Below are 115,343 nucleotides of genomic sequence, written 5' to 3'. Positions count from 1 at the left end.
CATTAAATTCAAGTAATATTCGTTTTAATGATTATGGTAGTTATAGCTTGAGTTTAGATGTTTCAAAAAATCAAAGATATGCGATTAAATATGTAGGAAATTATGATTCTAATGTTGAATCTCTCTTATACAAAACTTATGCTCAAAGCCAGTACAGCTATTGGTATTCAAAAGTAAATGGTGTTAAATTTTATGAAAATAACGCTAATGGAAATGGAGAGCTACGACCTATTCCTCCACAACCAGAGCCGAAGCCATTGCCAGAACCAGAGCCGAAGCCACAGCCGGAACCAGAGCCAAAGCCATTGCCAGAACCAGAGCCGAAGCCACAGCCGGAACCAGAGCCAAAGCCATTGCCAGAGCCAGAACCGAAGCCACAGCCAGAGCCAGAGCCGAAGCCATTGCCAGAACCAGAGCCGAAGCCTTACGCACCAATAACTTTGACACCAGCGGAATCAAATATGAAGCAGGCAGAAATGAAACCAGTGAAGCAAGTGACTAAAGCTAAAGTTGTAAAATCGACTTCTGAAAAAGAATTGCCTAATACAGGAGGAGAAAATAATCACACACCATGGTATGCAGGATTGTTAGTTTTAGTAGGAACGGCATTATTATTTAGAAGGAAAAATAAACATGAGTAATAACCATTGGTCATTTTGAGAATCAACTAGAATAGCGAAACTAAAAGTTTATATTAGGCACTATGTGAAGTTAATCAAATCGCAATGTGTTAAAATAAGACATTTTTGAAAAGACAAGTACTACGGTGCTTGTCTTTTTGTAATTTTCTCTTAAAAGTAAAAAATTAATAGATGGTAGTAAGGGGAGAAATGCAGCTATCAACAACTGATTTTAAGTTCGTAACATAGTAACATGGAAGATTCTTTAAATATTTTGCGGGTTTGAAAATAAAGGAAATTATACTTATGGAAAGCGTAATCCAAAAATATGGTTGGAATTATACGGAAAATAGAGGTAATTTCTTTAGTTATAGAGAACACCTTTAAAAATTATATTAGTGTCCTAGTAGGAGAGGATTGTAAGGTGTGAAATGTACTAAGATGATCCTATGCATTGTGTAGGTTAAACTATGCTAATAAAATATCCATCAAAAATATCTTACCTACTTAACAACATAAAAAAACTGAATTTAGGGGAGTATTGTTTGTAAATCGCAGTTACAATGACTCAAGTGTAGTTGAAAACATTGTAACTAATATTAGTAAATATTTGTACAGTATGGATAATGATGCTTATTTATATGATGGTATTAAAATGATGCAAGATATATATCAAGCTACGGTGTGTCTACAGTATTTTTGAAAAATGGCCAACGAGATATACTCGCTAGCCATTCATACACATTTCGAACCAATTACAATTACTTAAATAAACCTTTGATGAATTCAATCAATTTTTTGATGAAGTTGATAATAAACATCGTAATCCCCCCTTTACTTTAAGTACCTTTATTATAGAACATTAATATTTTCAAATAATAAAAATGTCCTAAGTCGTTGTAATAAATTCCTAAAAGTACAAAAGGTAAAGAAGTCATTCATTTTGGAATTCCTAAATGTACAAAACCGAGTAGAAGCTACAAATATTGATAGAGCTGCTATTAAGTTAATAATTAATAATTAAAACAAAACAGTTGGGATTTTACGAACAAGAATAGAGATACGGGTATTAACGTAGAACTTGCGTTTACTGGAATCAGTCAAGGATAACTTTTAAATGAAGCTATATCTTGGTTATTTTAATATGTTAAGGAGGTTATTATGTTAAAAGAAAAAGAAAGTTTTAGATTGCTATATCAAGCTATAAGAGAACTAGCAAATAAACTTGGAGATAATCAACTAGAAACTAATTCTGTTAGTTTATTATTATTAGACTTTGATTTCGAACATGAAGTCTTTGATAATTTGTTTATAGCGATTTTAAAATATTTAAAAACAGTGAGAATTGAAGATATAAAACATAGTGAACTTTTAGATTTGATAGACAATACAATTCCAAAAGATCGACAACTCAATACATTTATCAAAAATAAAATAATTATTGGTTTTGCTAATAACTATTTCCCGAAATTACAAATATTAGCAGATAGAATAAAGTCTGATATGGGACATTTATTAAGTCAAGATTAGATACTTCATCAATTAAGATTATGAATAAAATTAAAAATAACCTTGATGCTTATTTTAAAGATATTGTTGAAGTAATTAACGGTGGTGCAATCCAAACTAGGTAAGTGCATTTAGAAAAGGCTATCCGTTATGGGTAGCCTGTTTTTTTATTTTAAAATATAATGTGAATCATATAATATAGAGCAAGAGGCTTATTCTCAATAGAGCTGTTGGGTGACGAGGTTTGTTGAAGAGGGAAGTTTCATTATGATTATTTATATTTTTTGTAGTCTATTGACAATAATAGCTTTTATCTCACTTTTCAAAAATATAGTTAGTAATAACAAAGATAAAAAGTTAGATGTTTTATCTAGCGTTTTACTTTTGATTTATTCTGCTATTCTTTTGATTTATGGTTTAGATTTTTAAGAATAAAATTAGTTTTTAGTAAGAATATGTATTTATTCAGAAGAAAAGTAAAAAGAGAAATAGAAGTTACAACAATTACGAATAGTGGCGTAGTATTAATGGTTAATACTTTAACAAAATACAAATAGCAGCACACATCTGTAAAGTGTATTTGGAGACATCCGTAACAACAGTTGTCTATTATATATTGTAATATTACATGAAATAGTTGTTTATGAAACGACTTGGCATGGCATAGCCATTTTAAGTGCCTACATTACATTATTTTAGAATTCACATGTGCGATTGACGAATCGGTTTGCTGTGTCCTCGAATGAGGGTAGGGTAATGTGATGTATATACATAACGACCAAGCCATATTACCTATTAATTTAGGGGTATGGTTATTTTTTTATGAAAAAAATTAAAAAAAGTTAAGGAAAATCGTTGATTTACACGGTTAAGCGTGATATAATATATTTAGACAGTTGAAAAGTTGAAAGGAGGGAAAAAGATGTTAGAGACTTTAGAAAGAATAGCAAACATCGTCTTCACAGTAGCCTCGACACTAGCCGTAATCAAAGCACTGAAAGACGATGATGAGAAATAAGGTTCCGCCTCAAACGGGGCAACCTTACTTATTTAAAGTCTAACATCTATTAAATATGAAAACAACTTCTATAATCTTAATACTGTTACTTTGGCTTAATTTATTCATCGGCAATTCATATACGAGCATAGCGTTAACTTTAGCGACAACTTTAGTAATTCTTAAACTGTATAAAAAGGGTGAATGATATGGATTTAGAAAATGTGAATAAAGCAATAGAAAAGTTATTTAAGACACAAAACGGTAGTCAAATATCTAAGGCTACTGGTTTGCCTTATCAAACTGTACAAGATTTAAGAAACGGAAAGGCTAGCATAAATGACGCTAGATTCAGAACCGTTGTCGCATTGTACAACTACCAAAAATCTTTAGAAAACAAATAAAGCGACCTGTAAAAGGGTCGCTTTTATTTTTGGGGTTTCGGGGACGTTTCGGGGACGTTCAGCACCAAACACGACATTCAACGAAAACTAACGAAAAACAACAAAATACCGTCATATCAACGTTTAAAGTTACGAGATATAACGGTAGAACAACGAAATATAATCTATTAGCGTCCTGGGAGGGATTCGAACCCCCGACCGATGGCTTAGAAGGCCATTGCTCTATCCAGCTGAGCTACCAGGACATTTTTTAACACAAGATTAATTATATCTAATCCTAAACAATAAATCAATATAAGCTCAAAAAAATTGTTGTCTTTTAACACCATACACAAAATTTTACAATTAATTTTCAATAAGGATGTTAGCATGTGCGGTGCATAGCTAATTCTAAGAACCGCACACGTTTCTAAAAAGTACACTCAAGATTGAACCATTGATGAGCGGTATTTTTACGGGAAAGTAGAAATAATATAGAGTAGAAGATAAATCGATAATATAAGTAAGACTATGCCTGTAAAGAAAAAATAGATGATATATCTTTGGATATTTTGAATATGATCTACATTCCAAAAGAATTTAAAGCCGCCTTGTTGATTCAAAGCAAGCGTGATAAATAATAAGATACAGGCTGTACCAACAGATGATGCAAGAATGAGTAATAATATGAGCATAAAATCAAACCCTAGCTTATAAGTTTAGTGTAAAAATGTAACAGATGTATTTAATTCGTATTTCGTGGAAATGGTATCACAAATGGAAGATTTTCTTTATGTGACACATTGGAAATGAGGTACCAATGTAAAAAAGCATGTTTGAGTGCTTTCATATCCTATTATACCTTTCTTATGAGTGTCTATCTACTCTAGGCATTTGAGGAGTGCATGAAACAATGAGGTCCTACAGTATTTATATATTGTTTAACTTATAAATTAAGTAGGTATATAGTGAGTAGGCTAGTATAAAGGAAAGGGAGTTTATTATGACATCATTATATCCTTATTTATCTTTTGAAAATACAAAGGAAGCACTTCAGTATTATGAAGAAGTTTTTGGAGCGACGGATGTTTTACGATTGCCATTAGGCGAAGAACAAGCGAGTCAGTTTGGTATAGACCCAGAAAAAGCAAGTGAAGCTACAATGCATTCCGAATTTTCAGTTGCTAATGTACAACTCTTTGCATCTGATTCATTTAGTGGAAATGATAAAATCAATAGTGCGATTTCTTTAATGTTAAATTACGATATTAACAATAAAACAGACGAAAAAGAAATTCAAGATTTATATGACCGTGTTAAAGATCATCCAAGTATTACAGTCGAAATGCCTTTTGAAGCACAATTATGGGGCGGTAAAATGGGTGTGCTCAAAGATCAGTACGGTGTACGTTGGATGTTACATGGTGAAGACATGACACAACGTCAACAATAAACACTTCAAAATGAATAAAAAAGGAGCCATCGACTCAGAATGAGACGAATGGCTCTTTTTTATAAATAAAGTTGACCTTTGGCGTAATAGAATGTTTCTCGTGTAGGTTGCTGAATTAAACTAAGTAGTGTGAGAACACCAATTTTACCAGCAATCATGGTCACAATAATAATCATCTTAGCGATAGCACCATACTCTGTAGAAATACCCGTTGATAGCCCGACCGTCCCAAATGCGGAGACGACTTCAAATGCGAGATCTTCAAAATTTAAATTTGGCTGAGCTATAGATATGAGTAAAATCATTAAAATGACAAATACACCTGTAGAAATGGCGATAGCGAGTGCTTTTTCCATTTGTCTACGCACGACCGTTCGATTAAAGATACGCGCATGTTGATGACCTTTTAAAATTGTAATGATAAACGCAATGACTAAAGCGAAAGTTGTAACTTTAATCCCACCTGCAGCACTCATAGGTCCTGCACCGATGTACATAAATACCATCATTAACAACATCGTTCCAGGAGCGAGGTGAGTCATATCTACCGTGTTAAAACCAGCAGTTCTTGTTGTGACAGATTGGAAAACTGAAGCCTGAAGTTGTTCAGGAAGTGTCATGGATTTCAATACACCATTACACTCTAGTATCCAAAAAGAAATCGCACCAACAATAATAAGAATTAATGTCATAATAATCGTGATTTTCGAATGAAATTGTAAGCGTCTACCTCTTTTTAAAGTAACCAAATCTAGAAGGACAATATAACCAAGACCACCAAAAACAATTAATAAAGCAACTGTAAAATTTACGATCGGATTTGTTGCATATGAAGCTAGGTTGTCTGAAAATAGAGAAAATCCTGCGTTATTCAAAGAGGAAATGGATGTGAATAAACTTATAAAAATCCCTCGGTCCCATCCGTACTGGGGAACAAAGACGAAAGATAAAAATAAAGTACCTAAGCTTTCGAGAATAATATTAAATAATAAAATATATTTCATAAAGAATGTGTAATTACGTGCGTCTTCTGTGTTGAGCTCTAATTGGAATAGGATATTTTCTCTTACAGATAGAGATTTTTGAGTGAATTTCAATGCGAGCATTGAAACGGCAACGATACCCATTCCTCCAATTTGAATAAGCAACATAATAACAATATCTCCAAGTATGTTGAATTGTTTTGTCACGTCGACGGTAGACAAACCTGTAACAGTAAACGCACTTGTTGCTACATACATAGCATCTAAAAAGGAAATGGGTTTTTGTCCTGTCCATGGAAGGTACAATAACACACTACCAATTAAAGTTGTCGACAAAAATAATGACAAATATAATAATATGGGTTGTTTCCTACTCTGCATCACTTGGACCTCAGTTCTTTTTGGGAATATCATACCATGATTATTATGATAAGCAAGTAAAATTTTGCATAAAAAAACGGTGATAGATTAGAAATCTAACTGATTTCATAATTCCATACCGTTGAAAAATATGAATATGACAAGTCTCAAGCATGTGCTTTTAACGATGATTGCTAAACATGTCTTTGATTATGAATTATACCAAATTATTCACATACTAAAATTTATTGGAATATAACACTGCATTAAAATGAAGATAAGATACACTTATGAGAAAATAAAGGTACATTACCAAAAATTGAAATGCGATTTTATACGTGTAGTGCTATTACTTTCAAGCTTTAAAGGGGTTAGAACGATGTAGTTCGTCCTAACCCCTTATATCATTACATTATTTCTTTTTGAATGTGTCAATTAAACCTTTGATTAATTTAATGATTCCAAGAATGATATCAGCCCAGAACATGTTGATAACCTCCTCTTATTTTTTACACTTTCAGTATAATAAATTTAAGGAGTTTTTTAGGTTATAATTCCTACAAATGTGGATTTACTGCGTAACTGTCATCACATTTTTCAAGGCAAGACACTTAGGCACTCTAAATGTTATTTTTTCGACATATATTGAGCAAGTTTTGCGTTTTAATGGCTGCAACAGATTTATTAAGCAATAGGATTAATTTGATTTTGATATGCGAATATAAAAGGGTAGACGAATTTTAAAATTAAGTAGCATTGTAAATTGTGTGTAAAGAAATAGCTACACCTAGGCATCCTAAATGTTTTGAAGCTTTTTATTTTTGACACTTAAGTAGAAAAAATGACGAGTTTTGAAATCAAGCGCAATTTAATTAATGGATTAGTTATAGTGTGAGTAACAAAACAAAACACAATTTAATCAAATGTAACTTTGTTTTGGAAAATCTACTATTGAGGAGTGTTGTTTTATGTCAGATTTAATCAAAGCAATTAAAGATACAGTACAAGCAGGTATTGACCATGATTGGGTAACAATGGGTACAGGCATCGCTGACATCGTTGCTAAAGGTATTGACGTAATTTCAGGTTTCTTCGGTTAATTATTAGTTTACTTTGTTGATTGATATTAAATTAAAATAAGAATTGGAGTGTATAATAAATGTCAGATTTAATCAAAGCAATTAAAGATACAGTACAAGCAGGTATTGACCATGATTGGGTAACAATGGGTACAGGCATCGCTGACATCGTTGCTAAAGGTATTGACGTAATTTCAGGTTTCTTCGGTTAATTATTAGTTTACTTTGTTGATTGATATTAAATTAAAATAAGAATTGGAGTGTATAATAAATGTCAGATTTAATCAAAGCAATTAAAGATACAGTACAAGCAGGTATTGACCATGATTGGGTAACAATGGGTACAGGCATCGCTGATATCGTTGCTAAAGGTATCGATGTAATCTCAGGTTTCTTTGGCTAATTCATATACTAAATAAGTTGAGTCATTACCGATTGGTTTGCCAGAATAATTGTGCTTAATGACTCAACATTATACCCCCCATTCTCGAGAACTAGAGGATGGGGGGTTCCTTTGCAGTTTAAAAAAAGAGGAGGACAATGTGTTGCTTTGATAGGTCGCATTACTCGACTTATCAAAGCAAGCAGTCACTTAATCCTACTCTCTTAATAGCGTGCATATTTAATTTTTAAGGCTTAGCATTCAAATAAATTGAAATGACATGTTTGGGAAGAGTAAGAACTTAACTGTCAAAAGAATGTGGCTTACTTGAGATAAGCTCAATTTAATTAATTAAAAAGTTATTTTTGTTTTTTAGGATCCCAAATTAAAATATCATGCCCTGCATCATTTTTAGCTTCGAGATCTGTAAAGCCATTATCAATAAAGAATGATTTTGATTCAAATCTTGCAATGGCTTTAATAGGTTCATTAAATGACTTTGCAAAATCTAATAATTTTGAACCGTAACCTTTTCCTTGATAGGCCTTTAATACTTCTAATTTCCACACAACAAGGTAATCATCATAATCTGGAAAGTACGTTTCTTCAACTTCACCTTTACGATAAAGCGCCATTCGGGCTCCAATCTTTTCGCCAACATAGATACCGTAAAATGGTGAATCTGAACTCGCATCAATCATTTCACCGTGAAATTCATCGACCATATAGAGGTCTTTGTTGCCGAAGTTTCGAAATTCCTCAAAAAGTTTCTCAGTACGATAGTTGATATCTAGATGTTCCACCTTTGTCATCAAAATGCCCCCTTGCGTTTGTTTCCTCAATTATAGCGTACTTATTTATATATTGAAAAGCAAAATCAACAGATTCAAACGATAGACGTCGAACCTGTTGATTTCGTGAAAGAAAATGGATTTTGTTTTTAGGCTTTTTTAGGCTTATTTGCCGATAGGTTGTTTACCACCTGAAGTGAAGATTGCGATGATTTGTTTAATTAATTCAATTATGATTCCCATTAGAATCACCTCCACTTATAATGTAACGCGAGCCAATATGTATTGGGGGATTGTTGCTTGAATTATCATATTTTGTGCTAAGGTGTTAATAATAGAAAAAATAATAACGAAATGGATGCCTCACTGTTGAAAGATATAAGCCGTAAAATTGTCATCGCGTTTGTTAAAGATTATACTGTTAAAGAATACGATATAAGGAGACCGAGCATGGAGTGTTATAACGTCACAGTCAATGAAAAGGATCAATTTATTCCAAAGTATACGAATCACAATCAAGAGTTGATTCAATTTTATGACTTTGATCCTAATAAAGAGGAAAGTTTTGCGACACGCATGGCACGACCGAATAATGGGAGAGAGCAACAACTTGCGCAAGTGATTCGCCAATATATGTCAGATTTAAAGCTATCAAGTGCGCAAGAACATGCTTTAAATCAGCTTGCTCAAGGCGCAAAAGTGGTTATAGGTGGTCAGCAAGCAGGTATTTTAACAGGCCCTTTATATACTTTTCACAAAATATTATCTATTATTGTTCAAGCTTCACAATTATCCGAAACGTATCAACAATTTGTAGTACCCGTATTTTGGATAGCGGGTGAGGACCATGATTTCGACGAAGTGAATCATACCTATGTCTATAATGAAGAAAAAGGTCAGTTGAAAAAGGTAAAGTATCATACTTTAACGCCGCCAGAAACGTCGGTATCTCATTTTGAGCCGGAAAGTAATGCTTTAATGGAAGTGGTTGAACAATATTTTGCTCAGCTTCCAGAGACGGTGCATACTAAAACATTAATCTGCGATTTAAAAAAAATGATTCAACAGAGTAATCATTGGACTGATTTATTTAAACAAATTATTCAAAGTTGCTTTAGCGATCAGGGATTATTAATGATCGATGCTAGTCATTCTGAACTTAGAAAATTGGAACTTCCATTTTTAAAAGCGTTATTTAAGGAACATTTAGAAGTAGATAAGGCGTTTAAAAATGGTCAAAACAAAACGCAACAGGGCGGTCTTTCTAAAATGATAGAAACAGATTCTAATGTGCATCTGTTTTTAGAATATGAGGGACAGCGCCAGTTACTTAAATATGAAGAAGGTAAGTATGAACTGAGCAAATCAACGAATAGTATGACGACAGAAGAAATTTTAAAGTTAATCGATCAATCTCCAGAGCGATTTTCTAATAATGTTGTCACACGTCCATTGATGCAAGAATGGTTATTTAATACAGTGGCCTTTGTAGGAGGGCCAAGTGAAATAAAATATTGGGCTGAACTACATCAAGTTTTTCAGAACTTTGACATTGAAATGCCAATTGTTTTGCCTCGCTTAAGATTGACGTATCTTACAGCTAAAACTAAAAAATTATTAGCACAGTACCAATTAAATGTTTCTGAAGTAATTGCTAATGGGACGTATGAAGCGCAAGAAAAATTTATACGGGCGAAAGCCTCTAACGAAGTGATTGAAGAGATTGATGCTATGATAAAACAACAAGAAGCTTTTTATGAGCGGTTGGCCAACGAGATGTCAAAAACAGAAGATAATCAGAAGCTTTTGAGGAAAAATCACCAAATACAGTTACATCAGTATCAGTATTTAAAACAACGTTATCTTACAAATATTGAAAGAGAAAATGATATAAGCATGCGTCATTTTAATCAATTAACATCGGCTCTCCATCCAATGGGTGGCTTACAAGAACGAATATTAAATCCATTACAATTTTTAAATATTTTTGGGTGGGATATGTACACGTCCTCCACTTTCCCTCCACTTGATTACACATTTGAACAATTGATTATAGAAACCTAGTAATACCAAGGGTTTAAGAGAGATTCGAAGCGTTTCGAATCTCTTTTTTTTATGTCCATTTTGATAAAGTTTGGAGATTTTTACATAATTAGTGGAGGATAGTGGGGAGATGTGGTAAATTATAGATAAGGTGAGGTGAGATAAGATGTTCATGGGTGAATTCGAAAATAAATTAGATATCAAAGGACGTATGATAGTACCGTCCAAGTTTCGCTATGACCTGAATGAGCGTTTTATTATCACTAGAGGCCTAGATAAATGCTTGTTTGGATATACACTTGATGAATGGCAAACCATAGAAGAGAAAATGAAAACCTTACCTATGACCAAAAAAGACGCAAGAAAGTTTATGCGTATGTTTTTCTCTGGTGCTGTCGAAGTGGAAATTGACAAACAAGGCAGAATTAACATCCCTGCTAAATTAAGGGAATATGCAAATCTTGATAAAGACTGTACGGTGATTGGCGTATCAAATCGTATTGAAATTTGGGACCGTCAAACATGGAATGATTTTTATGACGAATCTGAAGACAGTTTTGAAGAGATTGCCGAAGATTTAATTGATTTTGATTTTTAAAAATAGCTGGAAAGCAAAACGAAAATGGAGGGTTTCACTGTGTTTCATCACATTAGCGTGTTATTAAAAGAAACGGTAGACCAACTTAATATTAAGGCAAATGGTGTCTACGTGGATTGCACGTTAGGTGGCGCAGGACACTCAGCGTATTTGCTTAGTCAGTTATCTGATGAAGGTCGACTCATCGCAATAGATCAAGATATGACAGCAATTAACAACGCGAAGGAAAAGTTGAAAGATGAACTTCATAAAGTCACCTTTGTCCATGACAACTTTAGAAATTTGGCTCAAGTATTAGATGAGCTTGGGATAGAAAAAGTGGATGGCATTTTATATGACCTTGGTGTATCGAGTCCTCAACTTGACGTCCCAGAACGGGGATTTAGTTACCATCATGATGCGAGACTAGATATGAGAATGGATCAAACACAAGCGCTTTCAGCATATGAAGTAGTAAATGAATGGTCTTATGAAGGTTTGGTTAAAATATTTTTCCGTTATGGAGAGGAGAAATTTTCTAAGCAAATCGCTCGTAAAATCGAAACGAGACGCCAAACACAGCCAATTGAAACAACATTAGAACTTGTCGAACTGATCAAAGAAGGCATCCCAGCAAAAGCGAGACGTAAAGGTGGGCATCCTGCAAAGCGCGTGTTTCAGGCGATTCGTATTGCAGTAAACGATGAATTGTCTGCATTCGAAGATTCTCTAGAACAAGCAATTGATCATGTGAAAGTGAACGGTCGCATTTCAGTCATTACATTCCATTCATTAGAAGATCGTTTATGTAAACAAATGTTTCAAGAGTACGAAAAAGGACCGGATGTACCAAGGGGACTACCGGTTGTTCCAGAAGCTTACACGCCAAAATTAAAACGTGTAAATCGCAAACCCATTGTTGCAAGTGATTCAGATTTAGAAGCAAATAATCGTGCAAGAAGCGCAAAGCTTAGAGTGGCCGAAATATTGAAATAAAGGGGCGAAACAATCAGATGGCAGTAGAAAGAGTATACGAAGCGTATCATCAAGAGGCAGCACAACCACAAGTAACACCTAATCCAAAACGTAAAGTAACACCGCAACCCGAAACGCGAAAACAACAAGCCAAAAAGACAATCGTTGTTGGGTTAACAAGATTTGAGAAAATGTTATACATATCATTAGTAACTATCATTGCAGTGATTAGTATCTATATGCTATCGTTGAAAATGGATGCATATGATACAAATGGCAAGGTAGCAAGTTTAGAACAAAAAATTGAAAAGCAAACAAGTCAAAATAGCGCATTGGAAGCAGAAACTAAACAAAACGCCTCATATAAACGCATCTATGATAAAGCCCACGAACAGGGTATGAGCCTTAAGAATGACAATGTAAAGGTAGTGCGTAAAAATGCCGAAACGCAAAATTAAGATAAAAAAAAATAAGCTAGGAGCAGTCCTCCTGATTGGTTTTTTTGGACTGCTCTTTTTTCTATTGGTTTTAAGATATAGTTTCGTAATGTTAACAGGCCACTCATCTGGAGAAGATTTAATTGCAAAAGCAAACCACAAATACTTAGCTAAGCTCGATGAACAAGCTGAACGAGGTAAAATTTACGACAGAAATGGAAAAATTTTAGCAGAAGATGTAGACCGTTTTAAATTGGCTGCAGTAGTAGACCCTAAAGCGAGTAAAGATTCTGATAAAATACGTCATGTCAAAGATAAAAAAGATACAGCTAAAAAGTTAGCTAAGATTATTGATATGCCTGAAAAAGAAATCGAGAAACGTTTAAATGTCAAAAAAGCGTTTCAAGTTGAGTTTGGGAAAGCAGGTCAAGGCTTAACTTATCAAGATAAAGAAAAAATAGAAAAAATGAAACTACCCGGTATTACGTTATATCCAGAAGTAGAGCGTTTTTATCCTAATGGCAACTTTGCCTCTCACTTAGTTGGTTTAGCCCAAAAAAATCCAGATACTGGAGAGTTGAAAGGAGCATTAGGGGTCGAAAAAATATTCGACAGCTATTTGTCTGGAAAAAAAGGTCACGCGTCATTTTCAACGGATATTTGGGGCTACATCACACCAAATTCAAAAAATGAAATTGCGCCAGAGCGTGGTGACGACGTACATTTAACGATTGATTCTAATATGCAAGTGTTTGTCGAAGAAGCTTTAGATGATATGGTTAAACGTTATGAACCTAAAGATATTTTCGCAGTTGTGATGGATGCTAAAACAGGTGAGATTTTAGCCTTCAGCCAAAGACCTACATTTAACCCTGAGACAGGTGAAGGTTTTGGAAAGAAATGGGCAAACGACCTGTACCAAAATACGTATGAACCAGGATCAACGTTTAAAAGTTTTGGATTAGCGGCTGCGATTCAAGAAGGTGAATTTGATCCAAAGAAAAAGTATGAATCTGGGCATAGAGACATTCAAGGTTCACGTATTTACGACTGGAATAAAAAAGGTTGGGGAGAAATTAATATGGGACTAGGTTTCACATATTCTTCCAACACTTTAATGATGAAATTGCAAGATTTAGTCGGTGCAGATAAAATGCAATCCTGGTATGAAAAATTTGGCTTTGGCAAATCAACAGACAGCTTGTATGATGGCGAAGCAAGCGGCCACATTGCGTGGGATAACGAATTGATGCAAAAAACATCTGCTTTTGGACAGTCTACAACAGTTACACCGGCTCAGATGTTACAGGCGCAATCGGCCTTCTTTAATAAAGGAAATATGATAAGACCTTACTTTATTCAATCGATCATGAATCCGGTTGAAGATAAAACATTTTATAAAGGCGAACGTCAAGAAACCGGCAAACCCATTACCAATGACACTGCAGAAAAAGTTAAAAAGCAGCTAGATGAAGTTGTAAATAGCAAAGACAGTCATGCTAAAAACTATCGTGTAGATGGCTATCATATCGGTGGTAAGACAGGGACTGCTCAAGTTGCTGACGAAAAAAATGGTGGTTATGTACAAGGTCCAAATCCATATTTTGTAAGCTTTATGGGACATGCGCCAAGTAAAGATCCGCGTATCGTCGTTTATGCAGGCATGAGTTTAGCACAAAAACGTGACCAAGAAGCCTATGAAATGGGTGTGAGCCGTGCATTTGTGCCTATCATGCAAAATTCTCTGCAATATTTAAACGTTGGTAACGACGAAGTGAAAAATAATGGGAAATTAAATGAAGTGCCTGATGTCACAAATCAATCTGTTCAAAGAGCAGAAGACACACTTAAAGGTAAATCATTTAATCCTGTTGTTATTGGTAAAGGTGATAAAGTTGTAAATCAAAGTCCAGATAATAAAGTGAAATTACTACCAAACAGCAACGTATTGATTATGACGGATGGAGATCTTACAATGCCAGATATGACAGGGTGGACACGTGATGATATCATCGCTTTTCAATCTCTTACAGGCATAAAAGTAAAAGTGAAAGGGAGTGGATTTGTGAAATCGCAATCTATCTCACCACAAGCTACAATTAATAAAAAACAACAAGTTGAAGTAGAATTAAAAGCGCAATAAATTAAAAGTTTGATATATTAGAAGCATAAGATTATTAGATTTACGGCGTGAAAAATACGGTTGACACTTGGGGGTGAAACGATGGGCTCAAATGAAAGTTTGATATCAGTTTCACTCCCAATTATATGTGAGTAAAATTAGATTAATTTTAGAGTTAATAAAAAGGAGAACTATTATGAGTTTTATCATTGCGATCATTGCATTTATCATTACTGCCGTTTTAGTACCAGTATTGATACCAACATTAAAAAGGATGAAATTTGGACAAAGCATTCGTGAAGAAGGCCCTGAAAGTCACATGAAAAAGACGGGTACACCTACGATGGGAGGTTTAACATTCTTAATCAGTGTGTTAGTTACAACGTTGATTGCTAGCATTTTCGTAGATGAAGCAAGCCCATTATTGTTGCTTGTATTTGTTACGTTAGGGTTTGGTTTGATTGGATTTATCGATGACTATATTATTGTTGTTAAGAAGAACAACCAAGGTTTGACAAGTAAACAAAAATTTATCGCACAAATTGCCATTGCAGTCATTTTCTTTATCGTTGCAAAAGGGATGAATGCATTTGATTTTTCAACAAATATTAATTTGCCTTTTACAGATTTCAGTATTCCTTTATCATTTGCATATGTTATTTTTATTATTTTTTGGCAAGTTGGTTTTTCTAATGCGGTTAATTTAACTGACGGTTTAGATGGCTTGGCAACAGGATTGTCTATTATTGGTTTCTCAATGTATGCCATTATGAGTTTTGTGTTAGGAGAGCCAGCAATTGGCCTATTTTGTATTATTATGGTGGCAGCGTTAGCTGGGTTTCTTCCATATAATATTAATCCAGCAAAAGTATTCATGGGAGATACAGGAAGCCTTGCCTTAGGTGGTATTTTTGCAACACTTTCAATTATGCTGAATCAAGAATTATCATTGTTATTTATTGGTCTTGTGTTTGTGTTGGAAACACTTTCCGTAATGTTGCAAGTAGCATCTTTCAAATTAACAGGCAAACGAATTTTTAAGATGAGCCCATTACATCATCATTTTGAGCTTAAAGGATGGAGTGAATGGAAAGTAGTTGGGGTATTTTGGACAGTAGGATTAATTTCTGGCCTTATAGGCTTATGGATGGGAGTGAGCTAATTGCTAAACTATACAGGATTAAAAGGGAAGAAAGCATTAGTCCTTGGATTAGCTAAAAGTGGCTATGAATGTGCCAAATTGCTACATTTGTTAGGCGCGGATGTCACAGTCAATGATGGTAAAGATTTAACACAGGATGCGCATGCGCATGACTTAGAGGCTATGGGAATTAGCGTTGTAAGTGGTTCACATCCACTAGCATTATTAGATGAATCTCCTATAATTTTTAAAAATCCAGGCATTCCGTACACTGTACCAATATTAGAAGAAGCTAAAAAGCGCGGACTAAAAATTTTGACGGAAGTCGAATTAAGTTATTTAGTATCAGAAGCACCGATAATTGGTATTACAGGAACAAACGGTAAAACGACAGTAACGTCACTTATTGGTGACATGTTCAGTAAAAGTCGCGAATCAGGACGTTTAGCAGGGAATATAGGATATGTTGCTTCGAAAGTTGCGCAAGATGTACGTGCTGATGAGCATCTTATTACAGAATTATCTTCATTCCAACTTTTAGGAATTGAAAAATATCGACCACACATTGCTATCATTACAAATATTTATTCTGCACACCTTGATTATCACGACACTTTGGAAAATTATCAAAATGCGAAAAAGCGTATTTTTGAGAATCAAACAGAAAGTGATTACTTAATATTCAATTACCATCAAAGACATTTGATTGATACAGCACAAGTAAAATCAAAAATCATTTATTTCTCAACACAACAACCTGTAGATGGCATTTACGTTGAAAATAATTACATCGTTTATCAAGGAATGCGTCTTATCCACTTAGATGACATCGTATTACCAGGGGAACATAATTTAGAGAATATTTTAGCGGCAGTGATGGCGGCAATTCTTGCAGGTGTGTCAATTTCTGCTATTATCCAATCATTAACGACATTCTCTGGCATCGAGCATCGACTTCAATATATCGGTAACAATAAAACGAATAAATATTACAATGATTCGAAAGCAACAAATACACTTGCAACACAATTTGCTTTAAATTCGTTTAAACAGTCTATCGTTTGGTTGTGCGGTGGACTTGATCGAGGAAATCAATTTGATGAGCTTACGCCGTACATGAATAATGTACGCGTAATGGTTACATTTGGAGAAACTCAAAATAAATTTGTTAAATTAGGTGAAAGTCAAGGGAAATATGTATTAAGAGCAAAAGACGTTGCTGAAGCAGTTGATTTAGTCCAAGATGTGATTGAACCTAATGATGTTGTGTTACTTTCACCTGCGTGTGCAAGCTGGGATCAATATGATACATTTGAACAACGTGGGGAAGCCTTTATCAACGCCTTCCGTAAACACTTACCATCACATTAAAGGATGTGACTTAAATGAGTGAACCTGTTAAAAAAATAGATAATGAGTACATTAAAGAAAAGCGACGCAAACAATTGAAAAAACGACGTCGTTTTCAGCGCAATTTAGTTTTAGGGTTAGTAGTGATTTTTGTACTCATTGCATTGTTTATGTTTACGCCAATAAGCAAAGTACATAACGCAGAAATCAATGGCACGCATTTCGTATCAAAAGAAGAAGTGAAAAAGCAACTGCGCATTGATAATACGCCTAGAATATATGCTTATGATTCTAAAGCGGCAATAGAGCGTATCGAAGAAAACCCATTAGTTAAATCCGTGGATATTCATAAAGCATTTCCTAACCAACTCATTGTGGATGTGAACGAGCATGACGTTGTGGGGGTTACAGAAGAAAAAGATAAGAACGTTCCAATCATAGAAACAGGAAAAGTACTAAAAGATTTTAAAGGTACAGTCCCTAACGAAGTGCCATATTTGAATGGTTTTAAAGGGACGGAAAAGCGTAAAGTTGTTGAAGCGTTACAAAAGATGGACGGAACGACACGAGCGCAAATTTCTGAAATTAATTATGCACCGGAAAAAGATCAACCTAATTTAATTAGACTCTATATGAGAGATGGCATAGAAGTGTTAGGGAAAACTACAACTATTGCTAAAAAATTGACATATTATCCGAGCATGTCACAAGCTTTAGAAAAAGATGAAACTGGAAAATTAAAAAAATCAGGATACATTGACTTGTCTGTTGGCGCTACTTTCATTCCATATGAGAATGATAAAAATGGCGATAATGGATCAGCAAGTTCAAAAGAGCTTAAATCAGGTACAGCAACTGAAGATAAAGCGAAAGATGACTTACAAAAAGCACTGAATAAAATTAAAGAGAACGAAAAAGAATAAAATGTCAAAAAAGTTCTAAAATCAACGTGTTTATAGTTCACATTGAAAGTTTGTTATTGTAAACTGTTTATAGTGTGAATAAGAATTATGTCAGGAGGTGCCTATCTATGGAAGAACATTATTATGTAAGCGTAGATATAGGCTCATCAAGCGTTAAGGTTATCGTTGGTGAAAAATTTCATAATGGTATTAATGTGATAGGTACAGGTCAAACCTATACAAGTGGCATTAAAAATGGACTCATTGATGATTTCGACATTGCTAAACAAGCAATTAAAGATACGATAAAAAAAGCGTCCATTGCATCAGGAGTGGATATTAAGGAAGTTTTTCTTAAATTACCGATTGTCGGAACGGAAGTGTTTGACGAATCAAATGCTCTTGAATTTCACGAAGATACAGAAATTGAAGGCACACATATCGAAAGTGTCCTAGAAGGAATTCGTGAAAAAAACGTAGAACCGAATACAGAAGTGGTCAACACATTTCCACTTAAATTTGTAGTGGATGGCAATAATGAAGTAACAGATCCTAAAGAGCTTGTTGCGCGTCATTCACTGGAAGTTGATGCAGGCGTAATTGCTGTTCCTCAAACGTTATTGATTAATATGATTAAATGTGTGGAAGCAAGTGGTGTAGATGTGTTAGATGTTTATTCTGATGCGTACAACTACCGTTCTATTTTAACGCCTACAGAAAGAGAACTCGGTGCTTGTGTAATTGACATCGGTGAAGATTTAACACAAATTGCTTTCTATGAAAGAGGAGAATTAGTAGACGCTGATGTTGTAACGATGGCAGGACGTCACATTACAGAAGACATACAGCAATTTTTAAATACTACATATGAAACTGCTGAAAAAATTAAGCAGCAATATGGTCATGCTTTTTATGATTCAGCATCTGATCAAGATGTCTTTACTGTTGAACAACTTGACAGTGAAGTTCCAGCACAGTTCACTCAAAAAGAGTTGAGTGATGCGATTGAAGCACGTGTAGAAGAAATTTTCTTTGAAGTGTTTGATGTTCTACAAGAATTGAACCTCACAAAAGTAAATGGTGGATTTGTAGTGACAGGTGGTTCTGCTAACCTGTTAGGTGTAAAAGAATTGCTGTCAGATATGGTGAGTGAAAAAGTCCGCATTCATACCCCTTCTCAAATGGGTATCCGTAAACCTGAATTTTCTTCAGCAATTTCGACAATTTCTAGTAGTATTGCTTTTGATGAGTTGTTGGATTATGTTACAATTAGTAATCATGATGACGAGGAAATTGAAGAAGAAGTAATCATAGATGAGACACCACGACATGAGTCCCGATTGAGTGGCTTTGATAACTTCTTTAAAAAGAAAAACAAAAAACACTCGGACGACAGAATAGACTCTGAAAAATCAAATCATGAAAATGAAAAACATAATGATTATGAATTAGAATCTGAACGAGATGGAAGAAATGCAAATGATGAACCGCATCACCAAGAAGAAAGTAAGTTCAAAAAAATTATGAGATCATTATTTGAGTAATTGGCTACAAAGATTAGGAGGAATTGTAAATGTTAGAATTTGAACAAGGATTTAATCATTTAGCGACACTTAAAGTCATCGGTGTCGGCGGCGGTGGTAACAATGCCGTGAATCGAATGATTGACCATGGAATGAATAATGTTGAATTTATTGCAATTAATACAGATGGGCAAGCGTTAAACTTATCTAAAGCAGAATCAAAAATTCAAATTGGTGAAAAATTAACACGTGGTCTAGGTGCCGGCGCTAATCCAGAAATTGGTAAAAAAGCTGCTGAAGAATCACGCGAACAAATTGAAGATGCAATTCAAGGTGCAGACATGGTATTCGTTACTGCTGGAATGGGCGGCGGTACAGGTACAGGTGCAGCACCAGTTGTAGCCAAAATTGCTAAAGAAATGGGTGCACTTACTGTAGGTGTTGTTACACGTCCATTTAGTTTCGAAGGACGCAAACGTCAAACACAAGCAGCTGCTGGTGTTGAGTCAATGAAAGCTGCTGTAGACACATTAATTGTAATTCCTAACGATCGTTTATTAGATATCGTTGATAAATCTACATCAATGATGGAAGCGTTCAAAGAAGCTGATAACGTTTTACGTCAAGGTGTACAAGGTATTTCAGACCTTATCGCTGTATCAGGTGAAGTGAACTTAGATTTTGCTGACGTTAAAACAATTATGTCTAACCAAGGTTCAGCATTAATGGGTATTGGTGTTTCTTCTGGTGAAAATAGAGCAGTTGAAGCAGCTAAAAAGGCGATTTCATCTCCACTACTTGAAACGTCGATTGTTGGTGCACAAGGTGTGTTAATGAACATCACTGGTGGCGAATCATTATCATTATTCGAAGCACAAGAAGCTGCGGATATTGTGCAAGATGCTGCTGATGAAGATGTGAATATGATTTTCGGTACAGTGATTAATCCGGAATTACAAGATGAAATCGTTGTAACAGTGATTGCAACTGGTTTTGAAGATAAGCCTTCATCACAAGCGCGCAAACAGCCAGCCACTTCTGGATTTGGAAGCAGTGCTCAAAATACAACAACTAGAGAATCTGGTTTTAACGGTAACCATTCACCGTCAACTTCTTCATTACAAGATGATAGAGAAGTGGATAATGGCCGTGGCCATAGTACAAATGATGATGATATCCCAAGCTTTATCCGTAACAGAGAAGAACGTCGTTCAAGAAGAACACGTCGTTAATTCTCTTCAAATATCATCACAGCATAAGAAGATATGATATAAAAGAGCACATGACTTGATGATTAAGGGTTTGATAAATTGATGAATGTGCTCCCAAAGTAGATAGATTGTTGCTAGGACAAAGGTGAATCGTTCATTGTCCTAGCTTTTTGCTTTTATGAATTCAATATTAAGACTTGGATATGATTAGGAGGCTATTTGATGAAAGCTTTCATACCTGTAGGACACTATTTGAATTACGTACCGAGCCAAAAGCATGAAATATCGATTGGCATGACAACGCGTCAAGGTGGCGTGAGTCCTTTTCCTAATCATGCATTTAATATGGCGCGTTACATCGATGATACATCTGAAAATATTACAAAACATCAAAATATTTTAGCGCACGAAATAGGATTTCCTACATCGCAATGGGTTTTTCCTATTCAAACGCATGAGGCTAAAGTGGTTGAAGTTAGTTCGAAAGATAAAGGGTCAAATATTGATGCATTGTCCAATGATTGTTTGTTTGGTGTGGATGGTCTGTATTCATATGATAAAGACATACTCTTAACGATGTGCTATGCGGATTGTGTGCCAATCTATTTCTATAGCCCTAAACATCATTTTATTGGATTGGTTCATGCTGGATGGCGGGGAACTGTAAAGTGTATTGTAGAGGAATTATTAAATCAATTTCCATACCCATATGAAGATATGTATGTTGTTATCGGACCTTCAACGTCTAACACTTACGAAATCAATGATGATATTTTGGCGCAATTTAAAAAATTGCCGATTGATGATACAAAGTACATTGAAACTAGAGGAGACAATCGACATGGTATTGATTTAAAGTTAGCCAATCAATTATTGTGTGAGAATAAGGGTGTACCTCATGAGAATATTTACAGAACGACGCACGCAACCTCTGAAAACTTAGAATTATTTTTCTCCTATCGGGTAGAAAAAGGAAAGACAGGAAGAATGTTAGCTTTTATTGGTCAACATTAACGTATTGTATGGAAAGGACAAATAAGGATGTCAGTTCAAGAAAATTATAATCATATACAATCTGAAATAAAAAAGCATGTAAGTGAATCAGAATTAACGTCTATTCCTCGCGTGATTGCAGTGACGAAATATGTTACAATAGAGCGAGCCAAAGAAGCTTATGATGTGGGCATTCGTGATTTTGGAGAGAACCGAATTGAAGGGTTTCGAGATAAAAAAGCAGCGTTACCAGATGATGTGACGATGCATTTTATTGGTTCGCTACAATCTCGAAAAGTAAAAGAAGTCATCAATGAAATCGACTATCTTCATGCGTTGGATCGTGAGAGTTTAGCAAAAGAAATCAGCAAACGTGCAACGCACACAATTAAATGTTTTGTGCAAGTCAATGTTTCTGAGGAACAATCTAAACATGGATTAACTTTAGAAGAGGTAATACCATTCATTCAACAACTTGGGCATTACGATCATATTCAAGTGGTAGGCCTCATGACCATGGCACCTTATACAGATGATGAAGCACAATTAAAAGATATATTTAAACAATTGAAACTGAAACGTGATGACGTTCAAGCTTTAAACTTAGATTATGCCCCATGTACGGAATTATCTATGGGGATGAGTAATGATTACGCTATAGCAACTGAAATGGGTGCGACATATGTGCGTATTGGTACAAGTTTAGTAGGAAAAGAGGAGTGAGGGTATTGGCTATAAAAGACCTATTCAATGGCTTTTTCACATTCGAAGAGGAAGATGATGATTTCATCGAGGAAGAAGAGCGTCGTGAAAGAGCACGAGAAAGAGAAATGCAAAGAGAAGCTGACAAAAACCAAAGTGCATCTTCTAAACAAGGATTTACACAATCTACGCAGACGACAGAACGTCCTAGAGCGTTACAATCTGTCCCTAAAAAACAATCTTCTAGAAATAAATCAACACATAACGAACGTAAATATCAAATCGCGAAAGAATCAGCGACACAGCAAGGGAATGTGGTAAGTATGACTCAAACACAGGATGCATTTACAAATGGCAGTTCTAAAATGTGCTTATTTGAACCTAGAGTATTCTCTGATACACAAGATATTGCTGACGAACTAAAAAATCGTCGTGCAACCCTCGTAAATTTACAACAAATCGATGCAGTATCAGCAAAGCGCATTATCGATTTCTTAAGTGGAACTGTATATGCAATTGGTGGAGATATTCAACGTGTCGGTGCGGATATTTTCTTATGTACTCCAGACAATGTAGAAGTCGCTGGTAGTATTTCAGAGCACATTGATGCGATGGAAAATCAATACGAATAAGGGAGACATCTATGGCAGAACAAACAGTAGGAATGATTTTTGAATTTTTGTTATTTGCAGTTAGAATCTATACGTATGGTATGATTGTCTACATTTTTATGTCATGGCTACCTGGTGCTCGTGAAAGTGCCATCGGACAATTTATGGCTAAAATTTACGAACCTTATTTAGAGCCTTTTAGACGCATTATCCCACCTTTAGGAATGATTGATTTATCACCAATTGTGGCATTTATTGTACTTAATTTGTTCCAAAGAGGTCTAGTGGCAATATACCAATTAATCGTGACGCAATTTTATTAATCGTATGATTTTACTATAGGGGTTGGGACATAGAGATGTTCTAGCCCCTTATTTCATAGGCAGCGTTTAAAAGTGTAGTAGATGGCTCGTTTAAAAAGACGCTTTTTGAGCTTTTCAACCACGTCATCCGCGCTTACGATGTGTTTAAATATGTGAAGGAGCATAAGAAAATGGAGCTTTATCAACACTTCAGACCAGAAGAACGACCGATGATTGACGCATTAACAGATAAAGTAAGACAAGCTGAAACACAGTATAGCCCAGTCTTGACTTATTTTTTAGATCCACGAGGACAATATATTTTAAAAGTTATCGTCGGCAGTTTCCCAGACTTGAATTGTCATTTTTATGGGGGTCCCCATTGCGAACGACGTCGTGCTATCATTGCTCCGGATTATTTTGAGCCAATGGCAAATGATTTCGACCTAAGTTTAATTGACATAGCGTATCCTGAGAAATTTGTTTCAATCAAACATCAACATGTTTTGGGCACTTTAATGTCGTTAGGCATTGAACGTGAACAAATTGGTGATATTATAGTAGGAGAGCGATTACAGTTCGTTTTGACAAATCAAATTAAATCCTATATCATGATGGAATTAACACAAATAAAAGGCGCAACAGTTAAACTCAATACCTTATCTATCGAAAATATGATAGAATCTAAAGAGCAATGGCAAATGCATAATGCGACGGTAAGTGCGTTACGATTAGACGTTGTTATTAAAGAGATGATTCGAAAATCACGAGGTATTGCGCAAACATTGATACAACGTAAACGCGTGAAGGTCAATCATTCAATTGTAGAATCTGTTGATTTTCAACTTGCTGAAGGTGACGTCATATCGATTCAAGGATATGGTAGAGCAAAAATCACAGAAATTGGTGAACGTACAAAAAAAGATAAATTGAGATTAGCCTATCAAACTTTATTTAAATAGTGTATTATGAAGGAGGAAATGACATGGCTTTCACACCAAGTGAGATAAAAAACAAGTCTTTTACACGTACTAAAAATGGTTTCGAACCGGTTGAGGTTGAACAATATTTAGAGCAATTAAGTAAGGAAATTGAGCGTTTAAAAGAAGACAAGAAGCAACTCGAAAATGTATTGCAAGAAAGAGACACACATATTCAATCATTTAAAGATGTTGAAAAATCAGTTGGTGAAGCAATTGTAAGTGCACAACGTGCGGCAGATGAAACAAAAGCAGCGGCACAAAAAGAGCACGATGCAATCATTCAAAAAGCACATGCTGAAGCCAATCGCATTGTCAATGACGGCATTGAAAAATCACGTCGTCTTTCATTCCAAACAGAGGATATGAAACGACAATCTAAAATTTTCCGTTCACGTTTTAAAATGTTAGTTGAGGCACAATTAGATTTGCTTAAAAGTGATGATTGGGAGTATTTACTTAATTATGACTTAGATGCACAACATGTGACAGAAGAAAATGTTCAGCATTTAAGCAAACAAGACTTAACTCCTGAAGAACAACAACAAACAGAAAAAGAAAATACGGTTGAGAATCATACAGAAGCATCAAATAAAGAGAATGATGGAGACAAGCAAGAGAAGTAAGTCATACTCACAGCGAGTTAGGGAAGGTGAGAGCCTAGCGTAGACACTTTACTTGTATCACTCACATCGTGGTATAAATATGTTTTAAAAGAGAACTCTAAGCTGAGTTAATCAGGGTGGTACCGCGGCATAGCCGTCCCTTTAGTTGAGCTTAGAGTTCTTTTTATATTTTAAAGGAGTGAATAAATTATGGATTATAAAGAGACGTTACTCATGCCCAAAACTAAGTTTCCTATGCGTGGTGGGTTACCTAATAAGGAGCCTCAAATCCAAGCTCAATGGGAAGAACAACGTTTATATGAAAAGATGTTAAAGAAAAATGAAGGCAATACCCCTTTCATTTTGCATGATGGGCCACCATACGCAAATGGTAATTTACATATGGGGCATGCTTTAAACAAAATTTTAAAAGATTTTATCGTTCGACATAAAACGATGCAAGGTTTTTACGCTCCTTATGTACCAGGTTGGGATACACATGGTTTACCAATTGAGCAAGCGTTAACGAAAAAAGGTGTTAAACGTAAAGAAATGTCTATTGCGGATTTTCGCAAAAAATGTGAAGCTTTCGCATTAGAACAAATTGAATTACAGAAAAAAGATTTTAAACGTCTCGGTGTAAATGGCGATTTTGATCATCCATACATTACATTAAAACCAGAATATGAAGCGGCACAAATTCGTTTGTTTGGTGAAATGGCGGACAAAGGATTAATTTATAAAGGGAAAAAACCAGTTTATTGGTCGCCTTCAAGTGAATCTTCACTTGCGGAAGCAGAAATTGAATACCATGACAAACGTTCAGCTTCTATTTATGTTGCTTTTGACGTGAAAGATGCGAAAGGTACAGTAGACGAAGATGCTAAATTTATTATTTGGACAACAACACCTTGGACATTACCTGCGAACGTAGCCATTACGGTCCACCCTGAATTAACTTACGTTCAGATGAATGTTGATGGCGAGAAATATGTTATCGCTGAGGCATTAGTGGACACAGTGGCAGAAATGCTTGAATGGAATAAAGAGACGGTTGTTCGTGAAAAAGAATTTAAAGGTTCAGAGTTAGAATATGTAGAAGCAGCACACCCATTTATTGATCGTGTATCCCTTGTTATTAATGGTGATCATGTTACGACGGATGCAGGTACAGGTTGTGTACACACAGCACCAGGTCACGGTGAAGATGACTATATTGTAGGTCAAAAATACGGCCTTGACGTGATAAGTCCCGTAGATGATAAAGGCGTTTTCACTGAAGAAGCTGGACAATTTGCAGGCATGTTCTATGATAAAGCGAATAAGGCAATTACAGAAGTATTAACTGAAAAAGGCGCATTGCTTAAACTTAACTTTATTACCCACAGTTACCCACATGATTGGCGTACGAAAAAGCCAGTTATTTTCCGTGCGACACCACAATGGTTTGCGTCAATTTCTAAAGTGCGCGAAGATATTTTAAATGCAATTGACCAAACAAAATTTAAAGTAGATTGGGGTAAAACACGTATTTACAACATGATTCGTGATCGTGGTGAATGGGTGATTTCACGTCAACGTGTTTGGGGTGTCCCGCTACCAGTTTTTTATGCTGAAAATGGCGATACCATTATGACAAAAGAAACAGTGAACCATGTTGCAGATTTATTCGAGAAATATGGCTCAAATGTCTGGTTTGAACGTGAAGCGAAAGATTTATTGCCAGAAGGATTTACACATGAAGGTAGCCCTAACGGAACATTTACTAAGGAAGACGACATTATGGACGTTTGGTTCGATTCAGGTTCTTCACACCGTGGTGTGCTTGAAGGTCGTTCGGAATTAAACTTCCCAGCGGACATGTATTTAGAGGGCAGTGACCAATATCGTGGTTGGTTCAACTCTTCAATTACAACATCTGTGGCGACACGCGGTGTGTCACCTTACAAAATGTTGTTATCTCACGGTTTCGTAATGGACGGTGAAGGTAAGAAAATGAGTAAATCTTTAGGTAATGTCATTGTACCTGATACGATTGTTAAACAAAAAGGTGCAGATATTGCACGTTTATGGGTGAGCTCAGTAGACTATTTAGCTGACGTGCGTATTTCTGAAGAAATCTTGAAACAAGTGGCAGACGTTTATCGTAAAATTCGTAATACGTTACGTTTCTTACTTGGAAATGTAAGTGACTATAATCCACACACAGATAAAATTGCTGAATCTGACTTGTTAGAAGTGGACCGTTATATTTTAAATCGCTTTAGAGAATTTTCGAAAAGTACATTAGATCATTACGATCAATTTGATTATTTAGATATTTATCAAGAAGTTCAGAACTTCATTAATGTAGAACTTAGTAACTTCTATTTAGATTATGGTAAAGATATTTTATATATTGAAGCAAAAGATGCGCATAAACGCCGTAGCATGCAAACGGTACTTTATGAAATTTTAATTGATATGACGAAATTATTAGCGCCAATTATTCCGCATACGGCAGACGAAGTTTGGTCATATATTGAACATCAAGACGAAGAAAGCGTTCATTTGTCAAACTTACCAGAGCGTCATGAAGTAGATCATCAATTGGTTGAAAAATGGTCAACATTCATGCATTTACGCGATGACGTAAACCGTGCATTAGAACATGCACGTAATGAAAAAACAATTGGTAAATCGCTTCAAGCTAAAGTGAAAATTGGTAATAGCGCTGATTTTGACACAACGGCTTTCTTAGCGCAATTTGACAACTTACCACAATTATTCATTGTGTCACAAGTTGAAATTGTGGATGCACCAAACGGTCAAGAGTATCAATATGCAAATGTTGAAATTGAACATGCGGAAGGCGAACAATGTGCGCGTTGTTGGAACTACGCAACAGCATTGGGTTCAGTAGGTGAACTTACAGAGCTATGCCCACGTTGTCAAGAAGTCGTTAAAACTTTAAACTAAATGAGTTTAGATGATTCAAATCGCGAATGGAACTTTTAGTACCAATTGAATATTGATCAATCATCAAACAAGGGTCAAAGACGTAAAAGCGTCCTTGACCCTTGTTCATGTGTTTAAAAGTATAGATTAATTTAACATTTCTAGATTGTAGTCTAAAAACGAACGGATAACGTAAGACAGTGTATAGAATAGATAAATGATCAGCTATGATTCGTTTTTAGTAAAGACATGAGATAAGCGCTTTTGTATTGCCCTTTAGTATAAAAGTGTTCTTTTAACAAACCCTCAATCTCAAAGCCTAGCTTTTCATAGATATGTGTAGCTTTTTTGTTATCAACATCGACATATAAATAGATTTTATGCATATTTAAAATGTTGAAAGCGTAATCTATCGCTTCTTTAAAACCAAATTGAGCAAATCCTTTACCACTAAATTCAGGTTTAACAATAATTTGGATTTCGCAGTTGCGATGAATATAATTAATTTCTACTAATTCAACAATACCTGCAACTGTTTTATCGTCATCTTCAATGATAAAACGGCGTTCGGCTTCATCTAACACGTGCTTGTTAAATAAGTATTTGAGTTCACTAAGGGACTGGTAAGGCTCTTCAAACCAATAAGACATAATAGACTGTGTATTATTTAACTCATGGACAAATGATAAATCTTTTTCTTCTAGAGCTCGTAGTTTCATCTTTTTACTCCTTTGTATAATAAGTGTTTCATATAGAATGGTAGTTTTTATTTTGACATATTTGTTTTAAACATAAATCGTATTATTTTGATTATTGTAACATACATAAACCTACGAAAGAAAAAGTATGGAATGTCCAAAATGATAAAGGTGCACGGTGATATTGATATACCTTGTAAACTTGAGGTTCTCCATAAATGATTGAAATAAATATAATTTAAAATGTTAACGTTTTATTGTTTTGTTATTTTAGAATAGATTGTGAACACACTGTGATACGTACGAATTTTTACAACGTGAAATAAAGATTTAAGGTAATATTAAAGTAATATAATATATAATTTAGCTTTTTTGGTGCTTATTTATGGTACGCTTTTATCGTTAATCGCTATCAACGATTATAAACCAACTTGATTGTAAGTTTTAAAGGGGTGACACAGTGGATAATAAATTATTATTCGGACTTATATTTGCGATTGTCGTATTTTTAGCAGAAACAGTTAAACATTTGACGTTTAACCAAATTTATTACGGCAATATGCTAGGATTTTCAAATTTTCTAGATGTTTTAGTTACTACTGTTTTAGGTTATGTATTTGGTGTGCTAATGGCATTTGCGTTAAATATAAAAAAAACTAAAGAGTAATTGAAGGCGTAGCTGTTTAAAATGTATTGAAGAAAATATCTATAAAACGTGGTGTGAGTTTCGTGTTATAATATAGTAATGTAAATAGAAAGGGTTTAAAAAGATGAAGAAAAAATACTTTTTAGGATTATCCATCTTCACAGTCGTGATTGTTTTCATTGCTGACCAGCTGACGAAATGGCTGATTGTAACTCAGATGACACTGGGAGAATCTTTTACAGTGATTCCAAATTTTCTAGCCATTACATCACATCGTAATGATGGAGCTGCTTGGGGAATTTTAAGCGGACATATGCCATTTTTCTATATTATTACGATTGTTATACTGATCGCGCTTGTTTATTTTTATATTAAAGAAGCCCAAGGGCAATTTATGATGCAATTATCTGTGAGCTTACTTATCGCAGGGGCTTTAGGAAATTTCGTTGACCGTATTTTCAATGGAGAAGTGGTCGATTTTATTGATACAACAATTTTTGGATATGATTTTCCAATTTTTAACATTGCAGATTCAAGTCTGTCAGTGGGTGTTGTTTTGTTAATTATTGTGTTAGTGTTCACATCGCAACACGAAAAAGGATAGGTGAATGTCATGCAAAAACATGAATTTAAAATTGAAGATGCATTATTAGATTTACAACGTATTGATAAAGTGTTGCCTACTTTGAATGAAGCTTGGTCGCGTAGTCAAATCCAAGATTGGATAAAGGACGGACAAGTTGAAGTCAACGGTAAAAAAGTTAAATCGAATTATAAAGTAAAATTAAATGATCAAATCGTAGTGACGGAAGTTGAAGCGATTGAAGCAGATATCAAGCCTGAAAATTTAAATTTAGAAATTTATTATGAAGATGAAGACGTAGCGGTGGTGTACAAACCGAAAGGAATGGTTGTGCATCCTTCTGCTGGCCACTATTCAGGTACGTTAGTTAATGGTTTAATGTATCAAATTAAAGATTTATCAGGAATCAATGGCGAAATACGTCCGGGTATCGTCCATCGTATAGATAAAGATACGTCTGGTTTATTGATGGTAGCCAAAAATGATGTTGCCCATCGAGACCTTGTTGAGCAACTTATGGCTAAAACGGTAACGCGTAAATATACTGCTTTAGTTCATGGGCACATTCCTCATGAATTTGGTACGATTGACGCACCGATTGGACGTAATCAAAACGATCGTCAATCTATGGATGTTGTAGATAATGGCAAAGAAGCAATTACGCATTTCAATGTAATTGAAAACTTTAAAAATCATACGCTCGTAGAATGTCAACTTGAAACCGGTCGTACACACCAAATCCGTGTTCATATGAAATATATCGGTTTTCCACTCGTTGGAGATCCGAAATATGGTCCGAAGAAAACTTTAAATATTGGCGGCCAAGCATTACATGCAGGATTAATTGGTTTTACACATCCGCGTACAGGTGAGTATATTGAACGTACAGCGCCTTTACCTGAAGACTTCGAAACACTAATTGAACAAATTCGAAAAGAAGAAGCTTAATTAAAGGTAAATTGTTATAAATCTTACTTTGACTTTTTATAAAAAAAGAGTTATGATAAGACACAGTAAATAAAGAACCTAAGTCTTTAAATAGAAGTCCCGTGAGGCTTAAAAGACATGATACGTATAAATTGAAGTGTGTTTCCTCCATATGCTTATTTGAGCGTTACAAGGGTTGAACACAGTTTTAACAGGCGAACTCATGTCTTATTGAAGGCATGAGTTTTTTATATACCTGAATTATTGTTTTTAAGCAATCATGTATGCAATTTAAATGACTTGTGAAAGGATGTCTCATATGACAGAACGAATCATTTTAGATGAATCAGCAATTAATCGTACGTTGACGCGAATTGCACATGAAATTCTGGAATATAATAAAGGATCTGAAAATTTAGCGCTACTTGGTATCAAAACACGAGGTGAATACCTTGCCAAACGCATACAGCAAAAAATTCAACAAATTGAAAATGTCTCGGTACCGACGGGGACAATTGACATTACACAATTTCGAGATGACGTTGAAATGCGTGATGCACAATTAGCACAATCCTTTGATATTGACATTGATTTAAATAATCGCATCGTCATTATTGTCGATGACGTACTTTATACAGGGCGTACAGTTCGAGCATCATTAGATGCAATCTTATTACATCGCCGCCCCAAAAAAATTGGATTAGCAACATTAGTGGATCGAGGTCACCGAGAGTTACCGATTCGCGCCGACTTTGTCGGAAAGAACATACCAACGTCGCATGAAGAATCAGTAGAAGTATACTTATCTGAAATTGATGAACGTAATGCCGTTGTAATTAAATAACTACCTTTTAATTCAGTACGAGAGACTGACAAAGGTAACATCATAAGGAGTGTAGTATGTTAGGGCGTAATACGCTTGTGTTTAGCATAGCTACATTATTATGATAGCCTAAGTCTCTTAACTGAATGCAGTTAAGAGATTTTTTTATTAAAGGAGATATAAAAAATGCCAAATGAAGAAATGTTTAAACGTACAGTACAACCTGTATTAGATGTACATGAAAAACCAAAGCCGGCACAGTGGGCCTTTTTAAGTCTGCAGCATTTGTTTGCAATGTTTGGTGCTACAGTACTTGTTCCGTTTTTGACAGGTTTACCTGTATCATCAGCATTGTTAGCGTCCGGTATCGGGACGTTATTATACATATTCATAACGAAAGGTAAAATCCCTGCTTATTTAGGTTCAAGTTTCGCCTTTATTACTCCAATCATTACAGGATTAAGTACCAATAGTTTAGGTGACATGCTCGTTGCATTATTTATGAGCGGGGTGATGTACATCATTATTGGAATAGCAATCAAAATAAGCGGAACAAATTGGTTGATGGAAATATTGCCACCCGTTGTAGTTGGACCAGTCATCATGGTAATCGGATTAAGTCTCGCACCTACAGCAGTGAATATGGCAATGTTCGATAACGCGGGTGAAATGAAAGGGTACAACTTAACTTATGTCACCGTCGCAAGTATTACACTTTTCGTAACTTTACTCGTACAAGGATTTGCCAAAAGATTCTTTTCGCTTATCCCTGTGTTAATTGGTATTATTGTTGGTTACATTACTGCAATTGCATTTGGCATTGTTGACTTTAGCAAAGTTGAGAAAGCTTCTTGGCTACAGTTTCCAGACATTTATATTCCCTTTGCTAATTATCAACCTTCGATTCATCTAGGTTTAATTGCAATTATGCTACCGATCGTTTTCGTAACAGTAAGTGAACATATCGGTCATCAAATGGTCATTAACAAAATTGTAGGTCGTAATTTCTTCGAAGACCCAGGATTACATCGCTCTATTATCGGAGACGGGGTTTCAACAATGTTTTCAAGCATAATTGGAGGGCCGCCAAGTACGACATATGGTGAAAATATTGGTGTACTTGCGATAACGAAAATTTATAGTATTTATGTTATTGCGGGTGCAGCGGTAATAGCGATTACGCTAGGGTTTGTCGGGAAATTCACAGCACTCATTTCTTCTATTCCAACACCAGTGATGGGAGGGGTCTCAATTCTCCTCTTTGGAACAATTGCAGCAAGTGGTTTACGCATGATTGTTGAGAGTCAAGTTGATTTCGCACAAAATCGAAATCTTGTTATCGCGTCTGTCATCTTAGTGATAGGCATTGGTAATATGATGCTAAATTTATCTGATTTAGGTGTGAAATTAACAATTGAAGGTATGGCACTATCAGCAACAGCAGGTATTATCTTAAATCTCTTATTACCAAAACGCTAATTTAAAGGAGGAAGCACGATGCAACATTTAGTTTCAATGGAAAAGTTAAGCCCAAAGGAAATCAAACACCTCATAGAAGTCGCTGCACAATACAAACACGGAGAAGTTAGACCGAGTTTAAAAGGGAAATTTATCGCAAACTTATTTTTTGAAAACTCAACAAGAACAAAATGTAGTTTTGAAATGGCTGAACATCGTTTAGAAATGAAACAAATTAACTTTGAAATAGCGACCTCTTCTGTCCAAAAGGGCGAATCTTTATATGACACATGTCGTACATTGCAGAGTATTGGATGCGACGCGTTAGTTATTAGACACCATGAAAACAATTACTATCAGCCGTTACTTGATATGGGAATCCCGATCATTAACGCTGGTGATGGAAGTGGACAACATCCAACCCAAAGTTTATTAGATTTAATGACAATCTATGAAGAGTTTGGGCGTTTTGAAGGACTCAATGTTGTGATATGTGGAGACATTAAAAATTCACGTGTCGCTAGAAGTAATTACCATAGTTTAACTGCTCTAGGGGCAAATGTGGTGTTCTCTAGCCCAGATGTTTGGAAAGACCATACGATGGATGGTGCTTACGTAAATCTAGATGAAGTGATACACGACATGGACATTGTGATGTTGTTACGTGTGCAACACGAACGTCACGGTGAGGGGACAACAGGTTTTGATGCTCAAACGTATCACGAGCAATTTGGACTTAACGAACCACGTTACCAAAAATTGAAAAGTGACGCGATTATTATGCATCCTGCACCGGTGAACAGAAACGTTGAAATTGCAGATGCGTTAGTAGAAGCGCCGAAATCTAGAATTTTTAAACAAATGGAAAATGGTGTTTATTTAAGAATGGCTGTATTAACTGAAACGATTCAATAAGGGAGAGATTAAAGTGATATTAATTCAAAATGCAAAAATGTTAGAAGCTGGAACGTTAAAACGTGTAGATGTATTGATTGAGAATGGGAAGATTAAATCAATCGCTTCTCAGATTGAACCTGAAACAAATATGCAAGTAATGGATGCACATGGTCATTTTTTATCAGCTGGATTTATAGATGTGCACGTGCACTTAAGAGAGCCAGGTGGCGAACATAAAGAGACCATTGAAACAGGGACTAAAGCAGCAGCTCGCGGTGGCTTTACAACGGTATGTCCAATGCCTAACACAAAACCTGTTCCAGATTCTATTGAAAACATGGAGCGCTTAAATCAGCTTATTAAAGCGAATGCTTCTGTACGTGTATTACCTTATGCAGCAATTACAGAACGACAAGCTGGAAAGAATCACGTTGATTTTGAGGCATTAGAAAAAGCGGGCGCATTTGCATTTACGGATGATGGTGTAGGGGTTCAAGAAGCTGCAAAAATGTACGAAGCAATGCAAAAAGCAAAAGCAGTAAATAAAGCTATCGTTGCACATTGTGAAGACAATAGTTTAATTTACGGTGGCGCAATGCATGAAGGGAAAAGAAGTGAAGCGCTAGGCATTCCTGGTATACCAAGTATTTGTGAAGCGGTGCAAATTGCACGTGACGTACTATTAAGTGAAGCGACAGGGTGCCATTATCATGTTTGTCATGTCTCTACGAAAGAAAGTGTCCGTGTCATTCGCGATGCTAAAAAAGCTGGTATTCCAGTAACAGCTGAAGTCACGCCACACCATTTACTATTAACTGAAAATGATATCCCTGGAGATAACGCCACTTATAAAATGAACCCACCATTAAGAAGTGACGAAGATCGCCAAGCATTACTTGAAGGTTTGCTGGACGGGACTATAGATTTAATTGCAACAGATCACGCCCCTCACGCAAAAGAAGAAAAAAACCAATCTATGACACGTGCGCCATTTGGTATTGTAGGTAGCGAAACAGCTTTCCCGTTACTATACACGCATTTTGTAATGACAGGTGAATGGACACTGCAACAATTAGTGGACTATATCACGATTAAGCCAGCAAAAGTTTTTGATTTACCATACGGAGTGTTAGAAGAAGGTGCACCGGCAGATTTAACGTTAATTGACTTGGAGACAGCTTACGAAATAAAAGAGGAAGACTTTTTGTCAAAATCTTCAAATACGCCATTTTTAGGAGAACGTGTTTACGGTAAAACGTTATTCACAATGGTTGACGGAGAGATTTGCTATGAGGAGGCAAAATAATGTTTGAAAAACGCTATCTAGTACTAGAGGATGGTACATTTTATATGGGATTTAAATTGGGGTCAGATGTTCTAACAAAAGGAGAAATCGTTTTTAATACGGCTATGACTGGCTATCAAGAAACGATTTCTGATCCGTCATATACAGGACAAATTATTACTTTCACATATCCTTTAATTGGCAATTACGGCATCAATCGTGAAGATTTTGAATCATTGGTGCCAACACTTAATGGTGTTGTCGTAAAAGAAGCATGTCAAACGCCGAGTAACTTCCGTTCACAAAAGTCGTTAGACGAAATGCTTAAAGAATTTAATATCCCAGGTATTAGTGGTGTTGATACGCGAAGTATCACGAAAAAAATTCGTCAGCATGGCGTTTTAAAAGCAGCTTTTGTTGATGACAAAGAAGACATTGAAACGACGATTCAAACATTAAAAAGTGTGGAACTCCCGCGTACTGAAGTACCCACTGTTTCTACTAAAACGCCATATGTATCAACAGGATTTGACTTGCGTGTTGTACTTGTAGATTTTGGTAAGAAACAAAATATTGTACGGGAGTTAAATGCACGTGGATGTGAAGTGACGGTCGTCCCATATGATACCTCTGCAGAAGACATCATTAAAATGTCTCCAGATGGTGTGATGTTATCCAATGGACCTGGTGATCCGCAAGACGTACAAGTGGCGGTGGAGATGATTCAAGGCATTATCGGCAAAATTCCATTTTTTGGCATTTGTCTAGGACATCAATTGTTCGCATTATCACAAGGCGCGACATCATTTAAAATGAAATTTGGTCATCGTGGCGCCAACCATCCAGTAAAAGATTTAAGTACAGGCAAGATTGCGCTTACAAGCCAAAACCATGGTTATGCGATAGATGAAGCGTCATTAAAAAATACGGAGTTAGAAGTAACGCACATTGCGTTAAATGACGGAACAGTTGAAGGGCTACGTCATAAATCAAAACCTGCTTTCTCTGTACAATATCACCCAGAAGCTTGTCCGGGACCTACCGATTCCAACTATTTGTTTGATCGATTTATAGAATTAATGTTAGACCATAAAAAGAAGGAGCGCGTTAATCATGCCTAAAAGAAACGATATTCAATCTATCCTTGTTATTGGCTCGGGTCCAATCATCATTGGACAAGCTGCAGAATTTGACTATGCTGGTACACAAGCGTGTTTGGCTCTGAAAGAAGAAGGCTACCGTGTCATTTTAGTAAATTCAAACCCAGCAACGATTATGACGGATAAAGAAATCGCAGATAAAGTATATATTGAGCCGTTGAAGCATGATTTTATTGCGCGCATCATTCGAAAAGAACAACCTGACGCATTGCTACCAACGCTAGGTGGACAAACAGGACTCAATATGGCGATTGAATTGCACAATAGTGGTGTTTTAGCGTCTAATAACGTAAAACTACTAGGCACCGAACTCGATTCCATCGAATGTGCCGAAGACCGCGAACGCTTTCGTACACTTATGAATGAATTGAATGTTCCAGTTCCTGAAAGTGACATTGTAAATACGTTAGAACAAGCGTTCCAATTTAAAGAAGAAGTGGGTTATCCGCTTATTGTACGACCTGCGTTTACGATGGGTGGTACAGGCGGCGGTATTTGTCATAATGATGAAGAATTAAAAGAAGTCGTATCTAACGGCTTGAAATACAGTCCTGCAACGCAATGTTTAATAGAAAAATCTATCGCAGGTTATAAAGAAATAGAATACGAAGTGATGCGAGACAAAAATGACAATGCGATTGTAGTGTGTAACATGGAAAACATTGACCCTGTTGGTATTCACACGGGAGATTCTGTAGTAGTAGCACCAAGCCAAACATTGTCAGATGTTGAATATCAAATGTTACGCGATGTCTCTTTAAAAGTTATCCGTGCTTTAGGGATTGAAGGGGGTTGTAATGTTCAACTCGCACTGAATCCACATTCGATGAATTATTACATCATTGAAGTGAACCCACGTGTTTCACGTTCATCGGCGTTAGCGTCTAAAGCGACAGGTTATCCAATTGCAAAATTAGCGGCAAAAATAGCTGTAGGTTTAACCTTAGATGAAATGAAAAATCCAGTAACAGGTACTTCTTACGCAGCATTTGAACCAAGTTTAGACTATATCGTTTCTAAAATTCCACGTTTTCCTTTTGATAAATTTGAAAAAGGTGAACGTGAACTGGGTACTCAAATGAAGGCGACTGGAGAAGTCATGTCTATTGGCCGTACTTACGAAGAATCTTTATTAAAAGCGATTCGCTCATTGGAGTATGGGGTCCATCATTTAGGATTACCAAATGGAGAATCATTTGATTTAGATTACATTAAAGCGCGTATTAAAGCACAAGATGATGAGCGCTTGTTCTTTATTGGTGAGGCGATTCGTCGAGGTACAACATTAGAAGAACTACATGAAATGACTAAAATTGATTACTTCTTCTTAAATAAATTTAAAAATATTATTGATATAGAGCATGCATTAAAAGCAAATAAGGGAGATATTGAGTATCTTGAATTTGCTAAACGTTTTGGATTTAGTGACCGTACGATTGCCCATCGCTTTGAAATGACAGAAGACGAAGTATACAACTTAAGAAAAGCGCATAACATTTTCCCAGTGTACAAAATGGTAGATACGTGTGCAGCTGAATTTGAATCTGCAACACCTTACTTCTATGGCACATATGAGTCAGAAAATGAGTCCATCGTAACAGATAAAGAAAAGATTATCGTGCTTGGATCAGGACCTATTCGCATTGGACAAGGGGTTGAATTTGACTACGCCACAGTACATGCAGTTTGGGCGATTCAAAATGCAGGTTACGAAGCGATTATTGTTAACAATAACCCAGAAACGGTTTCTACAGACTTCTCAATTTCGGATAAATTGTATTTTGAACCTTTAACAGAAGAAGATGTGATGAATATTATCAATCTTGAGCAGCCTAAAGGTGTAGTCGTTCAGTTCGGAGGGCAAACGGCAATCAATCTTGCAGATAAACTTGCGAAATATGGCGTGAAAATTTTAGGGACAACACTAGAAGATTTGAATCGTGCCGAAGACCGTAAAGAGTTCGAAGCATTACTCAATCAAATTAATGTGCCACAGCCTAAAGGGAAAACAGCGACTTCTGCGAAAGAGGCGTTAGATAATGCGCGTGATATTGGGTATCCTGTTGTGGTGCGTCCTTCATATGTTTTAGGTGGTCGTGCAATGGAGATTGTAAATAGTGACGCCGAACTGGAAAACTATATGAATGAAGCGGTGAAAGCCAGTCCAGAACATCCTGTATTAGTAGATCGTTATTTAACGGGTAAAGAAATAGAAGTAGATGCCATTTGTGATGGTAATACGGTAATTATACCGGGTATTATGGAACACATTGAACGTGCAGGCGTCCATTCTGGAGATTCTATTGCTGTATATCCGCCACAAACGTTAAGTCAAGAAGATATCGACACATTAGAGGCCTATACTGTCAAATTGGCCAAAGGTTTAAATGTTATTGGATTAATTAATATTCAATTTGTGTTAGCTCATGACGGTGTTTACGTATTAGAGGTGAATCCGCGTTCAAGTCGTACTGTACCATTCTTAAGTAAAATCACTGAAATCCAGATGGCACAACTTGCAATGCGTGTCATTATGGGCGAAAAACTTAATGACATGGGCTTTGAACAGGGCGTTCAACCCTATAAAGAAGGTGTGTTTGTAAAAGCACCAGTTTTCAGTTTTAACAAATTGAAAAATGTAGACATTACACTTGGACCTGAAATGAAGTCTACAGGTGAAGTGATGGGACGCGACCTTACATTAGAAAAGGCGCTATACAAAGGATTAACGGCTTCAGGGATGGAAGTCAAAGACTATGGGACAGTATTGATTACAGTAAGTGACAAAGACAAACAAGAAATGGTTAAAATTGCACAACGTTTGAATGAAGTGGGCTATAAAATTATAGCGACTGAAGGTACAGCAAACGTCTTATCTCAAAATGAGATTAAAGTCGAAACGGTAGGGAAAATTGGAGGTCAAGATGATTTGTTGACCAAAATCCAAGATGGCGATGTACAAATCGTTATTAATACGATGACCAAAGGGAAAACAATTGAACGTGATGGTTTTCAGATTAGACGTACATCTGTAGAAAATGGTGTACCATGTCTCACATCATTAGATACAGCAAATGCATTAACAAATGTGATTGAAAGTATGACTTTCTCAATGAGAAATATGTAGGAGGTAAAAGCGGTGGAAAAATTAACAGTGCTTTCTAATCAATCGATTGCAGATCGAATTTATGAGTTGAAAGTAAGTGGACCGAGTGTATCAAAGTTAAAACAACCTGGACAATTTGTGCATATTAAAGCGGGCGAGGGCTCGATGCATATGCTAAGACGACCGATTTCGATTTGCGAAATTGATACACAAAACGATAGTTTTACGATGTTATTTAGAGCAGAAGGAGAAGGAACACGTAAAATTGCAGCGTTAAGAACAGGCGATCAAATCGATATTATTGCGCCTTTAGGAAAAGGCTTTCCAGTAGAAAAAGCGAAAAAGAAAGCTTTACTTGTTGGAGGAGGTATCGGAGTTCCACCGCTTTATGAACTTTCAAAACAACTTAACGCACGTGGCATTGAAACGGTACATGTGTTAGGTTTTCGTTCCAAAAAAGATGTGTTTTATCAAGCACAATTTGAAGCATTAGGGGATACGTATATCGTAACAGAAGATGGCTCAGCAGGTGAAAAGGGCTTCGTGACACATGTCATTGACCAATTGCCGGTAGATTATGATATTTACTATACTTGTGGACCAAAACCAATGCTTAAGGCGTTGACTAAACTTGAGACACTCAAAGATGTTCCGGGTTACATTTCATTAGAAGAACGTATGGGATGTGGCGTAGGAGCGTGTTATGCGTGCGTCTGTCACGTACCTGAAAGTGAAACAGCTTACGTTAAAGTATGTACGGATGGACCCGTATTTGAAAAAGGAGCGGTCATTTTATGAGTCGATTAAATATTGAACTTCCTGGATTGTCTCTCAAAAATCCTGTTATGCCAGCAAGCGGATGCTTTGCTTTTGGAGCTGAATATAGTCAGTTTTACAATCTCTCAGAGCTAGGAGCGATTATGATTAAAGCAGCGACAAAAGAAGCTAGATACGGTAATGAAACACCGCGTGTGGCTGAAACAGATAGTGGCATGATCAATGCCATTGGGCTTCAAAATCCAGGCGTCCATCATATATTAGAGCATGAGCTCAAAGCACTTGAACAATACGACGTCCCGATTATTGCAAATGTTGCTGGTTCTACAGAGGAAGATTACGTTTATGTTGCTGAACATATTTCAAAAGCGCCTAACGTCAAAGCATTGGAATTGAATATTTCTTGTCCGAATGTCAAAGAAGGCGGTATGCAATTTGGTGTGGACCCAACAGTCGCAGCAGAACTCACCAAAAGAGTTAAACGTGTTTCCAAAGTTCCTGTATACGTCAAATTGTCACCGAATGTCACGAATATCGTTGAAATGGCAAAAGCGATTGGGGCACATGCGGATGGATTGACGATGATCAACACACTTGTAGGTTTACGCATAGATGCTAAATCAGGGCGTCCAATTATTAGTAATATCATTGGAGGATTAAGTGGTCCTGCTATTAAACCAGTGGCATTACGTATGGTATACGAAGTGCGTAAAGCATTACCAGAGATACCAATTATTGCGATGGGTGGCGTTCAAAATGCGCAAGATGTCATTGATTACGTATCAGTGGGCGCAGATGCAGTTGCGGTTGGTACAGCTAACTTCCAAAACCCGTGTGTATGTAAAGAAATTATTGATACATTGCCGAAGTTATTAGATGAACTCGGTGTTCAGCATATTCATGATTTAAAAGGTCGAACACAGAAAGGACTGTAACGTATGAAAAATACACCCATCATCGCTTTAGATTTTGCCTCGCAAGAAGAGGTCATGCAATTTTTAGCGTTATTCGATGAACCGCTTTTTGTAAAAGTAGGTATGGAACTCTTTTATCAAACAGGGCCCTCTTTAATACAAGAAATTAAAGCTTTAGGACATGATATTTTCCTAGATTTAAAGCTCCACGATATACCGAATACAGTGGGTAAAGCAATGGAAGGGTTGGCTCAATTAGATGTTGACCTTGTCAATGTACACGCAGCAGGTGGAACTGAAATGATGCAACGTGCTGTAGAAGGATTAAAAAAATATAACTCAAATATTAAAATCATTGCTGTAACACAATTAACATCCACAACTGAAGCGATGTTACATAAAGAACAAAACATCCAAACTTCTATTGAGGACGCAGTGTTGCATTATGCACAACTTGCTCAAAATTCAGGATTAGATGGTGTGGTTTGTTCACCGCTAGAAACCGCGTTAATTACAGAACACTGTGGAAAAGATTTTCTAAAAGTGACACCTGGCATTCGTCCAAAACAAAATGAGAATAATGATCAGAAGCGCGTAACGACACCAGAACAAGCTAAACAACTTGGCTCAACGCATATTGTTGTAGGGCGTCCAATTACGCAAAGTTCAAACCCAGTTGAAAGTTATCATCAAATTAAAGAAAGTTGGTTACGCTAATGACAAAAGCAATTGCACAAGCATTACTTGATATTGAAGCAGTTTCGTTGTCACCAAATGATATGTTTACTTGGAGCTCTGGTATTCAATCTCCGATTTATTGTGACAATCGCGTCACTTTAGGTTATCCAAAAGTACGTGAAGCGATTCGAGATGGTTTAATTCAATGTATCAATGAACATTTTGGAGATGTTGAAATTATCTCTGGAACAGCAACGGCAGGCATTCCGCATGCGGCTTACATTTCAGATAAAATGAATTTACCAATGAATTATGTGCGTTCAAAAAGTAAAAGTCATGGTAAACAAAATCAAATTGAAGGCGCTAATAGTAATGGCAAAAAAGTGGTCGTCGTTGAAGATTTAATTTCTACGGGTGGCTCTTCTATTAATGCTGTTGAGGCTTTACGTGAAGCTGGCGCAGAAGTTTTAGGTGTAGTTGCTATTTTTACATATGGCCTATCAAAAGCAGATGACATGTTTGGTAAAGCAAAAGTGCCTTTTCATACATTAAGTCATTTTGATGAGTTGATTTCAGTAGCTGCTGAACAAGGGAAAATCGCACAAGACGATATTGATACACTCGTACAATGGCGAAACGCATTATAACCTAAAAAGATGCGCTCAAAAATTTGGGCGCATCTTTTTAGGTTTATTTATCTTAAAAACCAGCGTGTAAACGCATAGCCAATGAGCATTATAAGTAATAAGACTATAACAGGAATAATTAAATGACTGCTTATCATCGTGAATTTGCCTCCAATCATGATTTAATTCTATTGTAACGGGTTATACTAATAAGTGAAAGCTAAACAGAATATAATATTAAGGTGTGCGCGTAAGACCCCTTAATATTAAGGAGGAAACAAAGATGAAAATACCTAAAATCACAACGTTTTTAATGTTTAATGGAGAGGCAGAAGAAGCGGTACAATTATATACGACGCTTTTTGAAGATAGTGAAATTATTACGATGGTCAAATACGATGAAACGGTGCCGGAACAAGCGGGAAAAGTACAACATACGATTTTCAAGCTTAACGGTCAAGTATTCATGGCTATTGATAATATGAATGGCACATCAATTGAGATGAATCCAGCAATGTCACTGTTTGTCACGGTGAAAGATCAGTATGAAATGGATGTACTTTACAATGGTTTGAAAGAAGATGGTGCGATTTTAATGCCAAAAACTGAAATGCCACCCCAATATCGTGAGTTTGCATGGGTACAAGATAAGTATGGCGTGAACTTTCAACTCGCATTACCAGAATCTTCGAAATAAGGTATAGGATTCGTGCGCGATTATTGATATGACGATTGCTTTTTAATGAAGCAAAGCTATATAAATAATGAGGACGCTACTGTATAAAGTTTTGAGGCTAGAACAACACGTAACTTAGGGAGAGGGGTCAACAATTTCTCTAAGTTATTATATGTGATGTTCTAGCCTTTTTTATTAAGGTTGTTTCGCTTTTTGTTCTAAAGATTTGATTTTATCGTAATCAGGTGTTGCATACAGTGTTTTCTGATTATCATATGTGACAAATCCAGGCTTTGCGCCGCTTGGTTTATGCACATGTTTGATTTCTGTATAGTCTACTGGGATTTGGCCAGATTGTCCTGCTTTTGAAAAGTATGCGGCTATCATTGCCGCTTCTTCTATCGTTTGCATACTTGGTGCATCAGACATAATTACAACATGGCTACCAGGTATGTCTTTCGTATGAAACCATAATTGTGATTTTTTAGCGAGTTTGTTCGTTAAATAATCGTTTTGTTTATTATTTTTACCGACATAAATGGTATCCCCATCAGACGAAATAAACGTTTGAAGTTGAATAGGTTGATTCTTCTTTTTCTTGTGCTGTTTGCGTTGTTTTATAAAGCCTTGCTCCGCCAATTCTTCTCGAATATCATCAATTTCATTAACTGTAATATGCGCTAGCTGTTGCTCTATATTTTCAAAATAAGCAATATTGGACTTCGTAAGTTGAATTTGATGTTTTAGCTCACGTGCACGTGTTTTTAAACGATTGTATTGTTTGTAATAATATTGTGCGTTGTCTGAAGGTGAGCGTGTCGGGTCTAATGGAATGGTTACATTCTCTCCAGTATAGTAGTTAACGGTTGTTAAGCTTTTATCGCCTGTTTTAAGTTGATAAATGTTCGCAGTAATTAACTCGCCAAATAATTGCTGTTGTTCCTTATTTTCAGTTCCTTCTTGTTCATCGATCAACTTGCTTAGCTTATTTTGGTTTTTTTGAAGCAACTGATGAACCAATTTTACTAAATCATTGGCGCGTTGTTTAACACGTTCTCGTTCACCACGTGCTTCATAAAAGCGGTCTAACAATTGGTGTAAAGAATCGAATTCCACTTTGTCATCATAAAACTGTTCTAAATCCATAAAATAAAAATCTTCTTTACCAGTCTCGTGATTTTTATGGAAAATTGGGTGTGGCGTTTGATCGATTTCAGCTAGCACTTCATCAAACGCTTCAGGGAGCGTTTGAGCTGTCATAAATTGACGACGTGCTGTAATTTCTTTTGTAATTAATGGGGAGAAGCCTTCAAATGTTTGTAATAATTGGCGATCGATGCGGCCTGCGTTAAAATCTATAAAGCGTAAAATTGCTTCACCACGATATTCAAATGGATTGTACTTATTTTGTGTTGGAGGCGCTTCGTATTCAAAGCCTGGCATCACTGTACGATACTGATTCGTGTTTGGCGTTAAATGTTTAAAGCCTTCAATAATTTTTCGATTTTCATTAACTAAAATTAAATTACTATGTTTGCCCATAATTTCTAAAATCACGGTGCGATGAATCGTGTCACCAATTTCGTCTTTGCTCATCACATCAATTTCAACACGACGATCATTGTCTACTTGACGTATAGCTTGGATAAAACCACCTTCTAAATGTTTCCGGAATACACGGGCAAACATTGGTGGTTCAAATGGATTATCGTATTTTTTTTCGGTCAAATGTAATCGAGCAAAATTAGGGTGAATAGACAGTAATAATTGATGATTTTTACGATTTTGACGCACTACGATAATAATCGTGTCGTTTTCCGGTTGATTAATTTTGTGAATACGTCCTGATACGAGAGGTTGAAGCGATTCAACCATTTTACGTGTGAAAAGTCCGTCGAATGCCATAATTTACGTGCCACCTTTATTAAAATTCATTGCTTCATTATAACATGCACGGTCATAATGTGCAGATTGGAACATTTCTCAGAGTCAGCTCTATACAATAGAATTAGAATTGTGGTAAGATATGTTAATAACTAGAGAATAGTGAAGGAAAGGTCGTAAGGAATGGATACTGAAAAAGGCTTACTTATAGTACTCTCAGGCCCTTCTGGTGTAGGAAAGGGCACGGTTCGAAAGCGAATTTTTGATGATCCAACGACATCTTATAAATATTCAATTTCAATGACAACGCGAGGCATGCGTGAAGGCGAAGAAGATGGCGTGGATTATTTTTTCAAAACAAGGGATGAGTTTGAAAAATTAATTGAAGATGATGCGTTTATTGAGTATGCTGAGTATGTTGGCAACTACTATGGGACACCTGTCCAATATGTAAAAGATACAATGAATGCGGGACATGATGTCTTTTTAGAAATCGAAGTTGAAGGGGCAAAACAAGTTCGTAAAAAGTTTCCAGATGCATTGTTCATCTTTTTAGCACCACCAAGTCTTGATCATTTAAGAGAACGCTTAGTTGGACGCGGTACGGAATCAGAAGAAAAGATTCAAAGTCGTGTCAATGAAGCACGAAAAGAAGTAGAAATGATGAATCTTTATGATTATGTTGTCGTTAATGATGAAGTTGACCTTGCGAAAGATCGAGTTCAAGCTATCGTAGAAGCTGAACATTTAAAACGTGAACGTATAGAAGCAAAATATCGAAAAATGTTATTGGAGGCCAAAAAGTAATGTTATACCCACCTATTCATCAATTGCAAGATAAAATTAGTTCTAAATATTTAATTGCGACTACTGCCGCAAAACGTGCACGTGAAATTCAAGCGGATCCAGAGCATTTATTATTGAATGATTATACGAGCAAAAAAACAGTAGGACGTGCTTTAGAAGAAATCGCTGCAAACAGAGTACATCCTTACGTAGATCCAAAAAATTTCTAAACTTCCTATAAAGGATGACCGATAAATTAAAACATTGAGGCTAGGACAGCTACACGATTAGATGTCTTAGCCTTTTGTTGTATCAAAGGGTACTTGAACGGAAGATACACACGTATAAGAGGATTTTTATGTAAATCCTATACATCCTATATTATAATCGAAACAAGAGTTCTGACAGGAGTGGAAGAAATGAAAAATATATTACTCGCAGTGACAGGCGGTATTGCAGCTTATAAAGCGATCGATTTAACAAGTAAGTTGACACAAGCAGGGTATCAAGTGCGTGTGATGATGACAAAACATGCACAACAATTTGTAACGCCATTATCATTTCAAGCGATTAGTCGTCATCCTGTTTATACAGATACCTTTGTTGAAGAAAATCCCGCAGAGATACAACATATCGCCTTGGGTGATTGGGCGGATGCGATTATTGTAGCACCGGCTACAGCTAACACTATATCAAAACTTGCACATGGCTTTGCCGATGACATGGTGACTTCGACATTACTGGCATCTACAAAACCTAAGTTCATCGCACCTGCAATGAATGTTCATATGTATGAAAATCCTAGAACGCAACAAAATATGCGCATTTTAGAAGAAGACGGATATCATTTTATTGAACCAGGAGAAGGCTTTTTAGCTTGTGGCTATGTAGCAAAAGGTCGCATGGCAGAACCAATGGACATTGTATTAGCTGTTGAACAACGCATCCAAACGAATGATAAGCAAAATGTTCGACACGAATCATCATATTTCAAAGGACAGCGTGTTTTAATAACAGCGGGTCCAACAGTTGAAGTTATTGATCCGGTTCGCTACGTTTCTAATCGAGCATCTGGGAAGATGGGGTATGCGCTTGCAGAGGCGCTTGTAGATATAGGAGCTGAAGTGACTTTAATTTCTGGACCGACCTCACTTGCATCGCCTGAAGGGGTCCATTTTGTTTCGGTGCAAAGTGCTGAAGAGATGTTTGAAGCTGTAAAAAGCTATTATCAAAATATGGACATTGTGTTTAAAACAGCGGCTGTGTCAGATTATACGCCGATTTCACCACTAGCACATAAAATGAAAAAACAAGATGGTAATGTAACGGTGGAATTTAAAAGAACCGTAGACATTTTGAAATATTTAGGTGAACAAAAAACACATCAAAAACTTGTAGGATTTGCTGCGGAAACACAAAATGTAGCAATGTATGCTCAAGATAAACTTCAACGAAAAAATGCAGATGTGATAATCGCAAACAATGTAGGTGACACTTCGATTGGCTTTAGTTCAGAAGAAAACGAAGTGACGATGTATTTTAAAAATGGCAAAGCGGTTTCAATACCTAAAAGTGCAAAAATTGAAGTGGCGCGTCAAATCTTAAGCGCTTTAGTAGGTGAATGGGAATGACGATTGCCCAAGTGATTGTTGATGTAGATTCTAAAAGTGTTGACAGAACATTCGACTATCGCATTCCTGAATATTTAAGTACGGTTGTTCAACCTGGCGTAAGGGTCATTGTGCCATTTGGTCCTCGAAAAATACAAGGTTTTGTTATGGCTTGTATTTCTGAAGAGGAAGCAGAATATGACTTAGCTCAATTGAAATCCATTATAGAAGTTAAAGATATACAACCAGAACTTACAGAAGAGTTAGTACATTTGAGTGAGTGGTTTAGCCGATATTTTGTATCGAAGCGCATTTCCATATTAGAAGCGATGCTCCCAAGTGCGATAAAGGCGAAATATACAAAAGTATTTCAAATTCAACCAGAAATCGAGTTGCCTCAAGCAATTGCCAAATATTTTGATGCACAAGGCCAATATCATTATCAAAAAGCACAAAAAGATCATATGGTGCATGAACTACGGCCTTATTTGTTAGATGGTTCAATCAAGGAAATGACATTATTGAACCAAAATACTACGCGCAAAACACAAAAAGCCGTACGTTTAGTTGATGTTGAAAATGGTGACACACTTCTGTCTGATTTAGAAAAAAAACCTAAACAATACGAACTTGTTGCTTTTTTACTTGATGAACACCATCGAGATGTCTTTTTACAAGAATTGTTAGAAATGTCTTTTTCTAACTCCTCTATAACGACGTTGACTCAAAAAGGTATTCTTGAAAAATATGATGCGATTGTAGAACGTGACCCTTATGCAGGACGTGTGTTTGAAGCAGAAGCTGCACGCAAGTTAACGGCTGAGCAACAAAAAGCGTTCGAACAATTAAATCAAGCACTTCATGATGAAAAAGCGCAAACGTTTTTGCTACATGGTGTGACGGGTTCTGGTAAAACTGAAGTTTACCTTCAAATCATTGAACAAGTATTGAAACAAAATAAGAGTGCGATGATGTTAGTACCAGAAATTGCTTTAACACCCCAAATGGTTAATCGCTTTAAACGTCGATTTGGTGATGAAGTAGCGGTACTTCACTCAGCCTTATCTAAAGGGGAGCGCTATGACGAATGGCAAAAAATAAGAGATGGCCGCGCACAAGTAAGCGTCGGTGCACGTTCTAGTATTTTTGCGCCCTTTAAAAAGTTAGGTATTATCATTATCGATGAAGAACATGAAGCGACGTACAAACAAGAAGATTATCCGAGGTACCATGTACGTGATATTGCTACATGGCGTGCAAATTTTCATGGTTGTCCATTAGTACTGGGGAGTGCGACACCAAGTTTAGAAAGTTATGCGCGTGCGGAAAAAGGCGTTTATCAGTTGTTATCTATGCCTTCAAGAGTGAATCAACAACCATTGCCTGATATAGAGATATGCGATATGCGCGAGGAACTTGCACATGGGAACCGTTCCATGTTTTCGGAAAAATTAAAGACGGCCATTGAAACTCGATTAGAACGTGAAGAACAAGTCGTCTTATTTTTAAATCGACGCGGCTATGCTTCATTTATGCTATGTAGAGATTGTGGGCATGTGCCTCAATGTCCCAATTGCGACATTTCATTAACCTATCATAAATCAACAGCCCAGTTGAAATGTCATTACTGTGGTTACCAAACGCCAGCACCTTTTCAATGTCCAAGTTGTGAAAGTGAACACATCCGTCAAATGGGAACAGGCACACAGAAAGTAGAAGAGTTGTTGGAAAAAGCATTTCCAGAAGCACGTATCATTCGAATGGATGTGGATACGACAACACAAAAGGGAAGTCATGAAAAATTGCTACAACAATTTGGTGACGGTAAAGGCGATATATTACTCGGCACACAAATGATTGCGAAAGGTTTAGATTTCCCGAATATTACGCTAGTCGGTGTTTTAAATGCGGATACACTGCTCAATTTACCAGACTTTCGTTCGAGTGAACGTACGTTCCAATTGTTAACGCAAGTTGCCGGTCGCGCAGGCCGACATGAAAAAACGGGTGAAGTTATTATTCAGACGTATAACCCTGATCATTATGCGATACAAGATGTTAAAAATGGAGATTATTTGAATTTTTATCAAAAAGAAATGCGCTACAGACAATTAGGGCAATACCCACCGTACTATTATTTAATTAATTTTACGATTACACATGAAAATATGAAAAAAGTATTGCAAGCCGCTACACATGTGCATCAGATTTTAATCCAACATTTGTCTGATAAAGCATTTATATTAGGGCCATCACCTGCAGCACTTCCAAGGATTAACAACGAATATCGTTTTCAAGTTCTTGTGAAATATAAAAGTGAGCCATCATTGATACATGCATTAACGTATTTAGATGATTATTATCATGAACAATACGTTAATGATAAACTGGCTTTAAAAATAGATATTAATCCACACATGATGATGTAGTATAAAATTTAAATACATTCAGCGTACTGTTTAACAGAAATGCTAGGTTTTGGATATTAATAAAGAACAAACGGTTGAATAAGATAATTTTCCTTTTATCTGTGAGCCGTTTGTTCCTTTTTTCTAATTGATACTAAAATAATAAGACGATGTTAGAAAGTGTAGGCGTGTCCTGGAGAATATGCGCTTTTAATTTGAATTTTAATGAACGACTAACATAAACTTAATATGTAAAGGTGTGTCACACATCGCATTTTCTATTAATTTAAGCTATAATATAATGATGAATTTTAATAGGAGTAATACAGATGGCGATTAAGAAAATTTTAACAGATCCGGATCCGACTATTCGAAAAAAAGCTGCGCGTGTCACAACATTTGATGCTACTTTAACTCGAATCATCCAAGATATTGAAGACACGATGTATGATGCTGGGGGACAAGCATTGAGCGCTCCACAAATAGGTATTTCACAGCAAATCGCAATTGTGGATATGGAACAAGATGGCATTTTACAATTAATTAATCCAGTTGTCACGGCTGAATCAGAAACGAAAACGACAGAGCTTGAAGGATGTTTGAGTGTGCCGAATCGTTTTGGAGAAGTGACACGCAGTCAAATGATAACGGTAAAAAGTCAAGACATCCACGGACGAGAAATCGAACTTACTGCATATGATGATATTGCACGTATGATATTACATGAAATTGATAATCTGAATGGCGTTCTTTTTACAGACAAAATGGACAGAGAAATAACAGAAGCAGAATTGGAGGCATATTACGAAAATGAGTAAAATTATTTTTATGGGTACCCCAGATTTTTCAACATCGGTGTTGGAAATGTTAATTGAAACGCATGAAGTGATTGCAGTCGTTACACAACCAGACAGACCTGTTGGGCGTAAACGTACTTTAACGCCACCACCGGTTAAAAAAGTAGCATTAGCACATGCGATTCCTGTGTATCAACCTGAGAAGCTTACAAATTCAACAGAATTACAAACATTATTGAATATGGAATGTGATCTCATTGTTACAGCAGCATTTGGCCAATTGTTACCAACAGCACTATTGGAACACCCAAAATATGGGGCAGTGAATGTCCACGCTTCTTTATTACCGAAATATCGTGGAGGTGCACCTATTCACCAAGCGATTATTGATGGGGAGAGTGAAACAGGTGTAACCATTATGTATATGGTCCAACAATTAGATGCGGGAGATATTATTTCACAAAGTGCGATTCCTATTGAAGATAGTGATAATGTGGGCTCAATGCATGACAAATTAAGTGAATTAGGAACGCAATTGTTACAGCAAACGTTGCCATCCATTTTAAACGGGACGAATTCACGTACGCCACAAGACGCCTCAAAAGTTTCGTTTGCTTCAAATATACAACGTGAAGATGAATGGATAGATTGGACGAAAGATGCACGCACTATTTTTAATCACATTCGAGGTCTATCGCCTTGGCCGGTGGCGTCTACGCAATTAGAAAATAAAGTAATGAAAGTGTACCAAGCGGAAATCAACACGGATGTTACAGGGCCTCCAGGTCAGATTGTTCAAACGACGAAAAAACATATTATTGTAGGCACAGGCTCTGAAGAAAGTATCGCTTTAACGGAAATTCAGGTAGCAGGAAAAAAACGTATGCCGACTGCAAACTTCTTAAGTGGCTATCACGAAACGCTGATTGGGAAGGACTTAGGATAAATGACTACAGTACGTGCATTAAGTCTAGAAACGATAGAAGCGGTATTTAAAGATGGCGCTTACAGTAATTTGAAAATCAATGAAGTGTTGAATCGAGAGACACTTAGCATAAGCGATAGAGGATTATACACGGCTTTAGTATATGGAACGATTCAACGAAAAATGACATTGGATTATTATTTAAAGCCTTTTGTGAAAACGAAAATTAAAGGATGGGTAAGACGTTTATTATGGATGAGTCTGTATCAATTCCTTTATATGGACAAGATTCCAACACACGCCATTATTAATGAAGCAGTAACGATAGCTAAAAAACGGGGAGGCCAACAAACTGGTAATACGGTCAATGCTATTCTTAGACGTATGACGACAGAACCTTTACCCCAAATAAGCCATATTAAAAATGAGTTAGAGCGTATTTCAATTCAATACAGCATGCCATTATGGATTATTAAACATTGGAAAACACATTTTGGCTTAGAAACTGCAGAAATCATCGCAAAAGAAATGCTTATGCCAGTCCCCCAAACTGTGCGTGTCAATCGTACGAAAGCGACGGTACAAGAGGTAAGACAACAGCTTGAAAGTGAAGGCTTTCATGTCAGACAAGATGCGCATATCGATGTATGTTTACACGTCTCCAATGGGTCAATTTTACAGACTACTTTATTTAAAGACGGAAAAATAAGCATTCAAGATAAAAGTTCTATGTTTGTAGCTGAAATTTTAGCACCAAAACAAAACGATGTCATATTGGACAGTTGTAGTGCACCTGGTGGCAAAGCATGCCATACAGCTGAAATATTGGGAAATACAGGCCATGTTGATGCAACGGATATACATGCGCACAAAATAGAATTGATACAGCACAATATAGATAAATTAGGACTTGTAAACATGGTTGCTTCAGAGCATGATGCCACGAAGCCTTATGATAAAATGTATGACAAAATTATAGTTGATGCGCCTTGTAGTGGCTTAGGTGTACTGAGACATAAACCTGAAATCAAATATATGATGTCTGAAAAGCAAGTAACTGCAATCGTCGACATACAACTTCAAATTTTGAATAACGTCGCCCAACATTTAAAAGAAGGTGGCACACTTGTGTATTCGACATGTACGATAGAACAAATGGAAAATGAAAATGTAATCTATACATTTTTAAAAGCACATCCAGAATATGACTTCGAACCGTTTCAAAGTCCAATTGATGGTAAAATGGTTAAAACGTTACAACTTCTACCTCAAGATTTAAATACAGATGGCTTTTTTATTACTAAAATTAAAAGAAAGGAACATTCGCGATGATCACTGCAGATAAGAAAAAGAAAAATAAGTTTTTACCTAATTTTGACAAGCAATCGATTTATTCTTTGCGCTATGATGAAATGAAACAGTGGTTAGCTGAACATGGTCAACAAAGTTTTCGTGCGAAGCAAATTTTTGAATGGCTTTATACGAAACGCGTCGATTCATTTGAAGAGATGACAAACTTATCCAAAGCGTTGCGTCAACTTTTAGCGGATCATTTTGTGATTACAACGTTGGAAACGGTTGTTAAGCAAGAAAGTCGTGATGGCACGATTAAATTTTTATTCCAATTACAAGATGGCTATACGATTGAAACGGTTTTAATGCGTCATGATTATGGTAATTCGGTATGTGTGACGACACAAGTAGGTTGCCGTATTGGATGTACGTTTTGTGCATCAACTTTAGGAGGTTTAAAACGTAATTTAGAGGCTGGGGAGATCGTATCTCAAGTATTAACCGTACAAAAAGCGCTTGATGAAACAGAAGAGCGCGTATCTTCTATTGTAATTATGGGTATTGGGGAACCATTTGAAAACTATGATGAGATGATGGATTTTCTTAAAATTGTAAATCATGATGAAGGTTTAAATATTGGTGCACGTCATATAACAGTATCAACATCAGGGATTATTCCAAGAATTTATGATTTTGCAGACGAAACGTTACAGATTAATTTTGCGGTGAGTTTGCATGCTGCGAATAATGACATTCGTTCAAAACTGATGCCGATTAACAGAGCATATGATGTGAATAAACTGATGGAAGCCTTACAATATTATCAAGAAAAAACAAATCGACGTATTACGTTTGAATATGGTTTGTTTGGTGGTGTCAATGACCAATTAGAGCACGCTCGAGAATTAGCGGCTTTAATTAAAACATTGAACTGTCATGTCAACTTAATCCCAGTTAACCATGTACCAGAACGTAATTATGTTAAAACGCCGAAAAATGATATTTTCAAATTCGAAAAAGAATTAAAGCGACTGGGTATCAATGCTACAATTAGACGAGAGCAAGGTTCAGATATCGATGCGGCATGTGGACAACTACGTGCTAAAGAACGTGAAGCAGAAACGAGGTAGAATTGATGTTAAACGCAGAAATATTCTCAGATGCTGGATATTATCGAGAACAAAATGAAGACGCAGGGGGCATTTTCTTTAATCAAACAGATCAACAATTATTGGTGATTTGTGATGGTATGGGAGGGCACCAAGCAGGTGAAGTCGCATCACAATTTGTTGTCGATGAACTTCAAAAACGTTTTGAAGCAGAAAATTATATCGAGCAAGAACATGCAGAAATGTGGTTAAAACAAACGCTCCAAAATGTAAATCACGACTTATTTCAGTTAGCAGAAAGTCAAACGTCTTATCACGGAATGGGAACAACATGTGTGTGTGCATTAATCTATGACCACCATATTGTAGTTGCCAATATTGGTGATTCAAGGGCGTATTTAGTGAATAGCCGTCAATTTGATCAAGTTACAATCGATCACACTTTTGTGAATCAGCTTGTCATGTTAGGCCAAATTACAGAAGAAGAAGCTCTCCGTCATCCACGACGTAATATCATTACGAAAGTGATGGGAACAGATCGTCGTGTGACATCGGATGTTTTTACGAAGCGTATTCAATTTTACCAGTACTTGCTACTTAATTCTGATGGTTTAACAGATTACGTCCCTTTAAAAGCGATTCATGACGTACTGCAATCAAATGATACGCTTACTGAAGCGGGTGATGCGCTTATGGCCCTTGCAACAGAATACGAAGCTAAAGATAATACTTCTATTATTTTGGCGGAAATTGCAGGTGATCCAGTATGATTGGCCGCATCATTGATGAACGCTATGAATTAAAACATATTTTAGGTGGCGGCGGCATGAGTAATGTTTATGTGGCTTGGGACCGCATTTTAAATCGCCAAGTTGCAGTCAAAATGATTCATGTTCCTCCTAATGAGAAACATGAAACGGTTGCACGATTTGAAAGAGAAGTACAAAATACGACATTGCTATCCCATGAAAACATTGTTAGCGTGCTAGACGTTGGGGAAGAAGACGATTGTTTCTTTTTAGTGATGGAATACATTGAAGGACCGACACTTTCTGACTATATCAAATCCCATGGCCGATTAGCGCCAGAAAAAGCGGTTAAGTTTGCAGAACAAATATTTAAAGGGATACAACATGCGCATGAAAAAGGTATCGTGCATCGTGATATCAAACCACAAAATATTATTATCGACCGTAATCAAACTTTGAAAATAGTGGACTTTGGTATTGCAAAAGCATTAAGTGAAACAGCAATGACACAGACGAACCATGTTGTAGGCACAGTTCAATATTTATCTCCAGAACAAGCCAAAGGCCAAAAAACTGGAGAGCAATCTGATATCTACTCATTAGGGATTGTACTGTATGAAATGTTAATAGGACAGCCGCCATTTAATGGTGAGACGCCTGTCAGCATTGCGATTAAACAAATTCAAGATGCTGTACCGAATGTATCTGAAAAGCGACACGATGTGCCACAACCTCTAAGCAATGTAATTTTAAAAGCGACAGAAAAGGAACAATCGCATCGTTATAGTTCTGTAGCTGAGATGCGACACGATTTGTCTTCTACACTTTCAGAGACGAGAAAAAATGAAACCCCATATCAAACAGATTCAAGTGCGACAAAGACGATTATGTTGGATAAAAATACAATTAAAAATGAGCCGACATCCACAACATCAGTGAAACAAACAACGCAAATTCCTGTAGTCGCTCAAGCAAGTGCGGAATCTAATATGACTGAATATGCGCCTAAGAAACGATCCAAATGGAAGAAAATTATTTTTGCATGCATTTTTATACTGCTATTTTTCAGTCTGTTTATTTTTGTTGCCGCTGCAATGATGGGAAACAAATATAGCCAAGTACCTAATTTGCTCGGAAAAACAGAAAAGCAAGCTGAAAAAATCTTAAAAGATAACAAGTTAGAAGTTGGACACATTACACAAGATTATAGCGATAAGTATGCTAAAAATCAGATTATGAAACTTGAACCTGGTGAAGGCGAAAAAGTGGAACAAAAAACTAAAATTAACATTGTAGTTTCTAAAGGACAACATATTGAAGAAATGCCTAATCTTGTTGGTCAAACGAAAGAAGAAGCGGAAAAAACGCTAGAAGCGTTAGGATTTGAAAATGTACAATTCACTACTGCTTATACCCAACACGACATTGCCAAAGGGAATATTGAAGGACAAAGTATTGCTCCAGGGGAAAAAGTTGCGGTTACTAAAACAAGGGTAGATATCACAGAGTCGCTAGGTAAACGTCAAGTCTATGTAGACGATTATACGGACGAAAAGTTTGATACAGTTAAAAAGGACTTAGAAGATAAAGGCTTAACTGTCAACGTGAAATCAGAACGTGCAGATCATAAATTCAAAGAAGGTCATATCATTAGCCATTCTCCACGTAAGACTGAAGTAGATGAAGGAAGTACTGTCGACTTTATTGTTTCTAAAGGGGACGATTCTGACGACAAAGATGAAGAAGCCACTCATGAAGATAAAACCTACGATGAAAGCTTTACAGTACCTTATACTGGAAAAGATGGTAAGGCTCAAAAAGTAGAAATCTTTAAAAAGGATAAAAACGACGACGGTAAATCGCCAGTGGCGTCGTTTACAATGACGCGTTCAACATCTCAAAACTTAAGTTTTGTGGTCGAAGAAGATGGTGAGGCAAGTTATACCGTAAAAGTTGATGGCAAGACAGTAAAAGATAAAACAATTCAATATGATGATATTTAAAGTGTCATACGGAATGAATTGAAATCATCTATTGTTTTATATAACTTGTAAAATGATTGAAGAAAAGTAAAAGAAAACCTACTTTTTAGACGATGTATGCACAGTTAGAACAGCAGTCATTCACTTTATATGAAGGACGTTGATTTATACGCTTGAAGTAGTGAGGCTAGGTGAGTGTATTGAAATTCAATAGTTCAAATGTTTCTGCATACTAATTTTGTGTGACTAATCCCATTCTTTGAATTTTTGAGATAATATACAAACTAAAAAAGCAATACCACTGTAATGAGTGGTATTGCTTTTTCAATGTGGTGTAAAAGATATTGAAAAGCGATTAATCGGTAATGCCTGCCGCTGCTTTCTCTCTATCTGTGCGTGCTTTAAATTCTTCAAAACTTTCGCCATCAAGGGTATAGTTCCAACTCGCGCCGCCACCGCCAGCACCTGGTGGTCTTTCTGCAGTTTTAAGGTCTTCGGTATTTTGTTTAATTTTTAAGTATTCTTGATGTTCTTCATTGTTATAAGAATTATCATTGACTTGAGGCTGGTTTGTAGTGTTATTTTGTTCAGAATATTGTTGGTTATCTTGTACATTCACATTGGTTTCGTTGTTAGTTTGTTGATTATCGGTCTCGTTAGAAACCTCATTTTCATTAGTTTCTTTCTCTGCTTTTTCTTCCTTTTTCTTCCTTTTTCTTTTTCTCTTCTTTCTCTTTCTTACTTTGCTCTTGTTTACTTTCGTTCTTCTTACTTTTTTCATCGTTATTAGCGTCATTGCCACAACCAGCTAATAATAAAGCAAGCGCTAAAGTTGGTACAGTTAAATATTTAATTTTCACTTTTAGAACCCCTTTCACTTTGCAGTCCGTGCGCGTATATTTTTAAGTATTATTAGATATTATATACGTATATCACTATTATACGTACGTAAAGCGATATATAAATAACATTCTTTAATATTGCATAACTAAGCGTGTGTAATTAAAATAAGTCTATAAACATTATTTATAATAAACTATATCTAAAACGATATCTAACTTGTAGTTGAATGGCATTCATTCAAGTGAGTGGAGTAGCGTTAAATCAAAGAAAAGCGTTATCTTTTTTATTAGATTATTAAGATTAATACGCGATATAATAGGGTAAAATGATAGAAAATAAATGTCGGGGGGACATAGAAGTGGCTAAAAAATTACCAAAAGATCCAGGATTGGATAATACATTTAAAGTTTTAAAAGAGGCATATACATACGTACCATGCCGCTTAGAAAAATTTAATACAAAAGCATTCCAAACGTCTGGAATGGGAATGAAACCTATTGCAGTCATTAGCGGTAAAAAAGCTGCTGAGCTATTTTATGATAATGATGTGATGCAGCGTGAAAAGACATTGCCAAAACGTGTCGTAAACACATTATTTGGTAAAGGGGCAATCCATACGACAAAAGGGAAAGTACATGTTGATCGTAAAGCGTTATTTATGTCATTAATGACTGAAGAAAATTTAACGTATTTGCGTGAACTGGCACGCAATTATTGGTTTATTCACACGGAAGCCATGCAAAATAAAAAAGAAGTAAATATTTATAAAGAGTCAATCTATGTGTTAACTAAAATCGGTTTTAGATGGGCAGGTATTCAACAAACAACTGAAGAAGCAGAACGTAATGCGCGTGATATGGATATTATGATTGATTCTTTTAAAGGGCTCGGCCAAACGATCGGTGGCGGGTACCGTAAAGCGAAAAAAGCACGTGCGAGAGTAGAACAATTTTTAGAAGATCAAATCGTAGCTGTTCGTAAAGGTCACATTAAAGTAGACCCTGGAACAGCACTGTATGAATTTGCGCATTGGAAAGATTATAAAGGCAATCCAATGGAAGCGCGTTTATGTGCGATTGATTTAATGAATGTTGTACGTCCTTTAGCGGCAGTCAACCGTTTTGTAAGTTACGCAGTTAAGGCGATGATTGAATTTGATCAAGAACGCAAGAAACTTCAAATTTCGGATGACCCGAACTATGCGTATAAATTTGCACAAGAAGTCCGTCGTATTTTCCCATTTGTACCATTTCTACCAGGTAAATTTAAGAAAACCGTAGAATTTGATGGATATGAAATCAAAAAAGGTACATTTACTTTATTAGATGTCTTTGGAACAACACACGATCCGGAATTGTTTGAAAATCCATATCAATTTAACCCAGATCGTTTTGGAAAATGGGATGGCAGCCCATTCGATTTAATTCCTCAAGGTGGCGGAGATTTTTATACAAATCATCGTTGCGCGGGAGAATGGATGACGATTATTGTAATGGAAGAAACGATTAAATACTTTGCGAATAAAATTGACTTTGATGCGCCAGAGCAAGATTTATCTGTAAAATTAGATCAATTCCCAGGTAAAGTAACGAGCGGTACGATAATTAAAAATGTGCGACCACGTCGTGTCCATTAAAAATAGTAATCGATGGCGAACGTACGTCAAGATATAACTTCATGTTATCCATATTGAGGGGTTAGAACATTATATGTTCTAGCCTCTTATTTTGTGTGGTGCATTTTGAATTGTAGCATATTGTAATTCACAGGCATCATTTACAATGATGTGAATTCAGTCAAACCTTTGCTATAATAAGTTTGAAAACATCACACAAATGAGGTGCAAAATTGAAAACAGGTCGTGTTATTAGATCGCTCAGTGGCGTTTATCGCGTAGATGTAGATGGAACGCTATACGATGCAAAGCCAAGAGGATTATTTAGAAAAAAACAAGTCTCACCTATTGTCGGTGACATAGTGGATATTGATGATGAAACACATGCTTCAGGATATATTCAGCATATTCATCAACGCAAAAATGAGTTGAAGCGTCCGCCGGTCAGTAATATTGATTTGTTAGTCATTGTTATGAGCGCAGTTTCGCCTAGCTTTTCCACGCAATTACTTGATCGCTTTCTTGTAATTGGTCATTCTTACGGATTAAAGCCGCGCATCGTCATTACAAAAAAAGATTTGGCTTCTGAAACAGAAATTGCAACCATTGAAAAAAGCCTAGCGATTTATGAAGAAATAGGTTACGAAACGCAATTTGTTGGTATAGAAGATAGTGCAGCCTCTATATTTGACGTATGGGAACCAGGTTTGGCTGTTTTAAGTGGTCAATCCGGTGTCGGGAAATCGAGTTTGTTGAATAAATATCAACCTAACTTTAATATCGAAACGAATGAAATATCATCTGCACTCAACCGTGGTAAGCATACAACACGACACGTAGAATTGTACCCGCGCCATGAAGGATTTATTGCTGATACGCCTGGCTTTAGTGCGCTAGATTTTGACCATATTGATAAAGAAGCGTTGCGAGATAATTTTATTGAAATCAGTCATTATGGTGCGTCGTGTAAATTTCGTGATTGCTATCATCTCAACGAGCCGAAATGTCAGGTGAAAGCCATGGTTGAAGAAGGCAAAATTCCAGAATTCAGATATCAACATTATGTTCAATTACTCAATGAAATTTCAAATCGAAAGGTGAAGTACTAATGACAAAAATTTTTCCTTCTTTATTATCAGCAGATTTTATGAACCTCGAAAAGGAAGTTCAACACCTTACTGAAGCAGGAGTAGATGGCTTGCATTTTGATGTCATGGATGGCCAATTTGTCCCTAATATTTCCATCGGCTTTCCGATTCTAGAAGCGTTACGCAAAAAAACGACGTTGCCCATTGATGTGCATTTGATGATTGATAATCCTGAAAATTACATTGATGCATTTTGTGAAAAAGGTGCAGATAAAGTTTCTGTGCATATCGAAGCGACGCCGCACATTCATCGTGCGATTCAAAAAATTAAAGCGCACGGTAAAGAAGTAGGTGTTGTCATCAACCCTGGAACTGCGGTATCACAACTTGAAAGTCTTTTACAGGATATCGATTTTGTACTTGTTATGTCTGTCAATCCAGGGTTTGGGGGTCAAGCTTTCATTCCTCAATCAGTCGACAAAATTAAAGCGTTAAATGAATATCGACACCAACACGGTTTAAATTTTAAAATTGAAGTAGACGGTGGCGTAAATGATCAAACTGCACCATCAGTCATCAAAGCAGGTGCAGATTGGCTTGTGGCAGGTTCTTATTTTTTTAAATTTGATTCATATCACGAAGCACTACAACACTTAAAAAGTGAGGGATAATTAATGAAAAAGCGCGTTCATTTATTATGTAGTAATAGGGATATACCGAATCGCTTATTAGAAAAAAAGAAAAATGAAGATTGGGTTGGTGTAGACCGTGGCACTTTAAATCTATTACAAGCAAAGATTCAACCTGTTTTTGCGGTAGGAGATTTTGATTCTGTTTCCAATCAAGAAAGACGTTGGATAGAGGCGCGAATGGATATTGAAAAAATGCCTAAAGAAAAAGATGTTACAGATCTTGCTTATGCGATTCAAAAAGCCATTCAAATGGGATATAAAAAAATTAAAATTTACGGTGCAACGGGTGGACGTTTAGATCACTTTATGGGCGCAATGCAGATTTTAAAGCATCGTGATTTTCAAAATAAAAAGATACAACTTATTGATAAAAATAATATAATAGAATTGTTAACGGTGGGAGCATATACGAAAAGAAATAAAACGCAATATGACTATATTTCATTTATTCCTGCCACAGACGAAGTGACTTTATCTTTAGAAGGATTTAAATACGAATTAAGCGAAAAGCGTTTAGAGCAAGGTTCAACTTTGACAATATCAAATGAATTTGTCGATAAATATGCTCAAATCAATATTCATGAAGGTATGATTTATCAAATACGTAGTAGAGACGACTAAATGCAGTCGTTATAATAATCGGACGAGTGTGCAGAAAGATGGCTTCACTCGTCTATTTTATTATTTGAATAAAGTATGCGTCGCTCATTATTGAAAGTATTATAAAACCCCGAGTCTTCCACATAAAGACTCGGGGTGATATGATATTATTTTGATTTGTCTCTATTGAGAGACGTGCTACTGATAATTACACGCGAGTAACTTTACCAGATTTTAAAGCACGTGCTGAAACCCAAACTTTTTTAGGTTTACCATCAACTAAAATTCTAACTTTTTGTAAGTTAGCATTCCAACGACGTTTAGTTGAGTTTAATGCATGCGAACGGTGGTTACCCGTTGACGCTTTACGGCCTGTTACGAAACATTGTTTACCCATCATCGTACCTCCTTTAAGAAATACAAATACACTTTGCTACTACATACTAAGGTAATATACCATATTCAAATGTGTAACGCAATAAAAACTTTTAGGAACATATTAGAAAAACCTTTGTGCATTCGATAGTTTCTGTTATAATCATAAATTGTGATTATACTTTTACAATCGTAACAAAATCTTAAAATTGAAAGTTCAGCATGGAAAGATTTTAGTTATTTTAGTAAGATAGATATAAATATATCAAGTAACACTAATGAAAAAGTAGCAATAAGTATGAATTAAGTGCATATGATTTTACATGTACGTCTGCAAATATAAAAGCGTATATAGAGGTATTCAGTTGAATGGGGTGTGGGCGAGATTATTGTTCAACCTTTATTGCTTCATATGATACTATATATACACGAGTTGGATAAGGAGGCGTTATTTATGTCATTAGAAATTACAAATGATTACGGCAGCATAGAAATTTCAAACGAGGTTATCGCTTCAGTCGTAGGTGGTAAAGCGGTGGAGTGTTATGGCATCGTTGGAATGGCTTCACGTCAACAAGTTCGTGATGGATTAGCAGAAATTTTAGGCCATGAAAACTACGCTAAAGGCATTGTTGTGAAAGAGGACAATGGTATTTTAGACATAGATATGTATATTATCGTGAGCTATGGTGTGAAAATTTCTGAAGTTGCGCAAAATGTACAAGCTACAGTGAAATATACACTTGAACATACACTTAAATTAAAAGTGAATTCTGTAAATATTTTTGTACAGGGTGTGCGTTTTAATAACGACGGTAACGACAAATAGGAGGACATTCGGATGGTTACTAAAATCAACGGTGATTTATTTGCCGAAATGATTATACAAGGAGCACAAAATTTATCTAATCATGCTGATATGGTTGATGCATTAAATGTGTATCCGGTTCCAGACGGGGATACTGGAACAAATATGAACCTTTCAATGACATCAGGTAAAGAAGAGGTTCAAAACAATCCTACACATCATATAGGAGAGTTAGGGAAGACTTTTTCAAAAGGTTTGCTCATGGGAGCACGTGGTAACTCGGGTGTCATCTTATCGCAAATTTTCAGAGGATTTTCAAAAGCGTTAGAAAATGAAACAGAAATTGATGCTAAGCAATTCGTAAAAAGTTTTGAAGCAGGAGTGAATACAGCTTATAAAGCCGTTATGAAACCTGTGGAAGGAACAATTTTAACTGTTGCCAAAGATGCTGCAAAAGCGGCAACAGAAAAAGTACAAGACACAGTTGATTGTTTAGAAATCATGGAACATGTTTATCAAGCAGCGCAAGTATCACTTGAAAACACGCCTAATTTACTTCCAGTTTTAAAAGAAGTTGGTGTCGTAGATAGTGGTGGTAAAGGTTTAACACTAGTATACGAAGGCTTTTTAAAGGCTATGAAAGGTGAAAAAATCGAAAATAAAGCACCAAGTATAGACAAAGAAGCATTCTTTAATGATGAACATGATTTTCATGGTGTGATTAATACAGAAGACATTGTTTATGGCTATTGTACAGAAATGATGGTACGTTTCCGTCCAGGGAAAGCAAAATTTGATGAAACACAATTTAGAGATGACATGAGTCAATTTGGGGATTCGTTGCTTGTCATTAGTGATGATGAAATTGTGAAAGTTCACGTGCATACTGAAACGCCAGGTGAAGTTTTCACATTTGGCCAAAAATATGGTGAATTAATAAAAGTAAAAGCTGAAAATATGCGTGAGCAACATCGTGAAGTGTTGCGTAAAGAAGCTCAAAAAGCTAAAGAAACAGAAGAAGATGCCAATGCAACTGTAGAAACTGCGATTATCACGATTTCTATGGGAGATGGTATCACTAAGCTATTCAAATCAATGGGTGCCACACACGTCATTAGTGGTGGCCAAACGATGAACCCATCCACTGAAGATATTGTAAAAGTAATCGAACAAAGTGGTTGTAAACGCGCAATTATTTTACCAAACAATAAAAACATTCAAATGGCAAGCCAACAAGCTACAGAAATTGTAGAAGTTGAAGCAGTAGTTGTACCGACAAGAACAATTCCACAAGGTATTACGGCAATGTTCAATTATGACAGTAGTGCGGATTTAAAACACAACCAAGAAGCAATGACAACGGCATTAGAAGAAGTTAAATCAGGATCGATTACGTATGCGGTACGTGACACTAAAATTGACGGTATCAACATTGAAAAAGATGCATTTATGGGTCTAGTTGAAGATAAAATCGTAGTAAGTGATAAAGATGTGAATGTGACGCTTCAAAAAACATTAGAAACGATGTTAGATGACGATAGTGAAATTTTAACAATTATTGTTGGAGAAGAAGCGACGGATGCTCAAACTGAGTGGATAGAAACGTTCATGGAGACGAATTACGAAGATGTTGAAGTTGAAATTCAACAAGGTGAACAACCTATTTATCCGTATTTCTTTTCAGTTGAATAATAATATAAATCACAGGAAATGGTTCATATCCATTAACCTGTGATTTTTTTAGGAATATAAAAAGCACTTTTTGTAACAAATATCACAATATTTCAAAGTTTGTGAATGCTTGTTATAATGTGTATGTCTTGCATTAATATGCAATCAAGGGGGAAAGAAACAATGAAATATAAAAGCGTTTTCGACATTATAGGCCCAACGATGGTAGGGCCTTCGTCTTCACATACAGCAGGAGCTGTGCGCATAGGTCTCGTTGCGAGAGATTTATTTGGCAAGCAGCCTCAACGTGCAGATATTTATTTATATGGTTCGTTTATGGAAACTTATCGTGGCCATGGCACAGATGTCGCGCTCGTAGGTGGGCTTCTTGGATACGACACGGATGATAGTCGTATTGAAACGAGTCTTGAAACTGCAAAAACGAAAGGTTTGCAAGTCAAATTTATAGAAATGGCAGAAGAGCGTGCGCATCCTAACACTGCAATTATCGATATGATAGATGATGACCATCATATTTCGGTTGAAGGGGTTTCGATTGGCGGGGGCAAAATTGAAATTGTTGCGATTAATGGCTTCAAACTTGCGATTAGCGGTAACTATCCTACATTGCTCGTGTTTCATCAAGATACTTTTGGAACCATTGGAAAAGTGGCGAATATAATCGGGAACTATGGTATTAACGTCGGAAGCATGCAAGTAGCGCGCAAAGAAAAAGGTGATCAAGCGCTCATGACGTGTGAATTAGATGAAGATATGAGTGAAGCGATACTTGATGAAATTCGTCAAGTTCCTGGTGTAGTAACAGTCTCATTAATGGGGGACACGTAAGATGATGGAGGGGATAGCATGTTTAAAAATGTTAAAGAATTAATCGCAAAATGTGAAGCGGAAAATAAAGCGATTCATGAAATCATGATGGAACAAGAAATGGCCGTAACTGGCTTGTCGAAAGAAGAAGTCTATGCGCATATGAACCGAAATTTAGAAACAATGGAAAATGCGGTAGAAGAAGGGGTAAATGGCGTCACATCTAAAACAGGTTTAACAGGTGGAGATGCTGTTTTAATGAAACAATATATTGAAAGTGGACAATCTATTGCAGGTTATACGTTATTAGATGCGGTAAGTAAAGCTGTCGCAACCAATGAAGTGAATGCAGCTATGGGTAAAATTTGTGCAACGCCTACTGCGGGTTCTGCCGGTGTCGTACCGGGGGTATTATTTGCGCTTAAAGATAAATTGCAACTTTCACGTACGGATATGTTAAACTTTTTATTAACAGCAGGTGCATTTGGTTTCGTTGTTGCAAACAATGCGTCAATTTCTGGAGCGGCAGGCGGCTGTCAAGCAGAGGTAGGTTCTGCAGCCGCAATGGCAGCGGCTGCGGTTGTTGAAGCAGCAGGCGGAACACCTCAACAATCTGCAGAAGGATTTGCGATTTGTATGAAAAATATGCTTGGATTGGTGTGTGATCCTGTGGCGGGACTTGTTGAAGTGCCGTGCGTTAAACGTAATGCTGCTGGGGCTTCGAATGCGATCGTTTCGGCTGATATGGCGCTTGCAGGTATTGAATCACGTATTCCGACAGATGAAGTGATCGACGCGATGTATCGCATTGGACAAACGATGCCTTCCGCGCTTCGTGAAACTGGACGAGGAGGACTTGCAGGTACACCTACTGGACAGCGCCTAAAACAACAAATTTTTGGTGATTAACATGACTAAAATAAATCTTATTGAAAATCCATATGAGTTAAAGGATATCAAAGGCCTCGGACCTAAAAGACTTCAAATCCTAAATGAAATGAACATTTGGAGTATTCAAGATTTGATTCTTCACTTACCTACACGTTATGAAGACAATACTTTGATTAACCTTAATGAAGCAGAAGATGAAGCTATAGTGACAGTACAAGGGGAGGTCTATTCCTCACCCACTGTCGCTTTTTTTGGACGCAATAAATCAAAGTTAACCGTACATATGATGATTAACGGTATCGCAGTGAAAGTGATCTATTTCAATCAACCTTATTTAAAAAAGAATATTCAGTTGCATCAGTCGGTAATCATTAAAGGTAAGTGGTTAAAACATAAGCAAGAAATTAATGGAACGAAAATGATTTTTGACTTGTCACATCACGAAGACGCACAGTTTACATCTATTTATCGTGTGAAAGAAGGTTTAAAACAAAAGCCACTTAAAGATATGATTCAAAAAACATTAAAAGACGTTACGATTCATGAATGGTTGCCGTTAGATTTACGTCAAAAATACAAATTAGAGTCTTTAAACGACACACTTCATGCGTTACATAGCGCTAAAGACAAACAAACTTTAATTAAAGCACGACGTACGTTTGCGTTTACTGAATTTTTTATGTTTGAACTGCGCATGCAATGGTTGAATCGTTTAGAAAAAACATCTGATCAAGCAGTTGAAGTGAATTATCAATTAGACTTAGTCAAGTCTTTTATTGATGCGCTGCCTTTCGAATTAACTGAAGGACAAAAGACGAGTGTTAATGAGATTTTTCGTGATTTAAAGGCACCGATACGCATGCACAGATTACTACAAGGTGATGTTGGTTCTGGTAAAACGGTTGTTGCTGCAATTTGTATGTATGCATTAAAAACAGCTGGATATCAATCCGCATTAATGGTGCCCACTGAAATTTTAGCTGAGCAGCATGCTGAGAGTTTGGTCCAATTGTTTGGCGACCGCATGCATGTTGCTTTGTTAACAGGATCGGTTAAAGGGAAAAAGCGTCGCCTGTTACTAGAGCAACTTCAAAACGGTGAAATCGATTGTTTAGTAGGGACACATGCATTAATACAAGATGACGTCACGTTTAACAAGGTAGGTTTAGTTATTACGGATGAACAACATAGATTTGGCGTTGAACAACGTCAAAAACTACGCGAAAAAGGTGCGTTGAGCAACGTATTATTTATGACTGCCACGCCGATACCAAGAACACTTGCTATATCGGTATTTGGAGAGATGGATGTTTCATCAATTAAACATTTACCTAAAGGTAGAAAACCTATTCAAACGACTTGGGTCAAACATGAAGCTTACGATCAAGTTTTGAAACAATTAGCAAGCGAACTGAAAAAAGGACGTCAAGCTTATGTCATTTCTCCACTTATTGAAAGTTCGGAGCATTTGGAAGATGTCCAAAACATTTTGGCGCTTTACGATAATTTAAAAATCCAATTGCCCGAAGCAAAAATCGGGGTACTACACGGAAAAATGACGTCAGATGAAAAAGACCAAGTGATGCACCAATTTAGTGACCACGACATTGATGTGCTTGTTTCTACAACTGTAGTAGAGGTGGGTGTGAATGTACCTAATGCTACGTTTATGGTTATTTATGATGCCGATCGCTTTGGACTATCAACGCTTCACCAATTACGTGGACGTGTGGGGCGGAGTGAACATCAAAGTTATTGTGTATTAATTGCTTCCCCTAAAACCGAAACAGGTATAGAACGGATGCAAATTATGACACAAACGACAGATGGCTTTGAATTAAGTGAACGCGACTTAGAAATGCGTGGTCCAGGTGATTTTTTTGGTGTGAAACAAAGCGGCTTGCCGGACTTCTTAGTTGGAAATATCGTTGAAGATTATCGGATGCTTGAAGTGGCACGTGACGAAGCAGCCGAACTGATACAATCTGGCGCCTTCTTTACCGAAGATTACCAAAAATTGCGTACTTTTATAGAAGAAAATATGTTACATCAAAGTTTTGATTAATACAATCATCCCTATTGAAAATCATCATAAAGCAGTGTGAGAAATTCGAGTTGTTGGATTTTCTTACACTGCTTTTTTTATAACAGAAATGCATAGTGTTTTAACATAGTCTTAATATTCTATCTGTATACTTTTTTATAAAGAAAATATAGACAATTGGGGGATAGAGGATGAAGCAGCGTGCGTTTTGGAATTTATTTATAAAAATGTATCCTGAATTTGATCATGAAGTGTATACAGCATGGTCTTTTGGCGAAAATCCGACTATTTTAGGGCAGCGTGTCATTGAAGGTAAGAAACAAGCGACTACGAGTGCCCGTGTCTTATATACTGTAGAACAAGATTCTTTACCTTTTGTAGGTCAACTTAACATGATATTAAATGAAAACCGTGAACCGATGTGTATCACAATTACAACACATGTGAAGGTAGTGCCATTTAACCAAGTGGGTTACGGACATATAATAAACGAGGGTGAAGGTTATACATCTATTGAGCAATGGCGTTCTGATCACTATCATTATTTGAAAGAAGCGTGTCAATATTATGGTCTTGAATTTCATGAAGAAGAGGATGTTGTATTAGAAACTTTTAAATGTATCTATCCGGTTAACTCGAAACATTAAAATATTTTGAACTTCTTGAAATGCGTGTTAGAATGGGATTAAGTACGTTAAGACTTGGTACTAAATGGAGTGGCGAAACATGAAGCGAACAAAAAATGAACGTCGAGAAATGATTGAGAGGACCATTCAGCAGAATCCCTTTATAACAGATCAAGCTTTGAGCGAAATGTATGAAGTGAGTATTCAAACAATTCGGCTTGATAGAAGCCAGCTCAACATTCCTGAATTAAGAGAGCGTGTCAAACAGGTGGCAAAAGACCAATACCAAAACATTAGCTCTCTTGAAGATAAAGATATTATTGGTGATGTCGTTGATTTGACAGCAAACCAACAAGCGAAATCAATTTATACGATTACACGTGATGATGTTTTTTCTCGGAATCGTGTTGCAAGAGGTCACGTAGTATTTGCGCAAGCGAATTCCTTATGTGTAGCGCTTGTACAACATGAGTCGGTGCTCACAAAAGAAAGCCATATTCATTTTGTTAAACCTGTATATTTAGGTGATGTTGTGATTGCAGAAGCGAACGTAGAACAACACGATGACAAATATTATGAAATGACTGTGCGTTCTTTTGTTAATAAAACGAAAGTTTTTGAAGGAATATTTAAAATGTATTACATAAGTGAGGATGAATAACATGATTAAAATTGCTGTTGATATGATGGGCGGAGATGAGGCTCCGAATATTGTACTTGAAGCAGTTGAAAAAGCAGTGGAGGAATTTGAAGATTTAGAAATACTTTTATTTGGTGATGAAAAGCAATGCACCATCAATCATCCACGTGTACACGTTCGTCATACATCTGAAGAAATCACAATGGAAGATGAACCAGTAAGAGCTATTAAGCGTAAAAAAGATAGTTCTATGGTTAAAATGGCGGAATCAGTAAAACATGGTGAGGCGATGGCGTGTGTTTCTGCAGGGAATACAGGGGCTTTAATGTCAGCAGGTTTATTTATTGTTGGACGTTTGCCAGGAGTTGCAAGACCCGCGCTTGTTGTGACGCTTCCAACCGTAAAAGGTCGAGGTGTAGTCTTTTTAGACGTCGGTGCGAATGCGGATGCTAAAGCTGAACATTTGTACCAAAATGCGATTTTAGGACAAATTTATGCCCAAAATGTGCGTAATATTGCACAGCCACGTGTAGCATTGCTCAATATCGGAACAGAAGCACAAAAAGGAAACGCATTAACGAAACAAGCATTTACTTTATTAAATGAGTCTCAATCCATTCACTTTGTGGGCAACATTGAAGCTAAATCTATGTTGGAAGATGAGGCAGATGTCATCGTTACAGACGGTTATACTGGAAATATGATACTTAAAAATTTAGAAGGTATTGCTAAGTCTTTTGGAAAAATCATTAAAAGTACGTTATTGTCCAAACTTAAAAATAAAATTGCTGTATTAGTTATGAAAAATGACATTAAGGCGATTGCGAAACAGTTAGACTATGCTGAATATGGAGGTTCAGTGTTGTTAGGACTTGATGGTGTGGTCGTTAAAGCACACGGAAGTTCCAATGCTAAAGCGTTTTATTCTGCAATTAGACAGGCTAAAATTGCAAGTGAAACTAAAATTGTAGAAACGATGCGTGAAAAGGTAGGAGAAAATCATGGGTAAAACGGTATTTATGTTTCCAGGCCAAGGGGCCCAAAAAGTTGGTATGGCCGAAGACTTATATCAAACAGATGAAGCAGCAACACATATTTTAAATCAAGCGCAGGCAGCTGTAGATTTTGATTTGTTAAATACGATGTTCAAAGATGAGCAAGGTGTTTTAGGGCAAACTGAGAACACACAGCCAGCCTTACTTGCACACAGCATCGCTTTGTATGAAGCAATGGGTAGACCTAAAGCAGATTTTACAATTGGGCACAGTTTAGGTGAATATTCTAGTTTAGTGATGAGTGGCGTATTAAAGTTTGAAGACGTGATTAAAATTGTGAGACGTCGTGGTGCTTTGATGGCTGAAGCTTTTCCAGATGGCGTAGGGAGTATGGCTGCAGTACTAGGCTTATCATTTGATGAAGTCAAGTCCATTTGTGAACAACTTTCCACTAAAGAAGCAATTGTAGAACCAGCAAATATCAATTGCCCAGGCCAAATTGTTGTTTCTGGTCATAAATCTAAAATTGATGAATTTGCGTCAAAAGGCAAAGCGTTTGGCGCTAAACGTGTGATGCCACTGCAAGTTTCTGGTCCATTCCACTCCTCAATGATGCAAGTTATCGAAAATGATTTTGAAGCGTATACGTCAACATTTGAATGGTCTGATGCGGAAGTGCCGGTAGTTCAAAATGTACATGCAAAGGGTGAACAAGCAGCAGCAACGATTCATGAGAATATGATTAAACAATTGTATTCACCGGTGCAATTTATCGATTCTGTAGAATGGTTAATTGAGCAAGGTGCGGATCATTTTGTTGAAATCGGTCCGGGTAAAGTATTATCTGGTTTAGTAAAAAAAATAGATAGAAATGTAAAATTAACTTCAATTCAAACGATTGAAGATGTAAAGGAATGGTTAAAACATGACTAAAGTAGCATTAGTAACAGGTGCGTCACGTGGTATTGGACGCAGCATCGCATTGCAATTAGCTGATGAAGGATTTAACGTTGCGGTTAACTATGCAGGCAATAAAGAAAAAGCAGAAGCTGTTGTAGAAAGTATTAAATCAAAAGGTGTTGATGCATTTGCAATTCAAGCAAACGTAGCAAATCCTGATGAAGTTAAAACAATGATTAAAGAAGTTGTAAGTCAATTTGGCTCAGTCGATGTTTTAGTCAATAATGCAGGTATTACACGAGATAACTTGTTAATGCGCATGAAAGAACACGAGTGGGACGACGTGATTGATACAAATTTGAAAGGTGTCTTTAATTGTATTCAAAAAGTAACGCCACAAATGTTACGTCAAAAAGGCGGACGTATTATTAACTTAACAAGTATCGTAGGTTCGGTAGGTAACCCAGGTCAAATCAACTATGTGGCTTCAAAAGCTGGAGTGATTGGCATGACGAAAACTGCAGCTCGCGAATTGGCTTCACGTCAAATCACTGTAAATGCCGTTGCACCAGGTTTTATTGTTTCAGATATGACTGACGCTTTAAGCGATGAATTAAAAGCGAATATGAAAACACAAATTCCTTTAGGTCAATTTGGCGAAGATAAAGATATTGCACATACTGTTGCCTTTTTAGCATCTGATAAAGCTAAATACATTACTGGACAAACAATTCATGTAAATGGTGGCATGCATATGGAATAAGATACGTTTTATCCATCATTAACCATTAAGGTTTGATACACTTAAAATCGACGAGATTTTGTTGGAGAATGGTTGTATTTATGCGGATAAAATGGCAAAATAAAAAAGTCTGGTATTTCTATTCAATAGTCATTGAAAGTATAAAATACTTCGACTTTTAAAGGAGGTGAAACACTGTGGAAAACTTCGATAAAGTAAAAGATATCATCGTTGACCGTTTAGGCGTTGATGCTGACAAGGTTACTGAAGATGCTTCATTCAAAGATGATTTAGGCGCAGATTCACTTGACATTGCTGAATTAGTAATGGAATTAGAAGATGAATTCGGTACAGAGATTCCTGATGAAGAAGCTGAAAAAATCAACACAGTTGGAGATGCTGTGAATTACATTAATACACTTGAAAAATAATTCTTTTCATCTGAGTCGTTCTCTCGGCTCAGATTTTTTACTAATCATAAGTGGAATTTATAAAATAGAGCATCAAAAAAGAAGATGATTTGAAAATGGAGGATACTCAATGGCGAAATTACGAAAACACACCCTAATAAAAGCATTTGAGCATGATTTTAAACAAAAGATGAAGGAGCTTGATATACCCTTTCGTAATTTAGAAATTTATCAACAAGCCTTTTCACATTCGAGCTTTATTAATGATTTTAATATGGAGCGCTTAAGCCACAATGAGCGTTTAGAATTTTTAGGAGACGCAGTATTAGAATTGACGGTATCACGCTTTTTATATGAGAAATACCCTAATGTTCCAGAGGGTGACCTGACGAAAATGCGTGCAACGATAGTGTGTGAACCATCACTTGTAATATTTGCGAATAAAATTAAATTAAATCAACTCATTTTATTAGGAAAAGGCGAAGAAAAAACAGGTGGTCGAACGAGACCTGCTTTAGTGGCAGATGTTTTTGAAGCGTTTATCGGAGCTCTTTATCTAGATCAAGGGCTTGAAATTGTAGAACGATTTGCAAATGCGATTATTTTCCCTTACGTTGAAGACAATGCATTAAGTGGGGTCGTTGATTTTAAAACAGAGTTACAGGAAATGGCGCATCAAACGCTACGTAGCACAGTATCTTACCGCACAATTAAAGAAGATGGGCCGGCGCACCATAGACAGTTTACATCAGAAGTGTTGCTTGATAATGAAGCAGTTGCTTCAGGTATAGGCCGTACTAAAAAAGAGTCTGAACAAAAAGCAGCAGAAAAAGCATTATTGCAATTGTCAAACAAGGAGTAGCTTATGGTCTATTTAAAATCGATCGATGTATTAGGATTTAAATCTTTCGCAAAGCCAACACAAGTCCAATTTGATAAAGGTGTGACTGCCATTGTAGGACCCAATGGGAGTGGTAAAAGTAATATTACGGATGCGATTAAATGGGTGCTTGGCGAACAGTCTGCTAAATCTTTACGTGGGAGTAAAATGGAAGATGTCATCTTCTCAGGTGCGAAACATCGCAATGCCCAAAACTTTGCAGAAGTCCAATTGCAACTCGATAACCAAAAAGGATTATTGAATATCGACTCTGAAACGGTGACTGTGACACGACGATTATATAGAAGTGGTGAAAGTGCATTTTTTATTAATAATGAACGTCAACGCCTTAAAGATGTTGTGGAATTGTTTTTGGATTCTGGTTTAGGTAAAGAAGCCTTTAGCATTATTTCACAAGGTCGTGTTGATGAGGTGTTAAATGCAAAACCTACGGATCGTAGACAAATTATCGAAGAATCTGCAGGCGTATTAAAATATAAAAAGCGTAAAGCCGCTTCAGAAGAAAAATTAGGGCAAACAGAAGAAAATTTAAACCGTGTCGAAGATATTTTATATGATTTAGAAGGGCGTGTAGAACCATTAAAAGAAGAAGCGGCCATCGCTAAAGAATATTTACAATTATCAGACACACTCAAAGATAGCGATATACGTGTTACAGTTTACGATATTGAAGCTTATCAAAACCAAATTAATACCCATGACCAATCTTTAAATGACTTAAAAAGTGAACAAGAAAAAGTACAGACTAAAAAGTCAGATGTGACACGTCTCATCCAAAAAACAAAAGGTGAACGTTATCAAATTGACCAAAGTTTAGAAACCCTTAACAGTAAGTTGATTACAACAACTGAAAATGTTGAGAAGTTGACAGGACAGTACAAGCTCATTGAAGAACGTCAAAAAAATCAATCTCAAGCAAATGCGCGAATTGAAGAAGAACAAGAAACTTTAACACAACAGCAACAGCAAATCGAAAGTCAAAAAACAGACGTTATTGCTACGATTGAATCTTTAAAAACACAAAAGCAAGCGTTAGTTTCTGAGATTCATCAACTTGAAGCGAAATGCCAAAGCGATGATGCGACAAGCGAAGCAGATTTGGAAAGCTTAAAAGATCAATATTATGAATCCATTACGAAACAATCTGAAATCAATAATGACATACGTTTTTTAGAGCGTACGATTCAAGAGCATAAAGTAAAACAATCACGCTTGGATTCTAGGCTTTCTGAGGCTTACGAACAGTTAAAAGAAGCACAAAAACGTATTTCAGAAATTGAAAGTCAAAAAACAGAAAAAGAGACGCAATTAAATGCTGTATTAAAACAAAATAAACAAATTGAAGTTAAATTAGCAGATTCTAAAGCGGCACATAAAGATTCAGAAGACAAATTGTATCAAGCTTATCGCTACACAGATAAGTTAAAATCACGGATTGAAGGTTTACGTATGCGTGATAATGATATGTCATATTTTTATCAAGGTGTCAAAGCAGTATTAAATGCCAAACAGCTTGATGGCATCCATGGTGCAGTGGCACAAAATATTAACGTGTCAGCTGAAATGACTGTGGCGATTGAAACCGCTTTAGGAGCAAGCATGCAACATATTATCGTTGAAGATGAAGGTGCGGCCCGTCATGCCATTCATTATTTAAAACAAAAAAAATCAGGACGTGCGACGTTTTTACCACTCTCCGTCATTAAGCCAAAACAATTGGATACAACGCTAAAACAACAAGCTTCAACACAAGAAGGGTTTGTCGCGATTGCAAGCGAGGTTGTAGACACACAAAAAAAATATGAAGCGGTTATCCAAAATTTATTAGGACGTACGATTATCGCCAATACGATTGAAAGTGCAAATGCAATTGCACGACGACTACAATACAAAGTGCGCATCGTCACGCTTGAAGGAGATGTTGTAAATCCAGGTGGCTCAATGACTGGTGGAGGTGCTCAACAAAAACAATCCATTCTAAGTCAAAAACAAGATTTACAACGTCTTGAGACACAATTGGAATCATATTTAACACAGACGCGCGCATTAGAAACGCAATGCCAAACACACCAACAAACGCAAAATGAATTGAGTGAAGAATATCTTAAAATACAACAACAGCATAATCATTTAAAACATGCGATTCATGATTTATCGTTAGAACAAGATCGCCATCATGAAATTGAGCAACGCTTAAAAGCGGAACATGAAGAATTTGAATTTGAAATGAATGACGGTTATCAAAGCGCACAAAGTGAAGCGACATTACAAGCGAAAAAAGAAGAAAAAGCGCAAATCGCTGCACAACTAGAAACGCTTAACCATCAAATTCAAACTTTAACGACACAGTCAAAAGAAGATAAAGAAAAACAAACTACACTACAACAAACGTTACATCAGAAACAATCTGACTTAGCCGTTGTAAAGGAACGTCTCAAATCACAACAATCTGAACAACGACGTCTAGAAAATGATTGTGCGTCAATTGCTACTCAACAACAAAGATTAGTAGAACAATACGAATTGGTTAATTCAGATGAAGTGAATGATGGGACGACTTTGACAGCATTAGATGATAAAATTAAAGCGATTCAAAATGAAAAAAGTGTACTTTTAGAAGAACAAGATACATTACGTCAACAACGTCTAGAAACAGAACAACTCATTGAATCTAATGAAAAGGCACTCGAAGCAAGTCATCAAAAATTGTTAAGTATAGAAAACCAGTATCAAGACATCAAAGCGGCACAATCTAGGTTAGATGTCTTGATTGACCATGCGTTAACGCATTTAGATGAAAAGTATCATATGACTTTTAAATATGCGCACGAACATTATGCTACAGTCGATGAGGACATGTCAGCGCTACGTCAAAAAGTAAAATTGACACAAATGACAATTGACGAACTGGGACCTGTTAATTTAAATGCCATTGAACAATTTGAAGAAGTGAATGAACGTTACACGTTTTTATCTACGCAACGTGATGATTTACGAGAAGCAAAAACGACTTTAGAACAAATTATTTCAGAGATGGATGCAGAAGTGACAGACCGTTTTAGTACTACATTTCATGCAGTTCAAAAGCATTTCTCAGATGTCTTTAAAGTGTTATTTGGTGGTGGAGAAGCGACACTTAGTTTAACAGATGAAGATTATTTAACAGCAGGCGTTGATATAAAAGTCCAACCACCAGGAAAGAAACTACAGCATTTATCTTTATTAAGTGGTGGTGAACGTGCGTTAAGTGCGATTGCATTATTATTTGCATTATTAAAAGTAAGATCGGCACCATTTGTTATACTAGATGAGGTAGAAGCTGCATTAGATGAAGCAAATGTTGTACGTTACGCGCAGTTTTTACGTGATTTATCAAACGAGACACAATTTATTGTGATTACGCATCGTAAAGGTACAATGGAAATGTGTGATCGATTATACGGTGTTACGATGCAAGAATTAGGTGTGTCACGATTAGTCAGTGTCAACTTAAATACAATTGATGATGTCATGAAGGAGGAACAAGAATAGATGAGCTTTTTTAAACGACTCAAAGATAAATTTAGTGGACGAGATATTGAAAATGATTTTGGAAAAACAGATGATTTTGAATCAGAACGCCAAAAAGGAACGCATGAAGAAGTAGAATGGCGTGACCAAAATCAAGAGACTGAACCTCAAACATTAAAAGATGATGCGCAACCTGAACAAGCCCATGACGCGGAATCTCATAAACCCCATTTATCAGAAGAAGCGCAAAATGAAACACCAACATCTCCGCGTAAAAAGAAAAAATTAAAAGCAAAAGAAATTGACTGGACAGACCAAAGTTGGGATGATGATTTCGAAGACGATGGCTTAATGTCTATTGAAGAATTTGAGGAAATTGAAGCTCAAAAAATAGGTGCTAAATTCCGTGATGGCCTAGAAAAATCACGTGAAAATTTCCAAACACAATTGAATAATCTCATTGCACATTATCGTACCGTTGACGAAGATTTCTTTGAAGCATTAGAAGAAATGTTGATCCAAGCAGACGTAGGTTTTAATACAGTGATGGAACTTGTAGATGAATTGCGCATGGAAGCGAAACGTCGCAATGTGACTGAAACAGAAAACTTACGTGAAACAATCGTTGAAAAGATGGTTGAAATTTATCATCAAGAAGACGATAAAGCTGAAGAAATGAATTTAGAAGAAAATCGCCTCAATGTTATTTTAATGGTAGGTGTCAATGGCGTTGGTAAAACGACAACAATTGGTAAATTAGCACATCGCTATCAAGAACAAGGAAAAAAAGTGATGTTGGCTGCCGGAGATACTTTCCGTGCTGGTGCCATTGAACAACTACAAGTGTGGGGTGACCGAGTGGGCGTTGAAGTTATACGCCAAAATGAAGGTTCAGACCCTGCAGCTGTCATGTATGATGCTATTAATGCAGCTAAAAATAAAGGTGTAGATATTTTAATTTGTGATACTGCTGGACGTCTTCAAAATAAACAAAACTTAATGAATGAACTTCAAAAAGTAAAACGTGTTATCGGTCGTTCGATTCCTGAAGCACCACATGAAGTATTGCTTTGTTTAGACGCAACAACAGGTCAAAATGCATTGGCACAAGCAAAAGCATTTAAAGAAGTGACTGATGTAACAGGCATTGTTTTAACTAAGTTAGATGGTACAGCGAAAGGTGGTATCGTGCTTGCGATACGTAATGAATTACACATTCCAGTAAAATATGTTGGTCTTGGTGAGAAATTAGATGATTTACAACCATTTAATGCTGAAAGTTATGTTTATGGTTTATTTGCAGATATGATTGAACAAAATGTAGCGACAGATGAAAGTGAAAATGGTGACGTGACGGATGAGCGAAAATGAGTTAATTAAAACCATACGAATGAATTATCTTTTTGATTTTTATCAATCTCTTTTAACAGAGAAACAACGCAATTATTTACGACTATTTTATTTAGAAGACTATGCGTTAAGTGAAATTGCAGAGACATTTGATGTGAGTCGCCAAGCCGTTTATGATAATATTAGAAGAACTGGCGATTTAGTAGAAGATTATGAAACGAAGCTCGGTTTATATCGTCGCTTTACGCGAAGACAAGAGCTTTATCAGTTAATGCATCAATCTCTTAATAATCCAGAACAAATGGAACGCTATATTAAAGAACTAGAAGACTTAGAATAAGGAGGGTCACTTTATGGCATTTGAAGGTCTATCCGGTCGACTGCAAGAAACAATGCAGAAAATTAAAGGGAAAGGTAAAGTGACTGAAGCTGACATTAAAATGATGATGCGAGAAGTACGTCTTGCATTACTCGAAGCCGATGTTAACTTCAAAGTAGTTAAAAACTTTGTAAACACTGTATCAGAACGTGCTTTAGGTTCTGATGTCATGAAATCATTAACACCAGGTCAACAAGTCATTAAAATTGTACAAGAAGAACTTACTGAATTAATGGGTGGCGATAATAGTCGCATTAATATGGCTAAAAAGCCACCAACCGTTATTATGATGGTTGGACTACAAGGTGCGGGTAAAACGACGACTGCAGGTAAATTAGCACTTTTAATGCGTAAAAAATACAATAAAAAGCCATTACTAGTCGCAGGAGATATTTATCGTCCAGCGGCCATTAACCAATTGCAAACAGTAGGTAAGCAAATTGATATCCCGGTTTATTCTGAAGGCGATCAAGTACCGCCACAACAAATCGTAGAGAATGCTTTAAAACACGCAAAAGAAGCACATCTTGATTTTGTAATTATTGATACTGCAGGTCGCTTGCATATCGATGAAGCGTTAATGAATGAACTTCAAGAAGTTAAAGAAATCTCTAAACCGGATGAAATTATGTTGGTTGTTGACGCAATGACAGGTCAAGATGCAGTGAATGTTGCTGACTCATTTGATAAACAATTAGATGTGACAGGTGTAACACTGACTAAACTTGACGGTGACACACGTGGTGGTGCTGCATTATCTATTCGTGCTGTAACGCAAAAACCAATTAAGTTTGTCGGTATGAGCGAAAAAATGGATGGTTTAGAATTATTCCATCCTGAGCGAATGGCTTCTCGTATTCTTGGAATGGGAGACGTTTTAAGCCTCATCGAAAAAGCACAACAAGACGTAGATGAAACGAAAGCAAAAGATTTAGAGAAGAAAATGCGAGACTCTTCTTTTACGTTAGAAGACTTCTTAGAGCAACTTGATCAAGTTAAAAACTTGGGTCCACTAGATGATATTATGAAAATGATTCCAGGGATGAATAAAGTTAAAGGCATCAATAATTTGAAAATGAGCGATAAGCAAATTGATCATATTAAAGCCATCATCCAATCTATGACACCTGGAGAACGTGAAAATCCTGACAAATTAAACATTTCACGTAAACGTCGTATTGCTACAGGTTCAGGGCGTTCTTTACAAGAAGTTAACCGTTTACTGAAACAATTTAATGATATGAAAAAAATGATGAAGCAATTCACAGGTGGCGGTAAAGGTAAAAAGGGTAAACAAAATCAAATGCAAAACATGCTTAAAGGCATGAACTTACCATTTTAATTCATAGCACTTTGAACGTTGTACACATACAATGTTTAAAGTGCTTTATGTATGTTTTAAAATGAGCTGAAATACAGAAAAAAGAAAAGAGAAAATGACGAGACTACAGTGAATTTAGGTTCTTCATTTTTTAGGGTGAGATAACATAAGTCATCATGCTTTTTTATAAAAAAATAGCGCAAATGTCTCTATAATTTTAAGTGACTGAACAAAAAATAAAAGAGATATATTGCTCTATTGTGTAATGATATATTAAAGTTACTAAAATTAAAGATAGTCATATTAAAATCACTAAAGTTGAAGAAGATGAGTCATTAAAGGTAAGAAATCCAACATCGTCTTTGGTAACCTTTCATACAAATTTAAAACATATAAAACTTCAAGATATATTTTAGCGTATTTACTTGAATTAGACCCTATATGTTGAAATCTTATCATCTCGTTAATGATCTTAGAGATTAACAATAGGTAATCACCTTCGTTTCTTATCATCGCTATATTTCAGTTCATAAAAACGAAGTTTGTCCTAACTTATGGGAAGTATTACGCTTCTACAGAAAGTATGAGAATATCATTGCTAATACGATTGGATCCCTCAATTTAACAATGGTGCGATAGAAGGAATTAATAAAAAGTTAAACTGATTAAAAGAACTTCATATGGCTACGCAAATTTTATAACTTCAAAATCGTGTTTTTAGACTGTATAATAGACCAAAGAAAAAAAGCAACGCCACTCTTCAATAGTGAAATTACTTAAATAGATTGCGTACCGAGTCGAGACTCCCGAGGCATAGAGCCGAAATCGAAAATCCGGGAGAGATACAGAAATCACATAACATTGATTTCGTAGTATCTCCCCCGCAACTATGACTAGGTTTCTAATAACAGTTAGAAACCAGTCATAGACTGCGTTGGTAAGGAACACCTACTCACTTACGTTCGCATGTGTACTGAACACGTATATCATTACATTCAAACGTGTTCATGCAGAGATAAGGCGCCTGGGAAAGCGAGACTCGAAATAGCAATCGAAAGTTTGCGACTTAATTATTATAGATACATAACCACCATATAAAGTGTACAGCCTAAATTTATGTAAGAATGAACGATAAAAAGTAAAAAACAAGCACTTTTTTTAATTGGTAAAGTATTTTCTCTTTACAAAGCTATGTATTCCTGTTATTATATTTTCTTGTAGATAACAAAACTATTGATATTTAAAGGAGCGTATTATAAATGGCAGTTAAAATTCGTTTAACACGTTTAGGTTCAAAAAGAAATCCATTCTACCGTATCGTCGTTGCAGATGCACGTTCACCACGTGATGGTCGTATCATCGAGCAAATCGGTACGTATAACCCAGCAGCAGTAAATGCACCTGAGGTTAAAATTAACGAAGAATTAGCACTTAAATGGTTAAAAGACGGTGCGAAACCAACAGATACAGTTCACAACATTCTTTCACGTGAAGGTATCTTAAAAACGTTTGACGAACAAAAGAAAGCAAAATAATTCTATAGTTCATGAACGTAGTGAGACGACGAAATCAAATTGAAGTGTTTGATTTTACGTCTCACTTTTTTTATATTTTTTCTTGAATAAGGAGGCCTGACAAATGAATGTAGAAGTAGGTAAGATTATTAATACGCATGGTATTAAAGGAGAAGTCAAAATCCAATCTAATTCTGATTTTACTGACGTACGTTTTCAACCGGGAGAAGTACTTCAAGTTGAAAATAAAGGACAAACATTATCTTTAACGGTGCGAACACATCGTATGCATAAAGGCCTGCATATGTTAACGTTTGAAGGATATAACAATATTAATGATATTGAACATTTAAAAGGGCAAAAGTTATACCAAGATAGAGATCATCATAAAATTGAATTAGACGAACATGAATTTTATTATTCAGATATTATTGGGTGTACCGTTTTTGATGGTGAACGTCCTATTGGTCGAGTGACAGAAATCTTTGAGACGGGAGCAAATGATGTTTGGGTCGTTAAAGGTGAAAAAGAGCATTTAATCCCTTATATTGAAGATGTCGTTAAAGAAGTGGATATCGCTTCACGTCGCATCATCATTACACCTATGGAAGGGCTGTTAAATGAATGAGAATAGATTATTTAACGCTATTTCCTAAAATGTTTGAAGGGGTTTTGAACCAATCGATTTTAAAAAGGGCACGAGAAAAAGCACTTTTGACGACGCAAACGATCAACTTTAGAGACTATGCCAATAACAAACATCATCAAGTGGATGACTATCCTTTTGGTGGAGGCCAAGGAATGGTGTTAAAACCAGAGCCTATTTTTAATGCGATGCGTGATTTAGACACAAATGAACAAACACGTGTCATCTTAATGACGCCTCAAGGCAGACGTTTCGACCAACAATGTGCGGAGTCTCTTGCGAAGGCAGAACATATTGTTTTCATATGTGGCCATTATGAAGGCTATGATGAACGGATTAGAACACATTTAGTGACAGATGAAATTTCTGTAGGCGATTTTGTCTTAACAGGTGGAGAATTGCCAGCTATGGTAATGACAGATGCGATTGTTAGACTGCTTCCTGATGTTTTAGGGAATCAAGTGTCTCATGAAGACGATTCGTTTTCGAGTGGATTATTAGAATATCCTCAATACACACGTCCTAGAGTGTTTGAAGGTCATACGGTGCCTGATGTGTTGCTCTCTGGCAATCATGCCAATATAGAAAAATGGCGCCGTGAGCAGTCGTTAAAACGAACATTAGAAAAACGACCAGATTTATTGGAAAGTTACCCGTTGACGAAAGAAGACAAGAAAATTGTAGATTCACACAAAAGGGCGTTGAAAAAAGATTAAACTTTTGCTACAATATTACGAGTGTGAAACGCACAAAAATCACTATGATCCGCTGCCATATTATGTCGAGGCAAGAACATAGGTTGAAGGAGAGTATAAAAATGACAAATCACAAATTAATCGAAGCAGTTACAAAATCACAATTACGTGACGATATCCCAACATTCCGTGCTGGTGATACTTTACGTGTACACGTTCGTATTGTCGAAGGTTCACGTGAGCGTATCCAAGTATTCGAAGGTGTGGTTATTAAACGTCGCGGTGGCGGTATTTCTGAAACGTTTACTGTTCGTAAAATTTCATCTGGTATCGGTGTAGAGCGTACATTCCCATTACACACACCAAAAATTGAAAAAATCGAATTAAAACGTCGTGGTAAAGTACGTCGTGCGAAACTTTACTACTTACGTAGCCTTCGTGGTAAAGCTGCGCGTATCCAAGAAATTCGCTAATACATGTTTAAAGCTTGAATGCTCATTGAGTCATTCAAGCTTTTTGTTGTCTTTATAAGTTTATAGGTTCTTCATTTTTATAAGTCATTCTGCTTTTTTTGGACAGAAATAGCGCAAATGTCTCTATAATTTTAAGTGATCAAACAAACAATAAAGGAAACATATCGCGCCTATGTGGAATGATATATTAAAGTTACTGAAATTAAAGATAGTAATATTAAAATCACTAAAGTTGAAGAAGTCATTAAAGGTAAGAATTCCAACATCATCTTTGGTACTCTTTCATACAAATTTAAACGTATAAAATTTCAAGAGATATTTTAGCGTATTTACTTGAATTAGCCCCTATATTGTTGAAATCTTATCATATCGTTAATAATCTTAGAGAAGCGTGTAATCACTTTCGTTTCATATCATCGTTATATTCAGTTCATAAGAACGAAGTTTGTCCTAGTTATGGAAAATGTTACGCTTCTACAGAAAGTATGAGGATATTATGGCTATACGATTGGAACCTCTCAATTTAACAATGGTGTTATTGAATTAATTGAAAAGTTAAACTGATTAAAAAAATTCATATAGATACCAAATCTTTTAACTTAAAAATCTTATTTTAGACAGCATAAAAAATTGAAGAAAAAGCAATGCCACTCTTTAATAGTGAAATTGCTTAAATAGATTGCGTACCGAGTCGAGACTCCCGAGGCATAGAGCCGAAACCGAAAATCCGGGAGAGATACAGAAATCACATAACATTGATTTCGTAGTATCTCCCCCGCAACTATGACTAGGTTTCTAATAACAGTTAGAAACCAGTCATAGACTGCGTTGGTAAGGAACACCTACTCACTTACGTTCGCATGTGTACTGAACACGTATATCATTACATTCAAACGTGTTCATGCAGAGGTAAGGCGCCTGGGAAAGCGAGACTCGAAGTAGCAATCGAAGTTTGCGTCTTAATTATTATAGGTACATAATCACTATATAAAGTGTATAGCCTAAATAAAAGAGGTTGGGATATCCCAACCTCTTTTATTTAGTATGATTATTATTGTTTGTTTTTCTTAACCAACGTCGGTATCCCCATGCACCGATAAGACCAATAACCGTTAATATTAACAGAAGTGGCCAATAAGGTAAGGCGTAATAAACAGAAAGTTTATGTTCTCCTTTTTGTACAGGAACAACAGAAAGTATGCCATTACCTTGTTGAACAGCTCTTTTTTCTCCATTTACTTCAGCGTATAATCCTTCACGATAAGGTATTGGGAGAACGAGATAACTGTCTTTTTGCGGTGACATCGTTACACCTAAGCGTCTTGGATGTCGAGATACATTAACAGGCTGCACATCGTGTTGTGCCTTTTGTAATGTTTGATAGTTTTCACCGTAGATCCCTTTCATTTGAAAGCGATACGTACCTTCTTTGAGTTTAATTTGTATCGTATCTTTGACAGGAACGCGTATCGTGACCGGTGTGACAAAGCGTCGATATTGATAATCTAATTTTGAACGACGTTGATGAAAATCGTCTACATCAAGGTAATGCGGTTGATTTGGTTCGAGTAATTCAACATCTAATTCAATGTAGTAATCTTTATATTTTTGGTTGATAGCTTTAGGTAATTGAAGATTAATGCCTCCATCATTGTCTGTCACTTTTAATTTGTTGCCTAGTAATTGCGCATTGCGTGTTGTAACCGTCGCATCAGATAATAAATTAGGGTTTGCTTTAAAGTGCGTATTAGGCGTTGCGTCTTTCATCACAACGCCTTGTAACATAGCTTGTTCACGATCTAAAGGTGACTTCAATTCACGTGCATCAAAAACTTTTGTTGTTAAATGTGCGGCAGGATAGTTGAGCGTATTGCGTGAATGTTCCCATACAGTTTGCCCGTCTTTAATCGTATCTTGAATTTTCATGCCAAATGGTAAATTATTATCTGGTGCTTGCGTGATGCGATTTTTAACACCCCACAGCGCATATTGGTTTGCCCGATTACCTAATAAACGATACGTACTGTTGCTGTCATATTCCATATTAATTTGCATTTGTTTATCGTAATAATCTAGAATATTGCCATCAAAAATACTTGAATATAAAGCAACACCATTAAATCTATAAATCATGCCTGCATTAATTGCATAAGTATCCATATAATCAAGGCGGTCTAATGGATGTTGGCTAGAGGTGATATGATTGATTTTATTTTGTAAAGGTCCACTATGATACATCGGTGCATGCATATCAGTTATTGTAGATTGATAATTTGCAATGTTATTCGTATGGTAATTAATCAATAAGATAAATTGTTGAACGACAAATAATATAATGACAATCGACATAAGCATATTGGCTCGCGTACGGTAACGCCAAGAAATAATGCCTAAAATAATGAGAATCAGAATGGCGACGCACATCCACCACATCGCGCCTCTTGAGAAAAGTGCTGTTGCGACAGCTAAAACTAAAAGTGGGGATAGCGCTTTTAAGTAATCTTTTAATGTGAGTTCTGTAAAATGTTTTAACCATAATGCTAACAAAACACTTGTACTTAACGCTAACAAATATACCCAGCGTCGTTGAGGGGCGGAAAAGCCATTGAAAAAGCTGTCAAAATAAGGCGATAACGCACCGATTAAAATGAGCCAAGTCATTATCGCAAACATTTTAAAATAATAATAACGATAGAGTTTAAATGAAAATAGTGCAACAAGAACGATAAATGTTAACGTAATGTAAAAGCCATTACTAAAAATATGATACTTTTGTGAAAAATCTATAATTGGTGAGATGAAAATTTGATTTAATGAACGATCATTATTTAAAAATGAACGTACACCTGATACAAAACCAATTGAAGCGATACAGAAGCTTAAAAAGGTTGCAGGTATTAATAAAAATAATTTTTTCCAACGTGATAAAGTGTCGTATGGATGTTGAAAAATCATGCGATAAATCAAATAGCCACCTAACGCAATCGATTCGTAATAACTAAAATAAAAATTTGAAAAAAGCGTTAAGCTTACACCTAATATAAATAAGCCCACTTTACGCTGCTTACAGAATCTTTCAATACCCCAGATGGATAGAGGTAAGTAAATTAAAATATCCCCGAAAAAAGACCACGTAAAGTTAAAATAGTATAAAACTGAGGAAGCACTAAATAAAAAAGCCCCTATAAAACGATATTTTCCTCTTAAATGAAATTCACGAAGCATCCCATAAGTGACGATAAATGTCACCATACATTTAAAAAAGGCAGTAAAGATTTGATTGCCCGCCCAAAAAGTGAGCTGCGAAGGATCTAAATGGAATAGCCACTGACCAAGTGCAACAAAAATGAAATTTAAATACATCACTGGAGACGTCGAGTAGTAATAAGATAAATCTGTAAAATAGTCCCCGCCGAGTCCAAATGACACATCATAAAAAGAAGAAAAATGTGTGAAATGTTCATATAAAAATCTTTGGAAAGGCATCATTTGTTTAAAGCCGTCACCGTTACCACTATATATGATACCTTCTGTGACAAAACGATAGATGACAGGGAGATATACGACGCTTGCGACGCCAAATGCCATTAAAAATAGTTTGAAAAAAGTCATGATTTTATGTTTGTTGGATGCTTTCAATACGGTTCACTCTTTCGTTTATGATTCTTTTGATACATGTATTTTGAAAACCCAATACTAGCAATTGCGAAAAAGATTGAAATAATCAGTATAGTAAAGAAAAAAGGAGGGCGATAAGTGATTTCCACATGTTTTGCATTTTTCTCTACTGGTATACCTACCATAAAATAATTGACTTTTTGAGGTGTCACGGATTTACCATCGACACGCGCTTGTAGTCCTTTACGATAAGGTGTATTTAAAATCATCATACCTTTATTATGATTTTTTAAACCTATCTCTATTTTTGAGTGTGATTCACGAAATGTATAGCGCTTCTCTTTAGGGGCTTTTTTCAATGTTTCATAGTTTTCACCGTAAATGCCTAAGATGTTAAAATCATAGGCTCCTGTTGGAGAGAGTCCGATATGAATTTTCCCGTTTTTATTCGGCTTAGCTCGATACAGTAAGTCGTATTGTCCAGTACGATATTTTGATGCATTAAATAGACGATGATTTTGGTAACCATTAACGTCGATAACATGGTTGCTATCAGGTTGACCTCGTTTGACGTGAACAATTACATAAAAATCATTGTATTTGGATTGAAGATGGTGAGGTATTGATAACGTGGCACCGCCCCAATCTTTTGTGACTTTAATACGACGATCGTTAACTTTTTGTGCTGCATCATATTGAAGGCCGACTTCAGACCGTAAATTCGGTGCTTTTTTGTCATACACTTTACCTTTATTATTGAGCACAACACCATCAATCATGGCATGTTCTCTATCGATAGGCGTGTGTAAATGACGCGCATCATAGTATTGATTTGTAATACGCACAGCAGGTAAAGCTTGTGTATTTTCATACAGACGATATTGTCCAGATGTCTTTATTTTTTTGAAAAAGTCGGGCAAATTACCTTGATAATCTTTTAACATTTGATAACGTACAGAAAATAAACTTGCAACATTCGCACGGCCTCCTGTGGACTGGTAACGACTCACAGACTCTTCTTTCAGGTTAATCATTAAATCTCTGTAATATAAATCTATTAACTGTTGATCAAAAATACTAGAATACAAGCTCAAACCTTTGAATTTTTGATACATCGGTGTGTTGTCTTGTTCATTAACACGCCAATCAATACGTTCTTCGGGTGCTTTTTTATCAGCCATTTCGTTAACTAATGATTGTTGTAAAGGGGTATTGTACAAGCTTGCGTTAACGTAAAAGGTGTTGGCACGTTTTTCATGATCAGCATGGAAAATTTGATATTTTGTAAATACGCTAGATACGAGAATGGCGAGTATCATGATACTCATACCGTAAAAAGCGGTCGTCATGTGCCGTTCTTTCGTTTTTGTGATGCGTAGAGTGATCAAACCAATTGCACCGACGACAAGTAACCAGACAAGCCAAATAACATATTTATCATACCAGTAGGCACTGAAAAGGACTAAGGCGATACTAAGTAAAGTTGTCCATATATAAGTGCGTATGTTGATTTTTAGAAAATGAAACACATAACATGCGACTAAGCCACTTGTTGAAAAAGCGAGTAAATAATGCCAACGCTTTTGAGGGGCTGAAAACCCATTAAATATACTGTCCACATAAGGTATGAATGCGGCAATAATGGTGATAATACTTAAAATTGCAAAAAGCTTAAAATATGTATATTTATAGAGTTTAAATGTTAATAATGCTTGGACACTAATGACTAAAATAACAATGAGATAGTTGTCAAATATGATATTTGTATTTTGGTTGAAAGGTTCCACCCATGGAATTTTAGTTTCAAAGCGGACACGTTCATTATTGAAAAAACTACGTGCACCATGGAAAAAGAACACTAAACTCGTACCAAATCCGAGTACAGCACTTACAGCTAATATCCGTAAAGCACGCCACTTTGAAGTGACGTCATCTGGATGTTTGATTAAACAACGCAATAGAAAATAGAGCAGTCCCATCAACACTTGATAGTACGCAAAATAAAAATTGTTCATAAATGATAAAGTTACAACAACGATAAATAGGCCCACTTTTCCAGTTTTAAAAAAACGTTCTATACTGGCAAATAGCAATGGCAATAAGATAAAAACATCACTGAAAAAAGGCCAATAAACTGTAAATCTAAAATACAAAGGAGAAAAAGCGAAGCCTGAGGCAAAGACCCATTTTGAGATTGTATTAAGTTTTAGTTGAGTTGCATAATAATAAGTTGCGCCGAGTACGAGGGCACACTTAATGATGGAAATGACAATCGCATTATGAAACCAAAACATTAATTCATTTGGGTTCACAAGATGTAACACGTGTAAGCCTTTTACAATTATTGTATTGACGATAAAAAGAATGTTCGTCGAAAAATAATAGGATAAATCGGTAAAAAAATCGCCACCTAGACCAAAATCGGTTGCGTAAAAAAAGGTCCCTTCCGACCATTTTTGATACAAATACAGTTGGATGGGGACCATTTGTTCAATACCGTCATTAGGACCAGTGAATAAAATCCCATCTTTAAAAAAACGATATAAAATATAGCTATGGGCAATACATGCTAAACTTAAAAATGAAATGAATAATAAAAGAGGACGTTTGAATTTACGCATTTCAATAACCTCACAAATATTAATCTTTTAATATATATTTGGATAAAATGAACGTTATCGGTATCGTAATGATTAAACCAACGAATGGTGCAATGAATTCTTTAAAGTGAAAGTAATTCACAAAAACAAAAATCAATAATGTTTGTGTTCCCATATTAATCACTTGTGTTAATGGAAACGCTAGGAATTTCTTCAATGTGGGTGTCACACGATATACAAAATAACAATTCAAATAATAAGACACTATAAAAGCGACTACAAAACCTGTAATGTGGCTGACGAGGTAATGTACATGAAGCGGATACAGTAACAATAAATAAACAATATAGTAATTTAACGTATTGATACCACCAACAATAACAAAACGGATCAGTTCGTACATTCTGTCTGTTTTAAACACTACAATTCCTACTTTCTTTCTATTCTGCTTAAATCCCAATTGGGATAGCCATTGACGTAAAAAACAATTATACTTATGTTTGAAAAAAGATTTTAAACGCACACGAACAAAATTTTGATATGTGGTTAAAACTATGATAAATATAACACAAAAGTAACGGAGTGCGTGAAATATTATATGCAAAAGATAGAATGAAAGTGAGTGATACGCAGTGGTAATTCAATGGTATCCAGGACATATGGCAAAAGCGAAACGGGAAGTAACTGAGCAACTAAAAAAGGTGGATGTAGTATTTGAACTTGTAGATGCGCGTATTCCATATAGTTCGCGAAATCCAATGATTGATGAAGTTATTCAACAAAAACCACGTGTCGTGATCTTGAATAAAAAAGATATGGCAAATTTAAATGAAATGACAAAGTGGGAAGCATACTTTAAAGCAAAAGGAGCAATTCCCGTTGCAGTAGACGCAAAACATGGCAAGGGGTTAAAACAAGTTGAATTAGCGGCAATCGAAGCTACGAAAGAACGCATGACTAGAGAAAAAGCTAAAGGATTAAAACCGCGTGCCATCCGCGCAATGATTGTAGGGATACCTAACGTCGGCAAATCAACATTAATTAATAAATTAGCAAATCGTGCCATTGCACAAACTGGTAATAAACCTGGTGTTACGAAACAACAACAATGGATAAAAGTCGGCAAATCCCTTCAATTGTTAGATACACCGGGGATTTTATGGCCTAAATTTGAAGACCAAGTAGTAGGAAAAAAACTAAGCTTAACCGGGGCAATTAAAGATAGTATTGTACATTTAGATGACGTCGCTATTTATGGATTAGAATTTTTAAAAGCACACGATGTTGATAGATTGAAAGCGCATTATAAAATTGATGTGCCAAAAGACGCGGAAAATCTGGAGTGGTTTGACGCGATAGGTCGTAAACGTGGACTTCTTCAACGTGGCAATGAAGTAGATTATGAAGCGGTAATTGAATTGATTATTTATGATATACGCAATGCCAAAATAGGGACATATTGTTTTGATTTATATGATAGCTTCATCGCAAGTGAGGATACACATGAAAGCTAAAACCATTCGAGAAATTGAAGCAGAGATCGCACTTTTAACTACACTTGATACTTTGAAGCAACACCCTAGTTATCAAGATGAGAGAAAAGGTGTTCAAAAAGCGTTTGTTCGTCAACAGAAATACATTCAAAAAAATGAACAACTGCACATTGATTATGCCCGTATGTGTACTTACGAAAACGAGATTTTAAAACACCAACCAGAGGCACTTATTTGTGGCATTGATGAGGTGGGGCGAGGGCCACTTGCAGGCCCTGTAGTTGCATGTGCAGTCGTGCTTGAATCTGAACATCACTATATCGGGATTAACGATTCTAAAAAGTTAGGGAAAGAAGCACGAAGCAACTTAAATGAGCACTTAAAAAAACAAGTGAGGTCATGGGCAATCGGCGAAGCTTCTCCTGAAGAAATAGATAAATATAATATTTATGAAGCGACAAAATTGGCAATGTATCGTGCTATTGAAAATTTGGCTATTGCACCAACGCATTTTTTAATTGATGCGATGCAATTAGAAAAAATCGAGCAACCGCAACAGTCGATTATTAAAGGAGATGCAAAAAGTGTTTCCATTGCGGCTGCGAGTATTATTGCAAAAGTGTATCGTGATGATCTAATGGCAGAATACCACCAACAATTTTCACATTATGATTTTGAAAATAATGCTGGATATGGCACGAAAAAACATTTAGAAGGTTTAAAACAATTTGGCGCTACACCTATTCATCGCATGTCATTTGAGCCCATCAAAACACACTATTCTTAAAAAGTGACAATTAAACGTTTTGAAATCAGAAGCGAACTGTTTTAATATGGGAGTATGTCCGAAAAGAAAGGAATTAAAATTGCTTATGGATGAAACTTTACAAAAACTATACACTGTTTTAGTACATTTTGAAGAAACTGATGCTGAAATCACTGAAAACGAAAGTAAATTAAGAAAGATTAAAGAAGAAATCGAATCGAACTTAAACGTATCAATAGAAAAAGAATCTCAATCAGATTTAATTCGTATTTTAAAAGAGCATCAATTCGTTGTAGAATCGACAGAAGAAGATCAAAAAATTGTAAGTGTGCCTATGGATGAGGATACACAAGTAACATTCCAAACAGATAAATAATCATTTGGAAAGCGCGGGATAAGAAACTTGTAAGAGTGGATTATCTCGCTTTTTTATTGATTAGGATAACGATTTAAGCGGAAAAGTGTGTTGTACAAGTGTGTATTTCGTTGAACTAACGATATTGAGCTACATATGAGATGTTTTCAAGATAAAACAAAAATTCTATATTTCAGTTGCCACTTTCTTTGTTTCCTTTGTTGCAATTGAGTCCAAAATATCGATTAAGATGTGGAAAAACAAGGGTCTATCTGTTTACAATAGCGCTTACATTTCCTATAATATGAAATGAACTTAACCTTAAGAAACAGGAGGATGGAGTATGAATATCCATGAGTATCAAGGAAAAGAAATTTTTCGCTCAATGGGCGTAGCAGTACCAGAGGGGCGCGTGGCTTTCTCAGCGAAAGAAGCTGTGGAAAAAGCGAAAGAATTAGAGAGTGATGTGTATGTAGTAAAAGCCCAAATTCACGCGGGTGGTCGTGGTAAAGCTGGCGGTGTTAAAATTGCTAAATCTTTATCAGAAGTAGAAACATATGCAAATGAATTATTAGGCAAAGTGTTAGTTACACATCAAACAGGCCCAGAAGGTAAAGAAGTGAAACGCCTTTACATCGAAGAAGGTGCTGATATTCAAAAAGAATATTATGTTGGCTTCGTTATTGACCGCGCTACTGATCGCGTAACATTAATGGCTTCTGAAGAGGGCGGTACGGAGATTGAAGAGGTTGCAGCAACAAACCCTGAGAAAATCTTCAAAGAAACAATTGACCCAGTCGTAGGTTTAGCACCTTATCAAGCACGTCGAATTGCTTTCAACATCAATATTCCAAAAGAATCAGTGAACAAAGCGGTGAAATTCTTAATTTCTTTATACAATGTGTTCATCGAAAAAGATTGTTCTATCGTAGAAATCAACCCACTTGTTTTAACAGGTGAAGGCGATGTTTTAGCTTTAGACTCAAAAATCAACTTTGATGATAATGCGTTGTTCCGTCACAAAGATGTTCTAGAATTACGCGATTTAGATGAAGAAGATGCAAAAGAAATCGAAGCTTCTAAATACGACTTATCTTACATTGCTTTAGACGGTAACATTGGTTGTATGGTTAATGGTGCTGGTTTAGCTATGGCGACGATGGATACGATTAACCACTTTAATGGTAATCCGGCAAACTTCCTTGACGTAGGGGGCGGCGCTACAAAAGAAAAAGTTACCGAAGCATTCAAAATCATTTTAGGTGATAGCAATGTTAAAGGTATTTTTGTTAACATTTTCGGCGGTATTATGCGTTGTGATGTTATTGCAGAAGGTATTGTAGCGGCAGTTAAAGAAGTAGATTTAACATTACCATTAGTTGTACGTCTTGAAGGTACAAATGTGGAAATCGGCAAAAAAATCTTAGAAGATTCAGGTTTAGCAATTGAGCCAGCGACAACAATGGCTGAAGGTGCACAAAAAATTGTTAAACTTGTAAACGAAGCGTAAGGAAAGGATGGGACAACGAAAATGAGTGTATTTGTTGATAAAAATACAAAAGTAATCGTACAAGGTATTACAGGGTCAACTGCCCTTTTCCATACTAAACAAATGTTAGAATATGGTACACAAATCGTAGCAGGTGTGACGCCAGGTAAAGGTGGCCAAGTTGTTGAAGGTGTACCGGTATACAATACAGTAGAAGAAGCAAAACAAGAAACAGGAGCAAATGTTTCGGTAATTTATGTACCAGCACCATTTGCGGCAGATGCAATTTTAGAATGCGCAGATGCTGAATTAGATTTAGCTATCTGTATTACAGAACACATCCCTGTAATTGACATGGTTAAAGTAAAACGTTATTTAGAAGGTAAAAAGACGCGTTTAATTGGACCGAACTGTCCAGGTGTCATCACTTCTGACGAAACGAAAATTGGTATTATGCCAGGATATATCCATAAAAAAGGTCATGTAGGTGTCGTATCACGTTCTGGTACATTGACATATGAAGCGGTTCACCAATTAACTGAAGAAGGTATCGGACAATCGACAGCTGTAGGTATCGGCGGCGACCCTGTTAACGGTACAAACTTTATCGACGTGTTAAAAGCATTTAACGAAGATGAAGATACACACGCTGTAGTGATGATTGGCGAAATCGGTGGTACAGCTGAAGAAGAAGCAGCTGAATGGATTAAAGCCAATATGAAAAAACCGGTTGTTGGTTTCATTGGTGGTCAAACAGCGCCTCCTGGAAAACGTATGGGCCACGCTGGAGCGATTATTTCAGGTGGTAAAGGGACTGCTGATGAAAAAATCAAAACACTTAACGCTTGTGGCGTTAAAACTGCAGACACACCTTCAGAAATTGGTGCTACATTAATTCAAGCAGCCAAAGATGCAGGTATTTATGAGCAGTTATTAACAGTTAAAAAGTAATCAATAAAATAGCCTAATATGTGCGGTGAAGCAGTTCTCTATTGATAGAACACTTCACCGCTATTTTTGTATAAAAAGTCAAGACAACTTATGTCATCCAGCTATATAAACTGAAGAACCCCAAAATAATAACCAAACTTACAAAGCGCACTATAAAAATGTATCACTTTAACGGGCGGTGCGATATTGTTTAATCATGTATCGCATAAAATTATTTGAATTTGCAATTTTAATACTTATTTTAGACACATTTATACCGCAAGCGATGCGATACAATGATGTTGAGGTGACATGATTGATATTAAAAAATCTATTAAAGTTGAGTTATGCAGGTTTTACGACAGCACATATGTATCAGCTACTAGATGACCCTAAAGTAAACTTATCATTCGACGTAATTCCTTTCCTTCGCAATCACCCCCTTATCCACGCTAAACCACATTTGCATCAAAAATATTTAAGGCTTCAAACACTTAATATTAATGAGATTCAAGAACGATTATATGGTAATGATATACAGCCAGTTACTATTTTTGATACGATTTACCCTCAATTATTAAAAGAAATTTATCGTCCACCATTGTTGTTTTATTGTAAAGGCAACCTACCATTATTAAATACTTTTCGTTATTATAAATTAGCTATAGTTGGTGCTAGAGAACATACATCATATGGTGAACGTGCAATTGGTTATTTGTTACAAAATATGAGCCATATGCCTTTGGTAATTGTTTCAGGGCTTGCTAAAGGGACAGATGCACTTGCGCATCGATATGCACTAAAAAATCATTTTCCGACTATAGGTGTTTTAGGATTTGGTCATGCGCACCATTATCCTAAAGTTACAGAACCTTTACGCCATTTAATGGAAACAACAGCTCATGGCCTTACGATAAGTGAATATCCGCCATTTACCAGACCTGCACGGCATCATTTTCCAGAGCGCAATCGCATTATAAGCGGCTTGTGTCAAGGTGTACTCGTTACAGAAGCTAAAGAAAGAAGCGGGGCGTTAATCACTTTAGATCAAGCTTTAGAACAAAATAGAAATGTCTATGTTTTGCCTGGTGATATGTTTAATCTGCACACTAAAGGAAATTTATTAAGAGCAAAAGAAGGTGCTGAAATCGTCTTATCAGCGGAGGATATTTTGAAAGATATGAATACGTCAATTCAGTGAACCTTAACAATAAATGAATACAAAAGATTGACAAATATAAAAATAAGCGTTTATCATTTATCTTTGTAAACAGAAATAGCAAGGGGGTAACTGCTTTGGCAGATAATCTTGTCATAGTTGAATCGCCTGCAAAAGCTAAAACGATAGAAAAGTATTTAGGGAAAAAATATAAAGTTGTGGCTTCTATGGGACATGTACGTGATTTACCAAGAAGTCAAATGGGTGTCGATGTAGAAGACAACTATGACCCTAAGTATATTACCATTCGCGGTAAAGGTCCGGTCGTTAAAGATTTAAAAAGATATGCTAAAAAAGCGAAAAAAGTTTTTCTAGCGAGTGACCCCGACCGTGAAGGTGAAGCAATTGCATGGCACTTAGCGCATATATTGGAATTAGAGGATAGTAAAGAAAATCGTGTCGTATTTAATGAAATTACAAAAGATGCGGTTAAAGAAAGTTTCAAAAACCCTAGAGGTATAGAAATGGAGCTTGTTGATGCACAACAAGCACGACGTGTATTAGATAGGCTTGTAGGTTATAACATTTCACCAGTGTTATGGAAGAAAGTGAAAAAAGGATTGTCTGCAGGTCGTGTTCAATCTGTAGCTTTAAGATTAGTCATTGATCGTGAAAATGAAATTCGTCATTTTAAACCTGAAGAATATTGGTCTATTGAAGGCGAATTTAGACATAAAAAATCAAAATTCACTGCCAAGTTTCTTCATTATAAAGGTAAGCCATTTAAGCTATCGACGAAAGATGATGTCGCAGTGATTACAAAAGCATTAGATGGTAATGAGTTTGAAATTACGAACGTAACGAAGAAAGAAAAGACACGTCGACCAGCGCATCCATTTACAACTTCAACTTTACAACAAGAAGCGGCACGTAAATTGAACTTTAAAGCGCGTAAGACAATGGTGGTGGCGCAACAGTTGTATGAAGGTATCGATTTAAAACGTAAAGGTACGATTGGTTTAATTACGTATATGCGTACAGACTCGACACGAATTTCAAAAGATGCACAAGCTGAAGCTAAAAGTTACATTAAATCAGAATACGGTGAAGCTTATTTAACCAAAGCAGTTTCTAAAGGCAAGCAAGGTGATCAAGATGCACACGAAGCAATACGTCCAACAAGTACACTTCGTACGCCATCAGAAATGAAGCCTTTCTTGACACGAGATCAATATAGACTTTATAAATTGATTTGGGAACGTTTCGTAGCAAGCCAAATGGCACCGGCAATTTTGGATACTGTAGCAGTTGATTTAACGCAAAATGATGTGAAGTTTAGAGCTAACGGGCAAACGATTAAATTTAAAGGATTTATGACGCTTTATGTGGAAGAGAATGATGACAAAGATAAAGAAAAAGAAAACCGGCTACCAGAGCTTAAAGTAGGAGATGTTGCGATAGCTACTAAAGTTGATCCGGCACAACATTTCACACAACCGCCTCCACGATATACAGAAGCGCGTCTAGTTAAAACGTTAGAAGAGCTCAAAATTGGACGTCCATCTACTTATGCACCAACGATTGACACCATTCAAAAACGTAACTACGTTAAAAGTGAGAATAAACGATTCGTTCCAACAGAATTAGGAGAAATCGTACACGAGCAAGTGAAAGATTATTTTCCTGAGATTATCGATGTAGACTTTACTGTAAATATGGAAACGCTACTTGATAAAATTGCAGATGGTGAAATGGAATGGAAAAAAGTAGTTAGCGATTTTTACAATAGCTTTAAGCAAGATGTCGAACGCGCAGAATCCGAAATGGAAAAAATTGAAATTAAGGACGAGCCTGCGGGTGAAGATTGTGAAAAATGCGGTAGCCCTATGGTCATTAAAATGGGACGCTATGGAAAATTTATGGCATGTTCTAATTTTCCTGATTGCCGTAATACGAAAGCGATTGTTAAACCTATAGGAGTTAAATGCCCAACGTGTAAAGAAGGCGACGTAGTTGAACGTAAATCAAAGAAAAATCGTATTTTTTACGGTTGTAGTCGTTATCCAGAATGTGATTTTGTCACTTGGGATAAACCAGTAGGACGAGATTGTCCTAAATGTAATCATTATCTTGTGGAAGCGAAAAAAGGACGTACTTCACAAGTCGTATGTTCAAATTGTGATTATAAAGAGAAAGTTCAAAAATAAGGAGGAAATCGCATGACTACAGTTAATGTAATCGGTGCGGGTTTAGCTGGTTCTGAAGCAGCTTTTCAATTAGCTGAAAGAGGCATTCAAGTCAATTTATATGAAATGCGTCCGGTCAAACAAACACCTGCGCATCATACAGACAAATTTGCGGAGCTTGTTTGTTCAAATTCGCTTAGAGGCAACGCACTTACAAATGCCGTAGGGGTACTCAAAGAAGAAATGCGTCGTTTAGATTCATTAATTATCGCTGCTGCAGATAACGCACGTGTGCCTGCAGGAGGGGCATTAGCCGTTGATCGACACGATTTCGCTGGCTATGTAACAGAGACGTTAAAACAACATCCCAATGTAAATGTTAAAAATGAAGAAATTACGTCTATTCCAGAAGGACCTACAATTATTGCTACTGGGCCATTAACTACGGAACCATTGGCTAAAGAAATTGTGGCACTAACAGGAGAAGATCAATTGTATTTCTATGATGCTGCCGCACCTATCATTGAAAAAGACTCTATTAATATGGATAAAGTGTATTTAAAATCTCGATATGATAAAGGTGAAGCCGCATACTTAAATTGCCCTATGACAGAAGAAGAGTTTAATCGTTTTTACGAGGCGGCATTGGAAGCTGAAGTTGCACCGAGTAAAGATTTTGAAAAAGAAAAGTATTTCGAAGGCTGTATGCCATTTGAAGTAATGGCAAGCCGCGGCCCTAAAACACTTTTATTTGGACCGATGAAACCAGTAGGATTAGAAGATCCAAAAACTGGAAAACGTCCTTTCGCTGTCGTACAACTTAGACAAGACGATGCAGCGGGGACGCTCTATAATATCGTAGGTTTTCAAACACGCTTGAAATGGGGCGCACAAAAAGAAGTAATTCAACTTATTCCTGGTTTAGAAAATGTAGATATTGTTCGCTATGGCGTCATGCATCGCAATACATTTATCAATTCACCAGAAGTCTTATCAGAAACTTATGCATTCAAAAATCGCCAAGACCTTTATTTCGCTGGTCAAATGACAGGTGTTGAAGGTTATGTTGAAAGTGCGGCGAGTGGCATGGTTGCAGGTATTAATCTTGCGCATCGTATACAAGAGAAAGGCGATGTCGTTTTTCCGAGAGAAACGATGATTGGTAGTATGGCGTATTATATTTCTCATGCGAATAACAACAAAAATTTTCAACCGATGAATGCAAATTTTGGATTAGTTCCTGCATTAGATGCACGTGTTAAAGATAAGAAAGAACGTTATGAAAAACTAGCGCATCGCGCACTAACTTATTTAGATAAATTTAAACAAACGCTGTAAAAGATAAAAAAATAAATTGGCAAAATAAGCAAAATTTAGATAACTACGAAAATTCAATGTATAATCTATGCAGCTCCCCTCATTATTATGCTACAATGCTAATGATGGAGGGGTTTTTACTTTGGAACATATCCAGCATCAGTTTTTACTTATGTTAAAGCAGGAAAGATTTTTTTCTGAACATACATTGCAAGCGTATGAAGATGACTTGAAACAATTCAATCAATTTTTACAACAAGAGCAGTTAACATTACGAGAGTTTGAATATCGTGATGCACGAAATTACCTTGCAATGTTATACAATCAAGGATTACAGCGAACGACCGTTTCAAGAAAAATTTCAACGCTACGTACGTTTTATAATTTTTGGATGACACAAGATACACAAATGGTCAATCCGTTTGTACAACTCGTGCATCCTAAAAAGGAAACGTACTTACCTACATTTTTTTATACCGAAGAAATGGAAGCATTATTTAAAACTGTAAGGGAAGATCCGAAAAAAGGGAGACGAGATCGTGTGATACTCGAGCTGTTTTATGCTACGGGTATCCGTGTATCAGAATTAGTTGATTTAAATATTTCCGATATTGATTTATCAATGTGCGTGTTAAAAGTGATGGGTAAAGGGAGTAAAGAGAGAATTGTGCCGTTTGGTGAATTTTGTAAACAAAGCATCGAAGATTATCTTGAGCATTTTCAACCTGTTCAAAATACGACACATGGTAAATTAATTGTGAATTTAAAAGGTGAACCGATTACAACAAGAGGAATTCGTTATATTTTGAATGATATTGTAAAGCGAACAGCGGGCGTGTCGTCTATTCATCCCCATAAGCTTCGACACACTTTTGCGACGCACATGCTCGATGCCGGCGCAGACTTAAGAACGGTTCAAAGTTTATTGGGACATGTTAATTTATCTACGACAAGTCGTTATACACACGTGTCTAATCAACGTTTACGCAATGTTTATTTAAATGCACATCCTCGTGCAAAAAAAGGAGAGTAAGTTTTATGAGTTCTTCAATTCATGCAACAACAATTTATGCTGTCAGACATAATGGCCATGCAGCCATGGCTGGTGATGGTCAAGTCACTCTTGGCGAACAAGTCATTATGAAACAGACCGCTAAAAAAGTAAGGCGTCTATATCAAGACCGTGTCATTGCTGGTTTTGCTGGAAGCGTTGCAGATGCCTTCACATTATTTGAAAAGTTTGAAGGAAAACTGCAACAATATAGTGGCAACTTAGAGCGTGCAGCGGTTGAATTAGCGAAAGAATGGCGTGGAGATAAGCAACTTCGCCAACTAGAAGCCATGCTTATCGTTATGGATAAAGATCATATTTTAGTAGTAAGCGGTACAGGTGAAGTTATTGCACCAGATGATGATTTGATTGCGATTGGTTCTGGAGGCAATTATGCTTTAAGCGCTGGACGTGCTTTGAAGCGACACGCGACGCATTTATCTGCGCGAGAAATGGCGTATGAAAGCCTCAAAGTAGCGGCAGATATTTGTGTTTTTACAAATGACCATATTACGGTTGAAGAATTATAACGGAGGTTCTAAAGTATGGATCAAAATGCCATTAAGTATACCCCAAAAGAAATAGTAAGCAAACTCGATGAATATATTATTGGACAAGATGAAGCGAAGAAAAAAGTAGCGATTGCGCTAAGAAATCGTTATCGTCGCAGTCTTTTAGAAGATGAAGTGAAACAAGAAATCGCACCTAAAAATATATTGATGATGGGACCGACAGGGGTAGGTAAAACTGAAATTGCGCGACGCATGGCGAAAATTGTTGGTGCCCCATTTATCAAAGTTGAGGCGACGAAGTTTACAGAAGTTGGCTATGTAGGACGTGATGTTGAAAGTATGGTCAGAGATTTAGTAGACGTTGCAGTTCGACTCGTTAAAGATGAAAAAAAGAATGAGGTTAAAGATGAAGCGACAGCTAAAGCAAATGAAAGACTCGTCAAATTGTTAGTTCCAAGTATTAAGAAAAAAGCGAGCCAAACATCGAATAATCCACTTGAGTCTTTATTTGGAGGCGCAATACCGAATTTTGGTCAAAACCAAGAGGAGGAAGAAGAAGCGCCAACAGAAGAAATCAAAACGAAGCGCTCCGATATTAAAGTACAACTTAAAAATGGTCAACTTGAAAATGAAAAAGTGCGCATTAAAGTAGAACAAGATCCAGGCGCATTAGGTATGTTCGGCAATCAACAAAACGAACAAATGCAAGAAATGATGAATCAATTGATGCCTAAGAAAAAAGTGGAAAAAGAAGTGCCTGTAAAAACGGCACGTAAAATTTTAATTGATGAATATGCTGAAGAAATGATTGATCATGAAACAGCAAATCAAGAAGCGCTTGAACTTGCAGAACAAATGGGTATTATTTTTATTGATGAAATTGATAAAGTAGCAACGAATAGTCAATATGGCGGTGGACAAGACGTTTCTAGACAAGGTGTTCAACGCGATATACTTCCTATTCTTGAAGGTAGCGTGATTCGAACTAAATATGGTACGGTTAGTACTGAGCATATGTTATTTATTGGCGCAGGCGCATTCCATGTTTCTAAACCAAGTGATTTAATACCAGAATTACAAGGGAGATTTCCGATTCGTGTCGAACTTCAAAGTTTAACTGTTGAAGATTTCGTAAGAATTTTAAAAGAACCTAAACTCTCTTTAATTAAACAATACGAGATGTTGCTTGAAACTGAAGAAGTAACGGTAAACTTTACTGATGAGGCGATTCATCGATTGGCAGAAATGGCTTATCATGTCAACCAAGATACAGACAATATTGGTGCGAGAAGATTACACACGATTTTAGAAAAAATGCTAGAAGATTTATCTTTTGAAGCACCTAATATGCCAAATGCACACGTAGATATTACGCCACAGTACGTAGATGGAAAATTGAAATCAATTTCAACAAATAAAGACTTAAGTGAATTCATTTTATAAAAAAAGGAGAAGTGACATGGGTTTATTATCTAAAACAAGAGAATTAAGTAGTTTATTACAAAAACATAAAGGAATTTCGGTTGATTTTAAAGATGTTGCACGAACGATTAGTAAAGTGACTGTAACGAACGTATTCATCGTATCGAGACGTGGTAAGATTTTAGGTTCTAACTTGAATGAGTTACTTAAAAATGAACGCATTATAAAAATGTTAGAAGAACGTCACGTGCCTGAAGCGTATACGAGTAAATTGATGAATGTACATGAAACATCATCTAATATTCGAATTGATAATGAACTTTCTGTATTCCCACCAGAAAATGAAGACTTATTTAAAGATTCTCGAACGACAATTTTCCCAATTATTGGAGGCGGCGAACGCTTAGGTACATTAGTACTTGGACGTGTATCTGATGACTTTGGCGAAAACGATCTTGTACTTGGCGAATATGCGGCTACAGTTATCGGAATGGAAATCTTACGTGAAAAACATAATGAAATTGAAACAGAAGCGCGTGACAAAGCGGCAATTTCAATGGCGATTAATTCATTATCTTATTCAGAAAAAGAAGCGATCGACCACATTTTTGAAGAGTTAGGTGGAAAAGAAGGCTTATTAATTGCTTCTAAAGTGGCTGATCGTGTAGGTATTACACGCTCAGTAATTGTAAATGCATTGCGTAAACTCGAAAGCGCTGGCGTTATCGAGTCACGTTCATTAGGTATGAAAGGAACATTTATTAAAGTTAAGAAAGAAACTTTTTTAGATGAGCTGAAGCGTTCAGAATAATAAATACTAGTTGCATGTGTATGGACTTTATGATATATTTATATGCGGCTATGAGAAAGTCAAAACACACACATGAGGCCAAAACGCAAAAGGGTGCGGCGTATTGCCGTTTTTGTGTTAGCACATGTGGAGGATATTAACCAATAGGAGGAATTTTAATCATGGCAGTAATTTCAATGAAACAATTACTTGAAGCTGGTGTTCACTTCGGTCATCAAACACGCCGTTGGAACCCAAAAATGAAAAAGTACATCTTTACTGAAAGAAATGGTATTTATATCATCGACTTACAAAAAACAGTAAAGAAAGTAGAAGAAGCTTACAACTTTATTAAGCAAGTATCTGAAGAAGGCGGTAAAGTCTTATTCGTAGGTACAAAAAAACAAGCACAAGAATCAGTTAAATCTGAAGCAGAACGTGCTGGACACTACTACGTTAACCAAAGATGGTTAGGTGGTATTTTAACAAACTACAAAACAATCTCTAAACGTGTAAAACGTATTTCTGAAATTGAAAAAATGGAAGAAGACGGTACTTTTGACGTACTTCCTAAAAAAGAAGTTGTAGAACTTAAAAAAGAATACGACCGTTTAATCAAATTCTTAGGCGGTATTCGTGATATGAAATCAATGCCTCAAGCATTATTCGTAGTTGACCCACGTAAAGAGCGCAATGCGATTGCTGAAGCACGTAAATTAAACATCCCGATCGTAGGTATCGTTGATACAAACTGTGATCCTGATGAAATCGACTACGTTATTCCAGCGAACGACGATGCGATTCGTGCGGTTAAATTGTTAACTGGTAAAATGGCAGACGCTATTTTAGAAGGTCAACAAGGTGTATCTAACGACGAAGTTGCTGCAGAGCAAAACATCGACTTAAACGAAGATGAAACATCAACTGAAGAGACAGAAGAAACAGTTGAATCTAAATAAATAGCATCTTAAAATGGGGAGCAAGAGGAAATGGTTTAAAGTGATTTCGTCTTCTTGCCCAGTGCAGTGTCGCGGATAGTATGAAACTGAAATATTACGCAAGCGTGCTTTGAGAAGCCCGCTCAAGGCAATGTGAAGCCGAAGTTTGTTTTAGTTTCATCTGCGCTACACACTAAGATAATTTTAAGTATAAAAGCATTTTAAGGGACTAGGACAACAATATTATGTCCCAGCCCCTTTTTTTAAAATAACTAATGAAATGATATTGGAGGAATAGTGATGGCAATTTCAGCTAAACTTGTTAAAGAATTACGTGAAAAAACTGGCGCTGGTATGATGGATTGTAAAAAAGCGCTTCAAGAAACAGATGGTAACATCGATAAGGCAATTGATTATTTACGTGAAAAAGGTATTGCTAAAGCTGCTAAAAAAGCAGACCGTATCGCAGCAGAAGGTATCACACATGTTGAAGTAAAAGGTAACGATGCAGTTATTGTTGAAATCAACTCTGAAACAGACTTCGTTGCACGTAATGAAGGTTTCCAACAACTTGTTAAAGAAATTGCTAACCAAATTCTTGAAACGAAAGCTGAATCTGTTGAAGCATTAAATGAAACTACACTTCCAAACGGTAAAAAAGTTTCTGAACATATGACTGAAGCAATTTCTACAATTGGTGAAAAATTAAGCTTACGTCGTTTTGAAATTCGTACAAAAACAGATAACGATGCATTCGGTGCATACTTACACATGGGTGGACGTATTGGTGTACTTTCAGTTATTGAAGGTTCAACTGATGAAGAAGCTGCAAAAGATGTTGCAATGCACATCGCTGCAATTAACCCTAAATACGTTTCATCTGATCAAGTAAGCGAAGAAGAAATCAACCACGAAAGAGAAGTATTAAAGCAACAAGCATTAAACGAAGGCAAACCTGAAAACATCGTTGAAAAAATGGTTGAAGGCCGTTTACGCAAATATTTACAAGAAATTTGTGCGGTTAACCAAGATTTCGTTAAAGACCCAGATCAAACTGTTGAACAATTCCTTAAAACAAAAGGTGGTCAATTAGTAGACTTCGTACGTTACGAAGTAGGTGAAGGTTTAGAAAAACGTGAAGAAAACTTTGCTGATGAAGTTAAAGGGCAAATGAAATAATAGACACGGTTTAGTATGAGAAAGAAGACACCTTTTGTGTCATCCTTTACATGACTTCAATTTAGAAATATTGAAGCTGTGTGTAAGGAAGATACCACGTGTGTCTTCTTTACTTGTATTGTTTTACATAAAACGAATAGAGAGGTTATTATAATGGCTGAAACTTCAAAATATAAGCGAGTAGTTTTGAAACTAAGTGGTGAAGCATTGGCAGGGGACAAAGGATTTGGAATTAATCCAATAATTATTAAAAGTATCGCGCAACAAGTAGCCGAAGTGGCTAAAATGGATACAGAAGTTGCCGTAATTGTAGGTGGCGGTAACATTTGGCGTGGTAAAACGGGAAGCGATTTAGGAATGGATCGTGGAACTGCTGACTATATGGGGATGCTTGCAACTGTCATGAACGCATTAGCATTACAAGACAGTTTAGAGCAACTCGACTGCGATACACGCGTATTGACTTCAATTGAGATGAAACAGGTTGCAGAACCTTATATTCGTCGACGTGCCATCAGACATTTAGAGAAAAAACGTGTAGTTATTTTTGCAGCAGGTATCGGTAATCCATATTTCTCAACAGATACAACTGCAGCATTGAGAGCAGCTGAAGTAGAAGCAGATGTCATTTTAATGGGCAAAAATAATGTAGATGGCGTATATTCTGCAGATCCTAAAGTAGACCCTAACGCACAGAAATATGACCGTTTAACTTATTTACAGTTATTACAAGAAGGCCTACAAGTCATGGACTCTACAGCCTCTTCATTCTGTATGGATAACAATATCCCGCTAAACGTTTTCTCAATTATGGAGGAAGGCAACATTAAACGTGCCGTTTTAGGAGAAGAAATTGGAACAATTATTACAAAATAATCTAGGGGTGACTTTCTTATGAGTGGAATTATTCAAGACACGAAATCACGAATGAAAAAATCAATCGAAAATTTATCAAGAGAACTTGCGCAAATCAATGCAGGTCGCGCAAATTCAAATTTATTGGCTGGCGTTAATGTGGATTACTACGGAGCACCAACACCAGTACAACAATTAGCAAGCATTAGCGTACCAGAAGCACGTTTACTTGTTATCTCTCCATATGATAAATCTGCATTAGCTGACATTGAAAAAGCCATTTATGCAGCTAATTTAGGTGTAACACCAACGAGCGATGGTGAAGTGATTCGCATCACTGTTCCAGCATTGACTGAAGAGCGTCGTAAAGAAATTGTAAAAGACGTTAAAAAGACAGGTGAAAATGCGAAAGTTTCTGTACGTAATATCCGTCGTGATGCAAACGATACATTGAAAAAACAAGAAAAAGATGGCGAAATCACTGAAGATGAGTTGCGTTCAGGTTCAGATGATGTTCAAAAAGTAACGGACGAATCTATTAAACAAATTGATCAATTAGTTACGGATAAAGAAAAGGATATCATGTCTGTGTAATTCATTTGCAAAACTGTACCGAATCAGACTTTGGTACAGTTTTTTTCTTTGTAATTCAATGAGTGATTTGAGTGTGATAAAATGGTAGATAATTGTACTTTTTAAAGATTATAATAATATGAGACGTAATTAGGCTCGGAGGAACATGCATGTTTAAGAAATTTAAAAACAATGAAGATAAATCATCTCAGGTCGATACTTTAGATTTACATAATATACCAAAACACATAGCAATCATCATGGATGGTAATGGCCGTTGGGCAAAACAAAGAAGAATGCCAAGAATTAAAGGTCATTATCAAGGCATGCAAACGATTAAAACGATTACGCGTGCGGCAAATGATTTGAATGTTAAATACTTAACGCTTTATGCTTTTTCGACTGAGAACTGGTCACGTCCAGAAGAAGAAGTGAACTATATTATGGGACTCCCTGTAAACTTTTTAAATACATTTTTACCTGAACTAATTGAAAAAAATGTAAAAGTTGAAACAATAGGCTTTACAGAGCAACTCCCAGAAAAAACGATTTGCGCAATTGAGGAAGCCAAACGTAAAACTGCGCATAATACCGGACTTACACTTATATTTGCGATAAATTACGGTGGACGTGCTGAAATCATTTCAGGGATGAAAGCATTAATCCATGATTTGAAGTCATCGGATGAGATGGATATTGATTCTTTAGACGAAGCGACGTTTCAAAAGTATTTAATGACAGCCAATTATCCTGATCCTGAATTGTTAATCCGTACTTCTGGAGAACAACGCATTAGTAATTTCTTAATTTGGCAATTATCGTATAGTGAATTTATTTTCAATCCAAAAATGTGGCCTGATTTTGATAAAAACGAATTAGTGGCATGTATAAAAATATATCAATCTCGTCAAAGACGTTTCGGGGGATTGTAGATAGGAGAAGATTATGAAGGTAAGAACGATTACAACAATTGTTGCGTTAATCGTATTTCTGCCAATTTTATTAATTGGTGGTACGACATGGATGTGCTTTACATTTATTCTTGCTTTGATTGCACTCAAAGAGTTGTTAAATATGAACCGTATACAATTGCTTTCTGTACCAGGACTCATTAGCGCGATAGGGATGATTATGATTCTATTGCCGCAAGACTATTCTTGGGTCCCAACCCTTCAACAGAAGTCATTGATTGCATTAAGTTTTATATTACTCAGTTATACAGTAATGTCCAAAAATAGATTTAGTTTTATGGACGCTGCATTTTGCCTTATGTCTGTTGCTTACGTTGGTATTGGTTTTATGTACTTTTATGAAACACGTGAAGCAGGCTTACATTACATTTTATTCGGTTTACTTATCGTTTGGTTAACAGATACAGGGGCATATATTTTCGGGCGTTCATTTGGTAAACATAAATTATGGCCTGTCATTAGTCCGAACAAAACAATAGAAGGCTTCATAGGCGGCTTATTATGCAGTTTACTCGTGCCGCTTGTCTTTATGTTTTTTGTCCAGTTCGATTACAGTATACTTTGGGTTTTAATAGTGACAATCGTATTGAGTGCATTTGGTCAATTAGGTGACCTCGTGGAATCAGGATTTAAACGTCACTTTGGTGTTAAAGATTCTGGCAGATTGTTACCTGGTCATGGCGGGATTTTAGACCGTTTTGACAGTTTTATGTTTGTATTACCTTTAATGTATATTTTCTTAATTCAAATGTAAGGTGAAGTGAAAATAATGAAAAATATCGCAATTTTAGGGGCTTCTGGTTCAATAGGAACACAAGCCATTGATGTCATTGAACGTCATCCTAATGATTTTAATCTTATTGCGTTTACAGTTGGGAAAAACATTGAATTTGCTCAAAAAGTAGTGGAAAAACATCAGCCAGAGATTATATCGGTTCAAAATCCTCAAGATGTAGCCGTATTTTCCAATTACGATGTCAAAGTGGTGTCTGGAGATGAAGGTCTTATTGCTGTAGCGACATATGAGAAGAATGATTTAGTGCTTAACGCGTTACTTGGAAGCGTTGGGTTAGCACCGACGATGCGTGCGATTGAAAATGGCAAAGATATCGCATTAGCAAACAAAGAAACGCTTGTCGTTGCTGGTGAATTAGTAATGGCACATGCACGAAAATACAATGTGAATATCTTGCCGGTCGATTCAGAACACGCGGCCATTTTCCAATGTTTGAACGGAGAAGATGACAAGCAAATTAAGAAAGTGACCATTACTGCAAGTGGCGGCTCATTTCGACATTTGACACGTGATGCTTTAGAAAATGTCACGGTGGAAGACGCGTTGAATCATCCTAACTGGTCGATGGGACATAAAATTACGATTGATTCTGCGACGATGATGAATAAAGGTTTTGAAGTGATTGAAGCAAAATGGTTATTTGACTTAGATATTGCTCAAATTGAAACGATTTTGCATAAAGAAAGTATTATTCATTCTATGGTGGAATTTGTAGATACGAGTGTGATGGCACAACTTGGTACACCAGATATGCGCATGCCGATTCAATACGCATTTACATATCCCAATCGAATCGAACATAAAGCAACCGCTTTAAATTTAGCTGAAGTCGCTCAATTGAACTTTAAAGCAATGGACTTTGAACGCTATCGTTGTCTTCAATATGCTTACGAAGCGATTAAAATTGGTGGGACGATGCCAGTTGTTTTAAATGCAGTGAATGAAGTTGCAGTTGCTAAATTTTTAAATAAGGAAATTGGCTTTTTAGATATAGAACGTATGATAAAGAAAGAAATGGATGAACATGAAGTCATTATGGCGCCAACGCTCGAACAAATTTTAGCGTTAGATGCGCACTATAAAAATAAGGAATATGAGGTGTAGTAGTCTGTGTTGATAACCATCATTGCATTTATCTTTGTTTTCGGATTGCTAGTATCTGTGCACGAATATGGCCATATGCTTTTTGCGAAGCGTGCAGGCATTATGTGTCCAGAATTTGCAATTGGTATGGGACCGAAAATTTTAAGTTTTCGTAAAAACGAAACGTTATACACGATTCGTTTATTACCTGTTGGAGGGTATGTTCGAATGGCCGGAGACGGCATGGAGGAAGCACCTGTTGAACCGGGTATGCATATTAAGATCAAACTTAATGAGCAAGATGAAGTTACTCATATTATTCTAGATGATCAACATAAGTTCCAACATATGGAAGCAATGGAAGTTAAAAAGGTCGATTTTAATGAAGCACTATTTATTGAAGGCATTATGGCTTATGATCAAGAAAGACATCATTATCCTATTGCTAAAAAAGCATTCTTTGTTCAAAATGGTAGCTTAATTCAAATTGCACCGAGAGAGCGCCAATTTGCCCATAAAAAACCATATCAAAAGTTTTTAACGCTATTTGCGGGACCATTGTTCAACTTTATTTTAGCTGCTGTGTTATTTATTGGCTTAGCTTATGCACAAGGCGCTCCTACAAATAAAGTGAAAGAAGTTGCGCCGGATACACCGGCAGCGCACATTGGCCTGAAAAAAGATGACGTTATTACGGAAATCAATGGTCGCACTACAGAGCACCTTCGTGACATTAAGAAAGAAATGAAAGCGACGAATGGTGAAAAAACAACGATTAAGTTTGAGCGCGATGGTAAAACCTATAGTAAAACGTTTTCGCCTAAAAAATATACACAAAATATAACGAAAACGAAAAAAGTGACAGATTATCAACTTGGATTTATTCCTACAAGAGAAATAACGCCAGTTGAACCACTCGTTTACGGACTAACGCAAACGGTTGAGTACAGTAAATTGATATTTACAGCAGTCGCGGGCATGATTGGTAGTATTTTTACAGGTGATTTTAGTTTTGATATGTTAAATGGCCCAGTAGGGATTTATAAAAATGTAGATACAGTTGTAAAAACAGGATTAATTACTTTAATTAACTTTACAGCGATATTGAGTGTAAACTTAGGAATTATGAATCTCTTACCTATTCCAGCACTTGATGGTGGACGTATTTTATTTGTATTATACGAAGCTATTTTTAGAAAACCTGCGAATAAAAAAGCAGAAACTGTAATTATTGCGGCAGGTGCGATATTTGTAGTCATTATTATGATTCTCGTAACGTGGAATGATATTCAACGTTACTTCTTATAATAATGTATTAAAGGAGGAACAATAAAGGATGAAGCAATCAAAAGTTTTTATACCAACCCTAAGAGAAGTTCCAGCTGAAGCTGAAGCCATGAGTCATCAACTACTATTAAAAGCAGGGCTTATCAAGCAAAACGCGGCTGGTATATACAGTTATTTACCGTTAGCTACACGTGTGCTTCAAAATATCTCTGAAATCATTAGAGAAGAAATGGAACGTGTCGATGCGGTTGAAGTTGTCATGCCTGTATTACAACAATCAGAATTATGGAAAGAGTCAGGTCGTTGGGAAGCTTATGGTCCTGAATTAATGCGTTTACGTGATCGTAATGAACGTGAATTTGCTTTAGGACCTACACACGAAGAAGTGATTACGTCATTAGTAAGAGACGAGTTGCGTTCTTATAAACAATTACCTTTAACATTGTTCCAAATCCAAACTAAATTCCGTGATGAAAAACGCCCGCGCTTCGGTCTTTTACGAGGACGTGAATTTATTATGAAAGATGCTTATTCATTCCATACAGATGAAGCGTCGCTTATGAAGACGTATCAAGACATGTATGATGCTTATAGTCGCATTTTTAAACGTGTCGGTTTAAATGTACGCCCAGTTGTTGCTGATTCTGGCGCAATTGGAGGCAACCATACACATGAATTCCATGCTTTAAGCGCAATCGGAGAAGACACTATCGTTTATAGTGAGCAAAGCGATTATGCAGCGAATATCGAAAAAGCTGAAGTCCCTTATATCTCTTCTGAGGAAGCTAAAGCGCCTGCACAACCACTAGAAAAAATCGAGACGCCAAACGTTAAAACAGCAAAAGCATTGGCTGAATTTTTAGAGCGTCCACTAGATCAAATTACAAAGTCTATGGTTTTTAAAGTTGACGGTGAATTTGTATTAGTGCTTGTTCGTGGACATCATGAAATCAATGATATTAAGCTCAAAGACTTTTTCAAAACAGATCAAGTAGAATTGGCAACAGATGATGAGATCATTAACTTATTAGGCGCAGCCCCAGGTTCTTTAGGTCCTATTACTGATAAAGCAATTAAAGTTTATGCGGACAATTACGTTCAAGACTTATCCAATATTGTGGTGGGTGCAAATGAAGATGGTTACCATTATATTAATGCAAACGTGGGACGCGACTTCGAAGTAGAAGCTTACGGTGATTTCAGGTTTATTTTAGAAGGAGAACCTTTAAGTGATGGTTCAGGTGTTGCGAAGTTTGCAGAAGGTATTGAAGTAGGACAAGTGTTTGTGCTTGGTTCTAAATATTCTGAAGCGATGAATGCGACAGTTTTAAATAATCAAGGACGTGAACAAACGTTAACAATGGGTTGTTATGGCATAGGTGTATCTCGAACATTAAGTGCAATTATTGAGCAACATCATGACGATAATGGCATCATTTGGCCAAAATCTGTTACACCATATGATGTTCATGTCATTTCTGTAAACCCTAAAAAAGAAGATCAAAAAGCACTTGCAGATCAACTTTATGATCAATTTAATAAAGACTACAACGTGTTATATGATGATCGCCAAGAGCGCGCAGGCGTGAAGTTTAACGATGCAGATTTAATTGGCTTACCAATTCGAATTGTAGTAGGTAAAAATGCCAGTGAAGGTATTGTTGAAGTAAAACGACGCGATAATGGTGAAAAAGAAGATGTACATGTTGATCATTTAGCATCACATATCGCTCAATTATATGAACAAATTCAATAACAGATTAACTTAAAATTTGATATAATAGTCATGGATAACTTCAAATAAAGGCGTGGCACTTTATTTGAATGGACGTTGTAAATAGCAAGGTGAGACGATGAAATCAAGAGGAATGATTGGTTTTTCGTCTCACTTTCTTTATTCCAAAAGATTAAAAACGTACATGGATTGATAGTACATAAGGTGGTTTAAATATCGTGGCATTACAGAATCATGAAAAATTTAAAATTCTCCTTCAACAACTCAATATCAAAGCACATTTGGATCAAACTATTGTCGAAGAAGGTGAATTGACACGTGTAGATGTTTCAGAGAAAAAACGTACTTGGACTTTTCATATTGTCTTACCTTATTTTTTAAAACATGAAGATTATTTGGTTTTCATGCATGCCATGACGGAAGCATTTAAAGATATTGCGACAGTGGATGCGCATTTTCAAATCAAAGACACTGCTGGGCAAGATGAACATCTTCTAAAATATTTTTCAGGTTGTATCGATAAAACGAAACTGTCACCAAAAGTTAAAGGACAACTGAAACAAAAGAAAATGATAATGTCTGGCTCTGTTGTGAAAGTGCTTGTTCAAAATGATGTTGAGCGCAATCACTTTGATAAAGCATGTAATGGAAACTTATTGTCTGCATTAAAGCAATGTGGATTTAATGTGAGTAAAGTAGTATTTGAGACAGACGAACATGGGCATGACGATGATTTGGCATCGCTTGAAGCACATATCCAACAAGAGGATGAACAAAGTGCGCGTGAAGCTACAACAAAAATCGAAAAGATGAAAGAAGCACGTGCCAAACAAGAAGAATCTGGTGTAACAGTAGATAAATGTAAGATTGGTAAACCAATACAAGTCGAAAATGTACGGCCTATTGAGACGATTATTGAAGAAGAGTTTAAAGTTGCTGTTGAAGGCGTCATTTTTGATATGAATATTAAAGAACTAAAAAGTGGTCGACACATTGTTGAATTAAAAGTAACAGATTATACTGATTCACTCGTATTAAAAATGTTTACACGCAAAAATAAAGATGATTTAGAGCATTTTAAAGCATTATCAGAAGGTAAATGGATTCGTGCCCAAGGCCGTATTGAAGAGGATATGTTTATACGAGACCTTGTAATGATGATGTCTGATATTGAAGAAATTAAACGTTCACCAAAACAAGACAAAGCTGAAGAAAAGCGTGTAGAGTTCCACTTACATACGTCAATGAGTCAAATGGACGGTGTATCCCATATCGGAGCGTACGTCGCTCAAGCTGCGAAATGGGGTCATGAAGCGATTGCAGTGACAGATCATAATGTTGTACAGGCTTTTCCAGATGCACATAGTGCGGCAGAAAAACACGGTATAAAAATGATATACGGTATGGAGGGCATGCTCGTTGATGACGGTGTTCCCATCGCTTATAAACCGACAGATATCGTCTTAAAAGATGCAACATATGTCGTATTTGACGTTGAAACTACAGGTCTTTCAAATCAGTATGATAAAATCATTGAGTTAGCGGCAGTGAAAGTCAAAAATGGTGAAATCATCGATAAATTTGAACGGTTTAGTAATCCACACGAAAAATTAACAGAAACAATTAAAAATTTAACGCATATTACGGACGACATGTTAAAAGATGCGCCGGAAATTGAGCAAGTGTTAACAGAGTTCAAAGAATGGGTAGGAGATGCGATTTTTGTAGCACATAATGCCTCATTTGATATGGGCTTTATCGACACAGGCTATGAGCGTCTTGGATTTGGTCCTTCTACGAATGGTGTAATTGATACACTAGAACTTTCAAGAACGATCAATACAAGCTACGGAAAGCATAGCTTAAACTTTCTTGCAAAAAAATACGGCGTCGAGCTGACGCAACACCATAGAGCGATTTATGATACGGAAGCGACAGCCTATATTTTCATTAAAATGCTAGCGCAATTAAAAGAAAAAGATGTGCACAATCATAAAGATATCAATACGTGTTTGTCTAATGAAGATGCTTACAAGCGTGCGCGACCGCAACATATCACTCTGATCGTACAAAACCAAACAGGACTTAAAAATTTATTTAAAATTGTTAGTGCCTCATTGGTGACTTATTATTACCGCACACCGCGAATACCGCGCTCTCTATTAGATGAGCACCGTGAAGGCTTACTTGTAGGGACAGCGTGTGACGAAGGAGAAGTATTTACTGCAGTAATGCAACGTGATCAATCTGAAGTGGAACGGATCGCAAAATATTATGACTATATCGAAATTCAACCACCAGCGCTATACCAAGACTTACTTGACCGAGAGTTGATTCGTGATCATGAAACATTAGAAGAAATCTATGAGCGGATTTTAAAAGTAGGTGAAACGAATCAAATTCCAGTTATCGCAACAGGAAATGTCCATTATCTTCATGAACATGATGGCATCGCACGCCAAATTTTAATTGCATCTCAGCCCGGTAATCCTTTAAATCGTTCTACGTTACCAAAAGCGCATTTTAGAACGACAGATGAAATGTTAGAAGATTTTCATTTCCTTGGAGAAGCGCGTGCGAAAGAAATTGTTGTTGATAATACCCGTGCATTGGCTGAACGCATCGAAAAAGTAGTGCCAATTAAAGATAAACTTTTTACTCCGAACATGGATGGTGCTAACGAAGAAATTCGTGAATTGAGTTATAACAACGCCAAAGCATTATATGGTGAAGATTTACCTCAGATTGTGATTGATCGTCTTGAAAAAGAATTAGAAAGTATTATTGGCAATGGTTTTGCCGTTATTTATTTAATTTCGCAGCGGCTAGTGAAAAAATCATTAGACGACGGTTATCTTGTAGGGTCTCGTGGTTCGGTAGGCTCAAGCTTTGTAGCTACTATGACTGAAATTACAG

At 36.3% G+C, this 115,343-nt stretch carries 107 protein-coding genes and 1 tRNA gene (2 of these 108 only partly in view); 94 read left to right on the top strand and 14 right to left on the bottom strand.

Annotation, left to right across the window (positions count from 1 at the left end; genetic code table 11):
- Positions 1–641: the 3' portion of a fibronectin-binding protein FnbA gene (locus LN051_RS07465; protein WP_250646358.1), read on the top strand. Its footprint begins 1,198 nt before the window's first position; the window shows 641 of its 1,839 coding nt (coding positions 1,199–1,839); its start codon lies beyond the left edge, outside the window; it ends in the stop codon at positions 639–641.
- 740 nt (positions 642–1,381) lie between these two features.
- Here LN051_RS07465 and LN051_RS11515 read toward each other — a convergent pair.
- Positions 1,382–1,441, bottom strand: a complete 60-nt coding sequence (locus LN051_RS11515; RefSeq protein WP_420854009.1) for an epsilon family phenol-soluble modulin — start codon at positions 1,439–1,441, stop codon at positions 1,382–1,384.
- Positions 1,442–1,781: 340 nt separating this feature from the next.
- Here LN051_RS11515 and LN051_RS07460 point away from each other — a divergent pair, with 340 nt between their 5' ends.
- Together LN051_RS07460 and LN051_RS07455 are read left to right on the top strand one after the other, a co-directional pair.
- Entirely contained in the window at positions 1,782–2,150 is a 369-nt protein-coding gene (locus tag LN051_RS07460) for a hypothetical protein (RefSeq protein ID WP_229291916.1), read from the top strand.
- A gap of 1,185 nt (positions 2,151–3,335) precedes the next feature.
- Positions 3,336–3,530: a hypothetical protein gene (locus LN051_RS07455; RefSeq protein WP_229291915.1), complete on the top strand. Its 195-nt coding sequence runs from the start codon at positions 3,336–3,338 to the stop codon at positions 3,528–3,530.
- Positions 3,531–3,701: 171 nt separating this feature from the next.
- On the opposite strand, the gene LN051_RS07450 is transcribed toward LN051_RS07455, so the two are convergent.
- A tRNA-Arg gene (locus LN051_RS07450) sits at positions 3,702–3,775 on the bottom strand.
- 207 nt (positions 3,776–3,982) lie between these two features.
- Positions 3,983–4,204 (bottom strand): hypothetical protein, encoded by a 222-nt coding sequence (locus tag LN051_RS07445; RefSeq protein WP_229291914.1) that lies wholly within the window; start codon positions 4,202–4,204, stop codon positions 3,983–3,985.
- Positions 4,205–4,512: 308 nt separating this feature from the next.
- On the opposite strand from LN051_RS07445, the gene LN051_RS07440 reads away from it, so the two are divergent.
- Positions 4,513–4,962 carry a VOC family protein gene (locus tag LN051_RS07440; RefSeq protein ID WP_229291913.1) on the top strand — a complete coding sequence of 150 codons (450 nt, stop codon included), beginning with the start codon at positions 4,513–4,515 and terminating at the stop codon, positions 4,960–4,962.
- Between the two features lie 59 nt (positions 4,963–5,021).
- Here LN051_RS07440 and LN051_RS07435 read toward each other — a convergent pair whose 3' ends face one another.
- The gene (locus tag LN051_RS07435) at positions 5,022–6,326 is read right to left on the bottom strand and encodes a TrkH family potassium uptake protein (protein WP_420853971.1); all 1,305 of its coding nucleotides are present in this window, start codon (positions 6,324–6,326) and stop codon (positions 5,022–5,024) included.
- A gap of 391 nt (positions 6,327–6,717) precedes the next feature.
- A complete protein-coding gene (locus LN051_RS11510; protein WP_420854008.1) occupies positions 6,718–6,792 on the bottom strand; it encodes an alpha-1/alpha-2 family phenol-soluble modulin in 75 nt (24 codons plus the stop codon).
- Positions 6,793–7,273: 481 nt separating this feature from the next.
- Between LN051_RS11510 and LN051_RS07430 the strand changes: the two genes are divergently transcribed.
- The 3 genes from LN051_RS07430 to LN051_RS07420 are packed head-to-tail and all read left to right on the top strand — an operon-like array spanning position 7,274 to position 7,787.
- Positions 7,274–7,405 (top strand): beta-class phenol-soluble modulin, encoded by a 132-nt coding sequence (locus LN051_RS07430; RefSeq protein ID WP_229291911.1) that lies wholly within the window; start codon positions 7,274–7,276, stop codon positions 7,403–7,405.
- A 59-nt stretch (positions 7,406–7,464) separates the two neighbouring features.
- Complete coding sequence (locus tag LN051_RS07425; RefSeq protein WP_229291911.1) at positions 7,465–7,596, top strand: beta-class phenol-soluble modulin; 132 nt, start codon at positions 7,465–7,467, stop codon at positions 7,594–7,596.
- A 59-nt stretch (positions 7,597–7,655) separates the two neighbouring features.
- Positions 7,656–7,787 carry a beta-class phenol-soluble modulin gene (locus LN051_RS07420; RefSeq protein ID WP_229291911.1) on the top strand — a complete coding sequence of 44 codons (132 nt, stop codon included), beginning with the start codon at positions 7,656–7,658 and terminating at the stop codon, positions 7,785–7,787.
- A gap of 338 nt (positions 7,788–8,125) precedes the next feature.
- Here LN051_RS07420 and LN051_RS07415 read toward each other — a convergent pair whose 3' ends face one another.
- Entirely contained in the window at positions 8,126–8,578 is a 453-nt protein-coding gene (locus LN051_RS07415; RefSeq protein WP_229291910.1) for an N-acetyltransferase, read from the bottom strand.
- 429 nt (positions 8,579–9,007) lie between these two features.
- Between LN051_RS07415 and bshC the strand changes: the two genes are divergently transcribed.
- From bshC to ileS, 17 genes are all read left to right on the top strand, one after another.
- Positions 9,008–10,621, top strand: coding sequence for a bacillithiol biosynthesis cysteine-adding enzyme BshC (gene bshC, locus LN051_RS07410; protein WP_229293642.1), 1,614 nt, complete (start codon positions 9,008–9,010; stop codon positions 10,619–10,621).
- Positions 10,622–10,766: 145 nt separating this feature from the next.
- Positions 10,767–11,198 carry a division/cell wall cluster transcriptional repressor MraZ gene (mraZ, locus tag LN051_RS07405; RefSeq protein WP_229291909.1) on the top strand — a complete coding sequence of 144 codons (432 nt, stop codon included), beginning with the start codon at positions 10,767–10,769 and terminating at the stop codon, positions 11,196–11,198.
- Between the two features lie 39 nt (positions 11,199–11,237).
- Positions 11,238–12,173 (top strand): 16S rRNA (cytosine(1402)-N(4))-methyltransferase RsmH, encoded by a 936-nt coding sequence (rsmH, locus tag LN051_RS07400; RefSeq protein WP_229291908.1) that lies wholly within the window; start codon positions 11,238–11,240, stop codon positions 12,171–12,173.
- A gap of 17 nt (positions 12,174–12,190) precedes the next feature.
- Positions 12,191–12,610, top strand: a complete 420-nt coding sequence (gene ftsL / locus LN051_RS07395) for a cell division protein FtsL (RefSeq protein WP_229291907.1) — start codon at positions 12,191–12,193, stop codon at positions 12,608–12,610.
- The gene (locus LN051_RS07390; protein ID WP_229291906.1) at positions 12,591–14,732 is read left to right on the top strand and encodes a penicillin-binding protein; all 2,142 of its coding nucleotides are present in this window, start codon (positions 12,591–12,593) and stop codon (positions 14,730–14,732) included. The genes ftsL and LN051_RS07390 overlap by 20 nt, the downstream gene beginning before the upstream one ends.
- 175 nt (positions 14,733–14,907) lie before the next feature.
- Positions 14,908–15,873, top strand: a complete 966-nt coding sequence (gene mraY, locus LN051_RS07385; RefSeq protein ID WP_229291905.1) for a phospho-N-acetylmuramoyl-pentapeptide-transferase — start codon at positions 14,908–14,910, stop codon at positions 15,871–15,873.
- Positions 15,874–17,223, top strand: a complete 1,350-nt coding sequence (murD, locus tag LN051_RS07380; protein ID WP_229291904.1) for a UDP-N-acetylmuramoyl-L-alanine--D-glutamate ligase — start codon at positions 15,874–15,876, stop codon at positions 17,221–17,223. It begins immediately after the preceding gene.
- Positions 17,224–17,237: 14 nt separating this feature from the next.
- On the top strand, positions 17,238–18,125 hold the full coding sequence (locus tag LN051_RS07375) for a cell division protein FtsQ/DivIB (RefSeq protein WP_229291903.1): 888 nt from the start codon (positions 17,238–17,240) through the stop codon (positions 18,123–18,125).
- Positions 18,126–18,232: 107 nt separating this feature from the next.
- The gene (ftsA, locus tag LN051_RS07370) at positions 18,233–19,648 is read left to right on the top strand and encodes a cell division protein FtsA (protein WP_229291902.1); all 1,416 of its coding nucleotides are present in this window, start codon (positions 18,233–18,235) and stop codon (positions 19,646–19,648) included.
- 29 nt (positions 19,649–19,677) lie between these two features.
- On the top strand, positions 19,678–20,859 hold the full coding sequence (gene ftsZ / locus LN051_RS07365; protein WP_229291901.1) for a cell division protein FtsZ: 1,182 nt from the start codon (positions 19,678–19,680) through the stop codon (positions 20,857–20,859).
- A 198-nt stretch (positions 20,860–21,057) separates the two neighbouring features.
- Positions 21,058–21,852 (top strand): peptidoglycan editing factor PgeF, encoded by a 795-nt coding sequence (gene pgeF / locus LN051_RS07360; RefSeq protein ID WP_420853970.1) that lies wholly within the window; start codon positions 21,058–21,060, stop codon positions 21,850–21,852.
- A gap of 27 nt (positions 21,853–21,879) precedes the next feature.
- A complete protein-coding gene (locus tag LN051_RS07355; RefSeq protein ID WP_229291899.1) occupies positions 21,880–22,554 on the top strand; it encodes a YggS family pyridoxal phosphate-dependent enzyme in 675 nt (224 codons plus the stop codon).
- A 5-nt stretch (positions 22,555–22,559) separates the two neighbouring features.
- Positions 22,560–23,165 carry a cell division protein SepF gene (locus LN051_RS07350; RefSeq protein WP_229291898.1) on the top strand — a complete coding sequence of 202 codons (606 nt, stop codon included), beginning with the start codon at positions 22,560–22,562 and terminating at the stop codon, positions 23,163–23,165.
- Between the two features lie 11 nt (positions 23,166–23,176).
- Entirely contained in the window at positions 23,177–23,467 is a 291-nt protein-coding gene (locus LN051_RS07345) for a YggT family protein (RefSeq protein WP_229291897.1), read from the top strand.
- A gap of 170 nt (positions 23,468–23,637) precedes the next feature.
- The gene (locus tag LN051_RS07340) at positions 23,638–24,408 is read left to right on the top strand and encodes a YlmH family RNA-binding protein (protein WP_229291896.1); all 771 of its coding nucleotides are present in this window, start codon (positions 23,638–23,640) and stop codon (positions 24,406–24,408) included.
- 23 nt (positions 24,409–24,431) lie between these two features.
- Positions 24,432–25,052: a DivIVA domain-containing protein gene (locus LN051_RS07335; RefSeq protein WP_229291895.1), complete on the top strand. Its 621-nt coding sequence runs from the start codon at positions 24,432–24,434 to the stop codon at positions 25,050–25,052.
- A 189-nt stretch (positions 25,053–25,241) separates the two neighbouring features.
- A complete protein-coding gene (ileS, locus tag LN051_RS07330) occupies positions 25,242–27,989 on the top strand; it encodes an isoleucine--tRNA ligase (protein WP_229291894.1) in 2,748 nt (915 codons plus the stop codon).
- Positions 27,990–28,189: 200 nt separating this feature from the next.
- Here the strand turns inward: ileS and LN051_RS07325 are convergent, their stop codons facing one another.
- Positions 28,190–28,687: a GNAT family N-acetyltransferase gene (locus tag LN051_RS07325; protein ID WP_229291893.1), complete on the bottom strand. Its 498-nt coding sequence runs from the start codon at positions 28,685–28,687 to the stop codon at positions 28,190–28,192.
- Between the two features lie 439 nt (positions 28,688–29,126).
- Here LN051_RS07325 and LN051_RS07320 point away from each other — a divergent pair, with 439 nt between their 5' ends.
- The 14 genes from LN051_RS07320 (at position 29,127) to LN051_RS07255 (ending at position 43,243) form a co-directional block, all read left to right on the top strand.
- On the top strand, positions 29,127–29,333 hold the full coding sequence (locus LN051_RS07320) for a hypothetical protein (protein WP_229291892.1): 207 nt from the start codon (positions 29,127–29,129) through the stop codon (positions 29,331–29,333).
- 103 nt (positions 29,334–29,436) lie between these two features.
- Entirely contained in the window at positions 29,437–29,916 is a 480-nt protein-coding gene (lspA, locus tag LN051_RS07315; protein ID WP_229291891.1) for a signal peptidase II, read from the top strand.
- A gap of 9 nt (positions 29,917–29,925) precedes the next feature.
- The gene (locus tag LN051_RS07310; RefSeq protein ID WP_229291890.1) at positions 29,926–30,843 is read left to right on the top strand and encodes an RluA family pseudouridine synthase; all 918 of its coding nucleotides are present in this window, start codon (positions 29,926–29,928) and stop codon (positions 30,841–30,843) included.
- A 298-nt stretch (positions 30,844–31,141) separates the two neighbouring features.
- Positions 31,142–31,666 (top strand): bifunctional pyr operon transcriptional regulator/uracil phosphoribosyltransferase PyrR, encoded by a 525-nt coding sequence (pyrR, locus tag LN051_RS07305; protein WP_229291889.1) that lies wholly within the window; start codon positions 31,142–31,144, stop codon positions 31,664–31,666.
- A 165-nt stretch (positions 31,667–31,831) separates the two neighbouring features.
- A complete protein-coding gene (locus LN051_RS07300; protein WP_229291888.1) occupies positions 31,832–33,124 on the top strand; it encodes a uracil-xanthine permease family protein in 1,293 nt (430 codons plus the stop codon).
- A gap of 18 nt (positions 33,125–33,142) precedes the next feature.
- Complete coding sequence (locus LN051_RS07295; RefSeq protein ID WP_229291887.1) at positions 33,143–34,018, top strand: aspartate carbamoyltransferase catalytic subunit; 876 nt, start codon at positions 33,143–33,145, stop codon at positions 34,016–34,018.
- Between the two features lie 13 nt (positions 34,019–34,031).
- Entirely contained in the window at positions 34,032–35,306 is a 1,275-nt protein-coding gene (locus LN051_RS07290) for a dihydroorotase (RefSeq protein ID WP_274704560.1), read from the top strand.
- On the top strand, positions 35,306–36,406 hold the full coding sequence (locus LN051_RS07285) for a carbamoyl phosphate synthase small subunit (protein WP_229291886.1): 1,101 nt from the start codon (positions 35,306–35,308) through the stop codon (positions 36,404–36,406). Before LN051_RS07290 ends, LN051_RS07285 begins: the two co-directional genes overlap by 1 nt.
- The gene (carB, locus tag LN051_RS07280) at positions 36,399–39,572 is read left to right on the top strand and encodes a carbamoyl-phosphate synthase large subunit (RefSeq protein ID WP_229291885.1); all 3,174 of its coding nucleotides are present in this window, start codon (positions 36,399–36,401) and stop codon (positions 39,570–39,572) included. The genes LN051_RS07285 and carB overlap by 8 nt, the downstream gene beginning before the upstream one ends.
- Positions 39,573–39,584: 12 nt before the next feature.
- Positions 39,585–40,349, top strand: coding sequence for a dihydroorotate dehydrogenase electron transfer subunit (locus LN051_RS07275; protein WP_229291884.1), 765 nt, complete (start codon positions 39,585–39,587; stop codon positions 40,347–40,349).
- The gene (locus tag LN051_RS07270; protein ID WP_229291883.1) at positions 40,346–41,263 is read left to right on the top strand and encodes a dihydroorotate dehydrogenase; all 918 of its coding nucleotides are present in this window, start codon (positions 40,346–40,348) and stop codon (positions 41,261–41,263) included. The genes LN051_RS07275 and LN051_RS07270 overlap by 4 nt, the downstream gene beginning before the upstream one ends.
- A 3-nt stretch (positions 41,264–41,266) precedes the next feature.
- Positions 41,267–41,959, top strand: coding sequence for an orotidine-5'-phosphate decarboxylase (gene pyrF, locus LN051_RS07265; protein WP_229291882.1), 693 nt, complete (start codon positions 41,267–41,269; stop codon positions 41,957–41,959).
- Positions 41,959–42,567, top strand: a complete 609-nt coding sequence (gene pyrE, locus LN051_RS07260; protein WP_229291881.1) for an orotate phosphoribosyltransferase — start codon at positions 41,959–41,961, stop codon at positions 42,565–42,567. Before pyrF ends, pyrE begins: the two co-directional genes overlap by 1 nt.
- A gap of 262 nt (positions 42,568–42,829) precedes the next feature.
- Positions 42,830–43,243, top strand: a complete 414-nt coding sequence (locus LN051_RS07255) for a VOC family protein (protein WP_229291880.1) — start codon at positions 42,830–42,832, stop codon at positions 43,241–43,243.
- A 174-nt stretch (positions 43,244–43,417) separates the two neighbouring features.
- Here the strand turns inward: LN051_RS07255 and LN051_RS07250 are convergent, their stop codons facing one another.
- On the bottom strand, positions 43,418–45,127 hold the full coding sequence (locus tag LN051_RS07250; RefSeq protein ID WP_229291879.1) for an Rqc2 family fibronectin-binding protein: 1,710 nt from the start codon (positions 45,125–45,127) through the stop codon (positions 43,418–43,420).
- A 162-nt stretch (positions 45,128–45,289) separates the two neighbouring features.
- On the opposite strand from LN051_RS07250, the gene gmk reads away from it, so the two are divergent.
- From gmk to pknB, 10 genes are all read left to right on the top strand, one after another.
- Positions 45,290–45,913, top strand: a complete 624-nt coding sequence (gmk, locus tag LN051_RS07245) for a guanylate kinase (RefSeq protein WP_229291878.1) — start codon at positions 45,290–45,292, stop codon at positions 45,911–45,913.
- A complete protein-coding gene (gene rpoZ, locus LN051_RS07240; RefSeq protein WP_229291877.1) occupies positions 45,913–46,122 on the top strand; it encodes a DNA-directed RNA polymerase subunit omega in 210 nt (69 codons plus the stop codon). Before gmk ends, rpoZ begins: the two co-directional genes overlap by 1 nt.
- A 189-nt stretch (positions 46,123–46,311) precedes the next feature.
- Complete coding sequence (coaBC, locus tag LN051_RS07235) at positions 46,312–47,523, top strand: bifunctional phosphopantothenoylcysteine decarboxylase/phosphopantothenate--cysteine ligase CoaBC (protein ID WP_229291876.1); 1,212 nt, start codon at positions 46,312–46,314, stop codon at positions 47,521–47,523.
- Positions 47,514–49,931 carry a primosomal protein N' gene (priA, locus tag LN051_RS07230; protein WP_229291875.1) on the top strand — a complete coding sequence of 806 codons (2,418 nt, stop codon included), beginning with the start codon at positions 47,514–47,516 and terminating at the stop codon, positions 49,929–49,931. The genes coaBC and priA overlap by 10 nt, the downstream gene beginning before the upstream one ends.
- A 308-nt stretch (positions 49,932–50,239) precedes the next feature.
- Positions 50,240–50,728 (top strand): peptide deformylase, encoded by a 489-nt coding sequence (def, locus tag LN051_RS07225; protein WP_229291874.1) that lies wholly within the window; start codon positions 50,240–50,242, stop codon positions 50,726–50,728.
- Positions 50,721–51,653, top strand: coding sequence for a methionyl-tRNA formyltransferase (gene fmt / locus LN051_RS07220; protein WP_229291873.1), 933 nt, complete (start codon positions 50,721–50,723; stop codon positions 51,651–51,653). The genes def and fmt overlap by 8 nt, the downstream gene beginning before the upstream one ends.
- Complete coding sequence (rsmB, locus tag LN051_RS07215) at positions 51,654–52,964, top strand: 16S rRNA (cytosine(967)-C(5))-methyltransferase RsmB (RefSeq protein ID WP_229291872.1); 1,311 nt, start codon at positions 51,654–51,656, stop codon at positions 52,962–52,964.
- Positions 52,961–54,055, top strand: coding sequence for a dual-specificity RNA methyltransferase RlmN (rlmN, locus tag LN051_RS07210; RefSeq protein ID WP_229291871.1), 1,095 nt, complete (start codon positions 52,961–52,963; stop codon positions 54,053–54,055). Before rsmB ends, rlmN begins: the two co-directional genes overlap by 4 nt.
- 5 nt (positions 54,056–54,060) lie before the next feature.
- Complete coding sequence (locus LN051_RS07205) at positions 54,061–54,804, top strand: Stp1/IreP family PP2C-type Ser/Thr phosphatase (protein WP_229291870.1); 744 nt, start codon at positions 54,061–54,063, stop codon at positions 54,802–54,804.
- Entirely contained in the window at positions 54,801–56,786 is a 1,986-nt protein-coding gene (gene pknB / locus LN051_RS07200; RefSeq protein ID WP_229291869.1) for a Stk1 family PASTA domain-containing Ser/Thr kinase, read from the top strand. Before LN051_RS07205 ends, pknB begins: the two co-directional genes overlap by 4 nt.
- A 334-nt stretch (positions 56,787–57,120) precedes the next feature.
- On the opposite strand, the gene LN051_RS07195 is transcribed toward pknB, so the two are convergent.
- Together LN051_RS07195 and LN051_RS07190 are read right to left on the bottom strand one after the other, a co-directional pair.
- Entirely contained in the window at positions 57,121–57,384 is a 264-nt protein-coding gene (locus LN051_RS07195; protein WP_229291868.1) for a hypothetical protein, read from the bottom strand.
- 55 nt (positions 57,385–57,439) lie between these two features.
- On the bottom strand, positions 57,440–57,625 hold the full coding sequence (locus LN051_RS07190; protein ID WP_229291867.1) for a hypothetical protein: 186 nt from the start codon (positions 57,623–57,625) through the stop codon (positions 57,440–57,442).
- A gap of 341 nt (positions 57,626–57,966) precedes the next feature.
- Between LN051_RS07190 and LN051_RS07185 the strand changes: the two genes are divergently transcribed.
- From LN051_RS07185 to LN051_RS07170, 4 genes are all read left to right on the top strand, one after another.
- Positions 57,967–59,244, top strand: a complete 1,278-nt coding sequence (locus LN051_RS07185) for a cytochrome P450 (protein ID WP_229291866.1) — start codon at positions 57,967–57,969, stop codon at positions 59,242–59,244.
- A gap of 212 nt (positions 59,245–59,456) precedes the next feature.
- Positions 59,457–60,332, top strand: coding sequence for a ribosome small subunit-dependent GTPase A (gene rsgA, locus LN051_RS07180; RefSeq protein WP_229291865.1), 876 nt, complete (start codon positions 59,457–59,459; stop codon positions 60,330–60,332).
- A complete protein-coding gene (gene rpe, locus LN051_RS07175; protein WP_229291864.1) occupies positions 60,332–60,982 on the top strand; it encodes a ribulose-phosphate 3-epimerase in 651 nt (216 codons plus the stop codon). The genes rsgA and rpe overlap by 1 nt, the downstream gene beginning before the upstream one ends.
- A gap of 3 nt (positions 60,983–60,985) precedes the next feature.
- Positions 60,986–61,624, top strand: a complete 639-nt coding sequence (locus LN051_RS07170) for a thiamine diphosphokinase (RefSeq protein WP_229291863.1) — start codon at positions 60,986–60,988, stop codon at positions 61,622–61,624.
- Between the two features lie 187 nt (positions 61,625–61,811).
- Here LN051_RS07170 and rpmB read toward each other — a convergent pair whose 3' ends face one another.
- Positions 61,812–62,000 carry a 50S ribosomal protein L28 gene (rpmB, locus tag LN051_RS07165; RefSeq protein ID WP_037564748.1) on the bottom strand — a complete coding sequence of 63 codons (189 nt, stop codon included), beginning with the start codon at positions 61,998–62,000 and terminating at the stop codon, positions 61,812–61,814.
- Between the two features lie 432 nt (positions 62,001–62,432).
- Between rpmB and LN051_RS07160 the strand changes: the two genes are divergently transcribed.
- The 20 genes from LN051_RS07160 (at position 62,433) to rplS (ending at position 83,322) form a co-directional block, all read left to right on the top strand.
- On the top strand, positions 62,433–62,807 hold the full coding sequence (locus LN051_RS07160) for an Asp23/Gls24 family envelope stress response protein (protein ID WP_229291862.1): 375 nt from the start codon (positions 62,433–62,435) through the stop codon (positions 62,805–62,807).
- 12 nt (positions 62,808–62,819) lie between these two features.
- Positions 62,820–64,478 (top strand): fatty acid kinase catalytic subunit FakA, encoded by a 1,659-nt coding sequence (fakA, locus tag LN051_RS07155; RefSeq protein ID WP_229291861.1) that lies wholly within the window; start codon positions 62,820–62,822, stop codon positions 64,476–64,478.
- Between the two features lie 162 nt (positions 64,479–64,640).
- A complete protein-coding gene (sdaAB, locus tag LN051_RS07150) occupies positions 64,641–65,306 on the top strand; it encodes an L-serine ammonia-lyase, iron-sulfur-dependent subunit beta (protein WP_229291860.1) in 666 nt (221 codons plus the stop codon).
- A gap of 18 nt (positions 65,307–65,324) precedes the next feature.
- Complete coding sequence (sdaAA, locus tag LN051_RS07145; protein ID WP_229291859.1) at positions 65,325–66,194, top strand: L-serine ammonia-lyase, iron-sulfur-dependent, subunit alpha; 870 nt, start codon at positions 65,325–65,327, stop codon at positions 66,192–66,194.
- Position 66,195: 1 nt separating this feature from the next.
- Entirely contained in the window at positions 66,196–68,241 is a 2,046-nt protein-coding gene (gene recG / locus LN051_RS07140; RefSeq protein WP_229291858.1) for an ATP-dependent DNA helicase RecG, read from the top strand.
- 170 nt (positions 68,242–68,411) lie between these two features.
- Entirely contained in the window at positions 68,412–68,867 is a 456-nt protein-coding gene (locus LN051_RS07135) for an ASCH domain-containing protein (RefSeq protein ID WP_229291857.1), read from the top strand.
- Between the two features lie 79 nt (positions 68,868–68,946).
- On the top strand, positions 68,947–69,507 hold the full coding sequence (gene fapR / locus LN051_RS07130) for a transcription factor FapR (RefSeq protein WP_229291856.1): 561 nt from the start codon (positions 68,947–68,949) through the stop codon (positions 69,505–69,507).
- A gap of 1 nt (position 69,508) precedes the next feature.
- Positions 69,509–70,495: a phosphate acyltransferase PlsX gene (gene plsX / locus LN051_RS07125; protein WP_229291855.1), complete on the top strand. Its 987-nt coding sequence runs from the start codon at positions 69,509–69,511 to the stop codon at positions 70,493–70,495.
- Positions 70,488–71,414: an ACP S-malonyltransferase gene (gene fabD, locus LN051_RS07120; RefSeq protein WP_229291854.1), complete on the top strand. Its 927-nt coding sequence runs from the start codon at positions 70,488–70,490 to the stop codon at positions 71,412–71,414. Before plsX ends, fabD begins: the two co-directional genes overlap by 8 nt.
- Positions 71,407–72,144, top strand: coding sequence for a 3-oxoacyl-[acyl-carrier-protein] reductase (gene fabG / locus LN051_RS07115; RefSeq protein WP_229291853.1), 738 nt, complete (start codon positions 71,407–71,409; stop codon positions 72,142–72,144). Before fabD ends, fabG begins: the two co-directional genes overlap by 8 nt.
- Before the next feature lie 176 nt (positions 72,145–72,320).
- Positions 72,321–72,554 carry an acyl carrier protein gene (locus LN051_RS07110; RefSeq protein WP_019165520.1) on the top strand — a complete coding sequence of 78 codons (234 nt, stop codon included), beginning with the start codon at positions 72,321–72,323 and terminating at the stop codon, positions 72,552–72,554.
- A gap of 109 nt (positions 72,555–72,663) precedes the next feature.
- A complete protein-coding gene (gene rnc, locus LN051_RS07105) occupies positions 72,664–73,395 on the top strand; it encodes a ribonuclease III (protein WP_420853969.1) in 732 nt (243 codons plus the stop codon).
- Between the two features lie 3 nt (positions 73,396–73,398).
- A complete protein-coding gene (gene smc, locus LN051_RS07100; protein WP_229291852.1) occupies positions 73,399–76,965 on the top strand; it encodes a chromosome segregation protein SMC in 3,567 nt (1,188 codons plus the stop codon).
- Positions 76,966–78,315 (top strand): signal recognition particle-docking protein FtsY, encoded by a 1,350-nt coding sequence (gene ftsY, locus LN051_RS07095; RefSeq protein WP_229291851.1) that lies wholly within the window; start codon positions 76,966–76,968, stop codon positions 78,313–78,315.
- On the top strand, positions 78,302–78,634 hold the full coding sequence (locus tag LN051_RS07090; protein WP_229291850.1) for a putative DNA-binding protein: 333 nt from the start codon (positions 78,302–78,304) through the stop codon (positions 78,632–78,634). Before ftsY ends, LN051_RS07090 begins: the two co-directional genes overlap by 14 nt.
- A 13-nt stretch (positions 78,635–78,647) precedes the next feature.
- Positions 78,648–80,015 carry a signal recognition particle protein gene (gene ffh, locus LN051_RS07085; RefSeq protein ID WP_229291849.1) on the top strand — a complete coding sequence of 456 codons (1,368 nt, stop codon included), beginning with the start codon at positions 78,648–78,650 and terminating at the stop codon, positions 80,013–80,015.
- Between the two features lie 1,238 nt (positions 80,016–81,253).
- Positions 81,254–81,529 carry a 30S ribosomal protein S16 gene (gene rpsP / locus LN051_RS07080; protein ID WP_229291848.1) on the top strand — a complete coding sequence of 92 codons (276 nt, stop codon included), beginning with the start codon at positions 81,254–81,256 and terminating at the stop codon, positions 81,527–81,529.
- Between the two features lie 103 nt (positions 81,530–81,632).
- Positions 81,633–82,136 (top strand): ribosome maturation factor RimM, encoded by a 504-nt coding sequence (gene rimM, locus LN051_RS07075; RefSeq protein ID WP_229291847.1) that lies wholly within the window; start codon positions 81,633–81,635, stop codon positions 82,134–82,136.
- Entirely contained in the window at positions 82,133–82,870 is a 738-nt protein-coding gene (gene trmD, locus LN051_RS07070; RefSeq protein ID WP_229291846.1) for a tRNA (guanosine(37)-N1)-methyltransferase TrmD, read from the top strand. Before rimM ends, trmD begins: the two co-directional genes overlap by 4 nt.
- Positions 82,871–82,971: 101 nt before the next feature.
- Positions 82,972–83,322 carry a 50S ribosomal protein L19 gene (gene rplS / locus LN051_RS07065; protein ID WP_229291845.1) on the top strand — a complete coding sequence of 117 codons (351 nt, stop codon included), beginning with the start codon at positions 82,972–82,974 and terminating at the stop codon, positions 83,320–83,322.
- Positions 83,323–84,357: 1,035 nt separating this feature from the next.
- On the opposite strand, the gene LN051_RS07060 is transcribed toward rplS, so the two are convergent.
- Genes LN051_RS07060 through LN051_RS07050 form a run of 3 tightly spaced genes read right to left on the bottom strand, consistent with a single transcriptional unit; the run spans position 84,358 to position 89,943 of the window.
- Positions 84,358–86,934 (bottom strand): YfhO family protein, encoded by a 2,577-nt coding sequence (locus tag LN051_RS07060; protein WP_229291844.1) that lies wholly within the window; start codon positions 86,932–86,934, stop codon positions 84,358–84,360.
- A 23-nt stretch (positions 86,935–86,957) separates the two neighbouring features.
- Complete coding sequence (locus tag LN051_RS07055; RefSeq protein WP_229291843.1) at positions 86,958–89,561, bottom strand: YfhO family protein; 2,604 nt, start codon at positions 89,559–89,561, stop codon at positions 86,958–86,960.
- 19 nt (positions 89,562–89,580) lie between these two features.
- Entirely contained in the window at positions 89,581–89,943 is a 363-nt protein-coding gene (locus tag LN051_RS07050; RefSeq protein ID WP_229291842.1) for a GtrA family protein, read from the bottom strand.
- A 229-nt stretch (positions 89,944–90,172) separates the two neighbouring features.
- Here LN051_RS07050 and ylqF point away from each other — a divergent pair, with 229 nt between their 5' ends.
- The 22 genes from ylqF to LN051_RS06940 form a co-directional block, all read left to right on the top strand.
- Complete coding sequence (gene ylqF, locus LN051_RS07045; protein ID WP_229291841.1) at positions 90,173–91,054, top strand: ribosome biogenesis GTPase YlqF; 882 nt, start codon at positions 90,173–90,175, stop codon at positions 91,052–91,054.
- On the top strand, positions 91,044–91,820 hold the full coding sequence (locus tag LN051_RS07040; RefSeq protein ID WP_229291840.1) for a ribonuclease HII: 777 nt from the start codon (positions 91,044–91,046) through the stop codon (positions 91,818–91,820). Before ylqF ends, LN051_RS07040 begins: the two co-directional genes overlap by 11 nt.
- An 85-nt stretch (positions 91,821–91,905) precedes the next feature.
- A complete protein-coding gene (locus tag LN051_RS07035; protein WP_229291839.1) occupies positions 91,906–92,175 on the top strand; it encodes a hypothetical protein in 270 nt (89 codons plus the stop codon).
- A gap of 322 nt (positions 92,176–92,497) precedes the next feature.
- Entirely contained in the window at positions 92,498–93,664 is a 1,167-nt protein-coding gene (sucC, locus tag LN051_RS07030) for an ADP-forming succinate--CoA ligase subunit beta (RefSeq protein WP_229291838.1), read from the top strand.
- 21 nt (positions 93,665–93,685) lie between these two features.
- Entirely contained in the window at positions 93,686–94,594 is a 909-nt protein-coding gene (gene sucD, locus LN051_RS07025) for a succinate--CoA ligase subunit alpha (RefSeq protein ID WP_229291837.1), read from the top strand.
- A 349-nt stretch (positions 94,595–94,943) separates the two neighbouring features.
- On the top strand, positions 94,944–95,774 hold the full coding sequence (dprA, locus tag LN051_RS07020; RefSeq protein WP_420854007.1) for a DNA-processing protein DprA: 831 nt from the start codon (positions 94,944–94,946) through the stop codon (positions 95,772–95,774).
- A 95-nt stretch (positions 95,775–95,869) separates the two neighbouring features.
- Complete coding sequence (gene topA, locus LN051_RS07015; protein WP_229291835.1) at positions 95,870–97,939, top strand: type I DNA topoisomerase; 2,070 nt, start codon at positions 95,870–95,872, stop codon at positions 97,937–97,939.
- Between the two features lie 12 nt (positions 97,940–97,951).
- Positions 97,952–99,256 (top strand): FADH(2)-oxidizing methylenetetrahydrofolate--tRNA-(uracil(54)-C(5))-methyltransferase TrmFO, encoded by a 1,305-nt coding sequence (trmFO, locus tag LN051_RS07010; RefSeq protein ID WP_229291834.1) that lies wholly within the window; start codon positions 97,952–97,954, stop codon positions 99,254–99,256.
- Positions 99,257–99,377: 121 nt separating this feature from the next.
- Complete coding sequence (xerC, locus tag LN051_RS07005; protein ID WP_229291833.1) at positions 99,378–100,268, top strand: tyrosine recombinase XerC; 891 nt, start codon at positions 99,378–99,380, stop codon at positions 100,266–100,268.
- A gap of 5 nt (positions 100,269–100,273) precedes the next feature.
- The gene (gene hslV / locus LN051_RS07000; protein WP_229291832.1) at positions 100,274–100,816 is read left to right on the top strand and encodes an ATP-dependent protease subunit HslV; all 543 of its coding nucleotides are present in this window, start codon (positions 100,274–100,276) and stop codon (positions 100,814–100,816) included.
- A 15-nt stretch (positions 100,817–100,831) separates the two neighbouring features.
- A complete protein-coding gene (hslU, locus tag LN051_RS06995; RefSeq protein WP_229291831.1) occupies positions 100,832–102,241 on the top strand; it encodes an ATP-dependent protease ATPase subunit HslU in 1,410 nt (469 codons plus the stop codon).
- A 16-nt stretch (positions 102,242–102,257) separates the two neighbouring features.
- Positions 102,258–103,031 carry a GTP-sensing pleiotropic transcriptional regulator CodY gene (gene codY / locus LN051_RS06990; protein WP_229291830.1) on the top strand — a complete coding sequence of 258 codons (774 nt, stop codon included), beginning with the start codon at positions 102,258–102,260 and terminating at the stop codon, positions 103,029–103,031.
- Positions 103,032–103,192: 161 nt separating this feature from the next.
- Positions 103,193–103,969, top strand: coding sequence for a 30S ribosomal protein S2 (gene rpsB, locus LN051_RS06985; protein ID WP_229291829.1), 777 nt, complete (start codon positions 103,193–103,195; stop codon positions 103,967–103,969).
- A gap of 276 nt (positions 103,970–104,245) precedes the next feature.
- On the top strand, positions 104,246–105,127 hold the full coding sequence (tsf, locus tag LN051_RS06980) for a translation elongation factor Ts (protein ID WP_229291828.1): 882 nt from the start codon (positions 104,246–104,248) through the stop codon (positions 105,125–105,127).
- A 153-nt stretch (positions 105,128–105,280) separates the two neighbouring features.
- A complete protein-coding gene (gene pyrH / locus LN051_RS06975) occupies positions 105,281–106,003 on the top strand; it encodes a UMP kinase (protein ID WP_229291827.1) in 723 nt (240 codons plus the stop codon).
- Positions 106,004–106,021: 18 nt separating this feature from the next.
- Positions 106,022–106,576, top strand: a complete 555-nt coding sequence (frr, locus tag LN051_RS06970) for a ribosome recycling factor (protein WP_229291826.1) — start codon at positions 106,022–106,024, stop codon at positions 106,574–106,576.
- A 149-nt stretch (positions 106,577–106,725) separates the two neighbouring features.
- The gene (locus LN051_RS06965; RefSeq protein WP_229291825.1) at positions 106,726–107,487 is read left to right on the top strand and encodes an undecaprenyl pyrophosphate synthase; all 762 of its coding nucleotides are present in this window, start codon (positions 106,726–106,728) and stop codon (positions 107,485–107,487) included.
- A gap of 13 nt (positions 107,488–107,500) precedes the next feature.
- Positions 107,501–108,280 carry a phosphatidate cytidylyltransferase gene (locus LN051_RS06960; RefSeq protein ID WP_229291824.1) on the top strand — a complete coding sequence of 260 codons (780 nt, stop codon included), beginning with the start codon at positions 107,501–107,503 and terminating at the stop codon, positions 108,278–108,280.
- A gap of 15 nt (positions 108,281–108,295) precedes the next feature.
- Positions 108,296–109,426, top strand: a complete 1,131-nt coding sequence (locus LN051_RS06955; protein WP_229291823.1) for a 1-deoxy-D-xylulose-5-phosphate reductoisomerase — start codon at positions 108,296–108,298, stop codon at positions 109,424–109,426.
- A gap of 6 nt (positions 109,427–109,432) precedes the next feature.
- The gene (gene rseP, locus LN051_RS06950) at positions 109,433–110,713 is read left to right on the top strand and encodes an RIP metalloprotease RseP (RefSeq protein WP_229291822.1); all 1,281 of its coding nucleotides are present in this window, start codon (positions 109,433–109,435) and stop codon (positions 110,711–110,713) included.
- A gap of 28 nt (positions 110,714–110,741) precedes the next feature.
- Positions 110,742–112,448 carry a proline--tRNA ligase gene (locus LN051_RS06945; protein ID WP_229291821.1) on the top strand — a complete coding sequence of 569 codons (1,707 nt, stop codon included), beginning with the start codon at positions 110,742–110,744 and terminating at the stop codon, positions 112,446–112,448.
- A gap of 197 nt (positions 112,449–112,645) precedes the next feature.
- Positions 112,646–115,343, top strand: partial view of a PolC-type DNA polymerase III gene (locus LN051_RS06940; RefSeq protein WP_229291820.1) — the 5' portion only. It continues 1,613 nt past the right edge of the window; 2,698 of the gene's 4,311 nt are visible here — the first part of the coding sequence; its start codon is at positions 112,646–112,648; its stop codon lies off the right edge, out of view.

The sequence above is a fragment of the Staphylococcus ratti genome (genome assembly GCF_020883535.1).
Lineage (GTDB): Bacteria > Bacillota > Bacilli > Staphylococcales > Staphylococcaceae > Staphylococcus > Staphylococcus ratti.
Note: the sequence above shows the minus strand (reverse complement) of the source record. Positions and strands in the feature narration are given on the sequence as shown.

Bases quoted from the DNA above. Each gene is read 5' to 3' on its own strand.
- LN051_RS07460 (WP_229291916.1), top strand. From the start codon at position 1,782: ATGTTAAAAGAAAAAGAAAGTTTTAGATTGCTATATCAAGCTATAAGA.
- LN051_RS07455 (WP_229291915.1), top strand. From the start codon at position 3,336: ATGGATTTAGAAAATGTGAATAAAGCAATAGAAAAGTTATTTAAGACA.
- LN051_RS07445 (WP_229291914.1), bottom strand. From the start codon at position 4,204: ATGCTCATATTATTACTCATTCTTGCATCATCTGTTGGTACAGCCTGT.
- LN051_RS07440 (WP_229291913.1), top strand. From the start codon at position 4,513: ATGACATCATTATATCCTTATTTATCTTTTGAAAATACAAAGGAAGCA.
- LN051_RS07435 (WP_420853971.1), bottom strand. From the start codon at position 6,326: ATGCAGAGTAGGAAACAACCCATATTATTATATTTGTCATTATTTTTG.
- LN051_RS07430 (WP_229291911.1), top strand. From the start codon at position 7,274: ATGTCAGATTTAATCAAAGCAATTAAAGATACAGTACAAGCAGGTATT.
- LN051_RS07425 (WP_229291911.1), top strand. From the start codon at position 7,465: ATGTCAGATTTAATCAAAGCAATTAAAGATACAGTACAAGCAGGTATT.
- LN051_RS07420 (WP_229291911.1), top strand. From the start codon at position 7,656: ATGTCAGATTTAATCAAAGCAATTAAAGATACAGTACAAGCAGGTATT.
- LN051_RS07415 (WP_229291910.1), bottom strand. From the start codon at position 8,578: ATGACAAAGGTGGAACATCTAGATATCAACTATCGTACTGAGAAACTT.
- bshC (WP_229293642.1), top strand. From the start codon at position 9,008: ATGGAGTGTTATAACGTCACAGTCAATGAAAAGGATCAATTTATTCCA.
- mraZ (WP_229291909.1), top strand. From the start codon at position 10,767: ATGTTCATGGGTGAATTCGAAAATAAATTAGATATCAAAGGACGTATG.
- ftsL (WP_229291907.1), top strand. From the start codon at position 12,191: ATGGCAGTAGAAAGAGTATACGAAGCGTATCATCAAGAGGCAGCACAA.
- LN051_RS07390 (WP_229291906.1), top strand. From the start codon at position 12,591: ATGCCGAAACGCAAAATTAAGATAAAAAAAAATAAGCTAGGAGCAGTC.
- mraY (WP_229291905.1), top strand. From the start codon at position 14,908: ATGAGTTTTATCATTGCGATCATTGCATTTATCATTACTGCCGTTTTA.
- LN051_RS07375 (WP_229291903.1), top strand. From the start codon at position 17,238: ATGAGTGAACCTGTTAAAAAAATAGATAATGAGTACATTAAAGAAAAG.
- ftsA (WP_229291902.1), top strand. From the start codon at position 18,233: ATGGAAGAACATTATTATGTAAGCGTAGATATAGGCTCATCAAGCGTT.
- ftsZ (WP_229291901.1), top strand. From the start codon at position 19,678: ATGTTAGAATTTGAACAAGGATTTAATCATTTAGCGACACTTAAAGTC.
- LN051_RS07355 (WP_229291899.1), top strand. From the start codon at position 21,880: ATGTCAGTTCAAGAAAATTATAATCATATACAATCTGAAATAAAAAAG.
- LN051_RS07345 (WP_229291897.1), top strand. From the start codon at position 23,177: ATGGCAGAACAAACAGTAGGAATGATTTTTGAATTTTTGTTATTTGCA.
- LN051_RS07340 (WP_229291896.1), top strand. From the start codon at position 23,638: ATGGAGCTTTATCAACACTTCAGACCAGAAGAACGACCGATGATTGAC.
- LN051_RS07335 (WP_229291895.1), top strand. From the start codon at position 24,432: ATGGCTTTCACACCAAGTGAGATAAAAAACAAGTCTTTTACACGTACT.
- ileS (WP_229291894.1), top strand. From the start codon at position 25,242: ATGGATTATAAAGAGACGTTACTCATGCCCAAAACTAAGTTTCCTATG.
- LN051_RS07325 (WP_229291893.1), bottom strand. From the start codon at position 28,687: ATGAAACTACGAGCTCTAGAAGAAAAAGATTTATCATTTGTCCATGAG.
- lspA (WP_229291891.1), top strand. From the start codon at position 29,437: ATGAAGAAAAAATACTTTTTAGGATTATCCATCTTCACAGTCGTGATT.
- LN051_RS07310 (WP_229291890.1), top strand. From the start codon at position 29,926: ATGCAAAAACATGAATTTAAAATTGAAGATGCATTATTAGATTTACAA.
- pyrR (WP_229291889.1), top strand. From the start codon at position 31,142: ATGACAGAACGAATCATTTTAGATGAATCAGCAATTAATCGTACGTTG.
- LN051_RS07300 (WP_229291888.1), top strand. From the start codon at position 31,832: ATGCCAAATGAAGAAATGTTTAAACGTACAGTACAACCTGTATTAGAT.
- LN051_RS07295 (WP_229291887.1), top strand. From the start codon at position 33,143: ATGCAACATTTAGTTTCAATGGAAAAGTTAAGCCCAAAGGAAATCAAA.
- LN051_RS07285 (WP_229291886.1), top strand. From the start codon at position 35,306: ATGTTTGAAAAACGCTATCTAGTACTAGAGGATGGTACATTTTATATG.
- carB (WP_229291885.1), top strand. From the start codon at position 36,399: ATGCCTAAAAGAAACGATATTCAATCTATCCTTGTTATTGGCTCGGGT.
- LN051_RS07270 (WP_229291883.1), top strand. From the start codon at position 40,346: ATGAGTCGATTAAATATTGAACTTCCTGGATTGTCTCTCAAAAATCCT.
- pyrF (WP_229291882.1), top strand. From the start codon at position 41,267: ATGAAAAATACACCCATCATCGCTTTAGATTTTGCCTCGCAAGAAGAG.
- pyrE (WP_229291881.1), top strand. From the start codon at position 41,959: ATGACAAAAGCAATTGCACAAGCATTACTTGATATTGAAGCAGTTTCG.
- LN051_RS07255 (WP_229291880.1), top strand. From the start codon at position 42,830: ATGAAAATACCTAAAATCACAACGTTTTTAATGTTTAATGGAGAGGCA.
- LN051_RS07250 (WP_229291879.1), bottom strand. From the start codon at position 45,127: ATGGCATTCGACGGACTTTTCACACGTAAAATGGTTGAATCGCTTCAA.
- gmk (WP_229291878.1), top strand. From the start codon at position 45,290: ATGGATACTGAAAAAGGCTTACTTATAGTACTCTCAGGCCCTTCTGGT.
- rpoZ (WP_229291877.1), top strand. From the start codon at position 45,913: ATGTTATACCCACCTATTCATCAATTGCAAGATAAAATTAGTTCTAAA.
- coaBC (WP_229291876.1), top strand. From the start codon at position 46,312: ATGAAAAATATATTACTCGCAGTGACAGGCGGTATTGCAGCTTATAAA.
- priA (WP_229291875.1), top strand. From the start codon at position 47,514: ATGGGAATGACGATTGCCCAAGTGATTGTTGATGTAGATTCTAAAAGT.
- def (WP_229291874.1), top strand. From the start codon at position 50,240: ATGGCGATTAAGAAAATTTTAACAGATCCGGATCCGACTATTCGAAAA.
- fmt (WP_229291873.1), top strand. From the start codon at position 50,721: ATGAGTAAAATTATTTTTATGGGTACCCCAGATTTTTCAACATCGGTG.
- rsmB (WP_229291872.1), top strand. From the start codon at position 51,654: ATGACTACAGTACGTGCATTAAGTCTAGAAACGATAGAAGCGGTATTT.
- rlmN (WP_229291871.1), top strand. From the start codon at position 52,961: ATGATCACTGCAGATAAGAAAAAGAAAAATAAGTTTTTACCTAATTTT.
- LN051_RS07205 (WP_229291870.1), top strand. From the start codon at position 54,061: ATGTTAAACGCAGAAATATTCTCAGATGCTGGATATTATCGAGAACAA.
- pknB (WP_229291869.1), top strand. From the start codon at position 54,801: ATGATTGGCCGCATCATTGATGAACGCTATGAATTAAAACATATTTTA.
- rpe (WP_229291864.1), top strand. From the start codon at position 60,332: ATGACAAAAATTTTTCCTTCTTTATTATCAGCAGATTTTATGAACCTC.
- LN051_RS07170 (WP_229291863.1), top strand. From the start codon at position 60,986: ATGAAAAAGCGCGTTCATTTATTATGTAGTAATAGGGATATACCGAAT.
- rpmB (WP_037564748.1), bottom strand. From the start codon at position 62,000: ATGGGTAAACAATGTTTCGTAACAGGCCGTAAAGCGTCAACGGGTAAC.
- LN051_RS07160 (WP_229291862.1), top strand. From the start codon at position 62,433: ATGTCATTAGAAATTACAAATGATTACGGCAGCATAGAAATTTCAAAC.
- fakA (WP_229291861.1), top strand. From the start codon at position 62,820: ATGGTTACTAAAATCAACGGTGATTTATTTGCCGAAATGATTATACAA.
- sdaAB (WP_229291860.1), top strand. From the start codon at position 64,641: ATGAAATATAAAAGCGTTTTCGACATTATAGGCCCAACGATGGTAGGG.
- sdaAA (WP_229291859.1), top strand. From the start codon at position 65,325: ATGTTTAAAAATGTTAAAGAATTAATCGCAAAATGTGAAGCGGAAAAT.
- recG (WP_229291858.1), top strand. From the start codon at position 66,196: ATGACTAAAATAAATCTTATTGAAAATCCATATGAGTTAAAGGATATC.
- LN051_RS07135 (WP_229291857.1), top strand. From the start codon at position 68,412: ATGAAGCAGCGTGCGTTTTGGAATTTATTTATAAAAATGTATCCTGAA.
- fapR (WP_229291856.1), top strand. From the start codon at position 68,947: ATGAAGCGAACAAAAAATGAACGTCGAGAAATGATTGAGAGGACCATT.
- plsX (WP_229291855.1), top strand. From the start codon at position 69,509: ATGATTAAAATTGCTGTTGATATGATGGGCGGAGATGAGGCTCCGAAT.
- fabD (WP_229291854.1), top strand. From the start codon at position 70,488: ATGGGTAAAACGGTATTTATGTTTCCAGGCCAAGGGGCCCAAAAAGTT.
- fabG (WP_229291853.1), top strand. From the start codon at position 71,407: ATGACTAAAGTAGCATTAGTAACAGGTGCGTCACGTGGTATTGGACGC.
- rnc (WP_420853969.1), top strand. From the start codon at position 72,664: ATGGCGAAATTACGAAAACACACCCTAATAAAAGCATTTGAGCATGAT.
- smc (WP_229291852.1), top strand. From the start codon at position 73,399: ATGGTCTATTTAAAATCGATCGATGTATTAGGATTTAAATCTTTCGCA.
- ftsY (WP_229291851.1), top strand. From the start codon at position 76,966: ATGAGCTTTTTTAAACGACTCAAAGATAAATTTAGTGGACGAGATATT.
- LN051_RS07090 (WP_229291850.1), top strand. From the start codon at position 78,302: ATGAGCGAAAATGAGTTAATTAAAACCATACGAATGAATTATCTTTTT.
- ffh (WP_229291849.1), top strand. From the start codon at position 78,648: ATGGCATTTGAAGGTCTATCCGGTCGACTGCAAGAAACAATGCAGAAA.
- rpsP (WP_229291848.1), top strand. From the start codon at position 81,254: ATGGCAGTTAAAATTCGTTTAACACGTTTAGGTTCAAAAAGAAATCCA.
- rimM (WP_229291847.1), top strand. From the start codon at position 81,633: ATGAATGTAGAAGTAGGTAAGATTATTAATACGCATGGTATTAAAGGA.
- trmD (WP_229291846.1), top strand. From the start codon at position 82,133: ATGAGAATAGATTATTTAACGCTATTTCCTAAAATGTTTGAAGGGGTT.
- rplS (WP_229291845.1), top strand. From the start codon at position 82,972: ATGACAAATCACAAATTAATCGAAGCAGTTACAAAATCACAATTACGT.
- LN051_RS07060 (WP_229291844.1), bottom strand. From the start codon at position 86,934: ATGACTTTTTTCAAACTATTTTTAATGGCATTTGGCGTCGCAAGCGTC.
- LN051_RS07055 (WP_229291843.1), bottom strand. From the start codon at position 89,561: ATGCGTAAATTCAAACGTCCTCTTTTATTATTCATTTCATTTTTAAGT.
- LN051_RS07050 (WP_229291842.1), bottom strand. From the start codon at position 89,943: ATGTACGAACTGATCCGTTTTGTTATTGTTGGTGGTATCAATACGTTA.
- LN051_RS07040 (WP_229291840.1), top strand. From the start codon at position 91,044: ATGAAAGCTAAAACCATTCGAGAAATTGAAGCAGAGATCGCACTTTTA.
- LN051_RS07035 (WP_229291839.1), top strand. From the start codon at position 91,906: ATGGATGAAACTTTACAAAAACTATACACTGTTTTAGTACATTTTGAA.
- sucC (WP_229291838.1), top strand. From the start codon at position 92,498: ATGAATATCCATGAGTATCAAGGAAAAGAAATTTTTCGCTCAATGGGC.
- sucD (WP_229291837.1), top strand. From the start codon at position 93,686: ATGAGTGTATTTGTTGATAAAAATACAAAAGTAATCGTACAAGGTATT.
- dprA (WP_420854007.1), top strand. From the start codon at position 94,944: ATGTATCAGCTACTAGATGACCCTAAAGTAAACTTATCATTCGACGTA.
- trmFO (WP_229291834.1), top strand. From the start codon at position 97,952: ATGACTACAGTTAATGTAATCGGTGCGGGTTTAGCTGGTTCTGAAGCA.
- hslV (WP_229291832.1), top strand. From the start codon at position 100,274: ATGAGTTCTTCAATTCATGCAACAACAATTTATGCTGTCAGACATAAT.
- hslU (WP_229291831.1), top strand. From the start codon at position 100,832: ATGGATCAAAATGCCATTAAGTATACCCCAAAAGAAATAGTAAGCAAA.
- codY (WP_229291830.1), top strand. From the start codon at position 102,258: ATGGGTTTATTATCTAAAACAAGAGAATTAAGTAGTTTATTACAAAAA.
- rpsB (WP_229291829.1), top strand. From the start codon at position 103,193: ATGGCAGTAATTTCAATGAAACAATTACTTGAAGCTGGTGTTCACTTC.
- pyrH (WP_229291827.1), top strand. From the start codon at position 105,281: ATGGCTGAAACTTCAAAATATAAGCGAGTAGTTTTGAAACTAAGTGGT.
- frr (WP_229291826.1), top strand. From the start codon at position 106,022: ATGAGTGGAATTATTCAAGACACGAAATCACGAATGAAAAAATCAATC.
- LN051_RS06965 (WP_229291825.1), top strand. From the start codon at position 106,726: ATGTTTAAGAAATTTAAAAACAATGAAGATAAATCATCTCAGGTCGAT.
- LN051_RS06960 (WP_229291824.1), top strand. From the start codon at position 107,501: ATGAAGGTAAGAACGATTACAACAATTGTTGCGTTAATCGTATTTCTG.
- LN051_RS06955 (WP_229291823.1), top strand. From the start codon at position 108,296: ATGAAAAATATCGCAATTTTAGGGGCTTCTGGTTCAATAGGAACACAA.
- LN051_RS06945 (WP_229291821.1), top strand. From the start codon at position 110,742: ATGAAGCAATCAAAAGTTTTTATACCAACCCTAAGAGAAGTTCCAGCT.